We start from the raw sequence: 115,343 nt of genomic DNA, 5'->3' as shown, positions 1-115,343 counted from the left end.
ACGGATGCCTCCTCAATAACTTAAAACTTAAGAATATTGAAGCAGATGTTATATCTGGAGTATAGATAAAGAGAAAGGTTTTTAGCATGGAAGAAAGCACGAAGCGGAGCAGGAAGGAAACCGCGGGACTGCTGAAACGGTTCATAGCCTATTACAAACCTCATAAAAAACTGTTTGCCATGGATATGACAGCCGCTCTGCTGGTAGCAGTGATCGGTGTTGTCTATCCGATTATTACCCGTACGATGCTGAACACGCTGATTCCGGACAGGAACTACCGGATGATCGTGATCTTCGGCATTACGCTGCTTGCTCTTTACTTTATCAAGATGCTGCTGAATTACTTTATCCAGTATGAAGGGCATATGATGGGCGTATATATGCAGGCACGAATGCGTACGGATATGTTTGCCCATCTGGAAACGCTGCCTTACAGCTTCTATGATACCCATGAAACCGGCAAGATCATGAGCCGGATGACGAATGACCTGTTTGAAGTCAGCGAGCTGGCACACCACGGACCGGAAAACATTATCATTTCCGTGCTGAGCATCGTGATTTCATTCATTTACCTGAGTACGATTGATATCTGGCTGACGCTGATTATCTTTGCCTGCGTACCGTTCCTGGTTGTTATCTCTATAAGCCTGCGCAAGAAAATGCGCCAGGCATTCCGGGATACCCGGTCCGCGGTTGCTGAAATTAACGCCAGTATGGAAAGCTCTATCTCCGGTATCCGGGTAACGAAGGCTTTCACCAATGCGGAGAAGGAAAAGGAAAAGTTCGAGATCGGGAACGGGAAGTTCCAGAAAGCCCGGCAGGGCGCCTACAGCGCAATGGGACGTTTCCACAGCGGCAATACCTTTGTGACGGACGTGTTCAACGTGGTGGTGCTGATTGCCGGCGGCCTGTTCCTGTATAACGGCCGGATCCAGTTCGGTGACTATTCCGCTTTCATTGTTTCCGTGAATATGTTTATCGGCCCGGTGATGACGCTGATCAACTTCATGGAGCAGTTCGAAAACGGCGTAACGGGCTTCGAACGGTTCTGTGAGATCATGGATGCAAAGCCGGAAACGGACAGCCCGGACGCGCAGGACGCGGGGCAGCTGGAAGGACATATCGAGTTCAGGGATGTCAGCTATGCCTATGATGAGGACAAGAACGTACTGCGGCATGTGAACCTGAACATAGAGAAAGGCAAAACATTTGCCCTGGTTGGCCCCTCCGGCGGCGGCAAGACCACAATCTGCCACCTGATCCCGCACTTCTATGACGTGATGAGCGGCGAGATCCTGCTGGACGGTAAGGAGATCAACAGCCTGACGCTGGAAAGCGTGCGGCGGAATATCGGCATCGTGCAGCAGGATATCTACCTGTTCAACGACAGCATGAAGGAGAACATCCGCTACGGCAAGCTGGACGCAACGGACGAGGAAATCATCCTGGCAGCAAAGCGGGCCAATATCCACGACTATATCATGAGCCTGCCTAACGGCTATGATACGAACATCGGCGAGCGGGGCATCCGCCTCTCCGGCGGACAGAAACAGCGGCTGTCCATTGCCCGGGTGTTCCTGAAAAATCCGCCGATCCTGATCCTGGACGAGGCGACCAGCGCGCTGGACAATACCACGGAAATCCTGATCCAGCAGGCACTGGATGAGCTGTGCAAAGGCAGAACCACATTGGTGGTGGCTCACAGGCTGAGCACGATCAAAAACGCGGACGAGATCGCTGTGGTAAGCGATGGACGGATCACGGAGCAGGGAACCCATGAAGAGCTGATGGAGAAAAAGGGGACGTACTTTGAACTGTATCAGTTACAGTTTAAGGCGAATGCACAGTGAGACAATGGCTCACTGTGCGTTCGCTAATGAATACTTTGCGATCGCCGTAAACCATTTCTGCATCGCCTATGTCTTGCAGAAATGGACGGCTGTAGCATGGCAGTTGTTACCCAAATCAAAGATTTGGACAACTGCTCAATAACTTAAGACATAAAACTTAAAAATGATATAGTGTTCGAGGCTAATACAGATGGCAGAAAGCAAGACAGAAGGGTAAGTATTAATATGTTTGAGGTGTTGGAAGGGAAGAATATACGGCTGAGGAAGGCCAGGGCGGAAGATTATCAGTCCATGCTGAAGCATGTGTGGAGTGATGAAGCGGTTTACCGGTGGATGCTGTATCAGCCTACGCTGACAGAAGAAGATGCTATCGAAAGATGCCGCAGAAGCATGGAGTTTCAGAAGGAACACTATGCGTACTTCGTGGCACTGAAGGATACGGATGAAGCCATTGGACTATGCGCAATCAGGGAATCTGCTCCGGGCCATTATGAGGAGAGCGGTATCTGCATCGGTACTGCGTTCCAGGGAAAAGGCTACGGTAAAGAGATTGTTGAACTGCTGCTGAAGCTTGCTTTTGAGAGGCTGGGCGCGGAAGATATCCGGTACGGATATTTCCGTGAGAATGAAAAATCAAAAAAGGTGGCGGAATTCTTCGGATTCCATTATGATTATACGTATGAACTGACCAGACCCTGGGATGGCAGCGTAAAAACGATTGATTCATGTATTCTGACGAGGGAAGAATACGAAAGCAAATTCATAATTCAGAATTCATAATTCAGAATTATTTTTGTGTATGATATGGTTTGTTCCTTCGATTGAAGTTCTGGATTGACAGACGATAGTGAAGGAATCCATTGATAAAAAGGATTGGTGTATGGACAGAAAAATCATTAATGAACGGATCAGTTATATAGAGGCGACGGAGGAGCCGCTGTCCGCAGATATCGGGATTATCCGGTGTGGTGATACTGAATGGCTGTATGATGTGGGAAATGATTTGAGAAGCCTGGACGGGCTGGACGGCGAGTACAATGTGGTGCTGTCCCACTTTCATCAGGATCATACCGGCAGCCTGGACAAGGTCCTGACCGGAGAACTGTATGTATCCGGAGAAACCTTCCGGCATACGGGCCGGGGAACCGTTGTGACCGGTGAACTGACTATCGGAGATCTGCGGATTTTCCAGATTCCTTCCAGCCATACGAAAGGATGCCTGGGACTGGAAGTCGGGAATGAATACGCATTTGTGGGAGACGCCCTATATTGTAAAGCGAAGAACGGATATTATGCCTATAACTCCCAGCTGCTGAAGGACGAGATTGAGGTGCTGAAGCAACTGAAAGCACAGAAGCTGCTGGTGAGCCACTTCCAGGGGCTTGTTCGTCCGAAAGACGAAGTGATCGCAGAGCTGGAAGAAATCTACAGCAAGAGAGAAAAGAACAATCCGGATATCATAGTGGGAAGATAGACCGGAAAAAAGGAACTGTTCCCGGGATAAACCGCTGTGATGCAAACGGAAAAGATCAGGAAAGAGAAGGATAAGCACATGAGAAAAAGAACCATCTCAAACACCTTCCTGCGTTGGCTGCTTCTGATTGTTGTCCTGGCGTTTGCCATGTCCATGATCTTTTCCTGGACGCTGCAGACACGGCTGTCCCAGCACAGTGCGGCCAATCTGCTGCGGCTGAATATCAAAGACGTGAGGCAGGACGTTATTGACGCGTCTGACGCAAACCTGCTGGCACTGACAAGAGTCATTGCCCATGAAATTGACAACGGGGCACCGGTGAATGAAGTGGGACTTTTTTCGCTCATGAACTGGCATAATGTTGCGGAGATTAACATCATCAATCAGGACGGGATTATTACAGGAACCACACATGCCGCATTCCTGAACTATGATATGCGGAGCGGGGAACAGTCCGCTGAGTTTCTCTGCCTGCTGGACAGTACGGAAACGGAGCATGTCCAGAGTTATCAGCCAACAACCTATGATCCTTCACTGCTGCGGAAATACGCTGCGGTAAAACTGAAGCAAGGCGGCTTTGTACAGGTGGCCTACGACGCTGAACGTTTTCAGCGGGATATAGATCATCTCGTAATCAAAGTGGCCCGTAACCGTCATGTGGGGCAGGAAGGCTGCATTATCATCGTTGATGAAAACTGGAATATTGTCAGTGACCGGAATCACAATGAAGGACAGAACCTGTTTGTAACCGGGATCTGGATTGACAGGGATACCATGCCGGAGGAGACGGTTTTCCGTACGGATGTATACGGAGAACACTGCTCCTGCATGTATGTGTTTACAGAAGGATATTATCTTGTAGCAACGATGCCGGAAAACGAAATCCTGCTTCAGAGAAATACGTCTGTTCAGCTGACAGCAATCCTGGAAGTCCTGGTTTTCGTGACGCTGTTCGTTGTCATTTTCATGCTGGTCCGGAAACTGGTAGTGAACAATATCAACCGGGTGAACAACTCCCTTTCCAAGATTACCCAGGGTGATCTGGAAGAGACTGTAGACGTCCGCTCCAATACGGAGTTTTCCTCCCTGTCTGATGACATTAATGCTACGGTCAGCACCCTGAAGCAGTATATTGCCGCTGCCGCAGCCCGGATTGATGAGGAGCTGGCTTTTGCCAAGAACATTCAGCAATCCGCACTGCCCTCTGTCTTTCCGCCTTATCCGGACAGAACGGACTTCAGTCTGTATGCAACGATGAACACGGCCAAGGAAGTGGGCGGCGATTTCTATGATTTCTATCTGCTGGACGAAAACAAGCTTGCCTTCCTGGTGGCGGACGTTTCCGGAAAGGGAATTCCGGCAGCTATGTTCATGATGACCGGCAAGACGGTGATCCGGGATTACGCGGAGCGCGGAGACCTGCCGGCTGAAGTGTTTGTCAACGCCAACAACAAGTTGTGCGAAGGCAATGACGCCGAAATGTTCATTACGGCCTGGATGGGATTCCTGGAGACAGACACCGGTCTGGTCCGCTTTGTGAATGCCGGCCACAATCCGCCGGTACTGATCCGGAACGGACAGGCAGCCTTTATTGAACAGAAAGCCAACCTGACGCTGGCAGCTATGGACAACATCAAATACCGGGAGCAGACACTGCAGCTGGAACACGGGGATATCCTGTTCATGTACACAGACGGTGTGACCGAGGCAACGGACGCAGACAACCAGCTCTACGGCAATGACAGACTGATCCGGACACTGTCGGCATCCTTCAATACCGACATGGATGGATGCAGGGAAGTCTGTGAGACGGTCAAGGAAGACCTGGACCGCTTTGTGGGCGACGCACCGCAGTTTGACGATATTACAATGCTGTGCCTGTACTATAAGTAATTCAGAATTCAGAATTATAAGTACGAATGGCCAACAGAAGCATATTGATTGGGAACAGGGATATGTTTGATTATAAAAAGTATTTTGATTCATACTGCAATGAGACCGGGCTGGAACTGAGCCTGTGCTTTGATATGCCGGAAGGGTATGAGACCGCGAACGGTACATATGATGATGGAACAAAAACTGTCTATATCAATGCAAAACTGCTTGAAGCGGCTCCTGATTATGAAAAAGCGTTCTATCTTTTCCATGAGCTGAGGCACGCGGCACAGTACCTGGAGCCGGAACAGTTTCCTGAGCTGATCCGGCGCAGCCTTCAGTACATGATTCAATATGATGGAACCTGCTATAAGCTGGTGAACGGTGATTACACGGCCTGCGAACTGGAAGGCGGGGAAGAACGTTTTACAGAGCTGTACCTGGGACAGCCTCATGAAATGGATGCCAATAACTACGCATTTGAACAGACACGGAAGATTTTCGGAGAACCTGAAGAACTGAAGAAACTGTACGGGTTCTGGACGCCGAAGCAGTCCATACCGGACAAAGCATATCAGACCGTCTACGCGGAAATCGATGAAAAAGTTGACAACAGAACCGTCCCCTTGTCAACTTTCATTTTGGTCAAGCCGAATGAAGCATATGCGGAACAGATCATGGCTTACAAGGAAGAATTCACGGACTGCCTGGACTGGCTGCATGGAGCACGGGGACTACGGTACAGCAAAGATCCGGAGGAATGGTTCCGGTATATTGCTGAGCATGAAGAAAACTATACCCAGTTCCTATATGTGCGCACAGCGGACAGCAAGATTGTCGGTATGATCGGTGTACAGCATCGTCCAGATGGCCCTGAGGAAACATGGGGCGGACATATCGGCTATTGTGTTTGTCCGTCGGAAAGGAAAAAGGGATACGCCACACAGATGCTGCATGACGTGCTGCCATACTGCAAAAGCATTGGCCTGAACCGGGTGCTGCTGACTGCCGGAGATGAGAATGAAGGCAGCGTCAGGACAATACTCGCTAACGGAGGCGTGCTGGAAAACTACGTAAAGACTCCAAGGCATGACGTGCCGGTAGGCCGGTACTGGATTGAGATCAAATAAAAAAAGAACGTGTTAGGCGACACGTTCTTTTACTTACTTGCCCATCATTTCGATGGCTTCTTCCATCGTTACGCTCTCAACAATCTCTTCCCAGACGTCCTCGTTGTAGTACTTGACGGTGGTTTCACCGGTCATGTAGTCATTGTCGAAGGTGGAATTGGTGCCTTCCGGAATGATGACTTCAAAACCTCTTTCAAACGCGGATTTTACGGTGGCGTCGATGCAGTAATTGGTCTGGAGACCGATGATCATCAGGCGCTTATCTTCCTGTGATTCCATATAGGCTTTGAAGTCCTTATTCCCGAAACAGCTGTTGATGGTTTTGACGAAGACTTTTTCACCCTCTTTGGGAGCGACTTCTTCAGCAATTTCAAAAGCTTCGTCTCCGACGGAGAAACCGCTGCCGGCACCGGCGTCATGCTGGACGTAGACGACTTCCACGTTGTTCTTCCGGGCCGCGTCAATCAGTTTGGTTGTTCTCTCCATAAAGGTGTCAAAGGCATAGAGTTCATCGTCGATCAGGGCGTTTTGCATATCAATTACTAACAGAATCATATATTTGTCCTCCTGAGATGTAGTGCTGGGAAGTATTGTACAGTATACACTGAATAAATGGCAAGATGGAAAAGCACGCTTTTAAATGAAATATTGCTGCATAAGCCGCAATGTGAAATGTGCTTCGCACATGAAATAAACCAGCTGCGCTGATTTGTGAAATATCCGGCCAGGGGCCGGATGTGACAGATAGTGTAAAGGCAAGATAAGAGTAATGAGTGAAGAGTGTAGAGTTTTGACCTGCTTATTGTATAAGCAGGTCAAGAATGCGAGTCATGTCGATGGTGAGTTGTTTGGCGGGAGAATCATCATTGAGGATGATGAGCCTTTTTTCGACAGGCTCTATCCTGCGGGCGTGGCCGGTGACGGTCTCATAACGGCCGCCTGCTTTATGCTGATCGGGAATGAAAACCATGACAGAAACCTGCGGCCGCTGCCCGGCGGACAGCATCTCAGACAGGCGGCGGAACTGCTCATCCAGCAGATCCTGCTCTGAATCTCCGAGGGCGATTTCCCGGTCCGTGATCCGGGCCTCCTCATCCACCATTTCCTCATAGCCGGAGAGCGCCGCAAAGGGGGCAAACTGGGCTGCACGGTCGTGAAGACTCATGTGCGGGCGAGTGGCAGACTGGTGGTGAGGGAGGGAAATAATGTCGGAGTAGACGACGCGGGGATCGGGAGTGTCGGACATAAACCCTCCTAAAAAATGAATACTTAAAACTAAAACTGAAAACTTAAAAATGATCCGCTACGGCGGAAATGCATGTTAGGCACGGTGGCCGCCGACCTGGCCGTTGCGTTTGATGGTCATGGCGCCTTCTTCCAGATTCATGCCCTTGATCATGGCGCTTTTGCCGAAGCGTTCCTGGATATCCAGGGCGGCTTCCTGCAGGCGTTTTTCCTTTGCGTCTGCGGCGGCTTCCTCTTCCTTCTGCCGGGTGAGGGCTTCATAATCCGTGAAGAGATCCAGTTGCAGGGGACCTTCCTCCGGGATATCTTCCTCCCGGATCAGGCCGACGGCAACCACATAGATCCGGCGGACCAGCAGATCGGGGTGAATAATCCTGTCATACAGTTCCATCATCGCGTCTGAGATGCGCCGGGTGCTGCTTGTCCAGCGGTCCAGATTGCCGGTGCCATGGGCATACTTCGGGATGATCCGACCGTATGGATCGGCCGAAATGGGACCGTTATAGATTTCACCGGTGGAAGCAATGCGGAAGATCGATTCCGGCAGGGAACGTCCCTGCTGGGCGATGACAATACTCGCCTGATCATAGCAGACGGTGAGCTCAATCTTCCGGGTGACCAGGCCCTTTTTCACCAGATCCAGGGTCAGCAGATCCGTCATTTCCCGGACGAGCAGACGACCCTTCTTCGCGTCGCAGGCTTCAGACAGTACCTGGCCACTGCTGAGACTGTTGGAGACCGGCCGGTAGGATTTGATATCCGAAATCCGGGTCGGCTCCCAGCCCCAGGCATGATCAATAATCAGCTCAGCATTGATGCCAAAGGCCTTATAAAGCAGATCCTCATGCGTCAGGCTCAGGCGGGCGATATCTCCCATGGTGTAGCAGCCAAGCTTTTCCAGGCGGCGGGCGAGACCGAAACCAATGCGCCAGAAATCCCTCAGGGGCTGGTGGCACCAGAGCAGTTCCCGGTAGCGCATCTCGTCCAGCTCCGCGATACGGACACCGTCCTGATCTGCCGGAACCCGCTTGGCTACGATATCCATGGCGATCTTGGCCAGGTACATGTTGGTACCGATGCCGGCCGTGGCAGTGATGCCGGTGTTGTAAAGCACATCCCGGATCATGGTCATGGCCAGCTCATGAGCTGTCATATCATAAGTTTTCAGATAACCGGTGACATCCATGAAGCATTCATCCACGGAATAAACGTGGATGTCTTCATCGCTGATATATTTCATGTAGATGGAAAAGACTTTGGTACTGACTTGCTCATAGAGCCTCATGCGCGGCGGGGCAACGATGTAGTCCAGCTGCAGGGAAGGATCCGCCGCCAGCTCCCGGGCGTCAGCGGACTTGCCGGAAAAACCGTATTTTCCGTCCGGACTGCGTACCGCTTTACCCAGACGGATGGCATTGCGAAGACGCTCAGCGTTGATTTCTTTTACACGCTGAACGACTTCGAACAGACGTGCACGGCCGGCAATGCCATAGGCCTTGAGGCTGGGGGTGACGGCCAGGCAGATCGTCTTCTCCGTGCGGGTGGCATCTGCCACAACGAGGTTTGTGGACAATGCGTCCAGATTCCGTGCGGCACATTCCACGGAAGCATAAAAGCTTTTGAGATCAATGGCAATAAACATAATCGTGAGGTAGGAGGTAGGAAGTAGGAAGTATTTAATGAATACTGAAAACTTAAAACTGAAAACTTAAAAATAAGGAACGGAGGTGACGGAATAAAAACGGATACTGAATATTTATAAATTCAGGCTTCGACATACCAGCGGCCCAGTCTGCCAGAGAGATGACCGGAAGTATGCTCAAAGAAGAGGCGGCGCTCCTGACCATGGATGATAACAGTATAGCAGTCCAGCAAGTGGCTGTCACCGGCAGGACGGAAGGCGCGGACTTCATCAATATTGAAAAGACGCCCGTCCGGCCAGAGAATGGCGCGGGGCTGCATATAACCGGTGGAATCAAAATCGGAAGTGACCTTGACGTACAGACGATCAGACACAGGTGTCCATCCTTTCAATTCATAATTCATAATTCATAATTCAGAATTATTGGTTTGCTGGTTTGCAAATCAAAATTATGAGTTATGAATGATCCATCTGGATGATAGCACAATAATATAAAATTATCAACAGAAAAGCACAAAAATATTGTACTTATATATCAATACAGGAAGAAATAGATGCCGAACCAGTGAATTACCGCGCCGAAGAAGACGAAGAAGTGCCAGAGGAAATGGGCTCCCTTCTTCTTCATTGCAAAGGGAATGATGCCTACGGTGTAGATGACGCCGCCGATGAGCGTGAAGAGGAACAGAGGCAGGTTTTCCCGCAGCATACGGGGCAGGAAAATCAGACCACACCAGCCCAGCACGATGAACAGCGTGATGTGGAGCGCTTTGGGACGCCCCGGACCGAAGACGGCAACAAAGACAATGCCGGTGATAATTATTGCCCACTGGACGCAGCAGAGAATTGTCCCCAGCTGACCGCCCCAGAAAAGCAGCCACATAGGTGTGAAGGTGCCGCCGATGAGCAGATAGATGGAAATATAATCAAACCGCCGCCAGACACGTTTGACCGTGGAACCCCAGCGGAAGGAATGGTACAGGCAGCTCATCAGGAACATCATGACCAGGCAGAACCCATAGACGATGGAGCAGAACAGCCCTGTGGAGGTACGTGATTTCAGGATCAGCAACACCAGACCGGCAATGGCACACAATGCACCCACACCATGAGTAACAGCATTGCCGACTTCTTCCAGGATAGACCGTTTCGGCGGCTCGTTGAGCTTACGGGAATCTTTTTTCATGATAATATCTCCTGTAAATAAACCGGATAATGAACGGAGATGATTATAGCATATTTTTCAAAAACGGGAGGTCAATGATGTGCGCAAAAGTGTAAAAACGTTACACCATTGTTACACCGTTTACGGTTTTTCCATGATACAATGAAACCAGATGAAGGATACCGAATGGAGAAGACAAGGTATCCGGTCATGGAAGGGGAAGGAAAAAATGAAGAAACTGCTCACCTTAATCCTGGCAATCGTACTGATATGCAGCGGAATGATTTCTGTTTCGCAGGCAAACGAACAGGGATGGTACGAATACATACTTAAGAAGGATGGAACCATCGAGATTTCACAAGTCAGGGAGGACTGTACGGATCAGGTTATTCCCTCTGAACTTGACGGCAAGACTGTAACATCGATTGGAAATGGAGCATTCTATGGATGCCAAAAGCTGAAGACCGTTGTTATTCCAGAGGGAGTAACCTCCATCGGAAAAGACGCTTTTAACTACTGCTACAATTTGACGTCCATTACGCTGCCGGGCAGCGTGGAATCTATCGGAGAAGGATTGCTTGCAGGAAGCTACAGATTCAAGGAGATTCATTTCCCCAAAGAGCATCCGACATTTGCTTTCAGCAACAGCGCACTAATCAGGAAGAGTGATATGACGGTGATTCGCGTTGCGGAAACAAAGGCTCAGGAGTATGAGCTTCCCTGGGGTGTGAAAAAAATAGCATGCAGCGCATTTGAAGGGAATAAAGTAAAGTCGGTTATTATCCCGGACAGCGTTACCACGATTGACGCAAGTGCGTTTGCCGATTGCTCAAACCTGACCTACGTCTATATCCCCGGCAGTGTTACCAAGATCGGTGTACAGGCATTCCGCGGCTGCACAAAATTGAAGTCTGTCAGGATTCCAAACAGTGTGACGCAGATCAGCGATGGCGCGTTTGACTGGTGCCACAGCCTGGAAACCATAGAGGTCGATCCGGATCATCCGGTATATGCTTTCGGAAACGGAGCACTGATTGTCAAAGAAACGCGGGAAATGGTTTACTGTGCAGGCGCAACGAAAGGGACTTATGAAATACCGGGTGGCATTGAAAGAATAGGGCAGATGGCGTTCCACGGAAACAAAAACCTGCGGGAAGTCATTGTTCCGGATAGCGTGACAACTATCGGCCCATATGCATTCTGTGACTGCAAAAACCTGACGAAAGCCCGGCTTCCTGAAGGTTTAAAAGTAATTGGTTCCAATATGTTTAGTTACAGTGACAAGCTGAAGGAAGTCTACATCCCCAGCACTGTGACAGATATCGAATCCTATGCTTTCGAAAGGTGCAAAAGCCTGAAAAAGATTGTTCTTCCGGAAGGCGTCAAAAATATCGGCCGATATGCTTTTGCTGAATGTACAGGCCTGACCAGTATTGAGATTCCGTCTACTGTTAACATCATAGAATCAACATCATTCGACGGATGCAAGAACCTGGCCTGCACGGTTAAGGAAGGTTCCTACGCAAAAGAGTACTGCGAAAAAAACAATATCAAATACATTGTTGCGGAATAAGACAGTTTGTGTTTTTACAGAAAACCTCTTCTTTTACACCCTGCGCGGAAACAACTGCGCAGGGTGTTTTCTGTACATAAAAGAAGATGGTAAAACAGATGAAAAAGACAAGAACAATAATTGACAGGGAAGCTGGATTTTTGATAAAATACACTTTAATTATACGGAGGGAGGATACTAGGGATGCTGCAGGATAAAATCAGGGAAGGATTGACTTTTGACGACGTACTGCTTGTACCGGCGAAGAGCGAAGTGCTGCCCCGGGATGTGGACCTTTCCATCCAGCTGGCGAAGAACATTAAACTGAATATTCCGATGCTGAGCGCCGCCATGGATACCGTGACGGACAGCCGCATGGCTATTGCGATGGCTCGGGAAGGCGGTCTGGGAATCATCCATAAGAACATGACGATTGAGGAACAGGCAGCCCAGGTTGACAAGGTCAAACGCAGTGAACACGGAGTTATCACAGATCCCTTTTATCTGAGTCCCGAGAACCTGATCTCTGACGCGGAAGAGCTGATGAGCCGTTACCGGATCAGCGGCGTTCCGATTACCCGCGAGGGTAAACTGGTCGGCATCCTGACGAACCGGGATCTCCGGTTTGAAACAGATTACAGCCGTCCCATCGGCGAGGTGATGACCAGCGAGAACCTGATCACCGCTCCCGAAGGCACAACCCTGGAAGAAGCGAAAAAGATCCTGGCCTCCCACCGGATCGAGAAGCTCCCGATCGTGGACAAGGACGGCATGCTGCGCGGCCTGATCACGATCAAGGACATTGAGAAGACAAGCAAATATCCCAACAGCGCCAAGGACGAGAACGGCCGGCTGCTGTGCGGCGCCGCAGTGGGCGTGACGAACGATGTGTTCGAACGGATCGATGCCCTGCTGGCTGCCAAGGTTGACGTTATCAATATCGATACTGCCCACGGCCACAGCCTGGGTGTGCTGAAGCAGGTGGAAAAGATCCGCAACAAGTATCCGGATATCACCCTGTTTGCCGGTAACGTAGCAACGGCTGCTGCTACCCACGACCTGATCTCCGCCGGCGTGGACTGCGTGAAGGTTGGTATCGGTCCCGGTTCCATCTGTACCACCCGCGTGGTTGCCGGTATCGGCGTACCGCAGATCACAGCCATTTCCGACTGTGCTGAGGAAGCAGACAAATACGGCGTACGCGTAATCGCAGACGGCGGCATCAAATACTCCGGCGATATCGCCAAGGCCCTGGCGGCGGGCGGAAGCTGCGTCATGCTGGGCAGCCTGCTGGCCGGTACCGAGGAGAGCCCCGGAGCTATGGAAATCTATCAGGGCCGTTCCTTCAAAGTTTATCGCGGCATGGGCAGCCTGGCAGCTATGTCTGTCGGCTCCAAGGACCGTTATTTCCAGGAAGGCCAGAAGAAGCTGGTTCCCGAAGGCGTCGAAGGACGCGTACCTTACAAGGGAACACTGGCAGATACCATCTTCCAGATGGTTGGCGGCCTGCGCGCCGGTATGGGATACTGCGGAGCCAAGACCATTGATGACCTGCGGAAGAACAGCCAGTTCATCAAGATCACCGGCGCCGGCCTGGCCGAGAGCCACCCGCATGATATCTCCATCACGAAGGAAGCACCCAACTATTCCCGTTCAAATTAACATTTGAACAGGAAATGAAATAAATCAGCTGCGCTGATTTGTGAAATATCTGCCTGCGGCAGATGTGAAGATTGCTGAATATTTAGCGCTGAATTAAAGGTATCTGCGCAGTTGATACCGAATTGTTTATAAGAAGCCTGTCGTTTCGCATAATAAGTTATAAACATTCCTGTTATGTCATCCTCAGCTTCGCTTAGGATGACATAATAGCAAATGGAGGAGAAAGAATGGGCAAGCGGTTTTATAAACTGGCGGGAGCCACAGTCAGACTCTTCAGTCACAAAATGAAAACTGAATGGGAAGAGCCCTTTGAGGATGGCCCCTGTGTATTTGTAGTTAATCATGCCGGATCCAGCGGACCGGTGGATATGTGTGCCAAATTCCCGCTGCGGGATAAAATACATCCCTGGGTCAACAGTGAAATGCTGAATCCCAAGGAAGTTCCGGCTTACGTCCGGAAGGACTACTGGTGGAAGCCGGACAGCTTCTTTGCGCCGGTACTGAATGTGACTGTACCATATATTGCTTCAGCACTGATGCCGCCAATGCTCCGCAGTATTCCGCATATTCCGGTATACCGTGATCAGCGGATCATGCTGACCCTGCGCCAGAGCGTGCGCGTGCTGCAGAAGGATCACTACCTGTTGCTGTTCCCGGAAATTCCAGGACCCGGAAAAAACAGCCACCGGCGGATCAATACCGGGTGGCTGCGTCTGGGACAGCTGTGGTACAAGGCCAGCGGCAGAGCACTGAAGATGTATCCTGTCCACGTGGATTATAAGAACCATATTTTCAAGGTGGCCGCTCCTGTATGGTACGACCCGTCCCGCCGCTTCAGCGAGCAGGAGAAGGAACTGGCCGAAAAACTGACCGCAGGAATCAGAGGCTGACGATCAGGGCTGTGCAGCAGCGTCCTCTGTGGATACTGCTGATATTGCGATCATCGCAACCGCTCTGACTACACTGTTGCTTGTCAATCGCGGGCTCTTGCAGCATGGCAGTCATTCGCCGCGCTGAAGCGCGGATGACTGCGAAATGCCGTCCCTGCAGAGGATCCGGAGGAGTTTGAAGGCATTCTCCTGATTGCCGCTTGTAACAATCACAGACAGATATCCATCCTGAGCATAGACATATTTGCTGAGGCCGGGGAGCTTATCCAGCGGGATACCGTAGAGATGAGTTTCCCCGGTTTCTGATTCCCTGCGCCATCCGCTCTGCAGATTGATGCCTGCATCGTCGAACAAAGCCATCAGTTCCTTGTCGTTTTCCAGAGGAAGCAGGGAGCCGTTCAGGGCGTTGTTAAGAAAATCATCCCGGCTGAAGAGGTAGATGTCTCCTTCACCGGCAGCAATGTATGTGACCATCTGCATGGGACCATAGGTTTCATCCATGGTCAGCGCATATGCATTGATCTCTTCCATATCGGACATTTCGGTTTCACGGATATTATCCAGATACGGCTTCAGGTCTGTTTCATTCATATATCCGTAGACATAGAAACCGACGGTTTTGTCCCGCGGGGAGCGGTAGGCGGTTACGGTATAGAGCAGATCCACCAGACCGAAAGCAACCGCGATAATCAGGAGATATTTCCACCAGTTATAGGTGAGATGCTGGCGGAGAGTACGGGCATTTATCGGTGTTTTCATATAAACTCCGTTCTGATAATTCAGAATTCAGGATTAAGAATTCAGAATTAATACTTGATTGATAAGCATATTGAAGGATACCACGGAATGAGGGTAAAGACAAGTGAAGAGGCAGGGGAAAGCAGGAAAAGACGGGATGGGAAGAGAATATACATAATAGAAGACAGGTCTATATGTGTTCCGGCACGATGACAAAGACAGAAGAAAGGAAGGGAGCTTGTATGAAGTATCAGCCGATCATCACCGTAGGGAGACAGTACGGATCCGGCGGCCGCTATGTGGCCAAACTGCTGGCCGAAAAGCTGGACATCCCTTTCTATGACAAGGAGCTTCTGGCGGAAGCATCCCGGGACAGCGGAATCTGTCAGGAACTGCTGGAAAGCTATGACGAGAAGCAGGGAAAGAACCTGCTTTTCTCCCTGATCAGCGGCGCGCAGACCCGGGGCGAACCGGGAACCATGTATATGGATATGCCGCTGAATCATAAAATCTTTCTGGCTCAGTTTGATACGATCCGCAGGCTTGCGGATGAAGGCCCCTGCGTTATCGTTGGACGCTGCGCGGACTATGTGCTGCGGGATCATGAAAACGTGCTGAACGTCTTTGTGAAGGCAAAGACAGAGGACCGGATTCAGCGGGTGATCAAGTATAACGGCGCGGATCCTGTGAAGGCAGAGGAAATCCTGCGCAAGGCGGACAAGCAGCGCGCCTCCTATTATAACTACTACGCCACGGGCACCTGGGGCGACGTGAACAACTATGACCTGTGTGTGGATACCGGAACACTGGGTATCGAAGGATGCGTTGACCTGATCTGCAAGTGCGTGGAAATCAAGAAACAAATGATCGAGGAAAAAGAAAAAGAATGGTAAAACGGATTGTCCTGCTGCTCCTGGTACTGACGCTGATCATTCCGGCAGGAAGCAGCCTGGCAGAACTGAAACTGAGGGACACAACCCCGGCCCAGAAGATGCTGAAAACCTATATGGAGAATGTGAACAACTTTCTTCTGGAAAACGGGGAAATGCCGGTTAACAAAATCTTTGACCAGGCCAATTCCATTGTGGAAATGGGGATTACACTTGTTGAAGATACATATGTACCGGAAGGCGTAACAGTAACAGTTCACCTATATTATGACCAGCTGTGGTATATGCTCCTCCGGGTAAACGGTGAAAACCTGTCACGTTTTCCACAGATTGCAGGAGCCTTTGTCAGGGCACTGAATCCAAAAACGATGAGCCAGGCGGAATCCATGAAGACTGCAACCGCACGAGTACAGAAGGTTTATCAAAATCCTGAACTACAGTTTGAAGATTATAAGTACGATAAATATGAGGACCGGGAAACCAGCATTCTGAATGGAGAAAGGCCTCAAACGTACTATGCTTATTATCCGAATCCGTATAATGAAGACCCGAAAGTTCCCTGGATGGAGCTTATGATTGTTTTCCCCATAACTCAGTTCTGGGACGCGGAGAACGGAGTTATTACAGACAACGGCGAGACGGATACCCGGAAATACCTGGACGAGAGCGGACAGGCTATTCCTGACTCGAGCTTCGCAGACGATGAATCCGGCAACTATGCGCATATAGAGCTTTACGCCACGCCGACACCTGAACCGGACTCTGCAGCCGGAACAGACGGCTGGTATGGACAGTAACCAATCCTGTCTTTTCTGTGTTGTTTTTTACAACTTCGCTTGTTTCTCCCCGGAGGAAAGGATAAAATCCCCTTCGGGGAGATTTTTGTTGCCGTTTTTTCTAAACGGCAACAAATGAATAATGAATACTGAAAACTTAAAACTGAAAAATATTTCCCCTAATCATCCTAAGATAAGCAGAAAACAGACAAATAATTTATACTGATAGAAGGAGACGAAATGATGAGCAAAATACAGATGAAAACACCGCTGGTGGAGATGGACGGGGACGAAATGACACGGATCCTCTGGGCGGGGATAAAGGAACAGCTGCTGGAGCCCTTTGTGGACCTGAAAACTGAGTATTATGACCTGGGACTGAAGCACAGGGATGAAACAAACGACCAGGTTACGATCGACAGCGCGAAAGCGACGCTGAAATACGGCGTTGCAGTCAAGTGCGCCACGATTACTCCCAACGCCCAGCGGGTGGAGGAGTATAACCTGAAGGAAATGTGGAAGAGCCCCAACGGCACGATCCGTGCCATCCTGGACGGCACAGTGTTCCGTGCCCCGATCCAGGTTAACGGCGTTCATCCCACGGTACGGACCTGGAAGAAGCCCATCACAATTGCCCGTCATGCATACGGCGACGTGTACAAAAATACGGAAATGCGGGTGCCGGGCGCCGGCAAGGCAGAACTGGTATTCACCGGAGAAGACGGAAAGGAAATCCGCCAGACTGTCTTTGAATTCAAAGGCCCCGGTGTGCTGCAGGGACTGCATAACCTGGACGCGTCCATTACCTCCTTTGCTCACAGCTGCTTCCAGTACGCACTGAGCGTGAAGCAGGATCTGTGGTTCTCCACCAAAGACACAATCAGCAAGACCTATGACCACCGGTTCAAGGATATCTTCGCTGAACTGTATGAGAACCAGTATAAAGAAGCCTTTGAAAAGGCCGGGATTACCTATTTCTACACCCTGATCGATGACGCCGTGGCACGGGTGGTCCGCTCTGAGGGCGGATTTATCTGGGCATGCAAGAACTACGACGGCGACGTGATGAGCGATATGATCGCCACTGCCTTCGGTTCCCTGGCCATGATGACGTCTGTGCTTGTGAGCCCGAACGGACAGTTTGAGTATGAAGCTGCTCACGGTACTGTTACCCGGCATTATTACCGCTACCTGAAGGGAGAGGAAACCAGCACCAATCCCGTGGCTACGATTTTTGCCTGGAGCGGAGCACTGCGCAAGCGCGGCGAGATGGACAACCTGCCGGATCTGCAGGCTTTTGCTGACAAACTGGAGAAGGCCACGCTGGATACCATCAACAGCGGTATTATGACCAAGGACCTGGCGCTGCTGTATGAAGGAGAAGCAAAGGCGGTCAACAGCAAAGAGTTCCTGGCTGCCATCCGGGAAAGACTGGGAGCATGATGACAATTCAGAATTCAGGATTAAGAATTCAGAATTAATGGTTTGACTTGACGGGAAATCCCGGTGCGGATATAATAATGACAGACATCCTGGGGTTCGCGACAGCCTTTCGGTTTTCCCCACATTTCACAAAATGGAGCCCGGGTCCAAAGAACGATATGTCATGCCCCCGTCTTGTACGCCAGGGGACGACAGAGTCGATCGGCAGGGCACCAGCCTGCTTTACAGAGCGGGTGAAAAAACGAGGGCATCGGCTCCCTGGGTCAATGTTGAAAAAAGAGTCCTTCCGCCAATGCGGAAGGGCTTTTTTTCAACGAGTATTGTCAAAGGCCATCCACTTTGTGGACGGCCTTTGAATGATATATTTGCTTCGCAAATATGATATGTTGTCTACGACAACATGATATATTCGGCAAAGCCGAATATGATATATCCGGCTGAAGCCGGATGTGATAGTTTGTTTACCGCTTTTTGGAGATGATGAAGCGGTCCAGGGCGGCGAGGACACCGGGAAGGACGAAAAGGATCAGCAGGGTGGCGGAAATGGCGCCGCGGGAGATAGTGAGGCAGATTTCGCCGATGGCAGGATTGGCGAACACATATCCCAGGATGCCGGCGGCGACGATCATGATGGAAGCAGAAGTCAGGATCGTGTGCAGGGAACCGTTATAAGCTCCGAGAATAGAAGACTGACGATCCGCCGTGAGCCGCTGCTCGCGGTAATAGGAAGTATAGAGGATGGCATAATCCACGGTGGCGCCCATCAGGATGCACTGCACCATGAGAATGGCCAGGTAATACATGGCGCCGCCGCTGAGACCGATGAAGGTCATGGTCAGATAGATGCCGCACTGGACAGTCAGAACCAGGATCAGGGGAACAACCAGGGAACGGAAGGTCAGGGCGACAACGATGAAGATCGCCAGGGCGGAAATCAGGGTTATACGGTTCATCTCCGCATCAAAGGTACGGGACATTTCCTGATTCATCACCGAGGTTCCGATCAGCCAGGTTTCACCCTCGAGCAGGTTATCACATCTTTCCGCAAAGGAATCAAGGAAGGCGCGGGTCTCGTCTGAATCCTCCGGATAGACCGTCGTCAGGATGACGCGGCCATAATGTTCACCTTCCAGCTTTGCCGCGCTTTCACGGATTGTTTCACCGGCGTCCATAATCATTTGGCGGGTATCGTCTTTGATCATGGCTGCGAAACGGGAATCATCCAGGACATGATCCTGCAGCCAGGCGATCAGTTCTTCCGGGGTCATGGTCCAGGAATCGTCATAGGCTGTCCGGGAAGCCATGAACAGGGACATGGCAGACTTATCCTCAAGATTCGAGAACTTATCCATATATACAAGCTTGATCAAGGAAGCATCAGGAGCGTTTTCTCCGCTGAAAAGCGCGGTGATTTCATCCGCCCGGTATGCTTTCCCCAGGGTATTGCAGTACGCGGTGACGTTCGTCACATGCTCATCCTGCTCCAGGGGTGCCAGGACTTCCGTAATCCTGTCTTTGTCCTTTGATTCATAGAGCAGCACAAGGGAATGCTGTTCGGCAAACTCTGCTTCCACTGCGTTGTTCATTTGCAGCATATACAGGATTTGAGTGTTGTTTTTCAGGATAAAGGCTCCGGCAAACAGAACCAGGAATACAAGGAGCAGAATAATCCTGCGACGGTACTCAAAACGGGAGCAGCCGGCAAACGGAATATGCAGGGCTTTTTTACGGGTTTTTACGATCCATTTGTCACTGATAAGAATCAGGGAGGGCAGGACAGTAAAGATACAGATCAGGCTGACAATAACGCTCTTGGCCAGCGCAAAGCCCATATCCGCACCAAGTTTAAAGCTCATGAAGCCCAGGCAGAGCAGACCGGCGAAGGTGGTCAGGGAACTGCCGGCGACAGCCGGGAAGGCGGCGGTAATAGCCGCCTTCATGGCGGAAGGATTATCTGCGCATTTCTCTTTTTCCTGGGTATAGCGGTTCAGCAGGATGATGGAGTAATCCATGGAAAGAACCAGCTGCAGAATGCCTACGATGGAGTTGGTATACTCGGAAATACCCGGAAGAAGTATATTGGTTCCAAGATTGATGGCAACAGCGATACCGATGTTCACCATGAAGATGACCGGTTCAAACCAGGAATTGCACATCAGCAGCAGAAGCACAAGCACCAGGCCGACCGCAATGACCATGACATACAGCGGCAGCATGGGAACGTTGGCCTCGTGAATGGTTCCGCCTGTGGCGACAGCACGGCTGTCATAAAGATCATGTACGGCCCTGAAGAGAGCGGCTGCTTCCTTTGAGTGACTGTCATATTCCGTTGTGATTTCATACAGCGTATATCCGTTATGGTTATACCTGTTCCCGGGCTCCCAGGTTACCTGGGCATCAGCATCCAGGGCAGAAAGATCATGCAGGGTCTCTTCTTTTTCCGAATCTGAAAGATCCGGAATCATTACCCGAAGCTGTGACGAATCTGAGGGGCCGAATTCATGCTCCATCAGCTGCATACCCTGTTTCATCCGGGATTCCGCTGAAAGGTATTTTGTCAGATCATAATTGATCCGGACCTGTCCCATGAGCGGAAGGGACACTGCCGCCAGCACCAGAAAGAGGCAAAGAAGGATCTTTCGCTTCTCCACCAGAAAAGACGCCACTTTTTTCATATCAACATAGCCTCCCGTTTCTATCCATGACTGCGGGAGTTCTTCATCTTAACCCGCTTGACAGAGCTTATTACTCCTAATAAAATTATAAACAACAGGTGTTGACAAAACAACCGACAGTTCATGTTCGCTTGGACCAATTGTCAACATATGGAAGAAAAGTGTTGACTTATTTCCTGAAAAAAGGAGCAGAACCGATGGAGAAGAAAGAAGACCGCCGGGTGACAATGACCAGGCGGATGCTGAAAGAGGCGCTGACGGAGTTGCTGCGCGAGACAGATATCTATCATGTTTCCATCCGGGAGCTTTGCCAGCGGGCAGATATTAACCGCACTACCTTCTATAAATACTATGGAAGCCAGTTTGATCTCCTGACCGACATGGAGAATGACCTGCTGGTATTCCTTTCCAATACTATCCGGGAATATGCGGATGATCCGGTAAAGATCATTGAAACGGCCTGCGAGTATATGGAAAACCACCTGGAATTCGGACGGCTGATTATCAATAACAATGTGGACCCGCTGTTTCCCCAGAAACTTTTTTCCCTCCCGGAACTGAGGGAAACCGTACTGACACGGTGCAGCGGACAGGAAGACGGACCGATGCAGGAATACCTGTTTCACTTTATCACCTACGGTGCATACCGAATCATCTCCATGTGGGTTAACAAAGAACAACGGGAGCCTCCGGCGGAGATTGCACATTTGCTGATGAGATTGATACAGCTGGAATAAAACTTACGTTTATTCGTAAGTTTTATCAATGAAATAAATCAGCTTCGCTGATTTGTGAAATATTGCGGCTGAAGCCGCAATGTGAAATATGTGCCTGCGGCACATGTGAAATATCCGGCTAAAGCCGGATGTGATGAGGACCTGAATAAGTCCACAAGAAAGGTCAAAACAGGAGTGAATGGAAATGATATTCTTTTCATGCAGGAGGCGAAGGCATGAAAGAATGGACTGAATCGGTTCAGCGGATGATCGACTGGATCGAGGCGCATCCGGATCAGAACAAGGTACTGGAGAACCTGTCTGACGAGATTGGCTATTCTCCCTGGTACTGTTCCGTTTTGTTCCATGACGCGACAGGGATGACCCTGAAATCATACGTGTCCGGCAGGCGCCTGGCCCGGGCTGCGGAAGAGATCAGGGATACAGGGGACAGGATCCTGGACATTGCCGTGAAATACGGATATTCCTCACAGGAAGTATTGTCCAGGCAGTTCCGGGAGCAGTTCGGATGTACACCGGCTGCGTACCGCCGGAAACCGGTTCCGATTCCGCTTCAGACCCATAAACATGTACTGTTTCCTGACTATGATGAAAAGAGGATAAGGACTATGGAAGAATCGAGGCTTGCTGTCCGGGTGGAGCACATTCCCGCACATAAATACCTGGGAATATGGGAGGAAAAGACAGATAACTACTGCGACTTCTGGAAATACCATGACTGTGATACGGTAACCGGGTTTGTGACCAGCATGGACAAGATGGCCCATCCCATCGTTACCGCACATACGGCCGGATGGAAATGGATTGACGGAAAACGCATCTATTTCTATGGTACCGGTGTGCCGGAAGACTATGACGGACCGATTCCGGAAGGATTTGAGCTCCGGGAAATTCCCGCAAGCGACTATCTGGTGTTTTCCTATCCTGTGTTTGATTATATGACGGAAAACGTAGAAGTAATGGGTGCGGTGGAAAAACTGGCCTGGAACTTTGATCCCACCACAAAGGGCTATGTATGGAATGAAGGAGAATGTCCGGATTACCAGCGGCATTATCCGGAAGGATTGGGATATCAGGTGTTAAGGCCGGTAACCAAGCAGTCATGATAATGACTGCTTAGTCACCGGCAATGAAGAATGAGTGCGATCGCCGTTACCAAAGTGCCTACGACACTTTGACGGCTGTAGCATGGCAGTTGTATACCGCAATCTCAATGGTCGCAACTCCACGCAGTGGAGCTTGCTCCCTTTCGATTGGTTGCCCGAGGCTGCCGCCTGTTCTTCGCTGAAATCGATTGGAATCGCGCGCGCACCGCGGAACCGTAGTCACGGTTCTCACGCACCACGCACGAGAGGCACCTGGCTCGATTTCCGGGCACTACGAACCCCAGCCCGATGAGATTTCCGCCACTGGCGGTCATCGGCTCTTCGCCCAAATCGTAGATTTGGACAACTGCTCAACAATGATGGAAAAGACCTCTTCCGTGCGGAAGAGGTCTTCTTTGATTTCTATGTGCTGTCTGTTTTTAAGTTTGATTTCGGCGGATCAGACGGATGATTCCTATGACTGCGGCACGGATCAGTGCGAAAACAGCAAACATGACAATGAAGCCGCCTATTCCAGATACAATGTCCGCAAATTCCATATCTCCGGTACCGGTCAGCCGCTGGCCAATCTCGATAGAGAATGTTATGACAAGGATCAGCGTGAATACATAAATCCAGGAGATGACCATAACGTGGTTTGTTTTTGACAGATGCCGGAATAGGGGATGAATGATAAATATCAATAGTATGCCCAGGATGCCAATCACCAGGAAATGCATTTGTTTGTCTGAAAGCGTTCCTTCAAACTGATTGTTCAGTTGACTTATTTTGTCATGAACCGTTGCAATCCAGTTGACAGCCTGATACAGCAGTTCTTTCAGCATAATGGGTCCTTTCGTTTTTTATCTTCCCAGGGTCAGCTTTTCGGTAAAAGGCAGCTCCCAGAAATACCAGGTGACGGTGGCCTCACGGACAGAATGCATATTCCGGTCGGTGAGAATGGTGGCAGACAAATCTGTCTGGCGGCCGGAGGGGAGATCGTGAGGGGTCTCTTCTCCGATCTGGAGCACGTCACCCTGCATGGGTGTGATACGGATTTCAATCACTTCAGCCTTCAGGAAAGAGTGGTTGTTCACATGAATCGTGTAGGTCAGAAACTGATACTGATCCGCTTCGCCGGGTTCTTCGTTTGTGAAGCGTGTACCAATGAAGGTATCATTCTTCAGTTTGCTTTTAACGTTATAGAAGACTTCCGACTGGGTAATGCCGTCATTGGCAACACAGGAATCAAAGCGGATGTCCATCCGGGCATTCAGATACAGCCAGCCCACGCCGATGACAGCGGCGAGAACCAAGACAATCAAGAAGATAGCGAAGGCTTTCACTTGAATCCTCCTGTTTAGAAATAAGGATGGTGAATTCAGAATTCAGAATTAAGAATTCAGAATTATAACTCAATTAATGCAAGCATTAATTACCGGAGAGGATGCGGTTCATTTCATCAATCATTTCGGAATCCTTCAGGCTGAATTTGAATTCAACACGACGGGAGGCTTCCGCGTCCTCGACACCGTTGACATAAATCAGGTCAGCATAGCTGCGGCCCTTTGCTGTCAGGATTTTCTGCAGCTGCTGTTTCTGCTCAGCCGTCAGGGACGGCATCTTCAGGCAGTACAGGGCCACCTGCAGGGCACGGTTCTGGCTCAGTTTCAGGTTGGATTCGTAGGAGCCCTTGGAGTCTGTATGGCCTTCGATGATGATTTCACCGAGATAATCAGAGTAGGTATCCCGCAGCAGGACGTCCAGATAAACAGGAATGAAGCGATCCAGCAGATCTTTACCTTCCTGACGGATTTCCGCGCTGCCGGTTTCAAAGAAGACTGCACTGTCCAGCATGATATCACCGCTGTTCGGATCCACGGCGGCCTTCAGGTTGGCCGCAGCCAGGGAACTGGACAGATCCTGAATCATGGTGGTACGGATACCAATGAGGTTATCAATACGGAGGGCCTGGGCATTCAGGAGGTCTTTCTGCTCCTGCAGCTTTATGGTAGCTGCTTCCAGATCCGCTTCCTTGGAGGAAAGTACGATCTGCAGGTCGGACAGGGTTTTCTCCTGATCATCCAGCTTTACTTTCAGGGCGTCCAGATCGCCCTGGATAATGACCAAGCGGGCCTCCTTGGAATCCAGCTCATCCCGGGCCAGCTGCAGGTCAATGGCCTGCTGGTCCAGCACAATCTGCTGGTCATTCAGTTCCTTTGTCTTGGTCTCCAGCATGGTGAAATACTGATAGAGACTGTAGGTCAGGACCAGCACGAAGATAAGCAGCAGGGCCGCCATCATATCGGAATAGCTGATCCAGCTGGCACCGGTCCCGGAGGAACCCCGGCCGGCCCGCCGGTTATGGATGCGTTGACGTGCCATGGTCAGGCCTCCTTGGACAGCTTGTTCAAGGTCTCGGAGACAGTTTTCACATTGTCATTGAGGGAAGAAAGAATAGTCTGGATTTCTCCGAGGGTCTTTTCCGGAGTGTCGCCGCTGCTTTCCATTTCAGGAAGGGTTTTGACCTTGCTTGTAAGACCGGAAATCAGGGAAGCCATATCCTTGCTTTCCTTCCGCATGTCATTGAGCAGGTCGGCAGTACGGCGCTCAAAGTTTTCGTCCCGTTCACGGACGGTATTGAGCTGGCTCATATAGGTATCAAACTTATCCAGCGCACGGGAGGTAATCTCCTGCAGGGATTTCGCGTTCCGGATGATGCCTTCCGCGGCAGAGAGGTTCTCGCCGGTGGCCTGGGCGGCACGGCGCTGATTCTGTTCCAGCGTGTTCATGGACTGGGCGAGGGAAGTAAACTGGCCGCCCATACTGCGATCCATTTCTGTGAGGAAACGGCTGACAATCTGGTTGACGCCGTCGATCTGGTTCCGGGTGGCGCCGACAATGAAGCGATCCATGGACTCGGAAACAGGAGTCATCACACGGGAAATGGAGCGGCTGACGTTTTCTGCCAGACGATCCACCAGCGTATCGTTGATGCCCTGAAGCATGAAATTACGGTCCTGATTCTGGCAGATGAGCTGTACGTCATTATCCAGAGGACGAGACATGGCCAGCTGCGTAAAGGACGTAACAAAATCGTCAATAGCGCGGTAGCTGGAACCCTGGGAAATACGGTTGAGCATGTTGAAGACCAGGCTGCAGCTGATACCGGCAACAGAGGTACCAAAGGCAAAACGCATGCCGCTCAGCAAGTCCGGAATGCCCTGGATGAGCTGGGCGGAATCCGCAAAGTTCAGGGAAGACAGACCACGTGAAAGACCCATGAAGGTACCGAGAATACCGAGGGAGGTGAGCAGATTCGGAATCAGCTCCGCCAGACCGGCATTACCGGGACCATGGGTGACGGTATCATCATTGATATAGTCTTCCACATTGGTGGGAAGACCGCGGCGGTCCAACTGTTCCGCATTCTGCAGGAAACGAAGCCAGCTGCCTTTCAGACGCCGGCCGACGAACCGGGCTTCCTGCCAGACGGGCTTGTCCAGCTGTTTGCCGGCATTCTGCTGCAGGCGGGAAATGGCCAGGCGCAGGGAAGCGGTGGTGCGCCACAGAGGAATCAGACACTTAAACAGACCAATCAGCGTAACAACCGCAATGGCCCCGTAGACTACATAATCAGCAAGATTCGGAAGAATCGCCGTGACTTTGGACAAATCAGGCAAAACGTTCGCCTCCTTTGAAACAACATCAGTTGATTATATCATAAATGACACATAAATGAAACGATTAATTAACATATGGAATTCCTGTTAATCTGTTATCCTGCTGCGTCAAAAAGGAAATAAACCCGGATCCTGATACGTCAACTATGATGAGCATCTCTATGCTCCAGAATTATAACGCATGAAACCGTACAACTATTCCTGAAACAAAGACAGAATCTTGTATCTGCTGTTTTGTTCGATGTTTCAAACAGGGGGAAGTTTTATGAAGACGACTGTAGTTACGAAAATGTTCACAATGCTGATGGCTTTTCTGTTCGCGCTATCTGCTTTTCCGATCACCGGTTATGCGGAAGAAGAAAACAGTAAAAACAGAATGGAGGAATTGGCTCCGGAAGTGCGGGAGTATCTTCAGCCGGGAGAGAATGTCGCTGATATCCTGACAGGTGACGGATGGCTGTATGTGATGACTATTGATCCGGAAGGAGGGAGGATAGTCAGACTATTTGATTCTGTTGATAATAAATGGGAACTGATGAGTTCCAATGGGACTGATGAACCTGCTCAGGGTATATTTAACGATCTGGAAACGGGGATATATATCCTTGACGCGGAAAGAGCCGATAACCGCTTTTATGTGCTTACCGGCGATATGAACGACAGATGGCAGATCAGGATATACAGCTATAATGATGAAAAATGGCAGCTTGAAACAAAGAGCAGCTGGCTCGAAAAAATGTTTGGTGTATTCCCGGATTTCTATTCCCAGGGCTTGTCCGAGAAAGAACTTGTGATCGACTTCAGTGATGAAGCAACCGCATGTTTCATTCAATTGTCGTCTGGACAATGGACACTCTCACAATGGTATACACGGCATGAAACTATCATTTCTTATTATCCTGATGTCATGTCTATTGCATATGAACAAATCGTTTATGGCAGGACCGAGGAAAGAAACATCAGAATATGCGGAGCGTATGCGGAAGCACAGAAGATCGAAAACATAACAACAAAGATGATGCCTCAGAGCCTGAAAAATGTGGATTTATCTCCGCAAACAGGAGAATATGATGCGATTGTTGCTTCTGAATTCAATGAATATATAGATATGTACTCTGAGTGCGGAGATCGGATGTATGATCATTATTCTTTTACCCTTTATCAGGGAACACCGGTGAAGGTATTGGGAGAAGATGAAAGCGGATATATCACTCAGATAGCTGTGAATGGCCTGACCGGATATGTATGGAGTGAAGATGTATATCCATCTTCATCCGGCATACTGTTTGAGGTGGATATGAATCCAACCAGAGAGCGGAGCATAACAAGTGATGCATCTTTGCTTAAACAAATGAAAGTTTATTCAGAACCATCCGTGTCTTCATCTGCAATCTGGTCAGGTTCCGAGGGCACATGTACAAACCTGAATATACAGGTCATCGGAGAATCAAAGGACTGGTTTGCGGTTCTGACTACACTGGGAACAGGATTTGTCGAGAAAAAGTACTTTGCTGAAGGAAATGGATAATAAAAAAGCAGCCGCTTCCGGTTGGAAGCGGCTGTTGTTCGTATTGGATGGGATTGATCAGGTGAGGGAAGAAAGAACCTCACCGACTTTATCATGGATCACAAGGTCACATTCGTAGTCCATGGGGGTGGCATCCCGGTTGATGAGTACCATATGCTTGCCGCGGAAATAGCGGATCAGTCCGGCGGCGGGATAGACGGTCAGGCTGGTACCGGCAACGATGAGGAGATCTGCCTTGGAAATGGCGTGAACCGCACCGGAGACCACGTCGTTATCCAGACCTTCCTCATAGAGAACCACATCCGGTTTGATCCGGCCGCCGCAGGGGCAGACGGGAATCTCATCCTTGCTATCCCGGATATATTCCGGCGGGAAGAACTTGCCGCACTTCATGCAGTAGTTCCGGTGGACGCTGCCATGGAGTTCATAGACTTTTTTGCTGCCGGCTGCCTGATGCAGGCCGTCAATGTTCTGGGTGACGACAGCCAGGAGCTTGCCTTCCTTTTCCCACTCGGCGAGCTTCAGGTGCGCCTTGTTGGGCTTGGCGTCAAGTGGCAGCATCTTATCCCGGTAGAAACGGAAGAAAGCTTCCGGCTTCTTCATAAAGAAGGTGTGAGAAAGAATGGTTTCCGGCGGGTAATCATACTTCTGATTATAGAGTCCGTCCACGCTGCGGAAATCCGGGATGCCGCTTTCCGTGGAAACGCCGGCACCACCGAAGAAGACGATAGCATGGGCATCGGAGACCATCTGTTGAAGGGCGTCATATGGCATAAGGCAGCCTCCTTCCTTATGATTAATGAATACTGAAAACTGAAAACTTAAAACTTATAAATGATAATTAGTGAAGAGTGAAGAGTGAAGCGTGTACAGTTGCCGATGCGCTGCCGATGCAATTAATCGCTGGCTTCAGGCTCGGCAGGCGCGGGATCGGTAGGAGCATCGGCAGCAGGAGCAGCCGACGCGTCAGAGGGAGCATCGGCAGGCTCTTCCTTGGCAGCGGGATCGGCGACAGGCTCATCGGGGGAGAAGGTCTGGGAGACGGTAGCCAGGGGCTGGGAGCTCTTCTTCAGGGCGTGACGCAGGAGGAAGAAGACCGTGATATCCAGGATTGCTTCCAGGACCAGCAGGATGCCGATGACCAGGTTGCGATTTTCACCAAGGAAGGCGGGATTCAGCAGGGCAATAATGCCGACGATCAGGGAGAAGGCGGCAAAGATGAGCATGATCCACCATTTTTTCACCTGGACGGATTTCTCATCGAAAGCATACTGGATCTTCAGGAAAGCGCCAAAGAGGAGGGCAAGGCCCCAGATGAAGGGGAGAATGTCTTCCAGATAATTAGGATTGAAAGCCAGCAGCGTGCCGGCAACCAGCAGGATCAGGCCGGTGGCAAGACGGGATTCGGTAATGCGCCGTACGGGATCCGAACGAAGATAAACAATGCCGGACCAGACACCGCAGAGAATCATGACCCCGGCCAGTACATAAGCCGTGATCCGCAGGGCGAGATTGCCGAAGAAGATCAGCAGCAAACCGCAGACCAGGCAGAAAAGAATCGGCAGGATCATGGAACGGGCAGTCAATGTATCGGGATCTTTTTTACTACGACTGAAAAGCTTGAAATTCTTCATAACAGATATTCCTCCGCTTTTATATTCATTTCATATCATAAATCATTTCCACAAACGTCAGGGGAAATCCTGCCGGGGGAAAGCGCAGCGCTACCGCGCATCCATGCGTTCGGACGCGTGAATGTATTTGCTGCAAGGGGATCAGGCAGGGAAGAAATGAGTGGAAGATTCTGTAAATCACAACGGGATTAAACATGATGAACTCCCTGCGAATCACGACTGCGGTATGGAAAAAGCTTCCAGGCATATATGACACAGGATGAGAAAACGGGCAAAGACAAAGGTTTTTACACGGGAAAGACAAACGTTTCATCCGGGCAAAAAATGTGAAACGATATTGTTTACAAATTGTTTTTTAGTTTACTTTAACAAAGCAGAGGGTTAAAATACAAAACAGGTTAACCATAATCTAATCAGGAGAGTGAACTATCATGAAGAAACTGACTGCAATCCTGTTGTCCATCATGATGCTCCTGGCCTGCGTTGTTACGGCTTCTGCCGACGATGCCAGCTATCTGGGCGTTATGCTGGGTACGAACGTCATGTCCCTGGACACCAACCTGGCGACTGACGGTGACTCTTTTGAAGTGATCGCTGACTGTATCGACGGTCTGATGCAGATGGACAAGGACGGCGCGGCCGTACCTGCCCTTGCTGAAAGCTTCGACGTAAGCGATGACGGACTGACCTACACCTTCCACCTGCGGGACGCCAAGTGGAACAACGGCACGCCCGTGACGGCCAATGACTTCGTTTTCGCCTGGCGGCGGATCGCGAAGGAAGCCGGCGAATATGCCTACATGCTGGATGAAATCGGCAACATCAAGGGTGCCGCCGAAATCATCAGCGGCAGCGAAGCTGACCTGACCACCCTGGCTGTCAGCGCTCCGGACGACAAGACCTTTGTCGTGGAACTGAACGTTCCTGTTTCTTTCTTCCCGAGCTTGATGTATTTCCCCACCTTCTATCCGATTAACGAAGAGTTCTACAACAGCCTGGCGGACGGCACCTACGGCACCAGCCCTGAGACCTTCCTCAGCAACGGCGCTTTCGTGCTGGAAAGCTACACCCCCGGCACCGCGAACCTGAGCGTGAAGAAGAATCCCGATTACTGGGATGCTGACCGCGTAAAGCTGGCCGGTATCAACTACCAGGTGGTCGGCTCCTCCGACAACGCCCTGACCGCTTTCCGTAACAAGACGCTGGACGTCGTTATGGTTTCCGGCAACCAGGTTGACGCTGCCAAGAAGGACGCCACCCTGGCTGAGAACCTGAAAGTGACCGGTGCCGGCTACATGTGGTACCTGTCCTTCAGCCAGACCGAAAAGAACGCTGAAGGCGGCATGCTGGCGAACGCCAACCTGCGCCTGGCCATCAGCAACGCTATCGACCGTGAGAACCTGGTTGACAACTACGTGATGGATGGCTCCCTGGCCACCTATACCGCAGTGCCCCCGCAGTTCGCGGCCAGCAGCACCACCGGCGAAGACTTCTCCGCCAATCAGGATGCCTTCATCGACTATGTGGGCTACAACCCCGAGAAGGCTGCTGAATACCTTGAAGCGGCTAAGGCCGAACTGGGCAAGGACAGCTTCAGCTTCACAATGATCTACGGCAACAACGAAGGCGACGAAGTGCAGAAGGTTGCCCAGGCCATCAAGGAAGACGTTGAAGACGCACTGCCCGGCGTGGAAATCAACCTGCAGAGCATGACCAAAGCTGAGCGCCTGGACAAGATGCAGAACGATAACTACGACATCGCCCTGACCCGCTGGGGTCCGGACTACGCCGATCCCATGACCTACCTGGGTATGTGGGTGACCAACAACTCCAACAACTATGGCTTCTGGTCCAACGCTGAATTCGATCAGCTGATCGCGGACTGCACCACCGGCGCTTACATCTCTGACTATGATGCCCGCTGGGAAGCCATGTTCAAAGCTGAAACGATCGTGATGCAGGAGGCGGTTATTGCCCCGCTGTACACCAAGGCCAACGCCAACCTGATCACTGCCGGCGTCGAAGGAATCGATTTCCATCCCGTCGCGCTGAACCGTGTTTATAAGGATACGACGAAGTAAAAGCATCCGGACGGAGCGGTCAGCACGCTGACCGCTCCGTTTTCCTATGCTATGGCGCGGCAATAAAATAGCCGCAATTATTCTGCAGTTTATCAATGTGAGGAAAGTATGATCAAGTATACGCTCAAGCGGATCGGTATGGCCCTGCTGACGCTGCTTATAATCACTTTTCTGCTGTTTGTACTGGTGCGCATTATGCCGGGAAATCCTTTCCCCTCTGAGCGCATGAGTGCTGAACAGATCCAGAACAAGCGGGCTGAGATGGGACTGGATGATCCGATCCTGACCCAGTTTATCCGGTATATGGGGAATGTGCTGCACGGAGATTTCGGAAAAGGAACCTCCCTGTATTACGGTGCCCCGATCAGTACGGTGCTGAGCACGGCGATCTCCAATTCCTTCCGCATCGGCGGCATAGCGGTACTGCTGGGCTCGCTGGTGGGACTGCTGCTGGGGATTACGGCCGCACTGAACCGGGGGAAATTCCTGGACGGATTCTGTACCGTATTCTCAATCCTGGGCGTATGCGTGCCGAGCTACGTATTCCTGATTTTCCTTCAGTATACGTTCTCCTTTAAGATCCCGTTCTTTCCTTATTTCTTTGACGCGAACCGATTCCTGTTCTCCTCGGTTATCCCATCGGTCTCGCTTTCGCTGTTTACGATGTCCACGATTGCCCGTTTCACCCGGAACGAAATGGTGGACGTGTTTGACAGCGACTATGTGCGGCTGGCCGAATCGAAGGGCATGTATGGCCGGAACCTGGTGATGAAGCACGTGCTCCGGAATGCCCTGATCCCGATTGTAACAGTGCTGGCTCCGCTGATTGTGGATCTGCTGACAGGCGCACTGGTAGTGGAGAAGATCTACGGCATCAACGGTATCGGCAAACTCATGGTGGACGCGATTGCCGGAGAAGGTATTGACTACAACTATGTGCTGGCGCTGGGCATCCTGTACTCCGCCCTGTATATCGGCATCATGCTGGTGGTTGACCTGCTTTACGGCGTACTGGATCCCCGGATCCGTGTGTCCGCCAAGGGAAAGGAGGCGTGAGCAGGATGGAGAAGACATATACTCCCACCAAAGAGGATTTTACCCTGCTTGACCGGCAGGATCTGTATACGGATAAAAACTTCGCCTCCCAGAGCTACTGGAAAGGCGTCGCGATTCATTTCTTCAAAAACCGCCGGGCGGTGATCGGACTTGTGATTGTACTGCTGATCATCCTGTTTGCCGCCATCGGACCGTCGCTGAATGAATTCGGATACCGGGACATCGTGCAATACCGGAACGAGAACAACAAACGCGTTGTGGCCAAGGGGATTGCCCCGCAGATTCCGGCATTGCATAAGCTGTTCACGGGAGAAGAACCGGAGGGTAACTTTGGCAGCTACACGTTCCTGTTCGGCACAGACGACCTGGGACGCGACCTGTGGACCCGCACCTGGTACGGTGCCCGGGTTTCCCTGCTGATTGCCTTCGTGACCATTATCATTGATATGATCATCGGCATGAGTTACGGCCTGATATCAGGCTATTTCGGGGGTATGACAGACAACATCATGCAGCGGGTAGTCGAGGTGGCCAACAGTGTTCCGCGGCTGGTGATTGTTTCCGTGCTGGCAATCTTTATGCCAAAGGGCATCTGGCTGGTGATTATCGCCCTGCTGCTGACCGAGTGGATCGGTATGAGCAAGATTGCCCGGGCGGAGATGCTGAAGACCAAGGAACAGGAATATGTCCTGGCCAGCCGGACACTGGGTGCCCGGAACGAACACATCATCTTCCGGGAGATCCTGCCCAACACCATCGGGCCGATCATTACCCAGGTGATGTTCTCCATCCCGACGGCTATCTTTACCGAAGCGTTCCTGAGCTTTGTCGGCGTCGGCATTGCACTGCCCATGTGCTCTGTCGGTACCCTGATTGAAGACGGCTTCAACAACATCACGACGCTGCCTTATCAGATCCTGCCGCCGATCATTGTGCTGGCCCTTCTGATGCTTGGATTCAACTTCATCGGCGACGGACTGCGCGAAGCGCTGGCTCCGAAGCTGGAAGATATGTGAGGAGGGGAGACAGATGAGCGAGACACCGAAGAAAATCCTCGATATCAAGAATCTGGATATCTCCTTCAAAACAAACGCCGGTATTGTGCATGCCATCCGGGGCGTCAGCCTGGACCTGTGCAAGGGTGAAACCGTGGCTGTTGTGGGTGAATCCGGCTCGGGCAAATCGGTGACCATGAAAGCCGCCATGGGCCTGCTGGACAGCAACGCCATCATCAACAGCGGAGAAATCCTGTATACCTATACGGACAAGGACGGCAACGAGGTCACCACAGACCTGCTGAAACTGAGCCGGAAGGAACTGCGCCGGGACATCAACGGACAGCGGATCGCCATGGTATTCCAGGATCCCATGACCAGCCTGGATCCTACCATGACCATCGGCAAACAGATCATGGAAGGCATGTTCCTGCACAAGCATATGGAAAAAGAAGCCGCCCGGAAGCGGGCGATTGAGCTGCTGGACCTGGTCGGTATTCCGGAAGCGGAAAAGCGGTTCAAAAACTATCCGCATCAACTGTCCGGCGGTATGCGGCAGCGGGTGGTTATCGCCATCGCCCTGAGCGCGGATCCGGACATCCTGATCTGTGACGAACCTACCACGGCACTGGACGTGACCATCCAGGCGCGCATCCTGGAACTGATCATGGATATCCAGAAGAAAATGAAGCTTTCCGTCATTTATATCACCCATGACCTGGGAGTCGTGGCCAAGGTGGCGGATTATGTGAACGTGATGTACGCCGGAAAGATCGTGGAAGTGGGCAACGTCAACGAGATCTTCTATGAGCCGAAGCATCCCTATACCTGGGGCCTGCTTTCCTCCATGCCGGACCTGGATACGGACGATGAACGCCTGTATTCCATCCCCGGAAGCCCGCCCAACCTGCTGCATGAGCCGAAGGGAGACGCTTTCGCAGCCCGGAACCAGTTTGCCATGGCAATCGACGAGAAAGAAGAGCCGCCGATGTTCCAGGTGTCACGTACGCATTTTGCAGCGACATGGCTGCTGCATCCCGACGCCCCGAAGGTTGAGATGCCCACGGAGCTGAAGACCCGGATTGAACGGGCGCAGAAGGAGGTGGCAAAATATCTATGAGTGAACCGCTTCTGAGAGTGGAGAACCTGAAGCAGCACTTCAGGATTTCCCGCAGCTATACCGTTAAGGCTGTCAACGGCGTATCCTTTGAGATTTATCCCGGAGAGACCTACGGACTTGTGGGAGAATCCGGATCCGGAAAGACCACCATCGGCCGCAGCATTATCCGCCTGTACAATCCTACTGATGGAAAGATTATCTTCGACGGTATGGATATTACCGGCAAGCTGGAAGGCAAAACCAGGGAAACCCTGCGGGAGAACATGCAGATGATCTTCCAGGACCCCATGGCCTCCCTGAATCCCAGGAAAAAGGTTTCTGATATCATCGGCGAAGGCCTGGATATCCATCACCGGTACAAATCCCGGGAAGACAGGGCGGAACAGATCAGCGCCATGCTGCGGAAGGTCGGCCTGTCTCCGGAACACGCATCCCGCTATCCGCATCAGTTTTCCGGCGGACAGAGGCAGCGCGTCGGCATTGCCAGGGCCCTGATCATGAACCCCAAACTGATTATCGCTGACGAATGTATTTCCGCACTGGACGTGTCCATCCAGGCCCAGGTGGTGAACCTGATGAAGGATATCCAGGAGGAGACCTCCTGTGCCTATCTGTTCATCGCCCATGACCTGAGCATGGTGAAGTATATCTCCGACCGGATCGGCGTACTGCACCTGGGATATCTTGTGGAGGCGGGAACCAAGGAGGAGATCTTCTCCAACCCGGTTCATCCGTATACCAAATCCCTGCTGTCCGCCATTCCGCATCCGAATCCGGAAGTGGAGAAACGGCGGAAATCCATCGCCTATGACTATGCTTCCTCAGGCATTGATTATGCCAAAGGAACAGAGCATTCTGTAGGCGGAACGCATACCGTCCTGGCCACAGACGAGGAGTTTGACAAGTGGGTGAATGAGCGGTAAGAACAGGGGAAAGAACGCACCTGCCTGCGCCTTGTTTTTCGCTTGTACCCACAGCCTGAAACGGTTGACACACAGAGACGCCCGTGATAAGATTCACAGTAATCACGGGCCGAGCCCGGTTTTTTACTACTATGGAGGGTACCGTAATGAATCAGTATCGCGTTGGAATCATCGGAGCCACCGGTATGGTGGGACAGCGTTTTATCACCCTGCTGAAGGATCATCCCTGGTTTAAAGTGACCTGCCTGGCGGCTTCCGCCCGCAGTGCCGGTAAAACCTATAAAGAAGCAATGGGTGACCGCTGGGCCTTCGACTGGCCGATCCCGGACTATGCCGCGGATATGGTGATTGTTGACGCGTCCGATATCGACGCAGTGGGCGAGAAGGTTGACTTCTGCTTCTGTGCCGTGGATATGAAGAAGGACGAGATCCGCGCGCTGGAAGAAAACTATGCGAAGCACGAGATCCCGATCATCAGCAACAACAGCGCCTGCCGCGGTGTTGAAGACGTGCCCATGGTGGTGCCGGAAATCAATGCCGATCACCTGGCTGTGATTGAAACACAGCGGAAGCGCCTGGGCAGCAAGTACGGTTTCATCGCCGTGAAGCCCAACTGCTCCATCCAGAGCTATGTGCCTGCCCTGACCCCCCTGCTGGAGTTTGAGCCCACCCAGGTGAGCGTATGCACCTACCAGGCCATCAGCGGCGCCAGCAAGACCTTCAAGACCTGGCCGGAAATGGTGGATAACGTGATCCCCTATATCGGCGGGGAAGATGAGAAGAGCGAGCTGGAGCCCCTGAAGCTGTGGGGCCATCTGGAAGACAAGGGCAACGGTCCGGTGATCGTGAATGCGGCTGAGCCCGTGATCGGCGCACAGTGCCTGCGGGTTGCCTGCAGCGACGGCCATATGGCAGCTGTGTCCGTGAACTTCCGCAAAAAGGTGACCAAGGAGCAGATCCTGGAGAAGTGGGCCAACTTCGAGACCGAAGCCCAGCGCCTGGAGCTGCCGAGTGCCCCCAAGCCCTTCCTGCAGTACTTCGAGGATCCGTCCCGTCCCCAGACCCGTCTGGACCGGGATTTCCAGAACGGCTTTGGCGTGAGCATCGGCCGCCTGCGTGAAGACAAGATCTTTGACTGGAAGTTTGTGTGTCTGAGCCACAACACCATCCGCGGTGCCGCCGGCGGCGGAATGCTGACTGCAGAACTGCTGTGCCGGAAAGGCTATATTGTTGCCAAGAAGTAATCACAAAGTTAAATGAAATATCTTAAAACGGAAAAGATGTTTTCCGTTTTAAGATGTGAAATGTTGCTTCGCAACGTGAAATATGTCCCGCGGGAAACCGCGGGACATATGAAATATTCGTCTTCGACGAATGTGACAGTTACCGTTACTGATAAAGTAAGCCGGAAGGCTTGCGTTGAAGCAATGGTTAGTGTAAAATCACAATGTTCAGATGCCGGAGACGGCAGATGAATATAGAGCGATTCGTAAAGGCAGAGTAGCGTTTTCCGCGTAAAGTGTTCATGGACGGGGAGTTGCCATGAAACGAAACGGCGAATACCGTGCGGTGGAGAATGCGCATCCCGCTGCTTTTTACAGCAAAAGCCTCTGCGAATCACAAGAACTTTCTTCTGTGAATCGAAAGGAGGCTTTTTTCTATGCAAAATAATATCAAACTGTTTGATACTCCCTTCAGTAAGGAATACTGGAAGCAGGCGGCTTCAGAGCTGAAGAACACCAAAACACTGATTTTCGCCGCACTGATGATCGCGCTTCGCATTGCACTGAAATCGGTCAGTATTTATATTGCGGCTGATCTCAGAATCAGTATTGAATTCCTGGTAAATGCCCTCGGCGCGATGACCTTCGGACCAGTGGTTGCCATTGCCGGCGCTGCGGTATCGGACACGCTGGGTGCGCTTCTGTTCCCGTCAGGGCCCTACTTCTTTCTGTTCATCTTTACGGAGATAGCAGGATCGCTGGTATTCGCACTCTTCTTCTACAGGACAAGGATTTCTGTGACAAAGGTTATCCTGTCCCGCTTCTGCACAAACTTTTTCGTCAACATTGTGCTGCAGACTCCCATCATGTATCTGTATTACCAGATGATGCTGGGGAAAACCTATAAGATTTTCAATCTGCCGAGAATGATCAAGAACCTGGTTCTGTTTCCCGTTGAATCATTGCTTCTTGTATTGTTCCTGCGCGCGTTAATTCCGCCCCTCAAGAGCCTGGGATATAAAGTCAGCGATATATCAAACCTGCATTTTACCAAAAAGAATATTGTGACTTTGGTCATTCTGACTATCATAGGAGTAGCTGCTGTTGTGATTTATGTGCTGACCAAATAAGGAGCAGGACATGAACAAGGAAACTAAGAAACGGATTCTCGACAAGCTCGAGGAAATGTATCCGGAAGCGAAGGCGGAGCTGGTGTTTTCCAATCCGTATGAGATGCTTGTGGCTACTATGCTGTCAGCTCAGTGCACCGACAAGCAGGTAAACAAGGTGACTCCCGCCGTGTTTGAACGCTGGCCGGACGCGAACGCCATGGCGGAAGCCAGGGTGGAAGAACTGTTTCCTATGGTGAAAAGCTGCGGATTCAAAAGCAAGGCAGGCAATATCATCGCTGCCTGCAGGATCATCAAAGAGCAGCACGGCGGCCAGGTTCCGGATACGATGGAGGCACTGACAGCGCTGCCCGGTGTAGGCCGGAAAACAGCCAACGTGGTGATGTTCAATGCTTTCGGGATTCCCGCGTTTGCGGTGGACACCCATGTATTCCGGGTGAGCAACCGCCTGGGACTGTGCAAGGCCGATACCGTGGAGGAAACGGAAAGACAGATGACAAAGCTGATCCCCAAAGAAAACTGGGGACGTGCGCATCATTGGTTGATCTGGCATGGACGGAAGCTTTGTAAGGCGCAAAGGCCGCTGTGCGAGGAGTGCGAGCTTAGTGAGCTATGCAAATATCGTTCTGAGCGATAACTCAGAACGGTATTTGTATAACTCATAACTTAAAACTTTGCGATCGCCGTATTCCATTTCTGCATCGTCACAAACTCGCAGAAATGGACGGCTGTAGCATGGGAGCCATATATCGCACTAAAGTGCGAATGGCTCCTCAATAACTTAAAACTTAAGACTTAAAATATTATAGTTTTCATACCAAGTGATAATAGTAAAGTATATGTAAAATATGAAAACCGGCAGCCGGGGAATCCGGATGCCGGTTGATTGGTTTTGGGAAAGGATTATTCGTAGGAGACGTAGTCGAAGCCGGGGAAGGTGACGATGTCTTCTTCAGACTGTACCGGGTAACCGCCGGTGAAGACGCCGTAAACCTTTACCTTGGTACCGGGTTCCAGTCCGGGATCCGTGTCAGCAATGTAGTAAACAAAGTTGGAATAGGTTCCCCTGTTCTTTTTCAGGGCAGCCTGGATGACCCACTGATCTGTGTTATTCGTCACATTCACAATATGAACGGAATAGACCATGGTTTTGCCGATATAGCTGTCCATGCTGTTCATCAGGGCTTTGTAGGCGGGATGAATGGCCTTTGTGTTGGCGCGGGCCTGATTATCGGCGGCAGTCAGCGTACGGGTGCTTGTGAAGCTCTTGCGTACGTTATTGAGTCCCTTCTTCTGGAAAGACAGGACGAAATCATAACTGCCTTCAACAGCAGTGGAGACCTTAAACTTGAAGGTTCCTGTACCGTTGGTTTTGATCTGCTTGTTCAGGATGGCAGAGCCATTGCACTGAACGATGCACTGAACGGTAACACCTTTATCGGTGGTGCCGGAGATGGTCATCTCATCAGAGGTGAGCTCAGCGGGGAACTGTGTATCGAGCGTGACAGGCAGAAGCGATGCATAATATTCAGTCTGCTTGACATTTTCATAGGGATAGGTTTTGCCGTCGGCTTCCAGCCCGATGGTGAAATTCCAGACGCCTTCTTCCGGAAGGGTAACGTTGACTTTGAAATTTCCCTTGGAGGTCACTTCTGCATTGAACCTGTGGGCTTCTGTTTTTGCAATGCGCATGCCCACGACGGTGACCACACCGCCGGGGGTGGAAGTTCCCTCAACAGTGAAGGTGCTGGAGTTGGTCTGATCCGGCGGATAAACAGAGATGTTAATCATGCCGGCTTTAAGGGCGGAAATCTCTTCAAAGGACTGAGCGGTTCCATCTTCTCCGTTATCAGCCTGCTGGGCGGCTTGCTGGGCTACCTGCATGGGATCTTTGACTTCGAAGGAAATCGTATTGGCAATCTTGTTCAGCGCGTCCTCATCCGTGCGGCGGGGGAGACGATCAAAAGTCTGATAATCCAGCATGATGGTGTAGCCGTTGCGGACAGTTTTGCGGACAAAACCACGCCAGGTCTTTTCACCTACGGTGCGCTTATATTCGAATTTGAGGAAGTTTCCGCCGTATTTCTGCTTTTTCCACTCGGGCTGCAGAATGGTGAAACCGTCCTGCGCAAAACGACCGGATCCTTTATGAAGCTTCAGATATTCGTTACGTTCCTTGCGGGTTTTCTGCTCCAGGTCAAAATACATGGCGGATTCTTCATCCTGGATGACAGTGACTTCCAGACAGGAATCCATCTTCTTGGTCCAGGCCTGGAACTGTACACCGCGATCCTTCCAGTCAGCCAGCAGATCTTCCTGGGACATGCCGAGACTGCTTACCAGATCAGGATGATCGGAAAGATTGGAAGGCGTCAGGAGTATATACTTTTCCTCATTAATGGACATTTTACCGGCACAGGGTTCCAGCGTGATTTCAGTGTCAGCCAGAGCATATGTGCAGCAGGCCAAAAGGAAAAGAACCAGAACGAGCAATAACGATTTCCGCACGGGATCACCGTCTTTCTCTGAGATTAATCAGTCAAATACAGAACTGACGAAATATCAACAGGCATTATAGCATAGGGGAGAGTTTATTGGCAAGATTCAGACTGCTTTGTACCGCGTGACAGCACGGATTTGCGGCGGCGGAGAAAGCTTTCCCGATCCAGCATGACAATCCGGCCGCAGCCGCTGCAACGGATTTTGATATCGGCGCCAGTGCGGATAACTGTCCATTCATTGGATCCGCAGGGATGGGGTTTACGGGTGGTGATGACGTCGCCGACTAAAATCTCTTCTATCATAAATAACTCCATTTAATTCACAATTCATAATTCATAATTCATAATTATATATACTTATACATGAACGGATTAAGAAAGTATATAAATAGAAATCAAATCCTTCGTCATGATATCGCATGAAGGGGGAAAATTCAACCGAGGTTTACAGAAGACGGAGAATTTGATAAAATATCGCGAAGAAAACGGGAAGCAAAAGAGGAATTGATCATGAATCAAAAGCGCGATCCGATCGGAGTTCTGGACAGCGGGGTGGGAGGAATCAGCACCCTGCGTGAAATGGTCCGCGAACTTCCGGATGAGCGCTTTATCTATTACGGAGACATGGCAAATGCCCCTTACGGAACCAAGAGCACTGAAGAGGTTATTGGATGCGTGAGGAATGTGGTTGATAAACTGACAGAGCAGCATATCAAGGCGCTGGTGATTGCATGCAATACCGCTACAGGAGCAGCTGCGGCTGTTCTGCGGGAAGAACTGACCATTCCTGTGGTTGGAATGGAACCTGCCCTGAAGCCTGCCGCCAGGATGAGAAAGAACGGCAGTGTGCTGGTACTGGCTACGCCGCTGACACTGCATCAGGAGAAGTTTGAAAACCTGATGAAGCAGTATGGAGAAGGTGCGGTGAAAGTGCCTTGTCCCGGATTGATGGAACTGGTGGAGGCAGATGACAGGGATGGCGCTCTGCAATACCTGAAAGAACTGTTTGCCCGGTATCCGGCAGAAAAGGTGGACGCAGTCGTACTTGGCTGCACGCATTATGTGTTCCTGAAGGATATGATCCGGGAACTGCTGCCGGAACGGATTGCCATTACTGACGGAAACGCGGGTACAGCCCGCCAACTGAGAAGAGTGCTGGACAGGGAAAACCTGCTGAACGATGAAGGCCCCGGAAGTGTGGAGCTGCAGACAAGCGGGGGAGAGAGGGAAATTAAACTAATGGAAAAGCTGCTGAATGAATGATTCAGCAGCCTTTTCCATTTAATGAATACTTAAAACTGAAAACTTAAGACTTAAGAATAAGCGGCTGCGGCCGCGAAAAAGATTAATCAGCCGCCGGAGACTGCGGCAACATTGGTTTTCTGGCTTAGAACTGACCGAAAAATATATTTTTCCTTTTCTTTTGTACCTGAATATGGTATACTCTCATTTAGCTATTGATCCGGCTTTTCGCGAATTCGGAAAGCGGGATGATTATCGTTTAAATAAATAAGGAGGAATGACAACAATGGCTGAATTCGCAACCAGTAACATTCGTAACGTTGCCTTCATGGGGCATGGCAGCGAGGGCAAGACCACGCTGACCGAGGCGATGCTCTTCGCTGCCGGCATGACGGACCGTCAGGGCAAAGTGGAGGACGGTACCACAGTTTCCGACTTTGATCCCGAGGAGAAAAAGCGCGGCTTTTCCATCAGCGCTTCCTATGCTCCTATCCCCTGGAATGGAAAGGTTATCAACGTCATCGACGTACCCGGTTATTTTGATTTCATCGGCGAACTGATGGGGCCCCTGCGCGTGATCGAGACCGCGGTTATCGTGGTCGGTGGCGTGAACGGCCTGAGCGTCGGCGCCGAAAAGGCTTGGGATTATGCGGGTGCTCACAATCTTGGCCGTATGTTCATCGTGAACCAGATGGACCGTGAGCATGCCAACTTTGAAAAAGTGACTACCCAGCTTCGTGAAAAGTACGGCTCCAGCGTGGTGCCGATCCTGCTGCCTCTCGGACAGGGCGCAAGCTTCCGGGGCGTTGTGAACGTTCTGGAAAAGAAAGCCTATGAAGGTGCTTACAAGAAGAGCCTGGAAGTTCCGATGCCCGCAGAGCTGGAAGCAGAAGTAAACGAAGCTTTCGAATATCTGACCGAACAGGCTGCCGCCGCTGACGACGATCTGATGATGAAGTACCTGGAAGGCGAAGAACTGACCTATGATGAAATCATGGCCGGTTTCCGCAAGGGCATGAAGGACGGCAGCATCGTTCCCGTCGTGGCCTGCTCCGCCGTGACCGGCGTGGGTATCGCCCGTACGCTGGACCTGATGGCCAAGTATCTGCCTTCTCCTGCTCATGAAGGCCTGTTCCAGACCGGTAAGAACCCCAAGAACGGTGAAGAGATCCAGCGCGTCTGCAAGGACGAGGAACCCTTCTCCGCCCTGGTGTTCAAGACCATCGCTGACCCCTTCGTCGGAAAGCTGAGCCTGTTCCGGATCTTCTCCGGTATGCTGACTTCCGCCACGCAGCTGTATAACGCCAACAAGGAAAAGACCGAGAAGGCCGGCGGCGTGTTCACCCTGAAGGGCAATAAGCAGACCAACGTTGATAAGCTTCATGCCGGCGACCTGGGCGCCCTGGCAAAGCTGCAGTTCACCTCTACCGGTGATACGCTGTGCGACCCGAACAACCCGATTATCTATCCGACAATCGAGTTCCCGGCTCCCTGCATCTCCAAGGCTGTATTCGCCGCGAAGCAGGGTGAAGAAGATAAGGTGTTCAGCGGCCTGAACCGTCTGGCGGAAGAAGATCCTTCCATCAAGATTGAAAAGAATGCTGAGACCACTGAAACCGAACTGAGCGGCCAGGGCGAAATGCATCTGGACGTGATCAAGAACAAGCTGGCTTCCAAGTTCGGTGCCAACGCCGTGCTGCAGGATCCCAAGATCCCGTATCGTGAAACCATCCGCAAGACCGTTAAGGTCCAGGGCCGTCATAAGAAGCAGACCGGCGGTCACGGACAGTTCGGTGACGTGTGGATCGAGTTCAGCCCCATCACTGACAGCGACGCAGACTTCGAGTTTGAAGATGCAGTCGTCGGCGGTGTGGTTCCGCGGAACTTCATCCCCAGCGTTGAAAAGGGCCTGCGCGAGAATATCGTGAAGGGTGTCCTGGCCGGCTATCCGATGGTGCATCTGCATGCGAAGCTGTACGACGGATCCTACCATCCGGTAGACTCCTCTGAAATGGCTTTCAAGACCGCTGCCCGTATCGCCTACAAGAAGGGCTGTATGGAAGCGAGCCCCGTGCTTCTGGAGCCGATCATGCACGTTGACGTGCTGGTTCCCAACGAGTACATGGGCGATATCATGGGCGACATGAACAAGCGCCGCGGCCGCATCATGGGTATGAACCAGGTGAACGGCATGCAGCAGCTGGAAGCGGAAGCGCCCCTGGCTGAAATGTTCAAGTACGCTACCGACCTGCGCTCCATGACGCAGGCGAGAGGCTCCTTCTCCATGAAGTTTGAACGCTATGAAGAAGTGCCTCAGGTTGAAGCCCAGAAGATCATTGCCAACGCGAAGATCGAGGACGACGAAGAAGAATAATCCTATATACAACACAGTCCCCGGCGGAAACGCCGGGGCTGTTTTGTTATATAGGATTATTCCAATGATATATTTCAAAGCAACGCTGTTGCTTTGAAATGGAGATCCTTCGACTGCGCTCCCTGCGTACCGCTTGCTCAGGATGACAATTTTATCGGAAGACAAATGTGAAATATCCGACCCTATGGGTCGGATGTGTTTTTATGTTTATGAATAATAGTAAAGAGCAAAGAAAAATCCCCGCTGCCCGAAGGCAGCGGGGAAAGAAAACCAGGAAAGGATTGGATTATTCAGCAGCGATGGTGTTCGCAGCGGTACGGCCGGAAACGAAGATCTCAACGATCGCGTTGCCGCCCAGACGGTTACCGCCGTGGATACCGCCGGTGACTTCACCCGCAGCGTAGAGGCCGGGGATGATGGCGCCGTCAGCATTCAGCACATGACGCTGTGTATCAACCACGATACCGCCCATGGTGTGGTGGGTGGAAGGAGCCATCAGACGGACGATCAGGTCAGTATCTTCCAGATTGTAGGTATCCGGAATGTACTTGCCGTCTTCGGTCTTATCCACGTTACCGATGGTGCGGGAAGCGATGCCCTTGCCAACGTCCGGATACTCGCCCAGACCCATGACAGCCTGGTCATAAGCCTTAACGGTCTCCAGCACGGTGGCGGGATCAGCGGTGACACCTTCGAACTCAGGATCCGCAAACAGAGCGGTCAGAGCTTCCACGGTGCCCTTGATGTGATAGTAACGGCCGGTGAAGTCGGTCGGCTGCAGCTGAGCGGTGGGCGGTCCGGGAACTTTCTGAGCGGCGTTGTAGATTTCAACAAACACACCAGGTGTGTTGTTCTTCACAATACCGTTACGGAATTCAGCCAGGGACAGCACGTCACGTTCAGAACCTTCATCCACGAAACGATGTCCGGTGGTGGGGTTGATCCAGCAGGCGTAGTTACCGCCGCCGAAGGCCAGGTTGCCGTTGTCAACCCAGGAGATGGGCATCAGCTGGGTGAAGCCCATGCCGGTAGTAGCGGCGCCGGCTTTCTCAGCCATAACGATACCATCGCCAACCTGAGAAGAACGGTTGGTGGTCTTGGTGGAGGTGGTCAGGTACTGAGTATCCCAGTAGATGTTGTTCTCGAGTACCAGATTGATGTTGGCAGCATAGCCGCCGGTGGCCAGCACGACGCCCTTGGTGGCATGAGCAGTCACTTCGGTGCCGTCATAGCGGGTCGCCTTCACGCCGGTAACTTTGCCGTCTTCGATGATCAGATCGGTGGCGGTGGTACGCAGCATGATGTTGTCTTCGCCGATGGTCTTAACCGGGCCAACAAAGTAGGTGCCCCAGTTGCCATCCTGCGGTTCATACTCATTTTCACGATACCATAGAGCACCGATCAGGGTGTTCTGCTGATCTTCGAGGAAGTGAGCGCCCTGGTCTTCCAGCCACTCCTTCAGGCCCTGGCCGTCGTTGATGAACTGCTTGACCAGGTCGATGTCGCCGTAGATCCACTGGGACTTGTCAGCGCTCTGGCGCAGACCGCCGTAGTAGGTCTGGAAGATGTGGAGGTTCAGGGTGGAGAACAGAGCCAGCTGATTCTCGGGGATGCCGGCATCCAGCTTGGGCTGTGCCCAGTCCAGATAAGCCTGAATCTCTTTCTTCAGTTCCTGCAGAACGGGCAGGTATTCCTGATGCACGCCATGCTTGCTCAGCTCAGCAGCATCACCGGCCACGAACTCGTTCTCTTTGTAGAACTCTTCATCAAAGGGCTCTTCGCTCCAGTTCAGGATCATCTTGAGCTCGTTGATGCAGCCCTGGACGGACTTATACTTGTTGTAGGTCTGTCCGTTGTGGGCATACACGCCGGTTTCAGCATCCGGATCGGCCGGATCCCAAACGACGTAGGGCATCACAGACTGGAACTGACCGCCGGAAACCAGCGTGTTACCGCCGACTTCAGCGTTCTTTTCGATGACCAGAACGGAGTTACCGTTCTGGGTAGCCTGAGCAGCGGCAGCGATACCAGCACCGCCGGCACCGACCACGACCACGTCAGCGGTCACGTCGATGGCATCCTGGGCGGTATGCTCAATCTTGGCGGCCTTGAAGGCATCCAGATTGGTGCAGGCAGCCTGCTCGGCAGCATCATTCACGATCGTGCGCAGGGCACGGCTGGTGAAGGTGGCGCCGGAAACGCCGTCCACGCCGGAACCGTTGGCTTCGATCATTTCGGGGATCATGATGTCATAAGCGACATCGCCCACATGAGCGGTTTCAACGGAAGCGGTGATTTCGATCGCTTCGAGCTTGGATTCGGAGAAGGTCACATTGGCAGTCACATTGCCGTTGTAGCCGTAAGCGGTCGCTTCATAAGTACCGGCAGTGAAAGCCAGTTCAGCAGCGGGAGCATCGGCAGCTTCCGCCAGGGCCGCGTTGACAGCGTTCACAACAGCGGTGCAGGTGAAGGTGGCACCGGTGTTGACGTCCACACCTTCGGTTCCATTCGCCTCGATGATGGCAGCGATGACTTTTTCAACGCTGTCTTCACGGGCTACAGGATAGGTTTCTCCCTTGTCGTCCACGTCGAGGGCAGTGATCTTACCGTCTTCAACGGTAACGGTCACTTTCACCTCGCTGCCGAAACCCTGGGCAGCACCGGTCTTGGTTTCCGCGTCAGCAGAAGCCACGGCCAGCATGCCGAAAAGCAGGCAGAAGGACAGGAGAAGAGCAACAAGTTTCTTCATGGGATTCCTCATCCTTTCCTATAGAGTGAAATATGGATTTTGACAGATGTATAATCTGTGTATTTTATTTTACGCTTTTTGAACCGGTTACGTCAACTTGAAAAAACAAATTCGTGAAGGGTTACATATTGACAACAAATGAACAAAAACAGATGAAATATAAGGGCTCAAGACGATTTTCAGGACAACAAAAGAGAATCGTTACGTGTTTTACCCGGCAGGTATAAAAAAAATATACCTGCCAGCATATGGAAAAAGTATATGCAAGAGAGAACAAAGAAGCGGGCAAAGCCTGTGAATAAACATGCATAAAGGACCTGTTGCCTGAAAAGTACAAAATAGTTATAATATATCGTTACTGAAAACACAGAGGAGGAAAATCCTTGAGACCGCAGACACAGAAAATCGCCCGGTTCGGCCTGCTGACAGCGCTCGCGCTGGTGCTGGGCCTGATGGACAGGGCGATACCGGTTTCAGCTCTTCTGGGAGGAGTGCTTCCCGGTATCAAGCTGGGGCTTGCCAATACGGTATTGCTTTATGCTGTTTACCTGATGGACTGGAAAAGCTGTGTCGCGCTGATGCTGACAAAAGTCGTGCTGTCCGGTTTTCTCTTCGGATCGCTGTCCGCTATCCTGTTCAGCCTGTCCGGCGGCGTGCTGAGCCTTATTGTTATGCTGCTGCTCCGGAAAAAGCCGGAAGCCGGCGCTGTTGCCACGATCCTGCTGACCGCCGCGGCGGAGATTTACCTGCTGGGTAAAAACAGAAATCCCCAGGGAGAAATGCTGGTTACCGTCATCCTGATCGGACTGGCGTTTATTGCAGGAATTGCGGTTCTGATCCTGACCCATCAGGGCATCGTCACTCCGGTGATGGGAACTTCCCTGGCCGGGGCAGTGACCCACAATATCGGACAGGTGCTGATGGCCTGCCTTGTGATGAACAACACCAGACTTCTGATCAGCTATCTTCCCGCGCTGATCGGTATCGGAGCTGCTGTGGGCTGCCTGACGGGCGTGGTAACGGACAGGGTGCTGACAGCACTGAAACTAATGAAGAATGAAAAATGAAGAATTAATGGTCTGATTCATATATGGAGGAAACATTGAAAAGGATATGTAAGATTGGGGCTGTGCTGCTTGCAGTGATGATGCTGTGCAGCGGATGCGCAGAAGAAAAGATTCCGCCGAAGCTTTCAGAGGTTGGCTTCTACCTGGATACGGTAATCACCCTGACCGCTTATACAGAAGACAAGCAGGTGCTGAAAGACGCACTGGAGGAATGCGGACGGTATGAGCAGATGCTGTCCCGTACCATTGAAGGAAGCGACGTATGGCGGATTAATCACGCCAAGGGTGAACCGGTTGAAGTGTCGGATGATACGATGAATATCCTGCGCTGCGCACAGGAAATAAGCGGAAAATCCGGCGGAGCTTTTGACGTGACCATCGCACCGGTATCCACCATGTGGAATTTCACCAAAGAGCCGCATGAACTGCCGGATGCAGAAGCCATCGCCAAAGCAGCTGAACTGGTGGATTATACCAGGATGAAGCTGGAAGGAAATCAAGTCACGCTGCCGGAAGGAATGATGATAGACCTGGGCGGCATTGCCAAAGGATATATCGCTGACCGGGTGAAGGCATACCTGAAGGAACGGGGCGTGAAATACGCGATTCTTTCCTTTGGCGGCAACATTGTGGCAATCGGAAACACAAAGCCGGACGGAACATCCTGGAGAGTAGGTATTCAGGATATTGATAAACAGACCGGTGAATATATGCTCATCTCCCTGAATAAGGGCGGATCAACGGTGACCAGCGGAACTTACGAACGCGGTTTTGATCTGGACGGTGTAAGATATCATCACCTGCTTTCCGCGGAAACTGGCTGGCCGGTACAGAACGAACTGGCTTCGGTAACCATTTTTTCCGAAAGCTCCATGGAAGGAGACGCGTTGTCCACGACAGCTTTCGTACTTGGAACAGAAAAAGGACTTGAACTGATCGAAAGCCTGGAAGGCGTTGAAGCAGTATTTATCGCGAAGGACCGGACGGTAACCTATTCCTCCGGAGCCGGGGACTATATGGTACAGTGATCGGAGAGATACCATGAAGAAAAAGTATTTGATTGCAGGAGCTGTGGTTGTTATTGCTGTTATTGCAGCAGTAGTGTTATTGCTGTTGAATAACAGCAATAACAATTCAGAATCCAGAATTCAGAATTCAGAATTAAATGCTGAGAACGTTAGTACAGCAGTTCCTTCCACAGATATAAAAGAAGTTCCTGTATTAACTGCTGAACCGGAAAATACGGAAGCTCCTGCTGCAGAAGAGAATGATAATTCAGAATTCAGAATTCAGAATTCAGAATTAAATGCTGAACCAGAAAAAACAGAGGTTCCGGTTGCAGAAAAGAAAGATAATAAAGCAGAAGCGGAAGCGACGGATCAGCCGTTCCTGGTGCAGATTACGGATGATGATCCTTCCATTGCCTACGTTCTGGTCAGAATGCCGAATCCCATCGGTCTGCTGCCCCTGCCGCTGGAGGGGGAGTACAGCAAAACCATCCGGACAAAACTGGCTGACGGTTCTGAATTTGTAAACGTGCTTCACCTGACGCCCAACGGCTTCCGGATGGAAGACGCAAACTGTGAGGGACATGACTGCGTGAACCAGGGTGAAGTGACGCTGGAAAACCGGGAAGACCGGATCCTGTGGAATATGATTATCTGCCTTCCTCATCAGCTGTCAGCAGAACTGATAACACGGGAAGAAGCATTGCAGATGCTTGCCCAATAACTGCTTTTGTTACGAAAATATAAACATTGAAAATTTTTTTGCATCATTGCAATAAACACATCCTTCTTATCGTCTAATATGTAGTGGGAGGAGGATTCCATATGAAGAAACAGTTCTTTTTGGCTGCCCTGATGATCCTCTGCATCGTGTGCACAGCCGCCTGTGCAGATCCGATCATCACAGACACTGAAGCGACCGCATGGATCGCTGAAAACAATTATCTGTATCTGCAGAACGCAGAAGGACGTATCTCCCAGATGCCCCTGGAGATGTCCGATCTGCTGCAGATGACCAAAGACGAGCTGATCTGCCAGACCAAAGACGGCCGGACCATTGCAGTGAAAAAAGACGGCACCGGCAGCCGGACTGTTGATCAGACGGCTGAACTTCCGCAGGATACCCGGGTGGAACTGAGCGCGGAAGGCGTGCTGAAGCTGAATGGCGCAACGATTTCCAAGTCTGCGCTCCAGGCTGTAAGCGACGGCACTTTCCTTTATTATACTGAAAAGATGGGCGAGCTTTATCTGCTGCGGGTAAGCCCCATGCAGAGTGATATGCAGCCCCTTACCGTTGGAAGCCGGGACGCCAACGCGGCCCGGCTGACGGGAAGAACGATTCCTGAACCGCTGTATGTGACGGCGAGCAAGGATGCCGTGGTTGTGACCGCGGCAGATCATCGCGTGATTGTGATGAATCTTGTGGATGGAACGACGGAAGAACAGGAAGCCATGAGCACACAGACCCAGGCGGCCTGTAAGACGAACGGGGCGCTGTACCGTTATACACGGGCAAAGGACGGCAGCTGGGTGATCGAATCCGGCGTGGCTGAAGAAGCGGCGACAATGAAGCCCGCCGCCACTGACACTCCGAAACCGGCGGAAACCGCAAAACCGACAGCGACACCCAAGCCGACCGCTACCCCAAAGACGACGTCCCAGGAAAGCCTTATTGATGACGATGGAACCGTTCATTACGGCGCCCGGGGCAACACGGTTAAGAAAATCCAGAAGCGGCTGGCAGATCTGGGATATCCGGTTGGATCGGTTGACGGCAAGTACGGCACCGATACACAGGTTGCTATTGATTTGTTCTGTGAAGCCATCGCTGTGAAGAGCCACGACTACATCACAAAGAAGGTGCAGAACAAGCTGTTCGCTGACGACGCTCCGATCTGCGTTAACTTTGATATTTACCTGCCGCTGAAGAAGGGCGACAAGGGTGCAAATGTCAGATATATGCAGAAGCGGCTGAAGGAACTGGGATACGATCCCGGAAAGGTGGACGGCGATTACGGAAAGAACACCGTTGCCGCTGTTTCCAAGTTCCAGTCCGCGTATGACATTGCACGGGAAGTCAATGAAAAACCCGGTGAAGTAGCGTCACGCGATATGCTGATTACGCTGTACTCCAAAGATACCAAACCGCAGATTGGTACTGCTGCCTCGATTGACGGCGGAGCCAGCAATTTCAAATAAGAAACATAACAAAGGCCGCCGGAGCGATGATAGCTCCGGCGGCCTTTCTATTTATCAGATCAGGTCATTGGCAGACAGAACATGAAGGGCGGCGGTGATGCCGTCCGCGGCGGCAGAAACGATACCGCCTGCATAACCGGCACCCTCGCCGACGGGATAGAGCCCGCGGAGATCCTCGGCTTCTCCAAGGGGATTACGGCTGATCCGTACAGGAGAAGAGGAACGCGTTTCCGGCCCCGTCAGGACAGCATCCGGATTGGCAAAACCGGAAAGCTGGGCATTCATGGCGCGAATGCCTTTCTTCAGGTCTTCGACGATCCAGTCAGGCAGAACAGCACGCAGATCCGCCGGGACTACTCCGGGACGATAAGAGGGGATTACTTCTCCAAAAGAGACTGAAGTCCGGTTTTCCAGGAAATCCCCGACGCGCTGGGCCGGCGCAATAAACCCGCCGCCTCCGGCACGGTAGGCTGCTTTTTCAATACTGCGCTGGAGAATGAAGCCAGCCAGGGGATGATCATCTCCAAAGTCTTGGGGCCTGACGCCCACCAGAAGGGCAGAGTTGCTGTTTACTCCATCACGGGCATGGAAACTCATACCGTTGGTGACGACTCCGCCGGGCTGGGACGCCGCAGCGATCACTTCTCCTCCGGGACACATACAAAAGGTATAGACGCCCCGGCCGTCCGGTGTATGACAGATCAGCTTATAGGAGGCTGCGCCCAGGGCAGGATGACCGGCAAAGGAACCATACTGGGAGCGGTCAATGAAAGCGCGGGGATGTTCAATCCGGACGCCCATGGCAAAGGGTTTCTGCTCCATGCGAAGCCCCTGGCTGAAAAGCGTCTGAACCGTATCCCGGGCAGAGTGACCGATGCAAAGCAGGATTGTATCCGTGAGGAATTCACGGGTTTCACCGTTGCAGGAGATGACTGCGCCCTCAACGTGGCTGCCGCGGATAATCAGTTTTTCCAGGCGGGTTTCAAAATGAACCGTGCCGCCAAGACGGATGATTTCCTCTCGGATAGACGCCACAACACCTTTCAGGCGGTCGGTGCCGATATGCGGCTTCTGGTCAATGAGAATCTCTTCCGGTGCACCGTGGGAAACGAAGGTTTCCAGAATGTTCCGGACATGGGGACTCTTGATCCCGCAGGTCAGTTTGCCATCTGAGAAAGCTCCGGCCCCGCCTTCACCGTACTGGACGTTTGAATCGGGATCCAGGACGCCCTGCTCCTGCATGGTATTGACGTCATTGGTACGCCGATCCACAGGTTTTCCGCGTTCAATCAGAACCGGGCAGGCTCCCGCACGGGCCAGGGTCAGCGCGGCAAACAGACCGGCCGGGCCGGCGCCGACAACCAAAGGCGATGCCTTTTGTTGTCGGCGCTGGCCTAATTCAGAATTCAGAATTAAGAATTCAGAATTATTATGACTGCGAGAAGCAGAAATGGGGGAGAGATTTTTATTTTTCCGAAGGGCACCGGTTTCATTTTTCAGGGACAAATCAAGAGAAAGAACAAAATGAACGTCCTGCTTATCCCGTGCGTCGATACTGCGCCTGGTGACGGAAAAGGAGATAAGATCAGACGGATTCAGCTTCAGTTTTTTGAGAAGAATGGTTTTCAAAGAGTCCTCTGTATAATCCAGAGGGACTTTCAGATTAGTCAGTCGAACCATTTTTTTCTTCCTCGTGCCACTTTACAGAATCTGGATTGGTAAAGGCCTTTTCAGGGTAGCGGACCTGGGTCAGCTCAAGACCATGAGCCGGAGCTGTCATGCCAAGAGCGAGACGATCCAGTGTTTCAAAAGCCCTGGTGAAGGCATCAGGACCGAATTTGCCGAGGCCGATTTCCACAAGGGTACCTGCGATAATCCGGACCATGTTGTACAGGAACGCGTCGCCGCTGACAGTCAGGATCCATTCGCTGCCCCGGACTTCAAGATCAGCGGAGTGCAGGGTACGGATGGTGGTTTTGGCTGTACCGCCGGAGGCCTGGAAGGCGGCAAAATCATGCTTTCCGGGCAGGGTCAGGAGTGCCTGGCGAACAGGCTTCTCATCCAGCGGAACGGGAACGTGCCAGTGGGTGTTACGTTGAAGCGCGCTGGCATGACGGGCATTCCAGATCCGGTAGGTATAGGTTTTGCCGGCGGTCAGGAAACGGGCATGGAAATCTGTCGGGACTTCCCGGCCTTCCAGCACCCGGATATCCGGCGGAAGCATCGTATTCAGCACAAAGGGATATTTATCCGGGGGAATCGTACTGCTTGTATCAAAGTGAACCTTCTGATCCAGCGCGTGTACACCGGCATCCGTACGGGAAGCACCGGTAACGGTAACCGGATGACCGCAGGCAGAAGAAAGCGCTTCCTCCAGTACCTGCTGGACTGCCAGACCATTGATCTGACGCTGCCAGCCGGCATAGGCGGTACCGTCATATTCCACTGTCAGCAGGATCCGTTTCAAAAGATGATTCCCTCCAGTATTATCAACGCAAGCAGAACAGCCATCGCGCCGCAGGCGATCCAGTCGTTCCGGGTCAGTTTCAGGACACGTAAACGGGTACGTCCTTCACCGCCGTGGTAGCAGCGGCTTTCCATAGCCATGGCCAGATCACCGGCACGGCGGAAGGCACTGACAAACAACGGTACAAGCAGCGGCACCATTGCCTTTGCACGGGAAAGCAGGTTGCCGCTTTCAAAATCCGCGCCGCGGGCCATCTGGGCCTTCATGATCTTGTCCGTTTCCTCCAGCAGGGTGGGAATGAAACGCAGCGCAATGGTCATCATCATGGCCAGCTCATGGGCCGGGAAATGAATGACTTTCAGCGGGGAAAGCAAAATTTCAATTCCGTCGGACAGGGAAACGGGGGAAGTAGTGAGGGTCAGCAGGCTGGTGCCGATAACCAGGAAGATCAGCCGCAGGGAATAGAACGCAGCCTGCAGGAAACCTTCCTTCGTAATCCGTATGACCCAGAACTGAACCCAGACGGTTTCGCCTGTGGTGAAGAAAAGGTTCAGCAGGAAGGTCAGGATGATAATGATGCGCAAAGGCTTCAGCCCGCGCAGGAGCATGCGGAAAGGAACGTTGGCCAGACGGGCGGTAAGCCATACAAAACCCAGAATGACCGCATAGCCAAGGAAGGTTTTGGCCATGAAAACAATGACGATGAATACAATGGTCAGAATCAGCTTGATCCGGGGATCCAGGCGATGGATTTTACTGTCCACCGGATAGTACTGACCCATGGTGATATTGTTCAGCACGCGGATCCCTCCTTCCATATGCGGAGCAGCTGTTCCTTCAGCTGTTCCGGACGGAACAGATCTGCGGGCAGGTCATACCCCTTAGCGCGGAGACGCGCGCAAAGACGCGCAGCCTCCGGGATATCCAGGCCGATGGAGGTCATCATTTCTTCCTGCATGAAGATTTCACGGGGTGTCCCGTCAGCGACGACTTTTCCGTCGCTCATGACGATCAGGCGGCTGGCCAGGCGGGCCATATCATCCATGCTGTGGGAAACCATCAGGATGGTAACATTTTCCCGGGCGTGGAGCTCTTCCAGCATGCCCAGGATCCTGTCACGGCCGCGGGGATCCAGGCCTGCGGTCGGTTCATCCAGAATCAGGACCGAAGGCTTCATGGCCAGGACGCCGGCAATGGCAACACGGCGCATCTGGCCGCCGGACAGCTCAAAGGGACTGCGTTCGGCATATTTCTGATAATCCAGATGAACGCATTCCATGGCATAACGAACCCGCTCATTAATTTCGGCAGCGGACAGTCCCTGGTTTTTCGGGCCGAAAGCGATATCCTTCGCAACGGTCTCCTCAAAAAGCTGATATTCAGGATACTGGAAAACCAAGCCGATCCGCTGACGCAGGGCACGACGATTGACATGCTCACCGTTCAGGTCCTCACCGTCAACCAGAACCTGGCCGGAGGTGGGCTTGAGCAGGCCGTTGAGATGCTGTACGAGGGTAGATTTACCGCTGCCGGTATGGCCGATGATCCCGACAAATTCTCCGTTTTCGATCCGGAAAGAAACATCATCCAGGGCTACCGTCCGTAGGGCGCTTCCCTCGGAATAGCAATGGGTCAGGTGGCTGACTTCAATGGGCATAGTCTTTCCACCTCCTCAACAAACTCATCCACGGTCAGGATACCGGGTTTCAGGGGCATACCTTCCACACGGAGCTCACCCGCAAGCGCAGTCATATGGGGAACGTCAAGATGCATTTCCCGCATCTCATCCACCCGGTCGAAAACCTCGGCAGGAGTGCCAGAAAGGCGGATCTTTCCATCGGTTACGACCAGAACACGGTCGGCCAGGGCGGCCTCTTCCATGAAATGGGTGATCCAGACCACAGTAATGCCTTTCTGGCGGTTCAGCGTGCGGATGGTCTCGAGCACTTCCTTGCGTCCGGAAGGATCCAGCATTGCCGTTGCCTCATCCGCGATGATTACGGAAGGTTCCATGGCCAGGATGCCGGCGATGGCAACACGCTGTTTCTGGCCGCCGGACAGCAGATGGGGCGCTTTATCGGCATATTTGCTCATGCGTACGGCGGAAAGGGCACTTTCAATGCGGGGAAGCATTTCCTCTGTGGGGACGCCGAGATTTTCCAGGCCGAAAGCCACATCTTCCTTGACGACAGTGGCAACAATCTGGTTATCGGGATTCTGGAAGATCATGCCTGCACGCTGGCGGATTTCCCAGACGTATTTTTCTTCACGGGTGTTGTAACCGCAGACCAGGACATTACCTTCTGTCGGGATATACAACGCATTCAGAAGCTTGGCCATTGTGGATTTGCCGGAGCCGTTATGACCCAGCACCGCGACGAATTCTCCCGGCTGAATGACCGCAGAGACGTCGGAAAGAGCAGGCGCCGCCTGCTCTTCATAGGAATAGGATACATCGTTCAGCTGAACGCGGGTATCGGAGCGCATGTCAGTTCCTTTCTATCAGTCAGAAATCAGTAAGTGATCGTAATGCAGTGAATCGTGGGGAAACAGAAAAGCCTGCCTGGGAATACTGAGGTACCGATGCCGGGAGAAATCAGGAGATCCACCCGGTTTTCCTTCAGCCATCCGCTGCGGTATCTGTCCGGAACATCTTCCGCAATATTCAATGCGGTAGAGAAGAAAGCCATCTGTCCGGCATGCGTGTGGCCGAACAGCCCCAGATCAAACCAGCTGAGGTTTCCGGAAGCATCCACAGCCACCTGGGCTTCCTGAATGACGGAAGGGTTATGGCAGAGCAGAATCACATAGTCGCCGGCATTGACAGATTTGGCAACGCCTTTAATATCCGGTTTGCCGGTCAGCTTGTCGTCCAGGCCTGCAATGAAGATCTGCCGGCCGGCGATATTTACAGGGGCGACTTTGTTGACCAGCGGGACAACGCCGGCATTGGTCATGGCCTCTGTCAGCTGCTTGCAGGTGGCGTCAGATTCTCCGCGGTCAGCTTCACCGATGACACCGTAGATGCCGTAACGGGAGTGGATAGTTCCCTGTTTCTGCAAAGTGCGGAAGAACTTAATGGCGGTTTCGTTATCGGTGGCATAATCTCCCCCGAAGAGCAGCAGGTCAGGACGGAGGGAATTGATCCGGCCGATCAGACGGCTCAGATCCGCGTCAGAGAACCAGAAGCCGTAATGAATATCACTGAGATAAACCACACGGAGATTGTTTGCTTCTATCGGGAAATCATCACTCTGAAGGGTCTTGTTTTCTGTCTGGAGAAGACGCGCCTCCACCAGGGGATAACAGATCATCAGAATGAGCAGCACGATCAGGAAGATCAGCCAGCGACGACGATGACGGTTCCGCACCTGATGACGGCCGCGGCGGAAGGAGGGACCGGAACGGCGGGAAGCGGAAGAAACATGTTTTCCACGGTACGCGTTCATCCCTCATCATCTCCTTCAGAAAAATTGACTGCATAACAGAAATATTATACACTAAATCCATGAATCTTCAAGGAGTGGAAAGAGATTATGGATAAGTACAGCTATCAGATTCTGCCGCCTTCCACACTGCTGAATCCCGCCCCTGTGGTGCTTGTCAGCTGTGGAGATCCGGAAAGGCCGGAAAACTGCAATATGATTACCGTTGCCTGGGCGGGAACGGTCAATTCCGATCCGCCGATGGTATCCGTCAGCATCCGGAAGGAACGTTATTCACACGGCCTGATCAGCGCATCCGGTGAATTTGTTGTGAACCTTGTGGATGAAAAAATGGCCCGTCCCGTGGACCTGTGCGGCGTAAAAAGCGGCAGGGACACAGACAAGGCAAAGGAAACCGGATTGAATTATATTCAGGCGGAAGGACTGGATACTGCCCCGGCAGTTGAGGGCGCACCTGTGAGCCTGTGCTGCAAGGTGCGGCACACACTGGAACTGGGCAGCCACGATATGTTTGTGGGTGAGGTTGTTTCCGTGATGGTACGGGAGGATCTCCTGGACGCCGGCGGAAGCCTGCATCTGGAAAAAGCCGGGCTGATTGCCTACAGCCACGGCCTGTATCAGAAACTGGGTGAAGTGATGGGATTCTTCGGCTGGTCAGTGGCCAGGGAAGACGTCTTCAAGCGCCGGATGAGTGCCTACCGCTGAGCCTTTTTCCCAGTCTGAACGAAGAACGGAGTACAGCGCAGTATCGATATATTCTCCTTTGTTCATAATGCGGCCCCGCAGGATCCCTTCCTGTGTGAGGCCGCATTTCTGCATTACCCGGCCGCTGGCCGGATTGCGGACATCATGCTGGGCTTCCAGACGGTTCAGGGGCAGGGAAGAAAAGAGACAGTCAATCACGGCACGCAGGGCCTGGGTGGCATAGCCGTGATTCCAGTATTCCCGGGAGAAACTGTAGCCCAGTTCCGCCGCGTTGTTATCGGTGGAGTACCAGACGAAACCGATGGTGCCGATGACAAGGCCGGTTTCCCGGAGGGTCACAACCCAGGAAGAAGGATAACCTGCCCGGATTCGGACACGCAGATCCCGGACAAATGAAGCGGTTTCGGAGACACTGCGGTGAGGCTCCCAAAGGACATAACGCGCCACTTCCGGGTCCGAGGCATAACGAAAGATATCCTTCGCGTCTCGCATACGAGGCTTGCGGAGGATCAGATCTTCAGTTTCCAGCTCAGGCAGACGGTAAAAGAAGGCCGGCGGAGACATAAAACCATCCGGATTTTTCGGCGCGGCCAGGAAGCGGCTCCATAAAAAACTCATACAAACAAACCCTTTCGGGAATGAAACGGACGGACAGTCCGTTTCTATAATTGGTTATGTCCTTCTTCTTTCGACGGTTCCCGCGGCTTTTCCTTCCGGGAAACGCAGCGGCCTTCAGCGCCCGGTTTCATTGACACGGCTGCCTGACGGCGGTACAATATCCGGGAGCTGTTACATACATCACATACAATTCAGGAGGACCGGATTATGACGATCAAGCATCAATGGATCCTGAAAAGAGCGACAGCACTGCTGGCAGCTCTGCTGCTGGCACTTTCCGCACTGCCCTTGGCTTCAGCCGCAAGCGCTGACTGGGCGGCATTGCAGATCAATCTCAGCTGGTATGACAGCATGGGCGTTATGCAGAGTGCTGCTGCCTTCCCAGCCGCAGAAACTGAGGCGGGAGAAGGCTGTTTCTGGGTACAGATTCCCGCGGACGCTCCGCTGGACGGACTCACTTTTTCAGTCATCCATCCTGCACATGAATATCAGTATTCTCCCGAACCCGGCAGCATACTGGCAGGCGTGACAGACGCAGGAGAATATATGGACGGCGTCAGCTGTATTCCTGTATCCGCAACGGATCCGGAAACCGGCATGACGGAAGTGTTCTATCTGTATATTTCCACAGTAACTGCCCAGCCGATGCCGGCACCGGAAGAACCGGAACCGTATACAGAGCCCGAACCTGAACCCTATACCGAGCCGCAGCCGGAACCGGAACCCTATACTGAGCCGCAGCCTGAACCGGAACCCTACACCGAGCCGCAGCCCGAACCGGAACCCTATACTGAGCCGCAGCCCGAACCGGAACCCTACACTGAGCCGCAGCCCGAACCGGAACCTTATACCGAGCCGCAGCCCGAACCGGAACCCTACACTGAGCCGCAGCCCGAACCGGAACCCTACACTGAGCCGCAGCCCGAACCGGAACCTTATACCGAGCCGCAGCCCGAACCGGAACCCTACACCGAGCCGCAGCCCGAACCGGAACCCTACACCGAGCCGCAGCCTGAACCGGAAACCTATACCGAGCCGCAGCCTGAACCGGAAACCTATACCGAGCCGGAACCCGAGGTGCAGACGGAAGTACCTACGGAAGCGCCTGTGATGCCGATCGGAGAAATCATCAACCGTTACGGCAAGACGACTGCAAAGGTCAATTACCGCCAGGAACCGAGCAAAAACGCCGGCAAATACGGAGAACTTGCTCCGGATACGATGGTTTACCTGATCTATACCGACGTCAACAGCGCCGGAGAAGTATGGACGCTGGTTGAAGCAGAAGGTCATACCGGTTATCTGATGAGCGAATTCATCACTGTGCTGACAACTGAGGACAGTGACGCATACAACAATGCCCAGCCGATTCCGGCACACATCTATACATACGAGGAAGTATTCCCCACGCCTGCCGCTGAGCCGGAACCCGCCGCGGAACCTGCTCCCGCAGCTGAACCGGAACCTGCCGCGGAGCCTGCTCCCGCAGCTGAACCGGAACCTGCCGCGGAGCCTGCTCCCGCAGCTGAACCGGAACCTGCCGCGGATCCTGCGCCTGCCGCTGAACCGGAACCCGTCGCAGAACCTGCTCCCGCTGCTGAACCGGAACCCGTCGCAGAGCCTGCTCCCGCTGCTGAACCGGAACCCGTCGCAGAGCCTGCTCCTGCTGCTGAACCGGAACCCGCAGCCGAGCCTGCTCCCGCAGCCGAGCCTGTACCTGCCGCTGAACCCGAACCCGCAGCTGAGCCTGCCCCCGCCGCTGAGCAGGAACCTGTAACGGTTACAGAAGCTCCTGTGATTGTTGACGGTGAAATGATGAACCGTTACGGCCTCACCAATGCTGGAAAGCTTGCGCTTCGCGAACAGCCGGACAAAAAGGGCAAGGAACTTGCACGGCTTGACAAGGGAATCCACGTCTATATGTACCGCGCGGACCAGAACAGCGCCGGCGAAAGCTGGACGTACGTTGAGGTGAACGGGCGGAGAGGCTATATTAAAACAGAATTCCTGAGTGCACTGACACAGCAGGACAGCGATGAGTGGGACAGCATTCAGCCGACCCGCGCTCCTGTGATGACGGAGGCAGAGCTGTTCCCGCAGCCGGAAGAACCTGCCGCAGAACCGGCACCTGCTGAACCTGAAGCCAGTAATCCCGAAGCCAACGTACCTGAAAACGGCGAGACCGGCATCGGAACTCCTGAAAGCAGTGAACCCGAAGCAAGTGCACCTGAAAGCAATACTCCCGAAACCAACACAACAGAAAACAACAATCCTGAAGCCAACGTACCCGAAAACGGCGAGACCGGCATCGGAACTCCCGAAAGCAACAATCCGGAAACCGACAAACCTGAGACGGATCAGCCTGCTGCCAGTCAGCCTGAGGTGGAAACGCCCGCTCCCGAAATTCCGGTGGGCGAGATGATGAACCGCTACGGTAAGACAAACAGCAAGGTGTTCTTCCGCAAGGATCCCAGCACCAAGTCCAGCAAACTGAGCCAGCTGGGTAAAAACACCTACGTATACATGATCCATACCAAGGAATATGACAATAACGAGGTCTGGACATACGCACTGGTGAACGGTAAACCCGGATACATCATGACAGAGTACCTGGATGCCCTGACTGAAGAAGACAGCAAGGCATGGGATCAGGCACAATCCAGTCCTGCACCCGTATATAACAGAGAGGAGTTCTTCCCGACAGCAACGCCTGTCCCGACTGACACTCCGGCTCCGACGGATCCCCCGACTGAGCCGCCGACAGCAACGCCTGTCCCGACAGACACTCCGGCCCCGACAGATCCTCCGACCGCGCCGCCGACTGCCACGCCGACCACGCCGCCGACCGATCCTCCGACTGCACCCCCGACGGATACGCCGTTCGTACCGACAGATACTCCGGTGCCCGCTCCGACGCCGGTTGCTCCGACACAGGAGCCTCCGCAGCGCAGCGGATACGGAATCACCATCGGTGACGGTATTCCGGTACGTGAAAGACCGACTGCAGCAAGCGCGATCAAGGAAGAGCTTCCGGTCAACAAGATTGTGTATGTTTACGGCCAGATCTACCAGGACGGTATTGCCTGGCATGAAATCGAGCATGACGGTAAGTGGGGCTACGTCCGCGCTGACCTGATCCGGATTATGTCCTACGGAGAAATGGCAGCTTACGAAGAGATGCTGCAGCCGCAGGAAACCCCGATCCCCAACGTGACAATCGCACCCTATACCTATGATCCGAACGAACTGAGCTGCTATGGCTATGTGACGACAGACGCGGTGAACTTCCGGACAGAACCCAGTTCCAGTTCCAGAAGAATCCGCCTGATGAAGCGTTACGCGACATTCATCGTTTACGGATCTGTGCAGGCTGACGGCGAAACCTGGTATAAGGTTTCCTACGACGGCCAGATGGGTTACCTGAACGGCAAATACTTTAAACAGATGACGGTCAGCGAAGCAGAACAGTTCCTGAAGTCTGACAAGTACAGAGAGGGCCTGGCCAACAACAGCGCCCAGAGTACAGCGAACAGCAACGCAGGATCTTCTCCGACCACAACCGGCAGCCCCACCGGTATCGTAACCGCTGAGGACCAGAAGGTCAGCGAGTGGGTGAATCCCGCCGCAGGAGCCGCTGTAAGCTACAAACCGTTTGATCCGTTTGCCACACCTGAACCGCTGCCTGAAAATGAGTTTGAGAACAATGAGTTCGTCAACTCCCTGATCGATCAGGTGAAGGCAGGAACGCTGAAGCAGGAAGAGCTGAAGATGGAACTGGAGAAGTTCTATAAAGACGCTGCTGATCCTGCCGCGGTTGTGGACAGGGCCATGGCCTATATTGAAGGCAAGACTGAGCTGGCTACTGAAGAACCTTCCCAGTCTCCTGAACCTCTTGCAACAGAAGAAATCACTGAGTTCCCGCAGGAACAGAGCACAGGCGGCGGAGCCGGATGGGTTGCTGCCGGCCTGGTACTGGCTGCCGGCGCTGGCGGCGGATACTACTGGTACCTGCAGCGTGAACGCAAACGGAAAGCAGCCCAGAGAATGGCCCAGAAGCGTGTCGCACAGCAGAACAGAGCGGCGCAGCAGAACAAGCCCAGAACAGCAGAACGGCCCGGTGCCGGTAACGGAACAGGGACAGCCAATGCTGCTTCCGCACAGAATGCTGCCAGGGTACGGACCGGAAACTATACGGGCAGCGCTGGCACAACAAAGCCCAGGGTAACGCCGACCACACCTTCCAACGGAACCAGTAACGGAAAGCCATACGGAACCGGCACTAAGAATCCGTACGGACGCTATACCAGATCCGGATCGGATGAGGAATCGGCTTACACAGCCAGTTTCAAACCGGAAGGCGGAGAATCCAGACCCCGCCGCAGCAGAAGCGGTGATTCTGACCAGACACCCGAAGCATAAACGGGAACCGGATTAAGCCGGATTCAATAAAGGGAGGAGACCGCCGGAAGCGGTCTCCTCTTTCCCTTTTCAGGGTGTCATGATATAATCGATGCAACTGCTGCAGACAGGAAGGAGCATATATCACCATGACGAACAAAAAGCAGAGTACAAGAACCAGAATGGCCAGAATTGTCGCCCTTGCGACAGCGGGCGTACTGCTTTTTTCCATTATCCTGACATATGTGCTGAGATAAGGGAATCCTGAGATATCCATCGGATCATCAACCGATACGAGGAAAGGAGGGACAGAACATGGGACGCGGAAAGAGACCCAAACGGAAGTTTTCAGCCGGCACCAAATTCATGGTTGGACTGCTGGCGATTGTTCTCCTGGGCTCCGCGGCTGTTCTGGGCAGATTATCCTCCGGCGCAACGGTGGATCTGAGCAAGCTTCAGATGAGCGTTCTGGAACTCCAGGAAACATTTTCACCGGATGACGGGATGAAAACGACAGAAACCAGGAAGCCTGAACAGGAAAACAGCGTACAGACCGCGACAGTGACAGTAAAACCTGCTGCTGAGGAGAAAGCGGTTCCCGAAACCGCCAGCGCATCCTGTACCCTGACGTTCGGCGGAAGTATCTCGCTGTCCGGCGAGGTCCGGAAGAACAGCTGGAACGCAGACGCAAAGATGACGGACTATTCCGACGTGATGATGCTGCTGAGCCCCTATGTAAAGGCGGACGTGAGCTGTGTTTTCCTGGAAAACATCCTCAGCGACGAGCATAAAGCCAATGACAATGTAGCGCCGGCGTCGGCAGTTTCCCTGCTGAAGGAAGCCGGGTTCAGCGTGGCTGCCTGCGGATTTTCACAGGCATATGCCGCCGGGAGAAGCGGTATGGAAGCCACACTGCAGGTGCTGGACGAACAGCAGATCCAGGCAACCGGTATCGGCAGGACAGAGGACAGCATCTTTACGACAACGAATGCAGGCGGCGTGAAAACGGCATTTCTGCAATACACGGATACGATATCTTCCAAGACGCGGAAGAGCATGGCCAAAGACGGAACGGACGGACTGATTCCGGCGGCGGAACTATCGCGGATTACAGAGGATATTACTTCCGCCAGGGCACAGGGGGCCGAGGCGGTGATTGTCCTGCTGAACTGGGGAAAGAACGGCAAGGATCCTGACCGCAGCCAGAGACAGCTGGCTGAAAGCATTGCCCAGGCCGGTGCAGACCTGATTGTCGGGAATGGAAGCCACGTGCCCCAGACAGCTGAATATATCACAGGAAGCAACGGAAAGAACGTTCTGTGTATCTGGAGTCTCGGAACGCTGCTGAGCGGAGACCGGACCAATACCAAACGGGTTTCCGGATACCTGCTGCATGTGACCTTACAGAGCGACGGTCAGGGCGGCGTTGACATCCTGCGGCCGGAGTATACCCCGGTTTATACCTGGAAGTATAAGCAGGACGGAAGATACTATTATCACTGTATCGCGTCCAACAGCACGATTCCGGACGGTATGGACAATGAACAGCGGAAGAAAATGGCGGATTCTGCCAATACAGTGGAAAACGTCCTGCAGGGATCCCCTGTGACTGAACGGAGACAGTAACACGATGCGGATGAATGCCCTGAGAAAGGAACTGCAGGAAATGATGCAGATTCCACAGACAGCCAGAAAACCGGTGCTTCGCAGAAGCCTGCCGGATGACTGGCTGTATTCAACGGATCTTCCGGCTGTCAGCGATAAAGAAAACCAGACTCTTTTCCTGCAGGCAATCGTGAATGCAGGATGGGAGTATACAGAGGAGAAAGGCTGGATCCTGATGAGAAAACCGGCCGGGGAACCTCCTGAAGGTTGGTATGACGGGCCGCCTGGACCGGAAGCAGCCTGCTGCCTGAGCCTGCTGGACAGGCATGAAAAACAGGCTGTTGAAGAACCTGAACCTGTACAAAGAATGCTGATCAAAGCAGGAGAAGAGGGCGAAAAGCAATATGAGGCGGCCTGTGCCTGTATTCATCGGGACTGGGCTGAACGTCTCAGGCGCGGAGAGCCGCTGCCGGCTGTAAACCGGATTTATTTTACAGGACGAAAGGAATGAGAAACCATGCTGATTCAGCACATCGGACACGCGGAATTTCTGATTGTTACGGAAAGCGGCGTCAGGATTGTGACCGATCCGTATGACGCATCCTGTGGTTATCCGCTTCATAAAACAGCGGCGGATATCGCGCTTGTTTCCCATCACCATCATGATCATGACGCTGTGGAGAACCTGAAAGGGGAACCGAGGGTCATCGACAAGGCCGGACAATACACGCCGGAACCTGACGTGAAGGTGACGGCCCTGAAGGGATTTCATGATGATGAGCAGGGAAGCAAACGGGGTGAAACCCTGCTGTTCCTGATTGAGGCAGAAGGACTGCGGGTCGTGCATCTTGGCGACCTGGGATGCCCGCTGGATGAGGCACAGCTGGAGCAACTGAAGAACCCGGACGTGCTTATGATCCCTGTAGGCGGCTTTTATACCATTGACGCTGACCAGGCAAAGCAGATTGCAGATCAGCTGAACGCACGCCTGATCCTGCCGATGCATTACAAGACGGAATACAACCAGGAATGGCCGATCAGCGGACCGGAAGCATTTCTGGAACTCTATGATACAAAAGAGATCTGCCAGGGCGCTGAAGCAGTCCGGGTGACAAAAGAAGATATGGAATGCCAGGCAAGGGTAATGCTGTTCAGCGTGATGCGGTGAAAAGCATTACCAATGAAAACTGAAAACTTTGCGATCGCCGTATTCCATTTCTCCATCGCTTACAGCTCGCAGAAATGGACGGCTGTAGCATGGGCGAAGCTCTGACAACTGCCAGTGGCAGATATTTTGTCAGAGCTGAGGTCAAGCGAAAGGGAGTGAGCTCCCCAGTGGGGAGTCACGACCATTGAGCTTGCGGATAGGCATTAGCAGTGGATGGCTCGGCGTTAACAGCGCTAAAGCGCTGACGCCTGCATGGACGATCTGTTACCGGCACTAAAGTGCCGACAGATCAGTCTGAAGCACAGATGACTCCGCAACTGAAGAGTGAAGAGTGTAGAGTTAGAATAATAAATAAACGCTCACAGTTTTAGAACTGTGAGCGTTTATTGATTATTCTGCGAAGGAGATAGCGGAGACGGGCAGGACGGGAAAGGTCGCCCTTCAGGAGAACGGCGGTATCCCGGAGAATGGTGGTCTCAGCTTCAGTTACTTCGGCAGGGGAATAACGAATCCAGGAAATGCATTCTCCCACAGGATTCAGGGAAACATTGAAATGGGAGGCACGGTCAATCCGACGGCCATAGGCCATGGGCGTTTCACCGGAACGGCGGGAAAGGTTTTCTGCATATAACAGATCTGCAATTTCACCGGACCAGATGTCAAAACGCTGGGATTCTGATTTGGCGCGCTTGTCACGAACGGCAGGGTCTGTCAGACGGATCCTGAGGATCAGAGCAGCCAGAAGCAGCAGGAGCAATAAGAGAAGCCAGGGGAATGAACCGGGGGATTCAGGTGAATCTGTATCCGTATCGGGGTCAGGTGAAGGCGGTGAAGAATCAGGATTGTCGGAGGAATCATCGGAATTTTCCGGCGGTTCCGGTTCGGGCGTCGGTTCGTTTTCGTCCGGGGAAGATTCCGGCGGTTCCGGTTCGGGCGTCGGAGCAGGATCGGGAGAAGAAGGAGAATTGGCGTTATCCTGACTGCCGCTGCTGCTGTGCCTGGGCGTGGCGTCAAAGGTAAGCCAGCCGAAACCTTTAAAATAGACTTCGGTCCAGGCGTGGGCGGAAAGACCCGTAACGAGGGCCTGGCTGTTTGCGTCGGGTTCAGCAACATATCCTTCCACATATCGGGCCGGAAGGCCGATCATACGGCACAGAACCGTCATGGCGGAAGCAAAGTAGGTGCAGTAGCCTTCCTTGGTATCCAGGAGGAAAGTAGTAACAAAATCCATATCCGGAGATTGGGGCTGAACATCCAGCGTATAACGATAACTGCGGCTAAGCCAGGAACGAAGCGCCAGCGCCTTATCATAGGGTGAAGCAGCAACAGAGGAGGCTTCACGAGCCATGGAATAAACGACCCCTTCCAGATGAGCAGGAAGTGTTGTATAGGTCTGGACGATTTTATCGTACGCACTATCCTCCATCGTGGAGCAGACTTCTATCAGGGTGCCGAGGCCGGAGTCGCCGGCCAGGAAGATGGGCGCGGATACAGTGTAAGTATCACCGGGCTGGAGATTCCGGGTGACAAATAGTTCAGAAGAGTTGTTGAAGTACGGTACCAGATCTCCGCCCGGGATCAGGTCCCTGACCCGCTGGGGAACAAAAAGGGTGGAGGAAAACTGGGTGGAAGCATTACTGTCATCATCACTGAGCATCCGTACGGAAATGGTAACGGGATCACACAGGGCATTTCGGATATTCAGCGGCGGAAGGGCTTCATCAAACAGCGCTGCACGAAGATCGGCAAGCCTGGAAGACTGGCGGAGATAACGGCGTCTGTCAGTCGTGTTTATCCAGCTGCGACCGGTATACTCGTTCAGGATGACGCCGCGCAGATAAACAGTGCGGGGTGTTGAAACCTTCATGACAGGATGATTGGACGGATTCGGTTTGCCGCCCAGCTGATCCTGTCCTTCAGGATAGTAGTTCTCAGAAGAAAGGGAGAAAATGTCCCGGGGTTCGGTGAAGAACAGCCGATCCAGAACAGCCTGGCGCAGTTCATCCGCTTTCTGGCGGAGCGGGTTTTGTCCGGCACCATTGCCTGCCAGCAGGAAAGCAGCGGCAACAAGCAGCACGACAAGGGGAATAAGCTGCGGAATCGACGTTTCAGGGAAACGTTCTGTCATCAGGATCAGGAGCAGCGCAATCAGCGCAGGCATGAACCAGGGAATCAGTTCACGGGCTCCGGAAAGGTAAATCAACAGTATCATGCCGAAGCAGAGGATTGACGACGGAAGGAAAGACGCGCCGCGCAGGCAGGCAAAACAGCAGATCAGCGTCGTTAACACTGTCAGGAGAGCCGTGACAGAAGAAGCAACCAGGGGAATTGCCGTACGGATGTTGTTGCAGCGAAGGACAATGGCCATCGCTGCGTCAGAAACTGTAAGCATTCCGCCCATTGCAAAAAGCCAGAAGAGTAAAAGGATAAAGGCAGCTCCGGCCGCGGCAAAACTGATGACGCGTTTGAGGGACGCCAGTTCAAACAACAGGATGATGACCGCGATCCAGAGGATCAGAACAGGAGATGGTAAAGCCGGATCCAGAATACCCAGCAGGGGGAACAGGAGACCGACTGACAGCAGAAGCGACAGAAGGGCATGGATCAGACGGGGACGAAGGGATTCGCTCATGTCAGGGGGCTCCTTTCCAATCAGACGAATCTTTGATTCGGCCTGATTAAGTGATTAGCTGATCACTCTTCACTGGTCACGGGATAGTGATGAGTGGAGAGTGAAGAGTTGCCGTTAAAGCGGCAGTGAAGAGTGTAGAGTTGGAAGTGTCTTACGTGTCCGGAGTCACGTAAGATACTTCCAAACCTGCTTCACGCAAACGAGCAATGAGAGGCAGGACATTTTCATCATCCGGGGCAAAGGTGACAAGGTAGAGGCGGATATTCGGGCCGGCCCGATGCATACGGATCATGATATCCACCATGGGAATATTCAGCCGGGCAGAGATGATGACAACACAGCCAACCTTCCGGAGACGGCTGCTTTCCATGGAAAGAACCCGCTCAAAACGATCTGTTTCAGAAAATTCCACACGGGCCAGATAATCCATGGCAATAGGCAGCCCCATACTCTTATCCACATCCACAGGATGCTTCCCCGGGAGCGGCATGCGGATCTGATGATCCGTAACTGTCTGGGAGGTAATGATGGACGCGGCAGTTTCGAGCATGGCGTCACGGATATCCGCTCCTGCCCGGGCATGTCCCCAGGAGGGCGGCGGGGAACAATCCATGAGAACCAGCACGTCCTGAAGAATCGGCTCGTCAAATTTGCGGACAACCAGTTCACGCTTGCGCATGGAAAGCTTCCAGTGGATTTTTTTCATAGCATCCCCGGGCTGATAACTGCGGATGTCCGAGGGAGCATTCAGGTCTTCCGTTGCCCTGGACATGAGTTCACTGCCGGGATCCCCGGGAGCGAGCTTCAACGGTTCCACGTCGAAGGTCTGGGGAAGAACCACAAGTTCGAAGGAGGTTTTGCGAAGCACAATCCGCCGCTGAACCAGCCCGAGCAGGTCTTCCACCGTACAGGAATGAAGACCGACCGAGAATACGCCCACATGGGAAGCGTGGATCGGCAGCTTCATGCTCTGGAGACGATGGGGCATGTTTTTCAGACGGACATCCCGGTCACGGTTGCCGACAGGATCCGACAATTCCAGAAGCAGCGGCGCAACCGGAATGAGTCCGCGATGACGGACCCGCAGGCTCAAAACCACATCATCGCCGCGCCGGACGGTTTCTCCGGAGAGTGCGCCTTCCACTTCCAGCGTGGCGGATGCCCAGAGCACCGCAATGACAGCACCGGCCAGGATCAGCAGGATCAGGATGGAAAGCAGTAAAAAAAGCTGACTGCCGGTGCAGATGGCAACCGTCAGCAGCGTCAGAAATACAGCGATGGGCAGGGTAAGCTTCAGTTTCATAATTTTACGGGAACGGTGGTATTCTGCAGGGTTGTCAGCAGAAACTGCTCCGCAGGAATTCCTTTCATCTTGGCTTCGGGGGAGAGAATCATCCTGTGGGCCATAACCGGAAGGAACATGTGCTGTACATCCTCAGGCAGAACAAAATCCCGGTCATCCAGCATGGCACAGGCCTGGGCGCCGCGAATCAGGGCAATTGCGGCACGGGTGGAAGCGCCGAGTGAGAAGGCGGGATCATTCCGCGTGGCAGCGGCGAGGGAAGCAACATAATTCCGGATTTCCGGAGAACAGTAGACGGTAGTGACCTGCTCCTGCATGGCCAGTACGTCCTGGGCTGAACAGATGGGTTCGATCGTTGTCATGGGGATGACGGAACCGCTGTAGCGCTCCAGGACGTCCATTTCCTGCTCGACAGTCGGATAACCGATAGAGATTCGCAGGAAGAAACGGTCTACCTGCGCCTCCGGCAGGGGATAGGTACCGACGAATTCACCGGGGTTCTGGGTGGCAAGTACAATAAAGGGCTGGGGAAGCGGATGAGTGACGCCGTCCACAGTGACCTGATGCTCTTCCATGACCTCGAGCAGGGCGGACTGGGTTTTGGGGCTGGTACGGTTGATTTCATCCGCAAGGACGATCTGGCTCATCACGGCGCCCTCTTTGAACTCCATTTCACCGGTCTGGAAATTGACCATGGTGAAACCGGTAACGTCAGAAGGCATCAGGTCAGGCGTGAACTGAATCCTGCGGAAGGAACAGTCCAGAGAACGGGCGAGGGCGCTGGCCAGGGTGGTTTTACCCACGCCGGGAACGTCTTCGATCAAAACATGACCTTTGCACAGCAGAGCGATGAGGGCATATTCAATGGCTTCTTCCTTGCCGACGACAGCTTTGCTGATGTTCTGCTGCAGGGCGAGGACCATTCTGCCGGGATTGATCATAGGAAACCTCCCAATGAAAAACTTAAAACTTAAGACTAAAACCTGAAAAATAAAAATGATGAGATCAGAGACTCACCACCGAAATTGCGGTTCGTACATCTCTGAAACATACTAAGTTATTATACCTGTAATTGATGAAAACCGCAAGGTGTGGTATGATTCGGATGGGTTAGCCACGGAATGCAGTATAGAATGTCCGCATGCATGCAGACAAAGGAGAGAAACAGCATGATCAAAGGGCTGGGCCTGGATCTGTGTGAGATATCCAGGATGGATAAACTGCTTGAGAATGACCGGTTCCTGAACCGGTACTTTACAGAAGCGGAAGCCGGATATATCCGGTCAAAAGGGAAAACAGCCAGCCAGACAGCCGCCGGGATCTATGCGGCCAAGGAGGCACTGGCCAAAGCCCTGGGAACAGGAATCACATTTGACCTGAAAGAAATTGAAGTAGTCCATGATGAAGCGGGAAAACCCGGATACAGACTGACAGGGAAAGCTGCAGAGATGAGCGGTAACGACTCCTTCCTCCTGTCTGTATCCCATGACGGCGGCATTTCCGCGGCGGTTTGCGTAAGGGAGCAGGAACATTGACGGATATGTCAGTGTTCCGTTTTGTTTCTGTTGTTTGCGCTTGTCAAGAAGAGGGAAAAAAATTATAATTAACATGCGGTTTTCCGCATATATCAATGTAAACTGAGGGAACCGGTCGGAAGAAAGGAAAGGCGGTAAAAACATGACAATTCGTGAGAACTATGAGCAGTGGCTGCGGGACTTTGCGGATGACCAGGATACGATCCGTGAGCTGAAAGCCATCAGCGAAGACGAAAAGGAAATGGAAGACCGCTTCTATACGGAGCTGAGCTTCGGAACCGCGGGCATGAGAGGCGTGCTCGGAGCCGGCATGAACCGGATGAATAAATACAACGTCCGGCGCGCAACCAAGGGCCTGGCAGGCTATCTGCTTGAAAACCCGGAAGAAGCAAAACGCGGCGTTGTTATTGCTTATGACAGCCGCCGGTGCAGCGCAGAATTCGCAAAGGATACAGCGCTGGTGCTGTGTGCAGAAGGCGTGCCGGCCTATCTGTTTGACGCGCTTCGCCCGGTACCGGTACTGAGCTTTGCGGTGCGCCATCTGCATGCTAAGGCAGGCGTGGTCATTACAGCCAGTCATAATCCTCCGCAGTATAACGGTTATAAAGTGTATGGAGAAGACGGCGCACAGGTTGGCCCGGAGGCCGCTGAAGGTATTACCCGGGTGATCCGTTCCACGAAATATACAGACTGCGTACTGATGAATGAGCAGGAAGCACTGGACAAGGGCCTGCTGAAAATCATCGGCAACAAGGAAGTGGACGATGACTATATCGAGCGGGTCAAAACACTGAGCATCAATCCGGAACTGCTCCGGACGGAAGGCTCGAAGCTGAATATTGTTTACACGCCCCTGCACGGCAGCGGCAATGTGCCGGTCCGCCGCCTGCTGAAGGAAATCGGCCTGACCAATGTGGCTGTTGTGAAGGAACAGGAAATGCCTGATCCGAACTTCAGCACAATCAAGGTTCCGAACCCGGAAGATCCCGGAGCCTATGAACTGGCGTTCAAGCTGGCAGCCGAGGTGAACGCGAACGTGATCTTCGCCACAGATCCGGACTGTGACCGCCTGGGCGTGGCCGTCAAGGACGGACAGGGAGAATGGCATCTGCTGAGCGGAAACCAGATCGGCTGCGTGCTTCTGCACTACATCCTTTCCAGCCTGAAGAAGGCCGGAAAGCTGCCGAAGGACGGTGCCGCAGTCAAGAGTATTGTTTCCACGAGCCTGGCGAATAAAATCTGTGAAAGCTTCGGAGTATCCATTTTTGAAACCCTGACAGGCTTCAAGTTCATCGGCGAGAAGATCCAGCAGTTTATGGACAAGGGAGATCACACCTTCCTGTTCGGTTTTGAGGAAAGCTACGGCTTCCTTTCCAGCACCTTTGTACGGGATAAGGACGGCGTGAACGCGAGCCTGCTGGTCAGTGAGGTCGCCTGCGCATGCATGGCAGAGGGAATCACGTTCTATGACCGGATCCAGGAGATTTTCAAGGAATACGGATACTATGCCAACAGCGTGGTTTCCACAACGCTGCCCGGCAAGGACGGACTGACCCGGATGAAGGAAATCATGAGCAACCTGCGTGCTCAGCCGCCAAAGGAAATTGCAGGACTGAAGGTAACCGCAGTCCGGGATTATCTGAAGGGCATCCGCACAGAGAACGGACAGGAAACGCCGACCGGTCTGCCAGTATCCGACGTGCTGTATTTTGAACTGGAAAAAGGCAACTGGGTTTGCGTCAGACCTTCCGGCACAGAACCCAAGATCAAGCTTTATATCAATGCCAATGCTGCCGGGAAAGCAGAAGCGGAAGCGTTGAGCGAAGCCCTGTGCGAGGCAAGCAAACGCCTGATGAACTAATCCATAAGCAAAAGAAATCCAGTATCTACAGATTGCAAGGGAGATAGAAAGACATGTTTGGTAGAATGATGAACAACTACTATTACGGGAAGAGCGGAAAAGGCGATTTCCGGAAAGAAGATCTGCCTCAGAACAGGCGCCAGCTGTTCAGGGACACACTCAAAACACGGCTGAGCGCATTGTGCAGGATTAATCTTCTGTATATGCTCATCTTTCTGCCGGCGATGCTGGTGATCATGTTTTCCTTTACCAATATCCTGTCCACCACCAGCAACCTGATGCTGGTTGAACAGAACGATTATGCAGGCTTTGTTGAACAGGTGACCCAGAACGAACAGGAAGTCAGCATTACGGAAGAGCAGTTTAATGAACTCAAGAACGCTGACGTCAATCTCGGGGATATGCTGGACGGTACGGTGTTCCGTATGCTGCTCCTGCTGATTCCCTGTATTGCCATTACCGGGCCGTTTACAGCAGGACTGAGCTATATCACCCGGAACTGGGCGCGGGATGAGCATGCGTTTATCTGGACAGATTTCAAGGACGCGGTCAAAGCAAACTGGAAACAGTCCCTGGTGTTGTCTCTGATTACTTCCATCCTGCCGACAGCAGCTTATGTCGGATGGCGCTTTTACGGACAGCTGGCTCAGAACAATATGATTATGATGGTTCCGCAGGTGCTTGTTGTCCTGGTTGGAATCATCTGGTCCATCAGCATTACCTATATGCATCCGCTGGTGGTCACCTATGAACTGAAGACAAAGGACGTTATCCGGAACGGCCTGCTGCTTGGTGTGGCCCGTCTTCCCATGAGCGTCGCAATCCGGCTGCTGCATTGCGTTCCTGCCCTGATCGGCGGACTGCTGATCTGGTTCTGGAATCCGATGATCGGCATGATGATCCTGTTTGCCTATTATGCCCTGATCGGTTTCTCCATCAGCCGCTTTATTACCGCCAGCTATACCAACGCGGTGTTTGACAAGTACATCAATCCGCGGATTGAGGGTGCTAAGGTCAACCAGGGCATCTACAAGCCGGAAGATGACGAAGACGAAGAAGATGAAGCCGCGGAAGGGGAAACGGATAACTGATCATGTACCAGGGATTTGCAGAACTATATGACGAATTGATGGATGACGTCAATTACGAAGGCTGGGCGGACCACTATGCCCGCCTGCTTTCGATTTACGGAATACGCAGCGGCAAGATATGTGAATGCGCCTGCGGAACCGGAAGCCTGACCCTGCCGCTGCAGAAGCGCGGCTTTCAGATGACAGGCGTGGACATAAGCCGGGAAATGCTGTGGCAGGCGGCCCAGAAAGCCCGGAAAAACGGAATCGCGATACCATTTGTGCAGCAGGATATGAGGAGCCTGAATCTCCATAAGCCTGTGGACGCGGTGCTGGCTACCTGTGACGGAGTGAATTACCTGCTGACGGAGGAAGACCTGCTGGGATTCTTCCGGGCGGCCAAAAGATCCATTCTGCCGGGCGGAGCATTGATTTTTGATGTATCCACCCCTTACAAACTGAAGAACATCCTGTGTTCCGGGCTGATGTATGAAGACCGGGACGACGTAACCTATCTGTGGCAGAACACCTGGCACGAAAGATCACAGACGGTTAACCTGGATTTGTGCTTTTTTGTGCGGGAAAACGACGGCAGATACCGCAGGATGGAAGAGCACCAGACGCAGAAGGCCTGGAGCATGGATACCCTGAAGGAAGTGCTCTGGAAGGCCGGATTCCGGGCTGTGTGCATGTATTCCAACGGATCGCTGAATGCCGCCAAGGAACAGGATGAGAGATGGCACATAGCTGCCACGAATCCTGTGAAGTAAATGCCTTTGGCATACTTCACAGCATTGCGTGGAAGCAATTAACAATTAATAATGAATAATGATGGTTACTGAGAAGAGGAATATTATGGACGAGATGCTGCAAATTGACCTGTGCAACGGACAGGTGCGGGTGATGCTCTGTGAAACCACAGAGACCGTACAGCGCTGCGCAGATATTCACGCGACAACCCCTGTGTGTACAGCGGCACTGGGCCGGCTGATGACCGGAACAGCGATGCTGGGAATCATGATGAAGGGGGAAGAGGAGAACGTTACTGTCACGATCAAGGGCGACGGACCGATGGGCACGCTGGTGGCTGTAGCGGACCATGGAAAAATCCGTGCCTGTGCTGACAATCCGCAAGTGGAACTTCCGCTGCGGGAGGACGGCAAGCTGGACGTCGGCGGCGCCGTCGGACATCACGGACGGATGAGCGTGATCAAGGATCTTGCGCTGCGGAAAAACTATATCGGACAGAGCGAACTGGTGAGCGGAGAAATCGCCATGGACTTTGCCCAGTATTTTACGGTATCAGAACAGCAGCCTTCCCTGGTGGCACTGGGCGTGCTTGTCAGCGGTGAAACCGTGCTGAAGGCCGGCGGCCTGCTGATACAGCCCCTGCCGGGATGCCCTGACGAGATCATTGACCAGCTGGAGCTGAGAAGCCCCATGTTCGCGGACATCAGCCGGGAAATGACTTTCGCCCCGATTGAGCAGCTTTGTGAGGACTGGTTCCGGGGTATGGAACCGAAGATCCTGGAGAGAACGCCGATCTCCTATACCTGCACATGCAGCAGGGAGCGGATGGAGAAGGCCCTGATTTCCATGGGCGCCAAGGATCTGCAGTCCCTGATCGACGATGATGAAGGAGCCGAGCTGGTCTGCCATTTCTGTCACGGGAAGTATTTCTTCACGACTGAACAGCTGAAGGCTATGCTGAAGGAGGCAAAAAAATGAAAATGCCGATTATCAACTTTGATGAACGATTTGCTGATTTCATGTCTGACTGGATGAAGAGTCATCAGGATCAGTATGAAACTTTTGACGATATGGAAGAGGATATGCCCAGGATTTATGTGGCATTCCTGAATACCAGGGCGAAGTGGCTCGGCAATGTTACCCCGGGTGCCTATTTTACCCAGTTTGAGGATCCGAAGGTCCTGGTGGACTGGCTTGCACAGTACTGTGAAGAGGGAGCACCGGTTCCGGATCTGCTGATGGAGCAGATTACCACGGTCGGCCGGCCCTGTGAAAAAAGGCTGCTGGAACTGCTGAAGGACGAAGAAGCAACTGAAGAAGCGAAGATGATTGCCATCAATCTCCTGAGGGAGATGGAAAGCGTCCTGCCGAAGATGCTGTATATTACCTGGCAGCTGGACCGGGAAGGAAAAGACGAGCTGAAAGACAATGCCCTGGAAAGCCTGACAGCAATGGGAGAATGTGTGGTTCAGCCCATTCTGCAGGAGCTTCCCAAAGCCAATGCGGCAGGAGAAGAAGCACTGTTGGAAGTGCTGTCCCATTTCCCCGGAAATGACCTGATTTATAAACTGGCAATCAAGCTTTTCAAGGAACGGAAAGAGCGCAGAGCCCTTTTTGCCGGATACCTGGCGAAGCTGGGAGACGACCGAGCCCTGCCCGAACTGATGGCGGCGGCAGAGGAAGAGAAACTGCCTTACCTGACGTTTATTGAAATCAGGAACGCAATTGAGGAACTGGGCGGCGTATGCCCGGAGCGTACCTATGACGACGATCCTGAGTATGAAGCACTCCGGGATCTGGACATGAATTGACCGTAAATCATTATGACCTGAAAGGAGGCTGCCGGAGATGCTGTGTCCCAGATGCGGATATTATGCGGAAAAGGAAGAGACAGTCTGCCCGGAATGCGGAGAAATCCTGACCACCGGCACAGACGCGCCTTACAGCGGCGCGGAGGCCATCCGACAGGGCAAACGGGCCAGGCAGGCGATCCATGAGGCTGCCGAAAGGACCATGGAGATCAAGAGAAGACGCCGCAGCGGCGCAAGCCGGGCGACGGTGGAAATGCCTGCGCTGAAAGATGAACGGGAGGACGAGGAAAATTTCCCGGACTACAGGATCTCCGAATCGGAAATTGCCGGAGAAGAAGGCGGGGAAGAGGTCGTCTTTGAAAGACGGCGCAGAACCGTATATGACGAGAATGATGATATCCGTGAACAGGCCAGGGCCTATACCGAATGGATTGAACAAGGCGGCGGAAAACGGCTGAAGATGGTGAACTGGATGAAGATTGCCATCGCCGGAGTTGTGCTTCTGGCTATGATTATCGGCGGAAGCTGGCTGTTCCTTAAAAAGACAGAGGGCGGTCAGAAGGTCATGGCCCGCCTGGGCAGGGAAGCAACTTCTGCAGCCCTGTGGTCTGTCGGTGAAGACCTGATGGACAACGGCGACATTGACGGCGCCATCGAAAGCTTTGAAAAGGCAATGCTGCAGGATGAACTGGAAAAGCATGTCGACGTGGACGGCATGCTGATGCTGGGAAGCGCATATGAAGCAGCCGGACGGACAGAGGACGCGGCAAAGCTTTACGAGTATATTTATGAAGGAACTCCGTCCCGGCCTGAAGCATATATCAACCGTATCCGGATCCTGCTGAACGACGGCAAGCTGGCTGCAGCAGGCGACCTGATGAAAAAAGCCTATGACAATACAGGTGAAAGCACATTCCAGACGCAGCGCAGGGACCTGCTGCCGGAGGTGCCGGTTGTGGATCCTGTCGGCGGATTCAAAGAGAAAAAAGTATTGCTGACTCTGTACTCCACCCAGGGATACGACGTTTATTATACTTTTGAAGATGAGGAGCATGCAAAACTTCCCCAGGACGGCATACTGTTCACGGAGAAAAAACTGCTCGACGAGGGAACGTGGAACCTGCGGGCGGTTGCTGTAAACGGCGAGCTGGTATCGGACGAGATCAAGGGAACCTACAAGATTATTATGCCTTCTCCCCAGATGCCCCAGGTGGGACTTGCACCGGGCGCCTACAAAACCAGGAAGAAGGTATCCCTCAGGCCCGGCAAGGACAATGAGAAGGACGACGATATCAGGATTTATTACACCGTTGACGGATCCACCCCAAATGAGGACAGCCCGGAGTATACCGGGGAACCTGTTCTGCTTCCCACCGGACATAAGGTTACAATCAAGGCTATCGCTGTAAACCAATACGGCAAGGAATCGCAAGTCCAGGAAGTCAGCTACAAAATTGAGGTCAAGCCGTATCCCCTTACAGCGTGGGATATTGAAGAAAAGGTCAGCGGACTGGACCTGAACAAGACCACTATGCAGGCATTCCAGGCTGAATACGGACAGGGACAGGAAGTTGAGATCGAAACCCCGAAGAACAGCGGATTCACTACGGCACTCCGGAAATTCGAGTATCCGTGGGGATATGCGGTGATGAACCTGAATAAAAAGACCTGGGTCCTGGTTGAACTGCGTTTCAATGATAAATCGACGTTCAAGGCGCCGCGTGATACGGGTGTTGGAGATCCGAAAGACTACGTTATCGGCAAGTTCAGGGATATGGGACAGGTGGCAAGCGCCAGCGGCAACCGGGGACTGTATCATCTGGACAATCTTTCTGACGGCAAGTACCTGGCAAAAGAAAACTCCATCCGGTACCGTATTCGTGTGGACGGAACGTGGCACCAGCTGAAATACTATCTGAATGATAACGGTACGGTGAAGGAAATCGAGTACCGGTATATTCCGAAATAAAGGATTGAAAGGAATCCCGGGACACGATGCAGATAACAGATATTCATGCGCATGTTTTTCCTGATCCGATCGCAGGAAAAGCATCCGGCAGTATCGGAGCGTTCTATCAGATGCCGGTGCGCCTGGAAGGTACTGTCGGACAATTGCTTGAAAAGGAACAGGAGGCAGGGATCGAACATGCCTGTATCCATTCAGTCGCACTGACACCTCATTATGTTGAATCCATAAACCGTTTTATCGCAGACACGGTAAAGCAGCATCCTGACCGCCTGACAGGGTTCGGCGCCATTCATCCGGACTGCGAAGATATTCCGGGCCTGATCCGGGAGATCAGGGGAATGGGGCTGAAAGGCCTGAAGATCCATCCGGATATGCAGAAGTTTGCCCTGGACAGTCCGGCTGCTATGGAGATGTTCGCAGCAATTGAGGGTGAACTGCCGATTATTATCCATACCGGTGACCCAAGATTTCAATACTCCAATCCCCGGCGTATGAAAAAGGTGCTGGACGCATTTCCGAAACTGGTATGCGTCTGTGCCCACCTGGGAGGATGGAGCGAATGGGACGACGCGTGCAGCATGCTGACTGGATATGAAAATGTCTATGTGGACACGTCAAGTTCCCTTTACGCACTGAAACCGGAAGAAGCACGGAGGATTATCCGCTGCCACAGCAGGGAACGGGTGCTTTTCGGTGCGGATTATCCGATGTGGGTTCCCTCAGAAGAACTGGAACGGTTCCACAGGCTGGGACTGACGGAGGAGGAAAATGAGAAGATTCTTTGCCTGAATGCAAAGAATCTTCTCAATGAATAATTAAGACTGAAAACTTAAAACTTAAAAATATAAGGACGGTGAAGTTTCACTTCACCGTCCTTGATTTTTCAGGGGTTAAACAGGGTACAGCCCATGGCTTTGAATTCTTCGATCTTTTTGCGAAGGATGTCCTCGGAAAGCTGGAAATGGGCTGCAAGGCAGGAAAGACAGAAGAATTCTGTGGCACCACGGTTAATCAGTTTCCGGGTCAGCGCTGTTTCATCCTTTGTCAGGAGGACACCGCAGCGAACGCATCTATCCTGATCAGCCACGGGCAGGCACCAGGGAGCAAAGATAGAGCTTCATATCATGGCCGGGAACTGTGGGATTGAAGTAATCAGACTTCCTGCCAAGAGCTTCTCCGGTAAAGGCATCACGGACTTCCAGAGCGAAGCCGGAGGAAACAGGCAGCCCCAGGTCAACGAGTTCGCAATGCATGCAGGTTTCCGCTTCGGAAAGGTTGACGAAGGCGAGGGCAAATTCGCCTCCGGACAGGTGACGGAACAGAGTGAAAGATGAATCCGGAAGTTCACGCCAGGGGAATTCACCTTCCTTCGGCTCCGGATTGGACGTAATGACAGAACCGCGGCGGATCAGGAAGGGAGGCCGGCATTCTTCATCCTGGTCAATCCGGAGAAGGTCTTTATTCTGCATGAGCGCAACGTATTCCGGCTTCAGGGAACGGAGATCCGCACCCATCATCAGGGGGACGCCGCAGAGGCACCATAGGGCAAACTGCATACGGTATTCTTCATAGGTGCATACCTTGCCAAAACCGACGTTGCCTTTGCCGCACATTCCCACAGTGAGCATGTCCATATCATTGAAGCAGTCTGTACCGCTCATGCAGAGGTTTTCCAGCTGGGATTTGAAGATATCAGTGAAAGAAACATAATTATCCATGATATCCCCGGTGGAACGGTACATATGGGCACCCCGGCTGCGCATCCATTTCCAGGGATCATGACGTCCCCAGTTACAGGCGGAGAAAAGAATATCCCGGCCGGAGGCTTTCAGCGCCATGGCCATGGTCTGATAACGGTTGCGGCAGTCCCCGGATTCCGGGAAATTGCAGAAATCGTATTTCAGGAAGTCCACGCCCCAGGATGCAAAGGTCTGCGCATCCACGAATTCGTGATCATAGCTGGAAGGGTAGCCGGCACAGGTCATGACACCTGCGCAGGAATACATTCCGAATTTAAGCCCTTTGCTATGAACATAATCCGCCAGATCCTTCATCCCATGAGGGAATTTCTCCGGATCAGGAACAAGCAGGCCGTTTTCATCCCGATCACGGAGGGACCAGCAGTCATCGATGACCAGATAGTTATAACCGGCAGCCAGCCAGCCCTGATCCACCATAAAATCGGCCATTTCACGGATCAGTGCGTCGCTGATATGCTCACCAAAAGTATTCCAGGAATTCCATCCGAGAGGGGGAAGAGAAGCAAGCATGGTATTCACCTCATATTGTAATTCAGAATTCAGAATTATGAATTCAGAATTATAGTGTCTTATATGAACACAATTATATATGGTCACAAAAGAAAATGCAAACGTTTCGAGTTTTAAAACAAAAAGAAAATTCACAATTCGGAATGATGAATTGTGAATGATGAATGATGAATTAAAACGGCGGGTAGATGGTGAAAGTTTTGCCGTCGAGGGCGGGAAGACGGCCATCGGTGTCAATGGTGAGAGAGACAGCACAGAGTTTCAGGCTGCGGGCTTTTTCCCGGCGATTGAAATCGCGGTCCCCGTAAAGATCGTCACCCAGCAGCGGATGTCCCAGGGCAGCCAGGTGAGCCCTGATCTGATGGGTGCGGCCGGTAATCAGATGCACGCGGAGACGGGAAACAGGACCGCTTTCCAGCGTTTCATAACCAGTGGTGACAGGCTTCGCCCCCGGTTCCTGATGATCCGTGATACGTACCCGGGCATGAAGCGCATCCTTTACAAGCCAGGCGTGACAAACGGCCTCCGGAGGTTTCATGATTCCCCGAACGAGACAGACATAATATTTTTCCAGTTTGCGGCTGCGGAATACGTCCTGCAGGATATCAAGCGCCTGCTGGTTTTTCGCAAAAAGACACAATCCGCAGGTTTTATTGTCCAGACGGTGACAGGCAGCAGGAGGGAAAGCGTCCGGGTTGTTCCGGCGGACATATTCCAGGCACAGATCCGTCAGGGTGACACCGCCGCGGGCATCCGGCTCCACACTGATGCCGGCACGCTTGTTCACCAGAAGCACGTCGTCATCCTCATATACAACAGACAGGGAGGGGGCGGCAGAAGAACTGCCGGCTGAAGCGTCAGGTATATAGATTTTCAGGCACTGCCCTTCCTGCAGCCGCTGATCACGGGAAACCCGGATACTGTCAAGCTTTACATCCCGGGAAGCAAAGATACGCCGAAGCACACTCTCCGGAAGATCCGGGAGCGCGGAACGAAGATAGTCCGCTACACGCTGTCCGACAGCGTCCCTGGGGATGATTATTTCTTTCAGCGGCATATTACTGTACCTGCGAGGTGCTCAGATCCAGCCAGCGGGGCACACGGTCACACAGGTCCTTCAGGGCGGACCGCATTTCAGATGTGGGCTGACAGATCAGGAGGGAAGAGAGAACTTCAAGCATGTCTTTCCAGGGGACTTCCTGTTTGGCAAGGATAATCAGATCTTCCACAGCGTCTTCCGGTGTGATTTCGGGACGGGTGGCACCCTGAATGACGGAAAGCATCTGCTCATACAGGGGAGATTCCAGGTCGTTGATACTTTCGGAGGCTTTGGAAAGGGCTTCAGGATCCATTTCGGCATAGGAAATATCCATCATCCGTTCCGGATCTGCCAGACCCGGATGAATCAGCAGCAGACTGCCGGAACGGTTATATACATAATCATAGCCGGAAACCAGGAAACGATCAACCAGATCAGGCCTGTTTTCGGCAAAGGTACCTTTCAGGAGGGCGAGCATGTCACGCGCAGGGCCGGAAGCCTGCACGGCTCCAAGGAGATAGAGGGTATTGTCTATTCTTTCATGTACCTGTTCCACGATTGTCCTGACATCCCGGTGACTGTCCCCGGCCAGGAGCATGAGGACGGTAGCGCAAAGCTGGGAGGGAAGGATCAGGACGGCATTGGAACCTACGTTTTCCACGCGGCACCAGAGACGGCGTACCAATCCCCGGGCAGGGATCAGTTCATTCCAGTCATTGAGCGGAGTTCGGCCGCCAAAGAGCATGACACGTACAAGGAGATCATGTTCTTCCACGGAGAGCAGGGCAGCTTCCTGGGCAAAAGAATGAAGTACGCGGTTCCGAAGCTCCTCTACCGTATGGAGCACAGGATGGACAGCCCGGCCGGCAGATTTGCGGTCTTCCTCCGCGAAAAAGGAAATATCATACAGCTTTTCTGCATCCACATCGCTGCAGTCAGGTTCAAAAAGGCAACGGGAAGGAAGGCCTGCGAGATCTTTCTCGCAGGCCTCCAGCTGATCTGCCCGCAGAACGCTCATGGTCTTGTCAGCCCAGTGAAGGGAGCGGGTATTGGTTTGCCTCAACATTGAGGTTGGATTCCTTTCGAATTACAGTTTGATGATCCAGCCGAATTTGTCTTCCAGACGGCCGTACTGGATCCCGGTAAGTGTATCATACAGGCTCTGGGCGACCTTACCGATTCCGCCGTCACCGATGGTGATCTTTTCATCCTTCATGGCCAGGGTGCCAACGGGGCTGATGACCGCGGCAGTGCCGGTGCCGAAGGCTTCAGTCAGCTTGCCGGATTTAGCGTCAGCAAAGATTTCATTGATATCCAGGCGTTCTTCCTCGGCTTCATAACCCATGGAGCGGGCAAGCGTCAGCACGCTGTCACGGGTGATGCCGGGGAGGATGGAGCCGTTCAGTTTGGGGGTGACAATCTTGTTGCCGTAGGCGAACATCATGTTCATGGAGCCGACTTCCTCAACGTACTTCTGCTCCACACCGTCCAGCCACAGCACCTGGGAGAAACCCTTCTTCTCGGCAACGTCACCGGCGAGAATGGAGGCCGCGTAGTTGCCGGCGCATTTGGTAAAGCCAACGCCGCCGCGAACCGCACGCACGTAAGCATCCTCAACATAGATGCTGACGGGCTTCAGACCCTCTTTATAGTAGGCACCCACGGGGCTGAGGATGATATAGAACAGATACTTTTTGGAAGCATGCACACCCAGGCCGACATCCATGGAGATCATGGTGGGGCGAATGTAGAGGGAAGTGCCGTCCCGGTGCGGAACCCAGGCTTCCTCAATACGAACCAGCTGCTTCAGGCCTTCCAGGGCGGTTTCCTCATCCAGGGCGGGCATGCCCATGCGCTCTGCGCTGCGGGTCATGCGGGCGAGGTTGGCCTGGGGACGGAAGAGCTGCAGACCGCCGTCAGCACGACGATAGCATTTGGTTCCTTCAAAAATGGCCTGGCCGTAATGGAGAACCATGGCGGCAGGATCCAGCGAAAAATCAGCGTAGGGTACGATGCGGGCGTTGTTCCAGCCGACACCCTGTTCATAGTCCATCAGGAACATATGGTCGGTAAAAATCCGGCCGAAACCGAGGGCAGACTCGTCCGCGGGTTTCTGTTTGAGATTCTGTGAAAGCGTTACTTTGATGTCCAGCATGTACGTTCCTTCTTTCCCATAAAATGATTGGAGATATTATACGCCCGGCAGGCCAAAAATGCATGGACTTTTTCTGTACTGTTTACAGTTCGTCCAAAATGTCCTCCAGGGCAATGGGGAAGGTGAAAAGATCCGTTCCCTCAGGCACTTCGTCCAGAATATCATAAGGCTGCAGATAGAAAACAGGATCACCGTTCTCATCCAGGAAGAAGTCTTCGGACGGGAAGAAAAATGAATCCAGATCTTCTTCTGAAAGGCCATTGTAGTCGACATCGCCGGCATTATCTTCAATCATGCTCCAGACCATCTGCCGCACCAGCGTTTCGGCTTTTTCTGTCTGATACTCCTGAAGCCATTCGTCGTTTTCAGTCGGGGAAAGGATTCCGAGCAGCATGGGCAGTGAATAAGTGGATCCGCTTATACCGTTTTTCCTGGAAAAGACATGCCCTTTCCACGTAACCTGTGAATGATCCGGAATGTTTTTTTCTGTACGGATTAACACGGAGAAATAATCATCATTATTGCAGGTGACCGTATAGGAAATCATTGTTGAAGTATCGCTGCCCACATAGGCGTCCTGGATCATGGGAACAATAAATTCGTTTTCATAGTCCAGCAGTTCAGAGAAGAACACATTGATTCCCATGCCGCCTTCCGCATTCTCATCCACATGGGGATAGCGGTAACTGTAGGAAAAAACGCCCGCGGAAGGATCCGACTCATCATAAGGAACGACAAGATCTTCCGCGTAATCCTCCAGCATGGGAAGCGGATCTGCCAGGGCCGGGAGCACTGACAGGACAAGGATCAGCAGTAAAGAAAGAAAACGCTTCATCAGAGTAGCTCCTGTCTTATTTAAGATAGCTGTAACGGGCAATCAGCACGGGCATGTTGTCATACACACCGGATACATCCGCATAAATCCGGTAATATTTTCCCTTTTCCCAGCGGAACTTGGACTGCTCCGGGCATTCCACAATCACCGGCTGGGATTTTCCATCCTCGCTGGTGTTGATTACGACCTGCAGCGGTTTCTCGTTGTTGATATCCTTGACTGTTCCCTTGACCACATAGATCTGGTGCTTTTCAGCCCGGACCTTGATGTTGTTGAGCAGTTCGGAATAGCCTTCAGGAGTGAGCGCCCAGGCTTTCGGAGTATATTCCTCCGGCCGGGGGACATAATACACCTTGTGGTTGACAACGGAGGTTTTCATACCTTCGCGCGAAGAGGTGATGGTGATGGTGTTTTCGCCTACCTCTTTGAAAATAGCAATGAAGGAGAACTTTCCGGTGGTGTTCAGCTCAGTGATATCGAAGTCAGAATAGGGTGAAAGAATATGAACCTCGGAGCCGGGCAGCGTGGTTGCAGTAACCTTCATCACATTCTTGTCCGTGCTGCCGATTGTGCCGACGGCCAGGTCAAGCGGGATTTCCTGCTTTTCGCGGTAGAGGGTCACATTGATTGTGTTTTCACGGCAGTAACGGGAGCGGACCTTAATGACATAGGGATTGACGCCGATGGGCTGTACCGTGGCATTGTATACCACTTCACCGGTTTCATCATTGACGATGTCTGAATAATCATCACCATTGATTGTGATGCGGGAATCGGGCCGGACCGTGAACTTGATGGAGTACATGGTAGTGGAAACTTCTTTGTACAGGCTCTCCGGTGTTTCCAGGGAAATCGGACTGATGGGAATGGTGATCGGGTAGGTGATCAGCGGCAGCGGCGTCTGTTTGCCGGATGCTGTTTTCAGGAAAGGCGTCATGGTGACGTCCATGGTCTCCTCCAGGGCACCTTCCAGGTTGTCGTACCAGGTATGGTCCGCCACCTCGATGGTTGCAAAGCCATTCATGACAACATAGCTGGCGTGCAGCTCACGGACATAAATGGTGGTGCCCTCCTCGCCCGGGATCAGGATTGTGTGGGCAGGCAGGTCATCAAGCAGCGAAGCGGTAATGATGGCGTCTTTGTTATAATCAGGCTTGTCCTGACTGGCGAGGTACCGGTATCCGAAGTATCCGCCTGTGACCAGCAGGGCGACAACCAGCAGCATAATCAGTATTTTCATGATTCCTTTTTTCCTTTCAGGAGCAGGGGTCATGTTTTTGCTCAGCGGCCCGGCCAGGTGCCAGGATCCGGTTCCCTGGCTGTAGCCATATCCGCCGGCAGGAACGGGATCATAGGTGTGGCTTTCCACAAAAGCCCCGTTTTCATCCATAAAACGGACCCGATTCCAGATTTCAGACTGTTCACGGCGGGCTTTTTCATTGCGGGAAACCGGCTGGACCCGGATCGCGGTCACAGGCTCTTCAACCCGGCGGACCCGACGGGTATATTCCGCAGAATCCTCTGTGACAACGACTTCGGGTTCAGGACGTGAGGCTGTGCTTTTGCTCAGACGGCGCTGACGCTCGGCACCTTCATGCTTGCGCTTTTTCAGTTCCTGCATTTCACCGGCAAGCTGATCACGGGCGTCAGGGGTGGAATCCACCTGGCCGAATTCATCGGCACGTAAATACGCCGTGGAAGGACCGCTGTCCTTCAGCGTATCCTTCCACTGTAATTTTGAGGCTCCGTCAATATTCAGCGGCGCGCCGCATTTTATACAGTGAGGCATGGATGCGCGGTTCCATTGACCGCATTCGGGACATTTCATGGCATTCTCCTAAAGATTAAAAGTCATCATCGTCCTCATCATCCGCGACAAGGAAGCTGTTCTGCAGGTATTCCTGGAAAGCTTCCCGACAGTAAGGCCAGTTGATTTCCTGCGCCAGCATCTCACAGAACAGGATCGGACGACGGGCTATATCCTCGTGGGGGATCCGCATCTCTTCGATGGTGCATTCACGAAGTTCGTAAGCGTACTTGGCAGCTTCGATGATCTCGTTCAGGTTCATATTGGTCTTGTTGTTGTTTTCCAGAAGATTGTTGGCCAGGCCCTGTGCCTCATCCCAGGTCATTGCTTTACATTTTTTCGACAGGGCCTGTATGACATTCCGGGCGCGCTGGGTGCGCATCAGATCCCCTTCGGAGCTGTCCTTCCGGATCCGCATGTAGACGACCGCGGAAACACCGGCAGTTTTTTTGTCGATCTTATCGGAGTGATAATCAATGACCTTGCCTTCGGGGTTTTTGAAAGTATATACCCCTGTCGGATGCTTGCCGTTGTTGTACAGGTCATTTCCGTTCGGATCAAACACGGTGCCTTCCCAGATTACGCCCTGTAGCTTCCTGATTTCGCTCTGCGTGTTCAGGGTAATCTGTACGCCGCCCATATAGTCGATGATATTGGCCAGCTGTCTCCACGTGAACATGATATATTTTTCGACCCGTACGCCCAGGTGCTGGCTGATTGTCTGGCACAGGGCTTCAGGTCCATTATCATTGTAAACGTAATTGATTCGGCCGTGCTTTTCTTCCTTCTCCGTGGAGTCGATTTTACGAATGATCGCATCCCGGATGATGGAGGTCAGCATAATACGGTGCGCACGCGTATCCAGGGTGACGAGCATAATACCGTCTGTATTGCCATACATATCACGACGCAGGCCGTGCAGGGTCGGCGGCTTTGAGTTGTCCGGACGGGGATCCCTCTTCCACTGGTCAATACACAGCAGAAGATAGTGATGCTGTCCTTCCACAACAGGGGGCAGTTCATCCATGGGGACTACTTCGATATGCTCCGGCTGACGCTCATGGGGAAGTTTCTTTTTTCCCCACTCTTCAGGCGAAAGCGTAGGAGTCGGAACAGCAAGGTCGGCTGACTCTTCTGCCACAGCCAGGGGAAGAGGGAGCAGCAGCAAGATCATAATCAGTGCTAAAAGTTTCCGCATGGACGAATACACTCCTTTGGGATAACTGAAGATTCACCTTTAATTATAATACATTAATGAAAAAGATGAAAGAGGAAATTCGTAAATTCGACAAAAAGATGAAACAATTCTGAAAAGAATGAAACATATCCGGAGCATCCCGTGACCTGCGCGGATTTGCTTTCCTTTTTACCGGGTCAATGGTATAATTTATCCGCCGGGACCGGACGGGAATCCGTTCTGCCGGACTAAAGCAAGGAAAGACCGGAAAATGATGACGGATTATGATGTGCTGATTATCGGGGCGGGCCCCGGAGGCATTTTTACAGCTTATGAGCTGACCGAAAAAGCAGAGAAGCCGATGAAGGTGGCTGTGTTTGAGCTGGGCAGAAAACTGGACAGACGCAAATGCCCCATTGACGGTGACAAGGTTAAGTCCTGCATCCGCTGCAAGACCTGCTCCATTATGAGCGGATTCGGCGGAGCGGGCGCTTTTTCTGACGGAAAATACAACATTACCAACGACTTCGGCGGCAGCCTGCATGAACATGTGGGGAAGAAACGCGCGCTGGAGCTGATGCGCTATGTGGATGAGATCAACCTGAAATACGGCGGAGAAGGAACCAAGCTATACTCCACCGCCAATACCGCTATCCGCAAAACCTGCCTGCAGAACGGGCTGCACCTGCTGGACGCACAGGTACGCCATCTGGGAACAGATATCAACTATGTGGTGCTGGATAACCTGTATAACGACCTGAAGGATAAGGTGGATTTCTTCTTTGAGGCACCGGTGGCCTCCGTGAAGCGGGAAGGTGAAAACTACCGCGTCACGATGGATGACGGGAAAAGCTATACGGCGTCTCATTGCGTTATCTCCGTCGGCCGGAGCGGCAGCAAATGGATGGAAGGCGTATGCCGGGAAATGGGAATTCCCACCAAGAGCAACCGGGTGGACATCGGCGTACGGGTGGAACTGCCTGCCCAGGTTTTCAGCCATCTGACAGATGAACTGTACGAGAGCAAAATTGTCTACCGGACAGAAAAGTTTGAAGACCTGGTGCGTACCTTCTGTATGAATCCTCACGGCGCGGTGGTCAGCGAAAACACCAACGGAATCGTGACGGTGAACGGACACAGCTATGAAGATCCGGCAAAGCACACGGAAAACACGAATTTCGCGCTGCTGGTGAGCAAGCATTTCTCTGAGCCGTTCAAGGATTCCAACGGCTACGGCGAATCCATCGCCCGGCTGAGCAATATGCTGGGCGGCGGTGTGATTGTGCAGCGCTTCGGCGACCTGGTCCGGGGACGGAGAAGCACCCCGGGACGTATTGCCGATTCCTTTGTGACGCCGACCCTGGCGGCGACACCGGGCGACCTGAGCCTGGTGATCCCGAAGAGGATCCTGGACGGCATCATCGAGATGATCTATGCCCTGGACAAGATCGCACCCGGCACTGCCAATGACGATACACTGCTCTATGGCGTTGAGGTCAAGTTCTACAACATGGAAGTGCAGCTGGATGAAAACCTTGAAACGGCCTATCCCGGCCTGTATGTGATCGGTGACGGCAGCGGAGTAACCCACAGCCTGTCGCATGCCAGCGCAAGCGGAGTGCATGTGGCCAGAACAATTTTGTCTTCGACAAAATAATGAAATATCCGCCATATGGCGGATGTGAAATGTTCGCGATGCGAACATGAAATATTGAGCCTGAAGGCTCAATGTGAAATATCTGTCTAAAGACAGATGTGAAAGAAACAGACAAAACTAAACGAGGGCCGGAAGGTCCTCGTTTTTATATGGAAATCAGCTTTTCGGTGAATGGAAGGGTATCAGGAAGACCGGAACACTGGGCCCAGAGACGCCAGGCAGCCAGATCTGAAGGAGAGGCCGCTTTCTTCCATTCGGTAAAAGAAGTGATTACCGGAACGGGAAGCGATTTCCAAAGGGCTGTCATTTCCGGACGTTTCCGTAAGCCAAGAAGCAATGCATGATCCGGAAGAGGCGTGTTTTCGGTATCGTTCTTCGTAATGCCCAGCAGGACAGAGGCGCACAGGCGGCTGATGCGGGCTGCCGGATAACGCCTGCCGGACAGGGCAGAGATCAGTTCCTCCCGGGTACGGGAAACGGCGGCTGCTGAACGCACAGCGTTTTCCATGCCCTCAGAGAGATCCGGAAGGAGACTGTATTCCTCCTCTGACATGGCACGAAGACGGGACAGCAGCACAGCGTCCAGGATGCGCCCGTCAGGGACGCGGCCTTCCAGGAAACGGCGGCGCAGCAAGTCTGCAGTATATGAAGGAACAGCTTCAAACGCAGCGGCATAGCTTCCGCGAAGCAGACTGTCCCGAATGGCGGACGCAGACGGGGAAACGGGATCGATTCCCGCAGCGTGATAGCTGCCTGACCGCGGGATGATCACAGGCCGAAGCGACAGATTCAGGCGCAGCGCTGCACGGAGATAACAGACAGCCAGGATATTGTTGGGACTGTCAAGCAGGCCTTCGGCTTCCGGAAACACAGAAGAGAAGGCGCCGGAGAGGGCAGCAGGATAGCCCGCACCGGAAGAAAGCTTTTCTTTCAGCAAAGCACTGAATGCGGGCGAGGGATCCTCCAGCAGGCCGGCAGCCCGGAGAAGCAGGGATACATCCGCTGTTTCAGCTCCGAAGGCCAGGTCTGTTACCCCAAGCCGGGAAAGCAGGGAAACAGCACCCAGCGCGTAGTGCTCCGCATCCCGGACCGTCCAGAGAACAGGAAGGGAGAAGACAGCATCCGCACCGGCTTCCAGCGCAAGGCGGGCACGGTCCAGCGGAGACAGCAGGGAAAGCTCCCCGCGCTGCTTGAAACAGGGGGAGAGGACGACAAAAACCAGATCAGGCGAGACGCGCCTGACAGCTTCCGTTAAATGATACAGGTGTCCGTTGTGAAAAGGATCATACTCCGCGACGACGCCGAGGATCTTCATGCGAACACCAACCCTTCTCTCAAAATGTCAAATGAATGATTTCATTTACATCCCGTATACATTGCATAGTAGCATTTTAGGGCTTTCTTTTCAAGCAAATCGGGAGTATAATAAAGTGTGATTCTGAAATAATCAAAGGAGCTGGAAACAAGTATGAAAATTCTGGTTGTGAACGCAGGTTCTTCTTCCCTGAAGTATCAGCTGATCGACATGGACGGCGAGAAGGAGCTGGCCAAGGGCCTGGTCGAACGTATCGGCATTGAGGGCAGCAAGCTGAAGCACAGCGCCGGTGACAAAAAGACTGAGATCGCACAGGAGATCCCGGACCATGAAGCCGCTGCACAGCTGATGCTCAAGATCCTGCAGGATCCGGAGTTCGGCGTGATCAAGAGCACTGATGAAATCGGTGCTGTCGGCCATCGGGTGCTGCACGGCGGCAGCGCGTTCACGGCCTCTGTTATTGTGAATGACGCCGCGAAACAGGCGATCCGTGACTGCTTCCCACTGGGACCGCTGCACAATCCTGCCAACCTGATGGGTATTGAAGCCTGCGAAAAGGTCATGAAGGGCACTCCCCAGGTGGCGGTGTTCGATACCGCTTTCCATCAGACCATGCCGCCCAAGGCTTATATGTACGGCGTGCCGAAAATGTATGAAGAGAAACTGCATGTGCGCCGTTACGGCTTCCATGGCACCAGCCATCGCTATGTGAGCCGCCGCGTATGCGAATTCCTGGGAATCAGCCCCATCGGCAAAAAGATCATCATCTGCCACCTGGGCAACGGTTCCAGCCTGAGCGCCGTGATGGACGGCAAGTGCCAGGATACCTCCATGGGCCTGACGCCCCTGGAAGGCCTTCTGATGGGCACCCGCTGCGGCAGCTGCGATCCCGCAGTTGTGCAGTTTATCGCCAACAATCCCCTGAACGATGACGGCACTCCCGTAGGCCATCCGATCAGCGTGGACGAAGTGCTGACCATGATGAACAAGAAGAGCGGTCTGCTGGGCATCAGCGGCAAGAGCAGCGACTGCCGGGATATTGACGACCTGGCAAGCAAGGGCGACCCGAACGCGAAGCTGGCCCAGGATATGCTGATCTACGGCATCAAGAAGTATATCGGTTCCTATGCAGCCGCCATGGGCGGTGTGGACATCATCGTGTTCACCGCCGGTATCGGCGAGAACAACGCCGACCTGCGTGCCCAGGTGATCGACGGCCTTGAATTCATGGGCGCCAAGATCGATACCGAGAAGAACAAGACCCGCAAGGAAGCGGTGATCTCCGCGGATGACAGCAAGGTTACGGTCTGCGTGATTCCCACAAATGAGGAAATCATGATTGCACGGGATACACTGGACCTGGTCACCACCGGGAAGGTCAGAGACAATTAATTAATGCATTATGCATAATTAGTAGTTACTTTATCTCCGGTTTCACCCGGAAAAAACGCCGGGTGAAACGGGAGAAAAATCGGCGCAAATTCTTTGTTGACAAACGATTTGCATCGAATTATAATACCAAATGGTCACTTTTGAGGTGAGGACATGAAGCTTGACGTATCGAATGCTTTATCCCATCCCGGACAGGAGTACCTTTTCTCGGGTCTGCAGGCCATTGCGGATCAGGAGATCAGCGGTGACACCGTCAGGATTGACGACTGCGCCGTGGAAGGCGTGTTCCTGTCAGATGAAGACGGAAACATCTCGGTGAGAGGCAAGCTGAAGACCATTGCCCACGCTCACTGCGCCAATTGTCTTGAGGACGCACAGGCCGAAGTCGAAAACGTATTCGACGAGGTGTTCCACAGGAACGGCGATCAGGAGGATAACGAGATCTTTGCCTATGAAGGGCATGAGATCCTGCTGGACAAGCTGGTTATGTCATACGCCGTCATGGCTCTGCCGATCCGCTTTCTCTGCAGAGAGGATTGTCCGGGCTTTGAATACAGGGACCCGGAAGCAGTTCCTTCCGAACCGGGCGTTCAATATCCGTTCGCAGGACTGCAGCAATTGCTTCAAGACAATGAGGAGGTGTGAATCATGGCTCTTCCGAAGGGGAAAATCTCTAAGGCTCGCAAGCACAGCCGCCGCGCTAACTGGAAGCTCACACTGCCGGGAATCGGCAAGTGCCCGCAGTGCGGTCAGATGAAACTGTCTCATCGCGTGTGCAAGAATTGCGGTTATTATAACGGCGTCCAGGTCGTCGTCAATAAGGACGAAGAGAAGAACGCCTGATTGTCGACTGCATTTTTGGCCAAGGATTAAAGAATCGCAGCTCCGCCCATCAGGGTCGGGGCTGTTTCTTCTATTTACGGGAATGAGGGAGGATTACCATGGAGAAGAAAATGAGCGGCGCCGATATGGCGACACGGTTCAATCCACAGGAGATCGAAGCTGACATCTATAAAGCCTGGGAAGAATCCGGCGCGTTTACCGCGCACAGGGTTGAGGGAAAGAAACCATTCACCATCGTTATGCCTCCGCCCAATATTACCGGCCAGCTGCATATGGGCCATGCCATGGACTGCATCATGCAGGATGCCCCGATCCGTTATCACCGGATGAAGGGTGATCCCACCCTGTGGCTGCCCGGTACTGACCATGCCGCCATCGCGACAGAGGTCAGGATTGTGGAAGCCATGCGGAAAGAAGGCCTGACCAAAGAGGGGATCGGCCGGGAAGCTTTCCTGGAACGCGCCTGGAACTGGAAGAAAGAATACGGCGGACGAATTGTACACCAGCAGCGGAAGATGGGTATCAGCTGCGACTGGAGCCGGGAACGCTTCACCATGGATGAGGGCTGCAGCCGCGCTGTGCGTGAGGTGTTTGTCCGTCTGTATGAAAAGGGACTGATCTACCGCGGAAACCGGATGATCAACTGGTGTCCCGCCTGCCAGAGCGCCATCAGCGACGCGGAAGTGGAATACAAGGATGTGGCCAGCCACCTGTGGCATATCCGTTATCCCGGCGCCGACGGAAGCGAAGGCGTCGTGGTGGCCACTACCCGGCCTGAAACCATGCTGGGTGATACCGGCGTGGCCGTGAACCCTGCCGATGAACGGTATACGAACCTGGTGGGAAAGAAAGTGATCCTGCCCATCGTGAACAAGGAAATTCCAGTGGTCGCGGATGATTATGTGGAAAAAGAGTTCGGCACCGGCGCGGTGAAGATGACTCCCGCCCATGACCCGAACGACTTTGAAGTGGCCCAGCGGCACAACCTGGAGATTATCACGGTGACCAACGACGACGGCACCATGAACGAGAATGCCGGACGCTTTGCCGGCATGGATCCCATGGAATGCCGGAAGGCCGTGGTTGAAGAACTGGAGAAGCTGGGGCTGCTGGTGAAGGTTGAAGACTACAGCCATAATGTGGGCTTCTGCTACCGCCACGGGAATACGCCTGTGGAACCACGGCTGAGCGAACAGTGGTTCGTGAAGATGAAGACTCTGGCTGAACCAGCTATTGCCGCTGTGCGGGAAGGCCGGACGAAGTTTGTGCCGGAACGGTTCAGCAAAATGTACTATAACTGGATGGAAAACATCCGCGACTGGTGTATCAGCCGTCAGCTGTGGTGGGGACACCGGATTCCGGTGTGGTATTGCGATGACTGCGGCGAACAGATCGTGAGCCGCGAGGATCCGACAGTCTGCCCGAAGTGCGGCGGCAAGCTGCGCCAGGATGAGGACGTGCTTGATACCTGGTTCTCCTCCGCCCTGTGGCCTTTCTCCACCCTGGGATGGCCGGACAACACGGAAGATCTGAAATACTTCTATCCCACCAGTATGCTGGTGACGGGCTGGGATATTATTACTTTCTGGGTTTCCCGGATGATGGTTGCCGGTATCGAGAACATGGGTGAGACACCCTTTGAGACGGTGCTGATCCACGGCCTGGTGCGGGATGAACAGGGACGGAAGATGTCCAAATCCCTGGGCAACGGCATAGATCCGCTGGAGGTTATTGACGAATACGGTACCGACGCGCTGCGCTTCAGCCTGGTAATGGGCGTGAGCCCCGGCAATGATACCCGCTACGGCAAGGACAAGGTGGAGGCTGCCCGGAACTTTGCCAACAAGGTGTGGAACGCCAGCCGCTTTGTACTGATGAACGTAAACGAGCGGAAAGCCTTTGATCCCGCGAAGCTGGAGACTGCGGACAAGTGGATCCTGACCAGGCTGCAGGAGGCAGTGAAGGATATCTCCGAGCATATGGAGGACGGCGACTTCGGCCTGGCTGCCACGAAGATCTATGACTTCGCCTGGAGCGAATTCTGTGACTGGTATATTGAGCTGAGCAAGTCCCGCCTGCTGGGCGAAGAAGGCGAAAGCAAGGAAACCGTGAAGGCTGTGCTGCTGTTTGTGCTGGAAAACCTGCTGAAGCTGCTGCATCCCTTCATGCCTTTCCTGACCGAACAGGTTTACAAGTATCTGCCCGGCAGCGAAGGCTTCCTGATGCTTCAGAGCTGGCCGGAATACAATGAAGCGTATGTGTTCGCCGGGGATGAAGAAAAGATGCAGGGCGTGATGGAAATCATCCGCACGATCCGGAACCTGCGCAGCGAGATGAACGTGATGCCGTCCAAGCGTACCCATCTGATGCTGCTGCCGGCGGACGGCTGGACCGATACGCTGAAGGGCGGCGAAGGCTACTTCAAGAAGCTGGCCGGCGCTGAGCAGGTGGAACTGATTTCTGACCGCAGCGACGCCACAGGCAAGAATGTGTCTGCCGTGGTGGCGGCCGGTGAGCTTTTCATCCCGCTGGGTGATCTGGTGGACTTTGAGAAGGAAGTTGCACGGCTGACCAAGGAACTGGAAAACCTGAAGAAGGAAATGGCCCGTTCCAACGGCATGCTGAACAACCAGGGCTTCCTGGCCAAGGCACCGGCGCAGCTGGTGCAGCAGGAGAAGGATAAGCTGGAAGCTGCGAAGTCGAAGGCTGCCGCACTGGAAAACCGCATTGCGGAACTGAAAGAGAATCTATGAGAACTGCCGAAGAGGTTGTAAACGAAATACATTCCGCCCTGGGGGACGGAGACAAGCAGGGGCTGCGGAATACCGCAGCCCTGCTTGAGACTTTACAGGCATGGCCGGCTTGTCCGGTGATCCATGTGGCCGGTACAAACGGAAAGGGAAGCGTCTGTGCCATGTTGAACAGCGTGCTGACAGCGGCAGGATACAGGACAGGCATGTATACCTCTCCCTTCCTGCAAACGTACAATGAGCGGATCCGGCTGAACGGAAAACCGATTACAGCGGAACAGCTTGCACATTATGGTAACGAAACGCTGGACGCGGCGGAGAAGCTTAAAAGGGAGCTGGATTATCACTGCACGCCATTTGAACTGGGTACTGCCCTGGCGTTTCATACGTTCCAGGCTGAAAAAGCGGAGCTGATCATATCGGAGACGGGAATGGGCGGACGGCTTGATCCGACCAATGCTATACCGAATCCGACTGTCTGTGCCATTACGGCAATCGGTATGGATCATATGCAGTATCTCGGTAATACCCTGACAGAGATCGCGGGTGAAAAGGCAGGCATCATCAAATACGGGGTACCTGTAGTCTGTTATCCTCCGGAGGAAAAAGAAGTTCGGGAAGTGCTGAACGCCCGGGCAGAAAAAGAAGAAGCGCCCCTGATTATTCCGGAAAAGGAGCAGATCAGGATCCGGGAAGCCAATGCACGGTATACCATTGCGGATTATAAGACAGGAAACCGCGTGTGGACAAACCTGAGAATCTCCCTGTCGGGTGAGCACCAGACGGTGAATGCCCTGGTGGTGCTCTGCGTCCTGGAGGAACTGGAGAAGCAGGGAATTCGTGTGCCGGAAGAGGCTGTGATCAGCGGACTCGGAAACGCTTTCTGGCCGGGACGGCTGGAATGGTGCGGGAACGTGGTCATGGACGGTGCCCATAACGCACAGGGAATCGCTGCTTTCAACCGGTATGTACAGGAGCATCTTTCCGGAAAAAGGAAGGTGCTGCTGACCGGCGTGCTGAAGGAAAAACTGTCCGAAGAAATGCTGGGCGGACTTGCTTCTGTAACCGATACCGCGGTGACGGTGACGCCTGACAGCCCCCGGGCTATGAAAGCGGAAGAACTGGCCGAATTGCTGCGCGGGAAGGGAATGAAAGCCCGTGCGGCGAACAGTTTGAAGGAAGGACTGGAAACTGCCGGGAAGCTGGCCGGTGAAGACGGACTGATCCTGGCAACGGGAAGCCTGTACTTTATCGGGGCAATGAGGAGCGAACTGGGGCTGGATCCATAAAGGAATTCAGAATTAAGAATTCAGAATTCAGAGTTAAGAGTTTTGAGTGAAGAGTGAATAGTTGCTTGAATCAAAGGTTCAAGCGAAAGGTAGATGAACGCAATGGAGTTCAAGCATGAACCGGTACTGTTAAATGAAGTACTGGAGTGGATGAACGTTCAGCCGGACGGCGTATACTGCGACGGTACGCTGGGCGGCGGCGGCCACAGTGGCGCGATCCTGAAGGCCTCCGGCGGAACAGCACGCCTGTACGGGATCGACCGGGATGAAAACGCGATCCTGGCCGCATCGGAACGACTGAAGGACTATCCGGGATTCACCGCGATCCGCGGCAATTTCCATGACGCGAAAAAGCTGCTGGAAGAAGCAGGAGCAGAGGCCCTGGACGGCGCCCTGCTGGATCTGGGTGTATCGAGTCCCCAGCTGGATACGGCCGAAAGGGGATTCAGCTATCATGAGGATGCTCCGCTGGATATGCGCATGGATCAGCGCCAGACAATGACAGCCGCGGACTTCCTGAATACGGCGGACGAACGGGAAATTATGGAAGTCATCCGGGACTACGGCGAAGAGAAATGGGCGGCCCGTATAGCACGTATTATCTGTGAACACAGGGCGGAAAAGCCTTTTGAAACCACCTTTGATCTTGTACATGCTGTTGACGCTGCGATTCCGAAGGCTGTACGCAGGAAAGATGACGGTCATCCGGCCCGGCGGACTTTCCAGGCGGTCCGTATTGCCGTGAATGATGAACTCAAACCGTTGGAACAGGCGTTAAAGGACCTGACAGACTGTCTGAAACCCGGCGGAAGAATTTGCGTCATTACCTTCCATTCCCTGGAGGACAGGATTGTAAAACGCTGTTTTAAGACACTGGAGAATCCCTGCATCTGTCCACCGAAGGCCCCGATCTGCACCTGCGGACGGAAACCGGTTGTGAAGGTGCTGGCCGGAGGAGCTGTTGCGCCTTCCGCGGATGAGGTCGAACGGAATCCCCGGGCACGCAGCGCCAAGCTGCGGGTAGCGGAGAAGAGAATAACGGAGGCTTAACGTGGCTGTTCTGTATGTTGTGGCAACACCCATCGGTAATCTTCAGGATCTGTCTCCCCGGGGAACGGAAACCCTGAGAAACGCCGATCTGATCATAGCCGAGGATACCCGGGTGACCATGAAACTGTGTCAGGTTTTCGGACTGAAAGCTCCGCTGGTCAGCTGCCATCGTCACAGCGAAGACAGCAAGGCAGCCGGGCTTGCACAGAGAATCCTGGAGGAGGATCTGTCAGCGGCACTGGTTACAGATGCCGGAACTCCCTGCATCTCGGATCCCGGCAGCGAAGTAGTCCGGGAGTGCGCAGAATCGGGCATTCCGGTTATTCCGATTCCCGGATGCAGTGCCGGAATCGCCGCTGTTTCCATCAGCGGGTTTGACGCACGGGAGTTCGCTTTCTATGGATTCCTGCCCAGGGAGAAAAAGGATATCCGTGCGAAACTGGAAGAGATTGCACGGGGGGTGAAGGTGGCCATTCTGCACGAATCCCCATTCAGAATTACCGAGCTGACGGAGATCATTGCGGAAACCCTGCCGGAAGCAAGGCTTACGGTATGCTGTGATCTGACAAAACTGCATGAAAAGACCCTCCGGGGGACACCGGAGGAAGTGCTGAAAGCCCTTCAGGCAAATGAAAAGACTGAAAAAGGTGAATACTGTGTCGTACTGGATCTGCATAACGTATTCCTGCCCGAACCCGCAACAGAGTCTGCAGAATGGCCGCTGGAAGCAAAGCTGATCGAAGAAATGAAGCAGGGAAGCACACTGCGTGAAGCACAGGAAAAGCTGATCAGCAAAGGCGAAAAGAAGAACGCGGTCAAACAGGCCGCACTCACATTGAAAAAACTGTTTGAATAAATATAAAAGGACCGTCTGTGAGGACGGCCTTTTATTATTCTACAACGTAAAAAGCTGTCCCGTGATCCGGGACAGCCGAGAAAAGAAATCATATTATTTATCAGAATCCAGGAAACGGTAGATAATTGCCGCCAGCGCACCGCCCACAAGGGGAGCCAGCAGGAATACCCAGATGCCGCCGAGGTTGCCGGCGATCAGAGCCGGGCCAAAGGTACGGGCGGGGTTGACGGAGGTGCCGGTGAAGGAGATGCCGAGGAGATGAACCAGGACAAGGGCACCGCCGATGACCAGACCGGCAATGTTTCCGTTGGATTCCTTGGAGGTAACACCCAGAATGGCAATTACAAAGACGAAGGTAAGAATCACTTCAATCAGGAAACTGAGCCACGCATTGCCGTTGTACAGGGCGTTGCAGCCGAGCTTTCCGGGGTCCTGCACGATCGCGTTAAGGATTGCGGCACCGGCAATGGCGCCGAGGAACTGGGCTACGATGTAGCCGCAGAAATCCTTGACGGAGATCTTTTTGCTGATCAGCATGGCAATGGATACTGCCGGGTTAATATGGCAGCCGGAGATATTGCCAATGGAGTAAGCCATGGCGACGATGACAAGACCAAAGGCAAGGGCAGTACCAATCAGCCCGGAAACGCCCGTGGCACAAATCTGCCCGGCAACACCGCAGGCAAACAGAACCAGAACCAGGGTACCGATGAACTCAGCCAGATACTTCTTGATGTCTTTCATATTCTTCCTCCTTTTTCCATCTCTTGTGGATGTTAGACATATTTTAATACAAGATGGAGTGTTTTTCAAGCGCTTCGGATATAAAGAAGCGCCCCGGGAGGGGGCGCCTGCGGTGATCGGCCGCATTATTTGTTTCCGGGTTCCCCGTTCTCCGCTTCCAGCTTGTTTTCCCAGTGGACGAGGAGACTCATGCCTGCGCGCATCAGTAGGATCGCGCAGGTCATGCCGATCTCTTTCCAGCCCGGCGCGATGATGGTTTTGAGCACTTCGCTGGCCAGCAGGAAGTTCAGGCCCGTCGTGATCCCCATCGTCAGCGAACCGCGGCAGGCGTTGTGCTTCTTCTGCAGGAGGAAGACTAGGGCTTTGATGACGTAATACAGGATGATCAGCGCGCCGATGATCTCCACGATGGTGATGGCGCAGCCAAGGCACACCTCGAAAATGTTCTCGATCGTCTCAAACATGGGCATTCCCTCCGGGCGGGTTGATGAGCTGATTATATCCTGTTGCGGACGTAAATGCAACCTCAGACTTTCCAGATGTCCTTCGCATACTCACGGATGGTACGGTCAGAGGAGAACTTGCCGGCGCAGGCAACGTTCATCAGGCATTTGCGGGCAAAACCGGTTTCGTCAGCCTTCGCATCGCGGATGGCCTGCAGTTTGGTTTCATAGTAATCCGCAAAATCCTTCATCACATAATAGTGGTCCGGCTTATGCCAGGAGGCGCCCTTCAGGATCGCGTCATGCAGCTCGGCAAACATGCCGTCATCATCCGGGAAAGTACCGTCTGTGAGGGTGTCAAGGGCCCGGCGGAGCAGCGCGTTCTTGTTGTAAATCTTTACAGGATCATAGGAATCTTTGATCTTTTCAAGCTCTTCCACTGTGGCGCCGAAGATGTAGTTGTTTTCGCGACCGGCTTCCTCAACGATTTCCACATTCGCCCCGTCAAAGGTGCCCAGCGTTACAGCACCGTTCAGCATCAGCTTCATGTTGCCGGTGCCGGAGGCTTCTGTACCTGCGGGGGAAATCTGCTCTGAAATATCGGCGGCCGGGATGATCTTTTCAGCCCAGGAGCAGTTGTAATTCCGTATGAAAACGACCTTGAGCCGGTCTTTGGTCTTCGGATCATTGTTCACCTTATCGGCAATCAGGTTGATCCAGTGGATGACGGCCTTTGCACGGTCGTAACCCGGTGCGGCTTTGGCACCGAAGATGAAGGCCACCGGCGGAAGATCCTTCAGCTGGCCGCGCTTCAGCTGGTCATAAATGGCCAGGATGCTCAGGGCATTCATAAACTGCCGTTTATATTCATGCAGGCGTTTGACCTGGACATCGAAGACCATTTCCGGATCCAGCGCAACCCCTTCTTTGGCCAGGATTTCAGCGCAGAGCTGCTTCTTTTTCGTCTTCTTCACGGTACGGAACTTGCCGCAAAGGGACTTATTGATCTTCGGAACCAGCTCTTTCAGTTTGTCCAGGTCCGTTTCAAAGCCCGGACCGATCTGATCAGTGATCAGTTTGGAAAGCTCCGGATTGCACAGACCCAGCCAGCGGCGCTGGGTGATACCGTTGGTCTTGTTCTGGAAGCGTTCCGGATACAGCTGATACCAGTCGGCAAAAACGTCGTTCTTGAGGATTTCACTGTGGAGGGCAGCCACGCCGTTGATGGCATGGGTGGCATAGGTTGCCAGTTCCGCCATATGCACGCGGCCGTCCAGGATGATGCACAGGGAAGGTGTGATCTCTTTTCCGGCCTTTTTCATTTCCCGGCGGAAACGGGAGTCGATCTTCTTTATGATGGAGACAATCTGCGGACAGACGGAGGAGAGGAGGGAAAGATCCCACTTTTCCAGCGCCTCCTGCATGACGGTATGGTTGGTATAGGCAAAGGTGTCCCGGGCGATAAGGAAGGCATCCTCAAAGGATACGCCATCCTCGCCGAGCAGGCGGATCAACTCCGGAATGGCCATGGTGGGATGGGTGTCGTTCAGCTGGGCGGCCACTTCTTTGGAGAAGAAGGAGTAATCACTGCCGTGACGCTTCCGGTAGGCCCGCAGGATATCCTGCATTGTGGCGGAAACCAGCACGTACTGCTGTTTGACACGGAGCTGTTTGCCTTCTTTTTTGGTGTCGTTGGGGTAAAGGAACTTGGTAATATCCTCCGCCTGGTTTTTCGCGGCGGCTGCCTTCGCGTAGTCCTGACTGTTGAAGACAGCAAAGTCGATTTCGTTCAGACTTTCTGTCTGCCACAGGCGCAGGGTTCCGACGTTCTTCGCCCCAAAACCAACCACGGGCATATCATAAGGAACAGCCAGCACATCGCCGGTTTTCATGGAGACCACGACGGCCTCATCCAGCCGGCGGACAGACCAGGGATCACCGAATTTGGACCAGTCATCCGGAAGCTCCACCTGGCGTCCGTCCACAAACTCCTGTTTAAAGAGACCGTAGCGGAAACGCAGACCGTATCCGGTCAGCGGGACATTGCAGGTGACGGCACTGTCCAGGAAGCAGGCGGCGAGGCGTCCGAGGCCGCCATTGCCGAAAGCGTCATCCTCAACATCCTCCAGGATGGTGATGTCCACTCCCTTTTCCTTCAGCAGCGCTTTGACTTCATCCAACAGTTCCATGCAGTAAAGATTGTTATAAACCAGACGGCCTACGAGGAACTCCATGGAAAGATAGGCGGCCTGACGGCGGGAAGCGCGGGCTTCCTCTTTTTTGACCCAGACAGGTGCCAGGGCGTCCATAGCCGCACCGGAGATGGCATTGTGCAGCTCCTGGGCAGATGCATGGGCCAGGTCTTTGTGATATTCGGTCATCATACGCTGTTCTGCGTCCTTCAGCAGCTGTTTCGCGTTCATATTCCGAATCCTCCTTTTGTAACACATTCCTTCAGTCTTATCATACAGAGCGTCCGCCTGTATCAGGCGGACGCGCAGATATCAGAGTCGGTCTGTTTCCCTGTTTAAGCGGTAATACTTCATGGACAGATCCAGGGAAAGCTGATCAGGTTTCATACGCCAGAGCCAGTTGTTACCGGTGGTGCCGGGGTAATTCATCCGGGCGTAGGTATCAAGCCCCAGGACATCCTGCATCGGGATCACAACCGTATCGCAGGGCCCCTTGAAAAGTGCTTTGATGAAGGCTTCAGGCGCTTCATCCGCCCCGGAGAATCCGAGGGTTTTCTCCGCAAAGGCGAGAGCCTTCGGACTGGCTTTCCTGGCCCATCCCAGGGTAGTGTCGTTATCATGAGTGCCGGTATAGGCTACGGTGTTCTTTTCATAGAGTCCGATGAAGTGGGGATTGGATTCATCAGAGTCAAAGCCGAAAGTCAGCACCTTCATGCCCGGATAACCGCACCAGTCCAGGAGCTTCCGGACACGGTTGTTCACACAGCCCAGGTCTTCTGCAATGATACGGATTCCCGGGACCTCGCGGTCCAGCCGCTTGAAAAGTGCTTTTCCGGGACCGATGACCCAGCGGCCTTTGCGGGCGTTCGGCATACCGTTTTTGACGGAATAGTAGTTGGCAAAACCGATGAAATGATCGATCCGGATCATATCATACAATTCCGCCATTCCCTTCATGCGATCCACCCACCAGTCGTACTTCCGGCTGCGCAGGTAGTGCCAGCGGTAAAGGGGATTGCCCCAGAGCTGCCCGTCCGCGGAGAAGTAATCCGGCGGAACACCGGCAACCCGTTTCGGGACAAGGTTTTTATCCAACTGGAAGATATCCGGATGCGTCCAGGTATCGGCGGAATCCTCAGCCACATAGATGGGCATATCGCCGAAGAGCAGCACAGAACGCTCATTACAGTATTTCTTGAGGCTGAACCACTGCTTCCTGAACAGGTACTGGCAGAAGATATGGTAGTCAATCTCCGCACTCAGTTCCTTCCGGTAACGCTCAACTGCTTCCTGCCTGCGGAAACGGATGTCCTTATCCGGCCATTTTGTCCACATAGCCCCGCCGAAATGCTTTTTCAGCGCGGTGAACAGGGCGTAATCCTGCACCCAGGCATTCTTCCGGCAGAATTCATTCACCTGTCCGCTCAGCCGCTCCCGGGATTCATCATAGCAGCGGCGGAGCAGCATTTCTTTGTTCTCCCGGACGGCGTCATATTCCACCTTTTCCGGATCGGAGGGGACGAACTCTTCCTCATCCGCAAAAGTCAGGAGACCTTCGTCGCGGAGACGGCCGCAGGAAATCAGCAGGGGATTGCCGGCAAATACGGAGGAAGACTGATAGGGGCTTTCACCGTAGCCTGTCGGCCCGATGGGAAGCACCTGCCAGATCCGGATGCCGGAAGCCTGCAGGAAGTCAGCAAAAGCGTATGCCTCATCGCCCATGGAGCCGATGCCCCCGGGGGAAGGAAGGGAAGAGATATGCAACAGAATGCCGCTGGAACGCATAAATACGACGCTTCCTTTCTGTTATGCCCGGTTACAGGGCGCAATGGATTCTCTTTTACGGAAAGCTGCATCCACCAGAATATGTCTGGGAGCGGCTCCCTTTTCCATCATATCCAGCAACAGGTTGACGCTGCGGCGGGCAATCTCACTGACAGGCTGCTCCACCGTGGTCAGACGAGGTACTGTGAAGCGGCTGATATCCACGCCGTCAAATCCGACAACGCTAACGTCATCCGGTACGGACTTGCCCAGGTCACGCAGGGCGCGGATGGCACCGACCGCCACGGTATCACTCATCGCAAACAAAGCGGTGGCGTCCGGACGCTCCGTAAAGAATACACGGGCGAGCTCGTACCCGGCTTCAAAGGAGAAGCGGGTTTCACGGTACAGGGAATTATCATAGCTGAGACCCCGGTCGGTGAAGGCGTCACAGAAGCCCTGGAAACGCATGGCCAGTGAATCGCCGGCGACGGGGTTGGAACCGAAGATGGCGATTCGACGGTGGCCGCAGTCCAGCAGCTCCTCAGCGACAACGCGGCCCATGCTCCGGTCATCCACAGCAACGGAGGAAGCACGGGCGAGGGCGGCGGATTCAGCATTCACGGTGGTGAAGACCATGGGGATATCCAGTCCGCGGATGGCATCAACACGTTTATCAATGAGACTGCCGACAAAGATCAGCCCCTTGACATGGTTCTGCCGGGTCATCCGAAGCGCGGTGAGGAACTCATCGGCTTTTTCATCGATATACTCCGTGACAAAGTTGTCCGGAACGGTATCGGCCCGGTCCAGGATCGCTTCCGCCAGGGAACTGAGGAAGGGATTGGAACGGCCGCGGATGACGACGCCGATGACTTCGTTGCCCTGCTTCAGGCCACGGGCATTCGTATTGCCGACAAAACTGCATTCCCTGATGATCTGCTCCACTTTTTCCCGGGTGGCGCTGTTCACATCAGGGCGGTTGTTCAGCACGCGGCTGACCGTTGTAACAGAGACTCCGGCCATGGCGGCAATGTCTTTAATTGTGTAGACTTTCACGGTTTCAGGCCTCCCGTTGCTCCAGATTCCGGTAACGGTAACGGTAACGTTTTCAAGCAAAGATTATCACAAGCATGCCGGTTCGTCAATCCCTTCTATGATATCTTGTGTGTTGATTTTTATAATATTATGCTATATAATGTATGAGTATAAAATTCGGGAGGTGTGCATAATGATGAAGCGATTCCTGCTGATCATGCTGGCGCTGTGTGTAATGCTCTGCGCTGTGCCCACCTATGCCGATGAGTGGGACGACGATGATGATGACTGGCTGGATGATGATCCTGGCAGCACATTTGAAGAAGAAGCCGGAACGAGCGACTTCAAAACCATCGCCGGATATGATACCGGTGAAAAGTTCGTCTGCGGGGACTATGTATACCAGATGACAGACGACGGGGAAGGCGCCCTGCTGACCAATTATTCCGGAACGTCCGGTGACGTGGTGATACCCGATACGGTGGACGGTCATCCGGTTGTTGCGGTCGGTGCCCACATGTTTGCCTACAATGAAGCGGTCCGGTCCGTAATGCTGCCCGAGGGGATCCGTTCCATCGGGAACATGGCGTTCTTCAAGTGCATTCACCTGCACGATATCGTCATTCCTGAAGGCGTTACAATGATTGATGAGTGCTGCTTCGGCGGATGCACGGAGCTGTCCGAGGTACAGCTGCCTGCCTCCCTGGAGGAAGTCGGCCGGTTCGGATTCCTGGCCTGCACAAACCTGGAGGAGATTTCATTCGGCGACGAGCTGAAGGCAATCGGCCCCGGCGCTTTCCAGATGTGCGCATCGCTGAGCAAGGTTTCTATTCCTTCAGGCAAGGACGTCTCCATTGAAGAGGATTCCTTCGCAGGCTGCTCGCCCGAACTGAAAATCCTTTACTGATTCATAAGCAATACAAAAGCCCGGACATGATGTCCGGGCCTTTTTGTTATCCGAATGCTTACGGGATGATCATCCGTCCGCAGGTTTCGCATTCCACAAGCGTGCCGCCCTTGATCTTTGAAAGGATGGCAGAGGGAAGGGAAGTGTTGCAGCCGGAGCACTGACCATGAATAAGCCGGGCCACAGGGGGCGAGATATGCTTTTTGATGGTCTCGTATTCCTCCAGCAAAGCGGGATCCACCTGATCCATGACCTCTTTGGCTTTCGCCCGCTGGTTCTCAAGATCTTCCTTCTTGCTTTTGGACTCCTCTTCATAATCGGCCTTAAGCTGGTCGAAGGACTTCTTCGCATTGGCGGCATCCAGACGAACGCTGCGCTGCAGTTTTTCGTTGGCATCCGTTTCCTTCACGATACGGCTGATCTCCACTTCATACTGACGGATCGTATCGCGGCAGCGGCTGACTTCGGCAAGCAGGGATTTGACTTCGTCCGACGTGGTGGGCGGAGCGGCTTCAAAGCGCTTCTGCAGGCTGTCCAGCTGTTCCTTGGAACGGACGATGGCCTGGGCAATGATGTCCTTGCGGTCCACCATGGCGCCGATATCCTCTTCGATCTGCTTGTACTGCTTCTGGCGATCCAGGATAAAGTCACGGGCCTTCTCCAGCTTCTGCCGGGTCGGGGAACGCTTAATAGCCAGGGCGATGGCGTCTGCTTTCATGTCTTCCACCTGGTAAGCCCACAGTGCTTCATACTTTTCCATAAAGGAGCCTCCTTCTGACAGGATCACCGCCTGTCACGGTTGCCGGATAAACGAATAGGCGGATACACCCGACACATATATCCGCACATTACATTCTACCGTATTGACAGCGTTTTGTAAAGCCGACGCAAGGGCACGGATGCCGGGTTCCTCCGTACCGAAATGACCGCACTCAAACCCGACAATGCCGCTGCCTGCCATGGCAAGGGCATGATGATGCCGGATTTCACCGCTGACAAAGGCGTCACAGCCGGCATCCGCGGCGAGATTCCAGAAATCGCTTCCACCGCCGCTGCAAAGACCGACTTTCCGGATGACCGCATCCGCCGGTCCCATGAGACGAACCTCGCTATGGAGACGCCTGCGCAGATCCGCGGCGAAATCCCCGGCAGAGAGGGGGGCGGGCAGCAGGCCGCAGCGGAAATAACCTTCACCGGAAACGTCCGAGAGTCCGCAGCGTTCCGCCAGGGTGTCGTTGATGCCGCCGGGAGCCTGGTCGAGATTTGTGTGGGCGGAAATCAGGCTGATATCCTCCCGGACGAGCCGGCGGATCAGCTTGCCTTCATAGGTGTCATCCGTCAGGGAGTGAACCGGGCTGAACATGAGCGGATGATGGGTGACGATCAGCTGTGCCCCGAGGGAAACTGCTTCGTCAATGACGGCCGGTGTGACGTCAAGCGCAAAGAGAATGGTATCGACAGCCTGCGAGGCGGAGCCGACGAGGAAACCGGAATTGTCGGATTCCATCTGGGTTTCAAACGGGGCAGCATGATCAATGAGATCATAAACGTCCTTTACGGTCATGATTCTCTTCCTTTCCCGATCATTCCGTCATAGAAAGCGATATCCTCCCGAACCTGGGCGATGAGGGATTCCTCAGGTTTGTCCGCGGAGACAAGGCCGCGGAGTTTGTCCTGAAGGACTTCCCGGCGCCGGGTCAGATAGGGAATCAGCTGAGACGACTGAGACTCAAACAGGGGACCGCCCAGCCGAAGCTCACGCGGGGTGAGCGGGCAGGCCCCCGGCCGGGCACGAAGCACAAGATAATAACGACCCGCGCAGAAGCAGGGCTCCTCCCGGTCCAGATGGTAACCGATGCGGCAAACCGCTTCCCGGATCAGGGGAAGATCCGTATGCGCCGAAAGCACCAGGGAGGCACCCCTGAGCTTGCCGGCACCTTCCAGCAGGATATCATGGACGGTGCGGCCGCCCATGCCGGTAATGGAAATCATGCCGCAGGCTTCTTCAAGCGGTTGAAGGCCGTCGCCGGCGCGGAGATCTGTCCGGTCGGAAAGACGGCAGCGAATAACGGTTTCCCGGGCATTTTTCAGCGCGCTTTCACTCAGGTCTGTCAGGATCATATGCTGACAGCGGCCGCGCTGCAGGAGCGCGGCCGGTAGATGGGCGTGGTCTGTGCCGATGTCAGCCGCCAGATCACAGGGATCATAAAGATCATAGGCCAGTGAGAGGCGGGCATCCAGCTGAATCATACGTGACATGGCTTAATCCAGGTAATCGCGCAGCTTTTTGCTGCGGGAAGGATGACGGAGTTTGCGGAGCGCTTTCGCTTCGATCTGGCGGATACGCTCACGGGTAACGTTGAATTCCTTGCCGACTTCTTCCAGGGTGCGCTGATGGCCGTCATCCAGACCGAAACGGAGGCGGAGCACCTTTTCCTCACGGGGGGTCAGGGTGTCCAGCACATCCATGAGCTGTTCCTTCATCAGGGCGAAGGAAGCGGCCTCGGCAGGGGCGGGGGCATCCTCATCGGGAATGAAGTCTCCCAGATGGCTGTCCTCTTCCTCACCGATAGGCGTCTCCAGGGAGACGGGCTCCTGGGCGATCTTGATAATCTCACGAACCTTGGCTTCGGAAATGCCCATTTCCTTGGCGATTTCCTCAGGAGTGGGCTCACGGCCGTATTCCTGCAGGAGCTGACGGGAAATCCGGATCAGCTTGTTGATGGTTTCAACCATGTGGACAGGAATACGGATGGTACGGGCCTGGTCCGCGATGGCACGGGTGATGGCCTGACGGATCCACCAGGTGGCATAGGTGGAGAATTTGAAACCCTTGCGGTAGTCAAACTTTTCAACGGCCTTGATGAGGCCGAGATTACCTTCCTGAATCAGGTCAAGGAAGAGCATGCCGCGGCCCACATAGCGTTTGGCAATGGAAACAACCAGACGGAGATTGGCTTCGGCCAGCTTCTGCTTGGCACTTTCATCTCCGGCTTCAAGACGTTTGGCGATTTCGATTTCTTCTTCCGCGGTGAGAAGGGGCACCTTGCCGATTTCCTTGAGGTACATGCGGACCGGGTCGTCAATGCTGATCCCTTCCGGAACACTCAGGTCGATGGCGGCGTTGTCCTCGCCCCCGATACGGGCAATTTCGGCAGCCTGATCCGCGGCCTGCTCTTCCGTCAGGGTGACCTGGCGGTCAGCGGTATCATTCACAACAGATACGCCGTAGGCTTCCAGCGTATCCAGCACGCGATCCAGCTGATCGGCGTCCAGATCCATTCCGGAAAGCCGGTCCATGATCTCTTTATAGGTGATTGTTCCTCTGGATTTGCTGTACTCATAAAGCTCATCCAGACGGTTCTGCCTGTTTTCGGGTGACAATGACAATGGAATCCTCTCCTTCTGTTTACGGCACAATGCCGGTCCCTCCCGGAACGAATCAGGGTTTCCGGGATTCGTGGTTTACTTCAGCTTTTTCAACTTATCGGAAATATCCGCCGCTTCCTGCAGGAGTTCGGCCAGCCGGTCCTGCGGGGCAGAGGACATTTCCTGTGACAGCTCTTCGTAGCGCTTTTCCAAGCGGATCCTGCGGATCCGGGTAAGGCAGTCGTTTGCCATGGTGATCATCTCATCGGTGCTGCCTGCGGTGGGGGAAAACAGCAGCCTGGCAAAGCGGGAACGGGATACTTCATCCGGGGCGAGATCCGGAAGCGACGCGGGGGATGCTCCGGCTGCAAGTTCCCTGTATAAAGATTTCAACTCGTCATCGTCAAAATCCTTTTCTTCAATCATATCTTTCGGAATCTGACCGGATGCAAAGAGGCTGATCAGCAGTTCCTGCGCCTTTAAATCCTCGGAGGGAGGCGAACCGGAGGTGTCCGGACGGGGCGGACGGATGCGGGCGGGTGTGTCCTGCGTGCGGACTGCCGGCTTGTTGACCGTCAGGTTCATCTGCTCAATCAGGGACTCGCGGGCAAAACCGGTTTCCACCGAAAGCTGGTTGAGCAGGACGTCCCGTTCCAGCGGATCCACGGCAGATACGATTTCAGCGGCACCGCGGGCATAAGCCAGCCGGCTGTCCTGGGAAGACAGATCAAACTGATCCTTCAGCCGGCGCAGCCGATAGGCGGCGGGGGAAATGGCGGGCAGAAGGCGGAAACCTTCAGCTCCGTCCCGGCGGATGAACTCATCCGGATCAAGACCGTCGGGGAAATCCAGTACCCGGGCAGGAACGTTTTCCTGCTCCAGGATATCCAGTCCCCGGAGGATGGCATGCTGGCCGGCGGAGTCGCCGTCGTAGCCAAGATAGACCTGGGGAGCGTAGCGCTTGAGCAGGCGGGCCTGCTCATTCGTCAGGGCGGTACCGAGGGTCGCGCAGACCCCTTCCACACCAAACTGGGTCAGACTGACCACATCCATGTAGCCTTCCACGAGAATGACCCGGTCCAGATGACGCTGCTGACGAAGCAGGTTGGCGGCAAAGACACCCTTGCGCTTATTGAAAACCGGGGTGTCGGCTGTGTTCAGGTATTTGGGCTCCCGCTTTTCCAGCGTACGGCCGCCGAAGGCAAGAACGTTTCCATGGGCATCAATAATCGGGAACATGGCGCGGCTGCGGAACATGTCAAAGTAGCGATCCTTACCGTTATCCGCCTTTTTACGGACCGTGAGGCCTGCCAGGACCAGTTCATCCAGGGTGTAGCCTTTCTGAAGAAGACGGTCGCTCAGGACGCTCCAGTCATCCGGAGAGGCGCCCAGGCCGAATTTGCGGATAACCCCGTCACTCAGCCCGCGCCGGCGCAGGTAGGCAAGCGACGCGGCACCCTGGGGAGTGAAAAGCGTTTCGTGATAGAAACGGGCGGCTTCCCGGTTGGCGTTGAGCAGACGCTCCCGCTGGGTGCGGCGGCGCTCGTAATCCACATCCTTTTCCATTTCCGGGAGTGGCATATGGGCCCGCTCCGCCAGCTGCTCCACGGCTTCATTGAAGGTGCAGTGCTCCATTTCCATATAGAAACTGAACACATTGCCGCCGGCCTTGCAGCCGAAGCAGTAATAAAGCTGATGTTCCCCGTCCACGGAAAAAGAAGGGGTTTTTTCGCCGTGGAACGGACAAAGCCCCCAGTATTTCCGGCCTTTTTTATTCAGCGCCACATAGCCTGAGACGATCTGAACAATGTCAGATCGGCTTCGCAGTTCATCAAGCCAGGCGGCAGGATAGCGGGAAGACATATCGTCAGATTTCCTCCAATGAAAAATGAAGAATGAAGAATGAAAAATGCATAATGCACGATGCATAATGCATAATTATGTGCAAAAAAACTGCGGAAGGTGGTTAAAATGCGGGGAAGGCTGAGGGGGAGCGAGGGGAGCGGTGCCCCAGTGGGGCATTTGTCGAAGACAAAAGCGAGCCGAACGAGTCAACCGAAACGAGCAATGCGACGCGCTCCAGGCGAGCAGTGCGATGATTGAGGTTGCGGATAATGGCTAAAATGCGGGGAATGCTGAGGGTACAAACAGCTCCTGGAATTTGCGGGTGGCGTAGCGGTCGGTCATGCAGGAAAGGAAGTCGCAGACGCTGCGCTCCGTACCGTCCCGGTAGCCGATCATGACGAACTCTTCCGGCATTTCACCGGGATGCTCGCAGTAGTAATCGAACAGATGACGGAGAACATAGTCACAGCGGGCTTCTTCCGGATCGCGCCAGCCGTCCCGGTAAACCCGGTCAAACATGAATTCCCGCAGGCCGTCCATGGCACTTTCCACCGGGGCGGACATGGACAGGTGGGGCTGATCCTCACTGCAGGTGACGATATCGTTGATCATGGTATTGATCCGCTCCCGATGGGTGTGGCCGAGCACGTTGAGACAATCCTCAGGCAGTTCAAAGGGCCTGAGAATACCGGCGCGGAGCGCGTCATCCAGATCGTGATTCAGGTAAGCGATCCGGTCCGCCCGGCGGACGCATTCCGCCTCCACCGTGGCGGGTTCTGTTTTACCGGAGTGGGAGAGAATCCCCTGGCGGACTTCTTTGGTGAGGTTCAGGCCTTCGCCGCCGTTTTCGAGCACCTCCACCACGCGAAGACTTTGCTCATTATGGCGGAACCCTTCCGGAAGCAGGTCATTCAGCGTGCGCTCTCCGATATGACCGTAGGGCGTATGGCCGAGGTCATGTCCCAGGGCGATGGCTTCGGTCAGGTCCTCATTGAGCCGGAGGGAACGTGCCAGCGTACGGGCCACCTGGGACACCTCGAGAGTGTGGGTCAGGCGGGTACGGTAATGGTCTCCTTCCGGGGAAAGGAAAACCTGGGTTTTAAACTTCAGACGGCGGAAGGATTTACAATGGATAATCCGGTCCCGGTCACGCTGGTATTCCGTCCGCAGGTCACAGGGTTTCACCGGAATATCACGGCCGGCGGTCTCCGCAGAGCGTGCGGCCCACGGCGCCAGAAGGAGCTTTTCCTGCTGCTCCTGCCTTTCCCGGATTGTCACGGGGCGTTCCTCCTTCCGACCGTTGAAATACAATCTTTGCAATACAATATGTATATACCACGCAAACCCCGGAATTCCTGCCTCATCTTGACAAGGAATTGTAAAGGGCTACAATAAAAATATTGATTAAGGCAAGGAGAAAACTCCCGGGAACAGGGAGAAACAAACGCATGACTTTCGAAGTGAACAAGGGTTTTGCCGGCTTTACCGTTAAAGAAATCCGGGACAGCGAAGAACTGCACGGCAGGACTGTGCTGCTTGAACATGACAGGACCGGCGCACAGGTATTCTGGGTGGACAATAAAGCCGAAAACATCGTGTTTTCGATTGCATTCAGGACGCTTCCGGAGGATGATACCGGCGTGTTCCATATTCTTGAACACTGTGTGCTGTCCGGAAGCGGAAAATATCCGGTGAGGGAGCCTTTCCTTGAACTGCTGAAGAGCAGCATGAATACTTTCCTGAACGCACTGACATTTTCCGATATGACCATGTTTCCGGTCTCCAGCCGGAATCCACGGGATATCCTGAACCTGACAGGCGTGTACCTGGATGCTGTTTTTGATCCGATTGCCGTGAGGGACCCCAAACGCTTCTGCCAGGAGGGCTGGCATGTGGACCGGAACGAAGCAGGGGAGTATGTTTTCCGCGGGGTCGTTTTCAACGAAATGAAAGGCGCCATGAGCGATACGGATACGCTGATTGACCGGCAGATCATGCGGCAGATGTTTCCGGACACCTGCTACGGCTACAACAGCGGCGGAGAGCCGGAGGCAATCCCCGCACTGACCTACGAACGTTTCTGTGAACAATACAGGCGTCATTACCATCCCTCCAACGCACGGATCTACCTGGACGGCGCGGCGCCGATGGAGGAGATGCTGCCCCTGATCGCCTCCTACCTGGACCGGTTTGACCGCCGGGAGGATATACCGGAATACAGCTATCAGCAACCGGTGGGATCCGAGCAGACCATCCAGTATGAACTGGGGCAGGAAGAAGAGGAAGAAAACCGCGGCCATCTGACCCTCGGACGGATTACGGGCACCTGGAAGGACCGTACCGAAAACATGGCACGGGGGATCCTGTGCGACGTGCTGACAGGCAGCAATGAGGCCCTGCTGAAGCGGGCTGCGCTGGAGCGGGGACTGGCGGAGGATCTTTCTGTTTCCGTGGATGATACGACCCTGCAAAGCTGGCTGACCATTCATGCCGAAAATGTGACGGACGGCAAAGAAAACGAAATACTGAACCTGCTGGAAGAAACCGGTGAGAAGATCCGGCGGGAAGGCCTGGACCGAAGCGCGGTGGAAGCTTCCCTGAACCGCGCGATTTACGCGCTGCGGGAGGAGGATGAGCCCCAGGGAATCGGCCGGTGCATCCGCTGCGTCGGCAACTGGATTTTCGGCGGCAATCCCACAGACGCGTTGGAAACGGCAGGGATGGTAAAGGAACTGAAGACATGGCTGGACAGCGGACGGTTCGAGGAACTGGCAGCGGATATGCTGCTGAACCGGGAAAACATGGTCACGCTGCATACGCTTCCTTCCAGGACAATCGGCGAAGAGAAACGCCGGCTGGAAAAGGAACGGCTTGACGCACTTGTATCCGGATGGACGGATGAAGAAAAAGCGGAAAACGACCGGCTGATCGAAGCGCTGGCAGAATGGCAGAACACTCCGGACAGCCCTGAAGCACTGCAGACGCTGCCCAGGCTGAACAAGGAAGACGCGGACGCGGAGCCGGTATGGACAGAAACCGGAATCCAGGCCTGTGAAGGCGTAAAGGTGATGACACACCGGCTGAACTGCAACGGTGTGGTGCATATCAGGCTCTATTTTTCCCTGACAGACTACAGCCTGGAAGAACTGACCAGGCTGTCCCAGCTGACCGGACTCCTGGGCAGGCTCCCCACAGCAAACCATGACGCGCTTGCGCTTCAGCAGGATATCAAACGCTGGACAGGCGCCCTGGGCTTTACCATTATTACCCGGGCGGAAAGCGGACAGGATGAAACCTGCACCCCGTACCTGACGGCCTATACCAGCGCGCTGGAGGAAAACGCGGAAAAAGCGGAGGAACTGCTGGCGGAGATCCTGACATCCACCCGGTACGAAGACCCGGAAAAGATGACGGAAATGTTCCGGCAGAATGAGCTAGGCGCCCGGCAGAGAATCCTGAGCGCGGGAAATCAGATTGCAGTCAGGAAAGCACTGAGCCAGTACAGCGCGGAGAATGCCGTGAAAAACGCCCTGGACGGCGATGCGGCAGCGGCCTATATTCACCTGCTTGCCAAAAAGCCGGAGAAGGAATTCCCCGGGCTGATGAAACTGGCGGAGCGACTGATGAAGGAAACGCTGTGCCGGAAACGGATGACCGTGAGCGTAACCTCCACAGAGGATATGATTCCGTCAAAACTGATCAGCAGTTTTGCGGAAGGAACAACCGTTCCCGCAGCAAGGACATACAAGACGGACTGCCCCGGGGCGGTTGGCTTCCGGGTGCCGGCCCAGGCTGGCTTCGCAGCCCGCGGATACCGGATCAGCCGGGCAGGAGCCGCGTTTGACGGCATCCTGTGGCTGGCCTCCTCCATCCTGAGCCTGGACTATTACTGGAACCGGGTTCGGGTGCAGGGCGGCGCATACGGAG

Annotated in this window: 97 protein-coding genes (1 of these 97 running past the window's edge); 51 read left to right on the top strand and 46 right to left on the bottom strand. The window is 53.3% G+C overall.

The genetic code is table 11. The features are described 5' to 3' along the window. Positions 1-128: 128 nt before the first annotated feature. The 5 genes from JRC49_01550 (at position 129) to JRC49_01530 (ending at position 6,329) form a co-directional block, all read left to right on the top strand. Positions 129-1,850: an ABC transporter ATP-binding protein gene (locus JRC49_01550; protein ID QTE72765.1), complete on the top strand. Its 1,722-nt coding sequence runs from the start codon at positions 129-131 to the stop codon at positions 1,848-1,850. A gap of 225 nt (positions 1,851-2,075) precedes the next feature. Then, positions 2,076-2,630, top strand: coding sequence for a GNAT family N-acetyltransferase (locus tag JRC49_01545; GenBank protein ID QTE71538.1), 555 nt, complete (start codon positions 2,076-2,078; stop codon positions 2,628-2,630). A gap of 100 nt (positions 2,631-2,730) precedes the next feature. Then, complete coding sequence (locus tag JRC49_01540; protein QTE71537.1) at positions 2,731-3,324, top strand: MBL fold metallo-hydrolase; 594 nt, start codon at positions 2,731-2,733, stop codon at positions 3,322-3,324. Between the two features lie 78 nt (positions 3,325-3,402). After that, entirely contained in the window at positions 3,403-5,217 is a 1,815-nt protein-coding gene (locus JRC49_01535; GenBank protein QTE71536.1) for a serine/threonine-protein phosphatase, read from the top strand. 62 nt (positions 5,218-5,279) lie between these two features. Beyond that, on the top strand, positions 5,280-6,329 hold the full coding sequence (locus tag JRC49_01530; protein QTE71535.1) for a GNAT family N-acetyltransferase: 1,050 nt from the start codon (positions 5,280-5,282) through the stop codon (positions 6,327-6,329). 33 nt (positions 6,330-6,362) lie between these two features. Here JRC49_01530 and JRC49_01525 read toward each other — a convergent pair whose 3' ends face one another. From JRC49_01525 to JRC49_01505, 5 genes are all read right to left on the bottom strand, one after another. Beyond that, positions 6,363-6,884 carry a cysteine hydrolase gene (locus JRC49_01525; protein ID QTE71534.1) on the bottom strand — a complete coding sequence of 174 codons (522 nt, stop codon included), beginning with the start codon at positions 6,882-6,884 and terminating at the stop codon, positions 6,363-6,365. 244 nt (positions 6,885-7,128) lie between these two features. Continuing rightward, a complete protein-coding gene (locus JRC49_01520; GenBank protein ID QTE71533.1) occupies positions 7,129-7,575 on the bottom strand; it encodes a hypothetical protein in 447 nt (148 codons plus the stop codon). Between the two features lie 75 nt (positions 7,576-7,650). Then, the gene (locus JRC49_01515; GenBank protein QTE71532.1) at positions 7,651-9,216 is read right to left on the bottom strand and encodes a DNA methylase; all 1,566 of its coding nucleotides are present in this window, start codon (positions 9,214-9,216) and stop codon (positions 7,651-7,653) included. Positions 9,217-9,338: 122 nt separating this feature from the next. Then, positions 9,339-9,620, bottom strand: coding sequence for a hypothetical protein (locus tag JRC49_01510; GenBank protein QTE71531.1), 282 nt, complete (start codon positions 9,618-9,620; stop codon positions 9,339-9,341). A gap of 131 nt (positions 9,621-9,751) precedes the next feature. Further along, the gene (locus JRC49_01505) at positions 9,752-10,402 is read right to left on the bottom strand and encodes a hemolysin III family protein (GenBank protein ID QTE71530.1); all 651 of its coding nucleotides are present in this window, start codon (positions 10,400-10,402) and stop codon (positions 9,752-9,754) included. A gap of 208 nt (positions 10,403-10,610) precedes the next feature. Between JRC49_01505 and JRC49_01500 the strand changes: the two genes are divergently transcribed. The 3 genes from JRC49_01500 (at position 10,611) to JRC49_01490 (ending at position 14,485) form a co-directional block, all read left to right on the top strand. Further along, positions 10,611-11,954, top strand: coding sequence for a leucine-rich repeat domain-containing protein (locus tag JRC49_01500; protein ID QTE71529.1), 1,344 nt, complete (start codon positions 10,611-10,613; stop codon positions 11,952-11,954). Between the two features lie 183 nt (positions 11,955-12,137). Further along, a complete protein-coding gene (gene guaB / locus JRC49_01495) occupies positions 12,138-13,595 on the top strand; it encodes an IMP dehydrogenase (GenBank protein QTE71528.1) in 1,458 nt (485 codons plus the stop codon). A gap of 284 nt (positions 13,596-13,879) precedes the next feature. Continuing rightward, positions 13,880-14,485 carry a hypothetical protein gene (locus JRC49_01490; GenBank protein ID QTE71527.1) on the top strand — a complete coding sequence of 202 codons (606 nt, stop codon included), beginning with the start codon at positions 13,880-13,882 and terminating at the stop codon, positions 14,483-14,485. 111 nt (positions 14,486-14,596) lie between these two features. On the opposite strand, the gene JRC49_01485 is transcribed toward JRC49_01490, so the two are convergent. Further along, positions 14,597-15,244: a hypothetical protein gene (locus JRC49_01485; GenBank protein ID QTE71526.1), complete on the bottom strand. Its 648-nt coding sequence runs from the start codon at positions 15,242-15,244 to the stop codon at positions 14,597-14,599. A gap of 221 nt (positions 15,245-15,465) precedes the next feature. On the opposite strand from JRC49_01485, the gene JRC49_01480 reads away from it, so the two are divergent. From JRC49_01480 to JRC49_01470, 3 genes are all read left to right on the top strand, one after another. Next, positions 15,466-16,116, top strand: a complete 651-nt coding sequence (locus tag JRC49_01480) for a cytidylate kinase-like family protein (protein QTE71525.1) — start codon at positions 15,466-15,468, stop codon at positions 16,114-16,116. Beyond that, positions 16,110-16,910: a hypothetical protein gene (locus tag JRC49_01475; GenBank protein QTE71524.1), complete on the top strand. Its 801-nt coding sequence runs from the start codon at positions 16,110-16,112 to the stop codon at positions 16,908-16,910. The genes JRC49_01480 and JRC49_01475 overlap by 7 nt, the downstream gene beginning before the upstream one ends. 222 nt (positions 16,911-17,132) lie before the next feature. After that, positions 17,133-18,332: an NADP-dependent isocitrate dehydrogenase gene (locus JRC49_01470; GenBank protein ID QTE71523.1), complete on the top strand. Its 1,200-nt coding sequence runs from the start codon at positions 17,133-17,135 to the stop codon at positions 18,330-18,332. A gap of 461 nt (positions 18,333-18,793) precedes the next feature. Here the strand turns inward: JRC49_01470 and JRC49_01465 are convergent, their stop codons facing one another. Beyond that, positions 18,794-21,007 carry an MMPL family transporter gene (locus tag JRC49_01465; protein QTE71522.1) on the bottom strand — a complete coding sequence of 738 codons (2,214 nt, stop codon included), beginning with the start codon at positions 21,005-21,007 and terminating at the stop codon, positions 18,794-18,796. Positions 21,008-21,204: 197 nt separating this feature from the next. On the opposite strand from JRC49_01465, the gene JRC49_01460 reads away from it, so the two are divergent. After that, the gene (locus tag JRC49_01460; GenBank protein QTE71521.1) at positions 21,205-21,744 is read left to right on the top strand and encodes a TetR/AcrR family transcriptional regulator; all 540 of its coding nucleotides are present in this window, start codon (positions 21,205-21,207) and stop codon (positions 21,742-21,744) included. A 215-nt stretch (positions 21,745-21,959) separates the two neighbouring features. Beyond that, complete coding sequence (locus JRC49_01455) at positions 21,960-22,850, top strand: helix-turn-helix transcriptional regulator (protein QTE71520.1); 891 nt, start codon at positions 21,960-21,962, stop codon at positions 22,848-22,850. A gap of 419 nt (positions 22,851-23,269) precedes the next feature. On the opposite strand, the gene JRC49_01450 is transcribed toward JRC49_01455, so the two are convergent. The 4 genes from JRC49_01450 to JRC49_01435 all read right to left on the bottom strand — a co-directional run bounded on the left by JRC49_01450 (position 23,270) and on the right by JRC49_01435 (position 26,512). Next, positions 23,270-23,671: a hypothetical protein gene (locus JRC49_01450; protein ID QTE72764.1), complete on the bottom strand. Its 402-nt coding sequence runs from the start codon at positions 23,669-23,671 to the stop codon at positions 23,270-23,272. Between the two features lie 21 nt (positions 23,672-23,692). Further along, the gene (locus JRC49_01445) at positions 23,693-24,154 is read right to left on the bottom strand and encodes a hypothetical protein (GenBank protein ID QTE71519.1); all 462 of its coding nucleotides are present in this window, start codon (positions 24,152-24,154) and stop codon (positions 23,693-23,695) included. A 106-nt stretch (positions 24,155-24,260) separates the two neighbouring features. Further along, positions 24,261-25,214, bottom strand: coding sequence for an OmpA family protein (locus JRC49_01440; protein ID QTE71518.1), 954 nt, complete (start codon positions 25,212-25,214; stop codon positions 24,261-24,263). Positions 25,215-25,216: 2 nt separating this feature from the next. Next, the gene (locus JRC49_01435; protein QTE71517.1) at positions 25,217-26,512 is read right to left on the bottom strand and encodes a hypothetical protein; all 1,296 of its coding nucleotides are present in this window, start codon (positions 26,510-26,512) and stop codon (positions 25,217-25,219) included. A gap of 265 nt (positions 26,513-26,777) precedes the next feature. On the opposite strand from JRC49_01435, the gene JRC49_01430 reads away from it, so the two are divergent. Continuing rightward, on the top strand, positions 26,778-28,040 hold the full coding sequence (locus JRC49_01430) for a hypothetical protein (protein ID QTE71516.1): 1,263 nt from the start codon (positions 26,778-26,780) through the stop codon (positions 28,038-28,040). Positions 28,041-28,097: 57 nt separating this feature from the next. On the opposite strand, the gene JRC49_01425 is transcribed toward JRC49_01430, so the two are convergent. Next, on the bottom strand, positions 28,098-28,814 hold the full coding sequence (locus JRC49_01425; protein ID QTE71515.1) for an NAD-dependent protein deacylase: 717 nt from the start codon (positions 28,812-28,814) through the stop codon (positions 28,098-28,100). 122 nt (positions 28,815-28,936) lie between these two features. Then, positions 28,937-29,674 (bottom strand): DUF308 domain-containing protein, encoded by a 738-nt coding sequence (locus JRC49_01420; protein QTE71514.1) that lies wholly within the window; start codon positions 29,672-29,674, stop codon positions 28,937-28,939. A 431-nt stretch (positions 29,675-30,105) separates the two neighbouring features. Here JRC49_01420 and JRC49_01415 point away from each other — a divergent pair, with 431 nt between their 5' ends. The 8 genes from JRC49_01415 to nth all read left to right on the top strand — a co-directional run bounded on the left by JRC49_01415 (position 30,106) and on the right by nth (position 38,839). Further along, positions 30,106-31,755 (top strand): peptide ABC transporter substrate-binding protein, encoded by a 1,650-nt coding sequence (locus JRC49_01415; GenBank protein QTE71513.1) that lies wholly within the window; start codon positions 30,106-30,108, stop codon positions 31,753-31,755. A 108-nt stretch (positions 31,756-31,863) separates the two neighbouring features. Beyond that, the gene (locus tag JRC49_01410; GenBank protein QTE71512.1) at positions 31,864-32,811 is read left to right on the top strand and encodes an ABC transporter permease; all 948 of its coding nucleotides are present in this window, start codon (positions 31,864-31,866) and stop codon (positions 32,809-32,811) included. A 5-nt stretch (positions 32,812-32,816) separates the two neighbouring features. Beyond that, positions 32,817-33,827 carry an ABC transporter permease gene (locus tag JRC49_01405; GenBank protein ID QTE71511.1) on the top strand — a complete coding sequence of 337 codons (1,011 nt, stop codon included), beginning with the start codon at positions 32,817-32,819 and terminating at the stop codon, positions 33,825-33,827. Positions 33,828-33,840: 13 nt separating this feature from the next. Next, on the top strand, positions 33,841-34,926 hold the full coding sequence (locus tag JRC49_01400; protein QTE71510.1) for an ABC transporter ATP-binding protein: 1,086 nt from the start codon (positions 33,841-33,843) through the stop codon (positions 34,924-34,926). Continuing rightward, positions 34,923-35,849, top strand: a complete 927-nt coding sequence (locus tag JRC49_01395) for an ATP-binding cassette domain-containing protein (protein ID QTE71509.1) — start codon at positions 34,923-34,925, stop codon at positions 35,847-35,849. The genes JRC49_01400 and JRC49_01395 overlap by 4 nt, the downstream gene beginning before the upstream one ends. A 146-nt stretch (positions 35,850-35,995) precedes the next feature. Next, complete coding sequence (gene asd, locus JRC49_01390) at positions 35,996-37,093, top strand: aspartate-semialdehyde dehydrogenase (protein QTE71508.1); 1,098 nt, start codon at positions 35,996-35,998, stop codon at positions 37,091-37,093. A 416-nt stretch (positions 37,094-37,509) separates the two neighbouring features. After that, a complete protein-coding gene (locus JRC49_01385) occupies positions 37,510-38,202 on the top strand; it encodes a folate family ECF transporter S component (protein ID QTE71507.1) in 693 nt (230 codons plus the stop codon). Between the two features lie 10 nt (positions 38,203-38,212). Further along, positions 38,213-38,839: an endonuclease III gene (nth, locus tag JRC49_01380; protein QTE71506.1), complete on the top strand. Its 627-nt coding sequence runs from the start codon at positions 38,213-38,215 to the stop codon at positions 38,837-38,839. A gap of 266 nt (positions 38,840-39,105) precedes the next feature. On the opposite strand, the gene JRC49_01375 is transcribed toward nth, so the two are convergent. Together JRC49_01375 and JRC49_01370 are read right to left on the bottom strand one after the other, a co-directional pair. Next, positions 39,106-40,671, bottom strand: a complete 1,566-nt coding sequence (locus JRC49_01375) for a hypothetical protein (protein QTE71505.1) — start codon at positions 40,669-40,671, stop codon at positions 39,106-39,108. Between the two features lie 122 nt (positions 40,672-40,793). Then, positions 40,794-41,006, bottom strand: a complete 213-nt coding sequence (locus tag JRC49_01370; protein ID QTE71504.1) for a DUF951 domain-containing protein — start codon at positions 41,004-41,006, stop codon at positions 40,794-40,796. A 207-nt stretch (positions 41,007-41,213) separates the two neighbouring features. On the opposite strand from JRC49_01370, the gene murI reads away from it, so the two are divergent. Together murI and fusA are read left to right on the top strand one after the other, a co-directional pair. Continuing rightward, a complete protein-coding gene (gene murI, locus JRC49_01365; protein QTE71503.1) occupies positions 41,214-41,966 on the top strand; it encodes a glutamate racemase in 753 nt (250 codons plus the stop codon). Positions 41,967-42,231: 265 nt separating this feature from the next. Further along, positions 42,232-44,319: an elongation factor G gene (gene fusA, locus JRC49_01360; protein QTE71502.1), complete on the top strand. Its 2,088-nt coding sequence runs from the start codon at positions 42,232-42,234 to the stop codon at positions 44,317-44,319. 286 nt (positions 44,320-44,605) lie between these two features. Here the strand turns inward: fusA and JRC49_01355 are convergent, their stop codons facing one another. Beyond that, positions 44,606-47,068 carry an FAD-dependent oxidoreductase gene (locus tag JRC49_01355; GenBank protein ID QTE71501.1) on the bottom strand — a complete coding sequence of 821 codons (2,463 nt, stop codon included), beginning with the start codon at positions 47,066-47,068 and terminating at the stop codon, positions 44,606-44,608. Positions 47,069-47,451: 383 nt separating this feature from the next. On the opposite strand from JRC49_01355, the gene JRC49_01350 reads away from it, so the two are divergent. The 4 genes from JRC49_01350 (at position 47,452) to JRC49_01335 (ending at position 51,341) form a co-directional block, all read left to right on the top strand. Then, positions 47,452-48,135 (top strand): Gx transporter family protein, encoded by a 684-nt coding sequence (locus JRC49_01350; protein ID QTE71500.1) that lies wholly within the window; start codon positions 47,452-47,454, stop codon positions 48,133-48,135. Positions 48,136-48,170: 35 nt separating this feature from the next. Further along, entirely contained in the window at positions 48,171-49,163 is a 993-nt protein-coding gene (locus tag JRC49_01345) for an FAD:protein FMN transferase (GenBank protein ID QTE71499.1), read from the top strand. 364 nt (positions 49,164-49,527) lie between these two features. Next, positions 49,528-49,866 (top strand): NusG domain II-containing protein, encoded by a 339-nt coding sequence (locus JRC49_01340; GenBank protein QTE71498.1) that lies wholly within the window; start codon positions 49,528-49,530, stop codon positions 49,864-49,866. 101 nt (positions 49,867-49,967) lie between these two features. Then, positions 49,968-51,341, top strand: coding sequence for a peptidoglycan-binding protein (locus JRC49_01335; GenBank protein ID QTE71497.1), 1,374 nt, complete (start codon positions 49,968-49,970; stop codon positions 51,339-51,341). A 54-nt stretch (positions 51,342-51,395) separates the two neighbouring features. On the opposite strand, the gene JRC49_01330 is transcribed toward JRC49_01335, so the two are convergent. From JRC49_01330 to JRC49_01305, 6 genes are read right to left on the bottom strand one after another with little or no spacing between them, the layout of a single operon-like run. Beyond that, positions 51,396-53,021, bottom strand: a complete 1,626-nt coding sequence (locus tag JRC49_01330; protein QTE71496.1) for a hypothetical protein — start codon at positions 53,019-53,021, stop codon at positions 51,396-51,398. After that, positions 53,005-53,808 carry a tRNA pseudouridine(38-40) synthase TruA gene (gene truA, locus JRC49_01325; GenBank protein QTE71495.1) on the bottom strand — a complete coding sequence of 268 codons (804 nt, stop codon included), beginning with the start codon at positions 53,806-53,808 and terminating at the stop codon, positions 53,005-53,007. The genes JRC49_01330 and truA overlap by 17 nt, the downstream gene beginning before the upstream one ends. Further along, positions 53,805-54,608 carry an energy-coupling factor transporter transmembrane protein EcfT gene (locus JRC49_01320; GenBank protein ID QTE71494.1) on the bottom strand — a complete coding sequence of 268 codons (804 nt, stop codon included), beginning with the start codon at positions 54,606-54,608 and terminating at the stop codon, positions 53,805-53,807. The genes truA and JRC49_01320 overlap by 4 nt, the downstream gene beginning before the upstream one ends. After that, positions 54,602-55,465: an energy-coupling factor transporter ATPase gene (locus JRC49_01315; GenBank protein QTE71493.1), complete on the bottom strand. Its 864-nt coding sequence runs from the start codon at positions 55,463-55,465 to the stop codon at positions 54,602-54,604. Before JRC49_01315 ends, JRC49_01320 begins: the two co-directional genes overlap by 7 nt. Then, complete coding sequence (locus JRC49_01310; protein ID QTE71492.1) at positions 55,441-56,295, bottom strand: energy-coupling factor transporter ATPase; 855 nt, start codon at positions 56,293-56,295, stop codon at positions 55,441-55,443. The genes JRC49_01315 and JRC49_01310 overlap by 25 nt, the downstream gene beginning before the upstream one ends. Before the next feature lie 26 nt (positions 56,296-56,321). Beyond that, a complete protein-coding gene (locus JRC49_01305) occupies positions 56,322-57,257 on the bottom strand; it encodes a metallophosphoesterase (protein ID QTE71491.1) in 936 nt (311 codons plus the stop codon). A gap of 87 nt (positions 57,258-57,344) precedes the next feature. Here JRC49_01305 and JRC49_01300 point away from each other — a divergent pair, with 87 nt between their 5' ends. Beyond that, positions 57,345-57,959: a flavin reductase family protein gene (locus tag JRC49_01300; protein QTE71490.1), complete on the top strand. Its 615-nt coding sequence runs from the start codon at positions 57,345-57,347 to the stop codon at positions 57,957-57,959. Here JRC49_01300 and JRC49_01295 read toward each other — a convergent pair. Further along, complete coding sequence (locus JRC49_01295) at positions 57,909-58,577, bottom strand: GNAT family N-acetyltransferase (protein QTE71489.1); 669 nt, start codon at positions 58,575-58,577, stop codon at positions 57,909-57,911. The genes JRC49_01300 and JRC49_01295 overlap by 51 nt on opposite strands. A 207-nt stretch (positions 58,578-58,784) precedes the next feature. Here JRC49_01295 and JRC49_01290 point away from each other — a divergent pair, with 207 nt between their 5' ends. The 4 genes from JRC49_01290 to JRC49_01275 all read left to right on the top strand — a co-directional run bounded on the left by JRC49_01290 (position 58,785) and on the right by JRC49_01275 (position 65,748). Continuing rightward, positions 58,785-62,996 carry an SH3 domain-containing protein gene (locus JRC49_01290; protein ID QTE71488.1) on the top strand — a complete coding sequence of 1,404 codons (4,212 nt, stop codon included), beginning with the start codon at positions 58,785-58,787 and terminating at the stop codon, positions 62,994-62,996. A gap of 294 nt (positions 62,997-63,290) precedes the next feature. Further along, on the top strand, positions 63,291-64,601 hold the full coding sequence (locus JRC49_01285; protein ID QTE71487.1) for a CapA family protein: 1,311 nt from the start codon (positions 63,291-63,293) through the stop codon (positions 64,599-64,601). A gap of 10 nt (positions 64,602-64,611) precedes the next feature. Continuing rightward, entirely contained in the window at positions 64,612-65,091 is a 480-nt protein-coding gene (locus tag JRC49_01280) for a hypothetical protein (protein QTE71486.1), read from the top strand. 6 nt (positions 65,092-65,097) lie between these two features. Continuing rightward, positions 65,098-65,748, top strand: coding sequence for an MBL fold metallo-hydrolase (locus JRC49_01275; protein ID QTE71485.1), 651 nt, complete (start codon positions 65,098-65,100; stop codon positions 65,746-65,748). 367 nt (positions 65,749-66,115) lie between these two features. Here the strand turns inward: JRC49_01275 and JRC49_01270 are convergent, their stop codons facing one another. The 3 genes from JRC49_01270 to JRC49_01260 form a co-directional block, all read right to left on the bottom strand. Next, the gene (locus JRC49_01270; GenBank protein ID QTE71484.1) at positions 66,116-68,380 is read right to left on the bottom strand and encodes a transglutaminase domain-containing protein; all 2,265 of its coding nucleotides are present in this window, start codon (positions 68,378-68,380) and stop codon (positions 66,116-66,118) included. Between the two features lie 151 nt (positions 68,381-68,531). Next, the gene (locus tag JRC49_01265; protein QTE71483.1) at positions 68,532-69,683 is read right to left on the bottom strand and encodes a DUF58 domain-containing protein; all 1,152 of its coding nucleotides are present in this window, start codon (positions 69,681-69,683) and stop codon (positions 68,532-68,534) included. After that, a complete protein-coding gene (locus JRC49_01260) occupies positions 69,680-70,624 on the bottom strand; it encodes a MoxR family ATPase (GenBank protein QTE71482.1) in 945 nt (314 codons plus the stop codon). The genes JRC49_01265 and JRC49_01260 overlap by 4 nt, the downstream gene beginning before the upstream one ends. Positions 70,625-70,852: 228 nt before the next feature. Between JRC49_01260 and acpS the strand changes: the two genes are divergently transcribed. The 8 genes from acpS to JRC49_01220 all read left to right on the top strand — a co-directional run bounded on the left by acpS (position 70,853) and on the right by JRC49_01220 (position 79,494). Continuing rightward, positions 70,853-71,218 carry a holo-ACP synthase gene (gene acpS, locus JRC49_01255; GenBank protein ID QTE71481.1) on the top strand — a complete coding sequence of 122 codons (366 nt, stop codon included), beginning with the start codon at positions 70,853-70,855 and terminating at the stop codon, positions 71,216-71,218. A 142-nt stretch (positions 71,219-71,360) separates the two neighbouring features. After that, on the top strand, positions 71,361-73,079 hold the full coding sequence (locus tag JRC49_01250; protein ID QTE71480.1) for a phospho-sugar mutase: 1,719 nt from the start codon (positions 71,361-71,363) through the stop codon (positions 73,077-73,079). Positions 73,080-73,132: 53 nt separating this feature from the next. Further along, positions 73,133-74,170, top strand: coding sequence for a YesL family protein (locus JRC49_01245; GenBank protein ID QTE71479.1), 1,038 nt, complete (start codon positions 73,133-73,135; stop codon positions 74,168-74,170). Positions 74,171-74,172: 2 nt separating this feature from the next. Then, positions 74,173-74,919 carry a class I SAM-dependent methyltransferase gene (locus tag JRC49_01240; GenBank protein QTE71478.1) on the top strand — a complete coding sequence of 249 codons (747 nt, stop codon included), beginning with the start codon at positions 74,173-74,175 and terminating at the stop codon, positions 74,917-74,919. Between the two features lie 85 nt (positions 74,920-75,004). Beyond that, complete coding sequence (gene hslO / locus JRC49_01235) at positions 75,005-75,877, top strand: Hsp33 family molecular chaperone HslO (protein QTE71477.1); 873 nt, start codon at positions 75,005-75,007, stop codon at positions 75,875-75,877. Continuing rightward, positions 75,874-76,710, top strand: a complete 837-nt coding sequence (locus tag JRC49_01230; protein ID QTE71476.1) for a hypothetical protein — start codon at positions 75,874-75,876, stop codon at positions 76,708-76,710. The genes hslO and JRC49_01230 overlap by 4 nt, the downstream gene beginning before the upstream one ends. A 37-nt stretch (positions 76,711-76,747) precedes the next feature. Beyond that, a complete protein-coding gene (locus JRC49_01225; protein QTE71475.1) occupies positions 76,748-78,679 on the top strand; it encodes a chitobiase/beta-hexosaminidase C-terminal domain-containing protein in 1,932 nt (643 codons plus the stop codon). Positions 78,680-78,705: 26 nt separating this feature from the next. Beyond that, positions 78,706-79,494, top strand: coding sequence for an amidohydrolase (locus JRC49_01220; GenBank protein QTE71474.1), 789 nt, complete (start codon positions 78,706-78,708; stop codon positions 79,492-79,494). Between the two features lie 68 nt (positions 79,495-79,562). Here JRC49_01220 and JRC49_01215 read toward each other — a convergent pair whose 3' ends face one another. The 8 genes from JRC49_01215 to JRC49_01180 form a co-directional block, all read right to left on the bottom strand. Then, a complete protein-coding gene (locus JRC49_01215; GenBank protein QTE71473.1) occupies positions 79,563-79,766 on the bottom strand; it encodes a hypothetical protein in 204 nt (67 codons plus the stop codon). Next, positions 79,759-80,958, bottom strand: coding sequence for a glycoside hydrolase family 27 protein (locus JRC49_01210; GenBank protein QTE71472.1), 1,200 nt, complete (start codon positions 80,956-80,958; stop codon positions 79,759-79,761). The genes JRC49_01215 and JRC49_01210 overlap by 8 nt, the downstream gene beginning before the upstream one ends. 163 nt (positions 80,959-81,121) lie before the next feature. After that, a complete protein-coding gene (locus JRC49_01205; GenBank protein ID QTE71471.1) occupies positions 81,122-82,006 on the bottom strand; it encodes an RluA family pseudouridine synthase in 885 nt (294 codons plus the stop codon). A gap of 1 nt (position 82,007) precedes the next feature. Further along, a complete protein-coding gene (locus tag JRC49_01200; GenBank protein QTE71470.1) occupies positions 82,008-83,054 on the bottom strand; it encodes a hypothetical protein in 1,047 nt (348 codons plus the stop codon). A gap of 21 nt (positions 83,055-83,075) precedes the next feature. Then, positions 83,076-84,143 carry a branched-chain amino acid aminotransferase gene (locus JRC49_01195; GenBank protein QTE71469.1) on the bottom strand — a complete coding sequence of 356 codons (1,068 nt, stop codon included), beginning with the start codon at positions 84,141-84,143 and terminating at the stop codon, positions 83,076-83,078. A gap of 82 nt (positions 84,144-84,225) precedes the next feature. Next, a complete protein-coding gene (locus JRC49_01190) occupies positions 84,226-84,978 on the bottom strand; it encodes a hypothetical protein (GenBank protein ID QTE71468.1) in 753 nt (250 codons plus the stop codon). A gap of 16 nt (positions 84,979-84,994) precedes the next feature. Then, entirely contained in the window at positions 84,995-86,806 is a 1,812-nt protein-coding gene (locus JRC49_01185) for a zinc ribbon domain-containing protein (protein ID QTE71467.1), read from the bottom strand. A gap of 16 nt (positions 86,807-86,822) precedes the next feature. After that, a complete protein-coding gene (locus JRC49_01180; GenBank protein QTE71466.1) occupies positions 86,823-87,983 on the bottom strand; it encodes an LCP family protein in 1,161 nt (386 codons plus the stop codon). Positions 87,984-88,236: 253 nt separating this feature from the next. Here JRC49_01180 and JRC49_01175 point away from each other — a divergent pair, with 253 nt between their 5' ends. Then, positions 88,237-89,619 (top strand): NAD(P)/FAD-dependent oxidoreductase, encoded by a 1,383-nt coding sequence (locus tag JRC49_01175; protein ID QTE72763.1) that lies wholly within the window; start codon positions 88,237-88,239, stop codon positions 89,617-89,619. A 145-nt stretch (positions 89,620-89,764) separates the two neighbouring features. On the opposite strand, the gene JRC49_01170 is transcribed toward JRC49_01175, so the two are convergent. Continuing rightward, on the bottom strand, positions 89,765-90,934 hold the full coding sequence (locus tag JRC49_01170; protein QTE71465.1) for a nucleotidyltransferase family protein: 1,170 nt from the start codon (positions 90,932-90,934) through the stop codon (positions 89,765-89,767). Positions 90,935-91,087: 153 nt separating this feature from the next. Between JRC49_01170 and JRC49_01165 the strand changes: the two genes are divergently transcribed. The 7 genes from JRC49_01165 (at position 91,088) to rsmI (ending at position 99,114) form a co-directional block, all read left to right on the top strand. After that, positions 91,088-92,326 (top strand): acetate kinase, encoded by a 1,239-nt coding sequence (locus tag JRC49_01165; protein QTE71464.1) that lies wholly within the window; start codon positions 91,088-91,090, stop codon positions 92,324-92,326. A 153-nt stretch (positions 92,327-92,479) separates the two neighbouring features. Then, complete coding sequence (locus tag JRC49_01160; GenBank protein QTE71463.1) at positions 92,480-92,971, top strand: DUF177 domain-containing protein; 492 nt, start codon at positions 92,480-92,482, stop codon at positions 92,969-92,971. A gap of 3 nt (positions 92,972-92,974) precedes the next feature. Continuing rightward, positions 92,975-93,169: a 50S ribosomal protein L32 gene (gene rpmF / locus JRC49_01155; GenBank protein ID QTE71462.1), complete on the top strand. Its 195-nt coding sequence runs from the start codon at positions 92,975-92,977 to the stop codon at positions 93,167-93,169. A gap of 110 nt (positions 93,170-93,279) precedes the next feature. Beyond that, positions 93,280-95,922 (top strand): valine--tRNA ligase, encoded by a 2,643-nt coding sequence (locus tag JRC49_01150; GenBank protein ID QTE72762.1) that lies wholly within the window; start codon positions 93,280-93,282, stop codon positions 95,920-95,922. Then, a complete protein-coding gene (locus tag JRC49_01145; protein ID QTE71461.1) occupies positions 95,919-97,208 on the top strand; it encodes a bifunctional folylpolyglutamate synthase/dihydrofolate synthase in 1,290 nt (429 codons plus the stop codon). Before JRC49_01150 ends, JRC49_01145 begins: the two co-directional genes overlap by 4 nt. Before the next feature lie 102 nt (positions 97,209-97,310). Further along, positions 97,311-98,258 carry a 16S rRNA (cytosine(1402)-N(4))-methyltransferase RsmH gene (rsmH, locus tag JRC49_01140; GenBank protein QTE72761.1) on the top strand — a complete coding sequence of 316 codons (948 nt, stop codon included), beginning with the start codon at positions 97,311-97,313 and terminating at the stop codon, positions 98,256-98,258. 1 nt (position 98,259) lies between these two features. After that, a complete protein-coding gene (gene rsmI, locus JRC49_01135) occupies positions 98,260-99,114 on the top strand; it encodes a 16S rRNA (cytidine(1402)-2'-O)-methyltransferase (GenBank protein QTE71460.1) in 855 nt (284 codons plus the stop codon). 93 nt (positions 99,115-99,207) lie between these two features. Here rsmI and JRC49_01130 read toward each other — a convergent pair whose 3' ends face one another. The 5 genes from JRC49_01130 to JRC49_01110 form a co-directional block, all read right to left on the bottom strand. Beyond that, entirely contained in the window at positions 99,208-99,849 is a 642-nt protein-coding gene (locus tag JRC49_01130; GenBank protein QTE72760.1) for an aquaporin, read from the bottom strand. A 134-nt stretch (positions 99,850-99,983) separates the two neighbouring features. After that, positions 99,984-100,322, bottom strand: coding sequence for a DUF1622 domain-containing protein (locus JRC49_01125; protein ID QTE71459.1), 339 nt, complete (start codon positions 100,320-100,322; stop codon positions 99,984-99,986). A gap of 62 nt (positions 100,323-100,384) precedes the next feature. Beyond that, positions 100,385-102,724: a glycogen/starch/alpha-glucan phosphorylase gene (locus JRC49_01120; protein ID QTE71458.1), complete on the bottom strand. Its 2,340-nt coding sequence runs from the start codon at positions 102,722-102,724 to the stop codon at positions 100,385-100,387. A gap of 81 nt (positions 102,725-102,805) precedes the next feature. Next, a complete protein-coding gene (gene malQ / locus JRC49_01115) occupies positions 102,806-104,278 on the bottom strand; it encodes a 4-alpha-glucanotransferase (GenBank protein ID QTE71457.1) in 1,473 nt (490 codons plus the stop codon). Between the two features lie 21 nt (positions 104,279-104,299). Next, positions 104,300-105,316, bottom strand: a complete 1,017-nt coding sequence (locus JRC49_01110; GenBank protein ID QTE71456.1) for a LacI family DNA-binding transcriptional regulator — start codon at positions 105,314-105,316, stop codon at positions 104,300-104,302. 172 nt (positions 105,317-105,488) lie between these two features. Between JRC49_01110 and JRC49_01105 the strand changes: the two genes are divergently transcribed. After that, positions 105,489-106,202, top strand: a complete 714-nt coding sequence (locus JRC49_01105) for a leucine-rich repeat domain-containing protein (protein QTE71455.1) — start codon at positions 105,489-105,491, stop codon at positions 106,200-106,202. A 58-nt stretch (positions 106,203-106,260) separates the two neighbouring features. On the opposite strand, the gene JRC49_01100 is transcribed toward JRC49_01105, so the two are convergent. From JRC49_01100 to JRC49_01075, 6 genes are all read right to left on the bottom strand, one after another. Then, positions 106,261-106,962 carry a hypothetical protein gene (locus JRC49_01100; GenBank protein QTE71454.1) on the bottom strand — a complete coding sequence of 234 codons (702 nt, stop codon included), beginning with the start codon at positions 106,960-106,962 and terminating at the stop codon, positions 106,261-106,263. A gap of 33 nt (positions 106,963-106,995) precedes the next feature. Then, entirely contained in the window at positions 106,996-107,766 is a 771-nt protein-coding gene (locus JRC49_01095) for a Nif3-like dinuclear metal center hexameric protein (GenBank protein ID QTE71453.1), read from the bottom strand. Continuing rightward, on the bottom strand, positions 107,763-108,452 hold the full coding sequence (locus JRC49_01090) for an SAM-dependent methyltransferase (protein QTE71452.1): 690 nt from the start codon (positions 108,450-108,452) through the stop codon (positions 107,763-107,765). The genes JRC49_01095 and JRC49_01090 overlap by 4 nt, the downstream gene beginning before the upstream one ends. A 12-nt stretch (positions 108,453-108,464) precedes the next feature. Continuing rightward, complete coding sequence (rpoD, locus tag JRC49_01085) at positions 108,465-109,592, bottom strand: RNA polymerase sigma factor RpoD (GenBank protein ID QTE71451.1); 1,128 nt, start codon at positions 109,590-109,592, stop codon at positions 108,465-108,467. 75 nt (positions 109,593-109,667) lie between these two features. Next, positions 109,668-111,434: a DNA primase gene (locus JRC49_01080; GenBank protein QTE71450.1), complete on the bottom strand. Its 1,767-nt coding sequence runs from the start codon at positions 111,432-111,434 to the stop codon at positions 109,668-109,670. Positions 111,435-111,689: 255 nt separating this feature from the next. After that, the gene (locus JRC49_01075) at positions 111,690-112,694 is read right to left on the bottom strand and encodes a deoxyguanosinetriphosphate triphosphohydrolase (GenBank protein QTE71449.1); all 1,005 of its coding nucleotides are present in this window, start codon (positions 112,692-112,694) and stop codon (positions 111,690-111,692) included. A gap of 170 nt (positions 112,695-112,864) precedes the next feature. Here JRC49_01075 and JRC49_01070 point away from each other — a divergent pair, with 170 nt between their 5' ends. Further along, positions 112,865-115,343 carry the 5' portion of an insulinase family protein gene (locus tag JRC49_01070; protein QTE71448.1) on the top strand. It continues 401 nt past the right edge of the window, so only the first 2,479 of its 2,880 coding nucleotides appear in the window; its start codon is at positions 112,865-112,867; its stop codon lies beyond the right edge, outside the window.

Source organism: Clostridiales bacterium FE2011 (genome assembly GCA_017569305.1).
Taxonomy (GTDB): Bacteria; Bacillota; Clostridia; order Christensenellales; family Aristaeellaceae; genus Aristaeella.
This window is presented reverse-complemented; position numbering and strand designations above follow the sequence as displayed.

Coding starts and splice junctions, on each gene's coding strand:
- JRC49_01475 (QTE71524.1), top strand. CDS start 16,110: ATGGTAAAACGGATTGTCCTGCTGCTCCTGGTACTGACGCTGATCATT.
- JRC49_01190 (QTE71468.1), bottom strand. CDS start 84,978: ATGAAGCGTTTTCTTTCTTTACTGCTGATCCTTGTCCTGTCAGTGCTC.
- JRC49_01100 (QTE71454.1), bottom strand. CDS start 106,962: ATGGAAAAGTATGAAGCACTGTGGGCTTACCAGGTGGAAGACATGAAA.
- asd (QTE71508.1), top strand. CDS start 35,996: ATGAATCAGTATCGCGTTGGAATCATCGGAGCCACCGGTATGGTGGGA.
- JRC49_01400 (QTE71510.1), top strand. CDS start 33,841: ATGAGCGAGACACCGAAGAAAATCCTCGATATCAAGAATCTGGATATC.
- JRC49_01095 (QTE71453.1), bottom strand. CDS start 107,766: ATGACCGTAAAGGACGTTTATGATCTCATTGATCATGCTGCCCCGTTT.
- malQ (QTE71457.1), bottom strand. CDS start 104,278: ATGCGTTCCAGCGGCATTCTGTTGCATATCTCTTCCCTTCCTTCCCCC.
- JRC49_01520 (QTE71533.1), bottom strand. CDS start 7,575: ATGTCCGACACTCCCGATCCCCGCGTCGTCTACTCCGACATTATTTCC.
- JRC49_01460 (QTE71521.1), top strand. CDS start 21,205: ATGGAGAAGAAAGAAGACCGCCGGGTGACAATGACCAGGCGGATGCTG.
- fusA (QTE71502.1), top strand. CDS start 42,232: ATGGCTGAATTCGCAACCAGTAACATTCGTAACGTTGCCTTCATGGGG.
- JRC49_01265 (QTE71483.1), bottom strand. CDS start 69,683: ATGAAACTGAAGCTTACCCTGCCCATCGCTGTATTTCTGACGCTGCTG.
- JRC49_01420 (QTE71514.1), bottom strand. CDS start 29,674: ATGAAGAATTTCAAGCTTTTCAGTCGTAGTAAAAAAGATCCCGATACA.
- JRC49_01505 (QTE71530.1), bottom strand. CDS start 10,402: ATGAAAAAAGATTCCCGTAAGCTCAACGAGCCGCCGAAACGGTCTATC.
- JRC49_01120 (QTE71458.1), bottom strand. CDS start 102,724: ATGAACGCGAAACAGCTGCTGAAGGACGCAGAACAGCGTATGATGACC.
- JRC49_01415 (QTE71513.1), top strand. CDS start 30,106: ATGAAGAAACTGACTGCAATCCTGTTGTCCATCATGATGCTCCTGGCC.
- JRC49_01315 (QTE71493.1), bottom strand. CDS start 55,465: ATGCCCATTGAAGTCAGCCACCTGACCCATTGCTATTCCGAGGGAAGC.
- JRC49_01455 (QTE71520.1), top strand. CDS start 21,960: ATGAAAGAATGGACTGAATCGGTTCAGCGGATGATCGACTGGATCGAG.
- JRC49_01305 (QTE71491.1), bottom strand. CDS start 57,257: ATGAACGCGTACCGTGGAAAACATGTTTCTTCCGCTTCCCGCCGTTCC.
- JRC49_01330 (QTE71496.1), bottom strand. CDS start 53,021: ATGGTTCGACTGACTAATCTGAAAGTCCCTCTGGATTATACAGAGGAC.
- rsmH (QTE72761.1), top strand. CDS start 97,311: ATGGAGTTCAAGCATGAACCGGTACTGTTAAATGAAGTACTGGAGTGG.
- JRC49_01480 (QTE71525.1), top strand. CDS start 15,466: ATGAAGTATCAGCCGATCATCACCGTAGGGAGACAGTACGGATCCGGC.
- rpmF (QTE71462.1), top strand. CDS start 92,975: ATGGCTCTTCCGAAGGGGAAAATCTCTAAGGCTCGCAAGCACAGCCGC.
- JRC49_01165 (QTE71464.1), top strand. CDS start 91,088: ATGAAAATTCTGGTTGTGAACGCAGGTTCTTCTTCCCTGAAGTATCAG.
- JRC49_01525 (QTE71534.1), bottom strand. CDS start 6,884: ATGATTCTGTTAGTAATTGATATGCAAAACGCCCTGATCGACGATGAA.
- JRC49_01240 (QTE71478.1), top strand. CDS start 74,173: ATGTACCAGGGATTTGCAGAACTATATGACGAATTGATGGATGACGTC.
- JRC49_01195 (QTE71469.1), bottom strand. CDS start 84,143: ATGCTGGACATCAAAGTAACGCTTTCACAGAATCTCAAACAGAAACCC.
- JRC49_01090 (QTE71452.1), bottom strand. CDS start 108,452: ATGATTCAGCTGGATGCCCGCCTCTCACTGGCCTATGATCTTTATGAT.
- JRC49_01425 (QTE71515.1), bottom strand. CDS start 28,814: ATGCCATATGACGCCCTTCAACAGATGGTCTCCGATGCCCATGCTATC.
- JRC49_01485 (QTE71526.1), bottom strand. CDS start 15,244: ATGAAAACACCGATAAATGCCCGTACTCTCCGCCAGCATCTCACCTAT.
- JRC49_01290 (QTE71488.1), top strand. CDS start 58,785: ATGACGATCAAGCATCAATGGATCCTGAAAAGAGCGACAGCACTGCTG.
- JRC49_01260 (QTE71482.1), bottom strand. CDS start 70,624: ATGATCAATCCCGGCAGAATGGTCCTCGCCCTGCAGCAGAACATCAGC.
- nth (QTE71506.1), top strand. CDS start 38,213: ATGAACAAGGAAACTAAGAAACGGATTCTCGACAAGCTCGAGGAAATG.
- JRC49_01515 (QTE71532.1), bottom strand. CDS start 9,216: ATGTTTATTGCCATTGATCTCAAAAGCTTTTATGCTTCCGTGGAATGT.
- JRC49_01405 (QTE71511.1), top strand. CDS start 32,817: ATGGAGAAGACATATACTCCCACCAAAGAGGATTTTACCCTGCTTGAC.
- JRC49_01370 (QTE71504.1), bottom strand. CDS start 41,006: ATGATAGAAGAGATTTTAGTCGGCGACGTCATCACCACCCGTAAACCC.
- JRC49_01355 (QTE71501.1), bottom strand. CDS start 47,068: ATGAAGAAACTTGTTGCTCTTCTCCTGTCCTTCTGCCTGCTTTTCGGC.
- JRC49_01175 (QTE72763.1), top strand. CDS start 88,237: ATGACGGATTATGATGTGCTGATTATCGGGGCGGGCCCCGGAGGCATT.
- JRC49_01230 (QTE71476.1), top strand. CDS start 75,874: ATGAAAATGCCGATTATCAACTTTGATGAACGATTTGCTGATTTCATG.
- JRC49_01125 (QTE71459.1), bottom strand. CDS start 100,322: ATGTTTGAGACGATCGAGAACATTTTCGAGGTGTGCCTTGGCTGCGCC.
- JRC49_01150 (QTE72762.1), top strand. CDS start 93,280: ATGAGCGGCGCCGATATGGCGACACGGTTCAATCCACAGGAGATCGAA.
- acpS (QTE71481.1), top strand. CDS start 70,853: ATGATCAAAGGGCTGGGCCTGGATCTGTGTGAGATATCCAGGATGGAT.
- JRC49_01080 (QTE71450.1), bottom strand. CDS start 111,434: ATGTCTTCCCGCTATCCTGCCGCCTGGCTTGATGAACTGCGAAGCCGA.
- JRC49_01250 (QTE71480.1), top strand. CDS start 71,361: ATGACAATTCGTGAGAACTATGAGCAGTGGCTGCGGGACTTTGCGGAT.
- JRC49_01285 (QTE71487.1), top strand. CDS start 63,291: ATGGGACGCGGAAAGAGACCCAAACGGAAGTTTTCAGCCGGCACCAAA.
- JRC49_01275 (QTE71485.1), top strand. CDS start 65,098: ATGCTGATTCAGCACATCGGACACGCGGAATTTCTGATTGTTACGGAA.
- murI (QTE71503.1), top strand. CDS start 41,214: ATGAATCAAAAGCGCGATCCGATCGGAGTTCTGGACAGCGGGGTGGGA.
- JRC49_01510 (QTE71531.1), bottom strand. CDS start 9,620: ATGAATTATGAATTGAAAGGATGGACACCTGTGTCTGATCGTCTGTAC.
- JRC49_01280 (QTE71486.1), top strand. CDS start 64,612: ATGAATGCCCTGAGAAAGGAACTGCAGGAAATGATGCAGATTCCACAG.
- JRC49_01245 (QTE71479.1), top strand. CDS start 73,133: ATGTTTGGTAGAATGATGAACAACTACTATTACGGGAAGAGCGGAAAA.
- JRC49_01410 (QTE71512.1), top strand. CDS start 31,864: ATGATCAAGTATACGCTCAAGCGGATCGGTATGGCCCTGCTGACGCTG.
- JRC49_01540 (QTE71537.1), top strand. CDS start 2,731: ATGGACAGAAAAATCATTAATGAACGGATCAGTTATATAGAGGCGACG.
- JRC49_01145 (QTE71461.1), top strand. CDS start 95,919: ATGAGAACTGCCGAAGAGGTTGTAAACGAAATACATTCCGCCCTGGGG.
- JRC49_01225 (QTE71475.1), top strand. CDS start 76,748: ATGCTGTGTCCCAGATGCGGATATTATGCGGAAAAGGAAGAGACAGTC.
- JRC49_01170 (QTE71465.1), bottom strand. CDS start 90,934: ATGAAGATCCTCGGCGTCGTCGCGGAGTATGATCCTTTTCACAACGGA.
- JRC49_01205 (QTE71471.1), bottom strand. CDS start 82,006: ATGCCGCTGAAAGAAATAATCATCCCCAGGGACGCTGTCGGACAGCGT.
- JRC49_01180 (QTE71466.1), bottom strand. CDS start 87,983: ATGCGGAAACTTTTAGCACTGATTATGATCTTGCTGCTGCTCCCTCTT.
- JRC49_01430 (QTE71516.1), top strand. CDS start 26,778: ATGAAGACGACTGTAGTTACGAAAATGTTCACAATGCTGATGGCTTTT.
- JRC49_01465 (QTE71522.1), bottom strand. CDS start 21,007: ATGAAAAAAGTGGCGTCTTTTCTGGTGGAGAAGCGAAAGATCCTTCTT.
- JRC49_01490 (QTE71527.1), top strand. CDS start 13,880: ATGAAAACTGAATGGGAAGAGCCCTTTGAGGATGGCCCCTGTGTATTT.
- JRC49_01470 (QTE71523.1), top strand. CDS start 17,133: ATGAGCAAAATACAGATGAAAACACCGCTGGTGGAGATGGACGGGGAC.
- JRC49_01105 (QTE71455.1), top strand. CDS start 105,489: ATGATGAAGCGATTCCTGCTGATCATGCTGGCGCTGTGTGTAATGCTC.
- JRC49_01440 (QTE71518.1), bottom strand. CDS start 25,214: ATGGCACGTCAACGCATCCATAACCGGCGGGCCGGCCGGGGTTCCTCC.
- JRC49_01535 (QTE71536.1), top strand. CDS start 3,403: ATGAGAAAAAGAACCATCTCAAACACCTTCCTGCGTTGGCTGCTTCTG.
- JRC49_01545 (QTE71538.1), top strand. CDS start 2,076: ATGTTTGAGGTGTTGGAAGGGAAGAATATACGGCTGAGGAAGGCCAGG.
- JRC49_01335 (QTE71497.1), top strand. CDS start 49,968: ATGAAGAAACAGTTCTTTTTGGCTGCCCTGATGATCCTCTGCATCGTG.
- JRC49_01185 (QTE71467.1), bottom strand. CDS start 86,806: ATGAAATGTCCCGAATGCGGTCAATGGAACCGCGCATCCATGCCTCAC.
- JRC49_01530 (QTE71535.1), top strand. CDS start 5,280: ATGTTTGATTATAAAAAGTATTTTGATTCATACTGCAATGAGACCGGG.
- hslO (QTE71477.1), top strand. CDS start 75,005: ATGGACGAGATGCTGCAAATTGACCTGTGCAACGGACAGGTGCGGGTG.
- JRC49_01160 (QTE71463.1), top strand. CDS start 92,480: ATGAAGCTTGACGTATCGAATGCTTTATCCCATCCCGGACAGGAGTAC.
- JRC49_01300 (QTE71490.1), top strand. CDS start 57,345: ATGGATAAGTACAGCTATCAGATTCTGCCGCCTTCCACACTGCTGAAT.
- JRC49_01385 (QTE71507.1), top strand. CDS start 37,510: ATGCAAAATAATATCAAACTGTTTGATACTCCCTTCAGTAAGGAATAC.
- JRC49_01310 (QTE71492.1), bottom strand. CDS start 56,295: ATGCGCTCCGATACCCGCGTTCAGCTGAACGATGTATCCTATTCCTAT.
- JRC49_01200 (QTE71470.1), bottom strand. CDS start 83,054: ATGTTGAGGCAAACCAATACCCGCTCCCTTCACTGGGCTGACAAGACC.
- JRC49_01395 (QTE71509.1), top strand. CDS start 34,923: ATGAGTGAACCGCTTCTGAGAGTGGAGAACCTGAAGCAGCACTTCAGG.
- JRC49_01500 (QTE71529.1), top strand. CDS start 10,611: ATGAAGAAACTGCTCACCTTAATCCTGGCAATCGTACTGATATGCAGC.
- JRC49_01270 (QTE71484.1), bottom strand. CDS start 68,380: ATGAGCGAATCCCTTCGTCCCCGTCTGATCCATGCCCTTCTGTCGCTT.
- JRC49_01220 (QTE71474.1), top strand. CDS start 78,706: ATGCAGATAACAGATATTCATGCGCATGTTTTTCCTGATCCGATCGCA.
- guaB (QTE71528.1), top strand. CDS start 12,138: ATGCTGCAGGATAAAATCAGGGAAGGATTGACTTTTGACGACGTACTG.
- JRC49_01295 (QTE71489.1), bottom strand. CDS start 58,577: ATGAGTTTTTTATGGAGCCGCTTCCTGGCCGCGCCGAAAAATCCGGAT.